101 protein-coding genes, 2 tRNA genes, 1 pseudogene and 1 riboswitch (1 of these 105 only partly in view) are annotated in these 114,756 nt (G+C 57.8%); of the genes and pseudogenes, 82 read left to right on the top strand and 22 right to left on the bottom strand.

Translation table 11 applies throughout. The features are described 5' to 3' along the window. The 8 genes from hflK to rpoD form a co-directional block, all read left to right on the top strand. Window positions 1-989, top strand: the 3' portion of a protein-coding gene (gene hflK, locus WA928_RS01000) for an FtsH protease activity modulator HflK (RefSeq protein WP_424298427.1). Its footprint begins 334 nt before the window's first position; only the last 989 of its 1,323 coding nucleotides appear in the window; its start codon lies beyond the left edge, outside the window; the stop codon is at window positions 987-989. Window positions 990-999: 10 nt separating this feature from the next. Beyond that, the gene (gene hflC / locus WA928_RS00995) at window positions 1,000-1,893 is read left to right on the top strand and encodes a protease modulator HflC (protein WP_424298424.1); all 894 of its coding nucleotides are present in this window, start codon (window positions 1,000-1,002) and stop codon (window positions 1,891-1,893) included. A 93-nt stretch (window positions 1,894-1,986) separates the two neighbouring features. Next, window positions 1,987-3,150 carry an ATP phosphoribosyltransferase regulatory subunit gene (locus WA928_RS00990; protein ID WP_424298524.1) on the top strand — a complete coding sequence of 388 codons (1,164 nt, stop codon included), beginning with the start codon at window positions 1,987-1,989 and terminating at the stop codon, window positions 3,148-3,150. Window positions 3,151-3,205: 55 nt separating this feature from the next. Continuing rightward, complete coding sequence (locus WA928_RS00985; protein WP_424298421.1) at window positions 3,206-4,501, top strand: adenylosuccinate synthase; 1,296 nt, start codon at window positions 3,206-3,208, stop codon at window positions 4,499-4,501. 72 nt (window positions 4,502-4,573) lie between these two features. Continuing rightward, complete coding sequence (locus WA928_RS00980) at window positions 4,574-5,131, top strand: phosphoribosyltransferase (protein WP_424298418.1); 558 nt, start codon at window positions 4,574-4,576, stop codon at window positions 5,129-5,131. A 161-nt stretch (window positions 5,132-5,292) separates the two neighbouring features. Continuing rightward, window positions 5,293-5,505: a 30S ribosomal protein S21 gene (rpsU, locus tag WA928_RS00975; RefSeq protein WP_298015764.1), complete on the top strand. Its 213-nt coding sequence runs from the start codon at window positions 5,293-5,295 to the stop codon at window positions 5,503-5,505. Then, window positions 5,506-7,482 (top strand): DNA primase, encoded by a 1,977-nt coding sequence (dnaG, locus tag WA928_RS00970; RefSeq protein ID WP_424298415.1) that lies wholly within the window; start codon window positions 5,506-5,508, stop codon window positions 7,480-7,482. 91 nt (window positions 7,483-7,573) lie between these two features. Next, the gene (gene rpoD, locus WA928_RS00965) at window positions 7,574-9,823 is read left to right on the top strand and encodes an RNA polymerase sigma factor RpoD (protein WP_424298412.1); all 2,250 of its coding nucleotides are present in this window, start codon (window positions 7,574-7,576) and stop codon (window positions 9,821-9,823) included. 53 nt (window positions 9,824-9,876) lie between these two features. Here the strand turns inward: rpoD and WA928_RS00960 are convergent, their stop codons facing one another. After that, a complete protein-coding gene (locus WA928_RS00960) occupies window positions 9,877-10,752 on the bottom strand; it encodes a helix-turn-helix domain-containing protein (protein WP_424298409.1) in 876 nt (291 codons plus the stop codon). A gap of 118 nt (window positions 10,753-10,870) precedes the next feature. On the opposite strand from WA928_RS00960, the gene pobA reads away from it, so the two are divergent. From pobA to WA928_RS00940, 4 genes are all read left to right on the top strand, one after another. Beyond that, a complete protein-coding gene (gene pobA, locus WA928_RS00955; protein WP_424298406.1) occupies window positions 10,871-12,049 on the top strand; it encodes a 4-hydroxybenzoate 3-monooxygenase in 1,179 nt (392 codons plus the stop codon). A gap of 37 nt (window positions 12,050-12,086) precedes the next feature. Further along, window positions 12,087-13,058: a PDR/VanB family oxidoreductase gene (locus WA928_RS00950; protein ID WP_424298403.1), complete on the top strand. Its 972-nt coding sequence runs from the start codon at window positions 12,087-12,089 to the stop codon at window positions 13,056-13,058. Window positions 13,059-13,140: 82 nt separating this feature from the next. Beyond that, window positions 13,141-14,133, top strand: a complete 993-nt coding sequence (locus WA928_RS00945) for an aldo/keto reductase (RefSeq protein WP_424298400.1) — start codon at window positions 13,141-13,143, stop codon at window positions 14,131-14,133. 67 nt (window positions 14,134-14,200) lie between these two features. Then, on the top strand, window positions 14,201-15,100 hold the full coding sequence (locus WA928_RS00940; protein WP_424298397.1) for a DUF1932 domain-containing protein: 900 nt from the start codon (window positions 14,201-14,203) through the stop codon (window positions 15,098-15,100). A 31-nt stretch (window positions 15,101-15,131) separates the two neighbouring features. Here WA928_RS00940 and WA928_RS00935 read toward each other — a convergent pair whose 3' ends face one another. Continuing rightward, complete coding sequence (locus tag WA928_RS00935) at window positions 15,132-16,043, bottom strand: LysR substrate-binding domain-containing protein (protein WP_424298394.1); 912 nt, start codon at window positions 16,041-16,043, stop codon at window positions 15,132-15,134. A 137-nt stretch (window positions 16,044-16,180) separates the two neighbouring features. On the opposite strand from WA928_RS00935, the gene WA928_RS00930 reads away from it, so the two are divergent. The 14 genes and pseudogenes from WA928_RS00930 to WA928_RS00865 all read left to right on the top strand — a co-directional run bounded on the left by WA928_RS00930 (window position 16,181) and on the right by WA928_RS00865 (window position 29,509). Then, entirely contained in the window at window positions 16,181-17,326 is a 1,146-nt protein-coding gene (locus WA928_RS00930) for a 4-oxalomesaconate tautomerase (protein WP_424298391.1), read from the top strand. A 37-nt stretch (window positions 17,327-17,363) separates the two neighbouring features. Next, entirely contained in the window at window positions 17,364-18,392 is a 1,029-nt protein-coding gene (locus WA928_RS00925; RefSeq protein WP_424298521.1) for an amidohydrolase family protein, read from the top strand. Window positions 18,393-18,413: 21 nt separating this feature from the next. Further along, entirely contained in the window at window positions 18,414-19,109 is a 696-nt protein-coding gene (ligK, locus tag WA928_RS00920; RefSeq protein ID WP_424298388.1) for a 4-carboxy-4-hydroxy-2-oxoadipate aldolase/oxaloacetate decarboxylase, read from the top strand. 9 nt (window positions 19,110-19,118) lie between these two features. Continuing rightward, entirely contained in the window at window positions 19,119-20,036 is a 918-nt protein-coding gene (locus WA928_RS00915; protein ID WP_424298385.1) for an amidohydrolase family protein, read from the top strand. Between the two features lie 3 nt (window positions 20,037-20,039). Continuing rightward, the gene (gene ligA / locus WA928_RS00910; protein ID WP_350383220.1) at window positions 20,040-20,432 is read left to right on the top strand and encodes a protocatechuate 4,5-dioxygenase subunit alpha; all 393 of its coding nucleotides are present in this window, start codon (window positions 20,040-20,042) and stop codon (window positions 20,430-20,432) included. Continuing rightward, window positions 20,429-21,295 (top strand): class III extradiol dioxygenase subunit beta, encoded by an 867-nt coding sequence (locus WA928_RS00905; RefSeq protein WP_424298382.1) that lies wholly within the window; start codon window positions 20,429-20,431, stop codon window positions 21,293-21,295. Before ligA ends, WA928_RS00905 begins: the two co-directional genes overlap by 4 nt. Continuing rightward, window positions 21,295-22,254, top strand: coding sequence for a Gfo/Idh/MocA family oxidoreductase (locus tag WA928_RS00900; RefSeq protein WP_424298379.1), 960 nt, complete (start codon window positions 21,295-21,297; stop codon window positions 22,252-22,254). Before WA928_RS00905 ends, WA928_RS00900 begins: the two co-directional genes overlap by 1 nt. Window positions 22,255-22,292: 38 nt before the next feature. Beyond that, window positions 22,293-23,465, top strand: coding sequence for an ABC transporter substrate-binding protein (locus WA928_RS00895; protein ID WP_424298376.1), 1,173 nt, complete (start codon window positions 22,293-22,295; stop codon window positions 23,463-23,465). A gap of 58 nt (window positions 23,466-23,523) precedes the next feature. Next, window positions 23,524-24,378 (top strand): branched-chain amino acid ABC transporter permease, encoded by an 855-nt coding sequence (locus WA928_RS00890; protein ID WP_424298373.1) that lies wholly within the window; start codon window positions 23,524-23,526, stop codon window positions 24,376-24,378. A gap of 15 nt (window positions 24,379-24,393) precedes the next feature. Further along, a complete protein-coding gene (locus WA928_RS00885; RefSeq protein WP_424298370.1) occupies window positions 24,394-25,443 on the top strand; it encodes a branched-chain amino acid ABC transporter permease in 1,050 nt (349 codons plus the stop codon). Further along, window positions 25,440-26,189, top strand: coding sequence for an ABC transporter ATP-binding protein (locus WA928_RS00880; RefSeq protein WP_424298367.1), 750 nt, complete (start codon window positions 25,440-25,442; stop codon window positions 26,187-26,189). Before WA928_RS00885 ends, WA928_RS00880 begins: the two co-directional genes overlap by 4 nt. Next, window positions 26,182-26,880, top strand: a pseudogene (locus WA928_RS00875) (ABC transporter ATP-binding protein); the annotation flags it as partial. The gene WA928_RS00880 and the pseudogene WA928_RS00875, both read left to right, overlap by 8 nt. A 45-nt stretch (window positions 26,881-26,925) precedes the next feature. Beyond that, window positions 26,926-27,501 carry a hemerythrin domain-containing protein gene (locus tag WA928_RS00870; protein WP_424298518.1) on the top strand — a complete coding sequence of 192 codons (576 nt, stop codon included), beginning with the start codon at window positions 26,926-26,928 and terminating at the stop codon, window positions 27,499-27,501. Between the two features lie 115 nt (window positions 27,502-27,616). After that, window positions 27,617-29,509 carry an FAD-dependent monooxygenase gene (locus WA928_RS00865; RefSeq protein WP_424298364.1) on the top strand — a complete coding sequence of 631 codons (1,893 nt, stop codon included), beginning with the start codon at window positions 27,617-27,619 and terminating at the stop codon, window positions 29,507-29,509. Window positions 29,510-29,546: 37 nt separating this feature from the next. Here WA928_RS00865 and WA928_RS00860 read toward each other — a convergent pair whose 3' ends face one another. Next, on the bottom strand, window positions 29,547-30,758 hold the full coding sequence (locus WA928_RS00860) for a benzoate/H(+) symporter BenE family transporter (protein ID WP_424298361.1): 1,212 nt from the start codon (window positions 30,756-30,758) through the stop codon (window positions 29,547-29,549). Window positions 30,759-30,785: 27 nt separating this feature from the next. After that, complete coding sequence (locus WA928_RS00855; protein ID WP_424298358.1) at window positions 30,786-32,069, bottom strand: EAL and HDOD domain-containing protein; 1,284 nt, start codon at window positions 32,067-32,069, stop codon at window positions 30,786-30,788. Between the two features lie 151 nt (window positions 32,070-32,220). Between WA928_RS00855 and WA928_RS00850 the strand changes: the two genes are divergently transcribed. Continuing rightward, a complete protein-coding gene (locus WA928_RS00850; RefSeq protein ID WP_424298355.1) occupies window positions 32,221-33,348 on the top strand; it encodes an aminotransferase class V-fold PLP-dependent enzyme in 1,128 nt (375 codons plus the stop codon). A 28-nt stretch (window positions 33,349-33,376) separates the two neighbouring features. Here WA928_RS00850 and WA928_RS00845 read toward each other — a convergent pair whose 3' ends face one another. Then, the gene (locus tag WA928_RS00845) at window positions 33,377-34,138 is read right to left on the bottom strand and encodes an ABC transporter permease (protein WP_350383205.1); all 762 of its coding nucleotides are present in this window, start codon (window positions 34,136-34,138) and stop codon (window positions 33,377-33,379) included. After that, entirely contained in the window at window positions 34,138-35,100 is a 963-nt protein-coding gene (locus WA928_RS00840; RefSeq protein WP_424298352.1) for an ABC transporter ATP-binding protein, read from the bottom strand. Before WA928_RS00840 ends, WA928_RS00845 begins: the two co-directional genes overlap by 1 nt. Before the next feature lie 189 nt (window positions 35,101-35,289). On the opposite strand from WA928_RS00840, the gene WA928_RS00835 reads away from it, so the two are divergent. Continuing rightward, window positions 35,290-35,799 carry a C40 family peptidase gene (locus tag WA928_RS00835; RefSeq protein WP_424298349.1) on the top strand — a complete coding sequence of 170 codons (510 nt, stop codon included), beginning with the start codon at window positions 35,290-35,292 and terminating at the stop codon, window positions 35,797-35,799. Between the two features lie 18 nt (window positions 35,800-35,817). On the opposite strand, the gene WA928_RS00830 is transcribed toward WA928_RS00835, so the two are convergent. After that, window positions 35,818-36,600 carry a YggS family pyridoxal phosphate-dependent enzyme gene (locus WA928_RS00830; protein ID WP_424298346.1) on the bottom strand — a complete coding sequence of 261 codons (783 nt, stop codon included), beginning with the start codon at window positions 36,598-36,600 and terminating at the stop codon, window positions 35,818-35,820. 183 nt (window positions 36,601-36,783) lie between these two features. Here WA928_RS00830 and recC point away from each other — a divergent pair, with 183 nt between their 5' ends. The 19 genes from recC (at window position 36,784) to WA928_RS00735 (ending at window position 63,424) form a co-directional block, all read left to right on the top strand. Beyond that, window positions 36,784-40,365 carry an exodeoxyribonuclease V subunit gamma gene (recC, locus tag WA928_RS00825; protein ID WP_424298343.1) on the top strand — a complete coding sequence of 1,194 codons (3,582 nt, stop codon included), beginning with the start codon at window positions 36,784-36,786 and terminating at the stop codon, window positions 40,363-40,365. Continuing rightward, window positions 40,362-44,027, top strand: coding sequence for an exodeoxyribonuclease V subunit beta (gene recB, locus WA928_RS00820; RefSeq protein WP_424298341.1), 3,666 nt, complete (start codon window positions 40,362-40,364; stop codon window positions 44,025-44,027). Before recC ends, recB begins: the two co-directional genes overlap by 4 nt. Further along, window positions 44,020-46,032, top strand: coding sequence for an exodeoxyribonuclease V subunit alpha (recD, locus tag WA928_RS00815; RefSeq protein ID WP_424298339.1), 2,013 nt, complete (start codon window positions 44,020-44,022; stop codon window positions 46,030-46,032). The genes recB and recD overlap by 8 nt, the downstream gene beginning before the upstream one ends. Window positions 46,033-46,098: 66 nt before the next feature. Further along, a complete protein-coding gene (locus WA928_RS00810; protein WP_424298337.1) occupies window positions 46,099-47,745 on the top strand; it encodes an acyl-CoA synthetase in 1,647 nt (548 codons plus the stop codon). Next, a complete protein-coding gene (locus WA928_RS00805; protein WP_424298336.1) occupies window positions 47,742-49,244 on the top strand; it encodes an NAD(P)H-hydrate dehydratase in 1,503 nt (500 codons plus the stop codon). Before WA928_RS00810 ends, WA928_RS00805 begins: the two co-directional genes overlap by 4 nt. Continuing rightward, window positions 49,237-50,760, top strand: coding sequence for a tRNA adenosine(34) deaminase TadA (gene tadA, locus WA928_RS00800; protein ID WP_424298334.1), 1,524 nt, complete (start codon window positions 49,237-49,239; stop codon window positions 50,758-50,760). Before WA928_RS00805 ends, tadA begins: the two co-directional genes overlap by 8 nt. 82 nt (window positions 50,761-50,842) lie before the next feature. Beyond that, window positions 50,843-52,444 (top strand): ABC-F family ATPase, encoded by a 1,602-nt coding sequence (locus WA928_RS00795; protein WP_424298332.1) that lies wholly within the window; start codon window positions 50,843-50,845, stop codon window positions 52,442-52,444. A gap of 37 nt (window positions 52,445-52,481) precedes the next feature. Continuing rightward, on the top strand, window positions 52,482-53,084 hold the full coding sequence (locus WA928_RS00790; RefSeq protein WP_424298330.1) for an IMPACT family protein: 603 nt from the start codon (window positions 52,482-52,484) through the stop codon (window positions 53,082-53,084). 162 nt (window positions 53,085-53,246) lie between these two features. Next, on the top strand, window positions 53,247-54,215 hold the full coding sequence (locus tag WA928_RS00785; RefSeq protein ID WP_424298328.1) for a chemotaxis protein: 969 nt from the start codon (window positions 53,247-53,249) through the stop codon (window positions 54,213-54,215). Between the two features lie 108 nt (window positions 54,216-54,323). Continuing rightward, window positions 54,324-55,505, top strand: coding sequence for a beta-ketothiolase BktB (gene bktB / locus WA928_RS00780; RefSeq protein ID WP_424298326.1), 1,182 nt, complete (start codon window positions 54,324-54,326; stop codon window positions 55,503-55,505). A 29-nt stretch (window positions 55,506-55,534) separates the two neighbouring features. After that, window positions 55,535-56,392 carry a spermidine synthase gene (locus WA928_RS00775; protein WP_424298324.1) on the top strand — a complete coding sequence of 286 codons (858 nt, stop codon included), beginning with the start codon at window positions 55,535-55,537 and terminating at the stop codon, window positions 56,390-56,392. A 57-nt stretch (window positions 56,393-56,449) separates the two neighbouring features. After that, a tRNA-Val gene (locus tag WA928_RS00770) sits at window positions 56,450-56,526 on the top strand. A 206-nt stretch (window positions 56,527-56,732) separates the two neighbouring features. Further along, a complete protein-coding gene (thrS, locus tag WA928_RS00765) occupies window positions 56,733-58,676 on the top strand; it encodes a threonine--tRNA ligase (protein WP_424298322.1) in 1,944 nt (647 codons plus the stop codon). 35 nt (window positions 58,677-58,711) lie between these two features. Then, the gene (infC, locus tag WA928_RS00760; protein ID WP_424298515.1) at window positions 58,712-59,254 is read left to right on the top strand and encodes a translation initiation factor IF-3; all 543 of its coding nucleotides are present in this window, start codon (window positions 58,712-58,714) and stop codon (window positions 59,252-59,254) included. 64 nt (window positions 59,255-59,318) lie between these two features. Then, window positions 59,319-60,284, top strand: a complete 966-nt coding sequence (gene gshB, locus WA928_RS00755; protein ID WP_424298512.1) for a glutathione synthase — start codon at window positions 59,319-59,321, stop codon at window positions 60,282-60,284. Next, window positions 60,281-60,694, top strand: coding sequence for a PTS sugar transporter subunit IIA (locus tag WA928_RS00750; RefSeq protein ID WP_424298320.1), 414 nt, complete (start codon window positions 60,281-60,283; stop codon window positions 60,692-60,694). Before gshB ends, WA928_RS00750 begins: the two co-directional genes overlap by 4 nt. A 15-nt stretch (window positions 60,695-60,709) precedes the next feature. Further along, window positions 60,710-60,979, top strand: coding sequence for an HPr family phosphocarrier protein (locus WA928_RS00745; RefSeq protein WP_424298318.1), 270 nt, complete (start codon window positions 60,710-60,712; stop codon window positions 60,977-60,979). 91 nt (window positions 60,980-61,070) lie between these two features. Then, complete coding sequence (gene ptsP / locus WA928_RS00740) at window positions 61,071-62,762, top strand: phosphoenolpyruvate--protein phosphotransferase (RefSeq protein WP_424298509.1); 1,692 nt, start codon at window positions 61,071-61,073, stop codon at window positions 62,760-62,762. 272 nt (window positions 62,763-63,034) lie between these two features. Then, window positions 63,035-63,424 (top strand): hypothetical protein, encoded by a 390-nt coding sequence (locus WA928_RS00735; protein WP_350383175.1) that lies wholly within the window; start codon window positions 63,035-63,037, stop codon window positions 63,422-63,424. Between the two features lie 99 nt (window positions 63,425-63,523). Here the strand turns inward: WA928_RS00735 and WA928_RS00730 are convergent, their stop codons facing one another. Then, window positions 63,524-64,756 (bottom strand): ammonium transporter, encoded by a 1,233-nt coding sequence (locus WA928_RS00730; RefSeq protein ID WP_424298316.1) that lies wholly within the window; start codon window positions 64,754-64,756, stop codon window positions 63,524-63,526. 21 nt (window positions 64,757-64,777) lie between these two features. After that, window positions 64,778-65,116 carry a P-II family nitrogen regulator gene (locus WA928_RS00725; RefSeq protein WP_424298314.1) on the bottom strand — a complete coding sequence of 113 codons (339 nt, stop codon included), beginning with the start codon at window positions 65,114-65,116 and terminating at the stop codon, window positions 64,778-64,780. Window positions 65,117-65,397: 281 nt separating this feature from the next. Here WA928_RS00725 and WA928_RS00720 point away from each other — a divergent pair, with 281 nt between their 5' ends. From WA928_RS00720 to WA928_RS00685, 8 genes are all read left to right on the top strand, one after another. Then, window positions 65,398-66,915: a YifB family Mg chelatase-like AAA ATPase gene (locus tag WA928_RS00720; RefSeq protein ID WP_424298312.1), complete on the top strand. Its 1,518-nt coding sequence runs from the start codon at window positions 65,398-65,400 to the stop codon at window positions 66,913-66,915. Window positions 66,916-66,953: 38 nt separating this feature from the next. After that, window positions 66,954-67,217, top strand: coding sequence for an accessory factor UbiK family protein (locus WA928_RS00715; protein ID WP_424298310.1), 264 nt, complete (start codon window positions 66,954-66,956; stop codon window positions 67,215-67,217). 163 nt (window positions 67,218-67,380) lie between these two features. Beyond that, entirely contained in the window at window positions 67,381-67,578 is a 198-nt protein-coding gene (gene rpmI / locus WA928_RS00710) for a 50S ribosomal protein L35 (RefSeq protein WP_298015901.1), read from the top strand. 13 nt (window positions 67,579-67,591) lie between these two features. Then, entirely contained in the window at window positions 67,592-67,951 is a 360-nt protein-coding gene (rplT, locus tag WA928_RS00705; RefSeq protein ID WP_350383166.1) for a 50S ribosomal protein L20, read from the top strand. 78 nt (window positions 67,952-68,029) lie between these two features. Then, window positions 68,030-69,052: a phenylalanine--tRNA ligase subunit alpha gene (pheS, locus tag WA928_RS00700; protein ID WP_424298308.1), complete on the top strand. Its 1,023-nt coding sequence runs from the start codon at window positions 68,030-68,032 to the stop codon at window positions 69,050-69,052. 38 nt (window positions 69,053-69,090) lie between these two features. After that, complete coding sequence (gene pheT, locus WA928_RS00695) at window positions 69,091-71,496, top strand: phenylalanine--tRNA ligase subunit beta (protein ID WP_424298306.1); 2,406 nt, start codon at window positions 69,091-69,093, stop codon at window positions 71,494-71,496. An 11-nt stretch (window positions 71,497-71,507) separates the two neighbouring features. After that, window positions 71,508-71,816: an integration host factor subunit alpha gene (locus WA928_RS00690; RefSeq protein WP_417252430.1), complete on the top strand. Its 309-nt coding sequence runs from the start codon at window positions 71,508-71,510 to the stop codon at window positions 71,814-71,816. Further along, window positions 71,813-72,235 carry a MerR family transcriptional regulator gene (locus WA928_RS00685; protein ID WP_424298304.1) on the top strand — a complete coding sequence of 141 codons (423 nt, stop codon included), beginning with the start codon at window positions 71,813-71,815 and terminating at the stop codon, window positions 72,233-72,235. Before WA928_RS00690 ends, WA928_RS00685 begins: the two co-directional genes overlap by 4 nt. On the opposite strand, the gene WA928_RS00680 is transcribed toward WA928_RS00685, so the two are convergent. Beyond that, window positions 72,225-72,698, bottom strand: coding sequence for a hypothetical protein (locus WA928_RS00680; protein ID WP_424298302.1), 474 nt, complete (start codon window positions 72,696-72,698; stop codon window positions 72,225-72,227). The genes WA928_RS00685 and WA928_RS00680 overlap by 11 nt on opposite strands. Beyond that, entirely contained in the window at window positions 72,695-73,222 is a 528-nt protein-coding gene (locus tag WA928_RS00675; protein WP_424298300.1) for a sigma factor, read from the bottom strand. Before WA928_RS00675 ends, WA928_RS00680 begins: the two co-directional genes overlap by 4 nt. Window positions 73,223-73,336: 114 nt before the next feature. On the opposite strand from WA928_RS00675, the gene WA928_RS00670 reads away from it, so the two are divergent. The 11 genes from WA928_RS00670 (at window position 73,337) to WA928_RS00620 (ending at window position 84,686) form a co-directional block, all read left to right on the top strand. After that, window positions 73,337-75,187: an ABCB family ABC transporter ATP-binding protein/permease gene (locus WA928_RS00670; protein WP_424298298.1), complete on the top strand. Its 1,851-nt coding sequence runs from the start codon at window positions 73,337-73,339 to the stop codon at window positions 75,185-75,187. A 65-nt stretch (window positions 75,188-75,252) separates the two neighbouring features. Beyond that, window positions 75,253-75,750 (top strand): SUF system Fe-S cluster assembly regulator, encoded by a 498-nt coding sequence (locus WA928_RS00665; RefSeq protein WP_424298296.1) that lies wholly within the window; start codon window positions 75,253-75,255, stop codon window positions 75,748-75,750. Next, a complete protein-coding gene (gene sufB / locus WA928_RS00660; RefSeq protein WP_424298294.1) occupies window positions 75,747-77,195 on the top strand; it encodes a Fe-S cluster assembly protein SufB in 1,449 nt (482 codons plus the stop codon). The genes WA928_RS00665 and sufB overlap by 4 nt, the downstream gene beginning before the upstream one ends. A gap of 11 nt (window positions 77,196-77,206) precedes the next feature. Continuing rightward, window positions 77,207-78,028 (top strand): Fe-S cluster assembly ATPase SufC, encoded by an 822-nt coding sequence (gene sufC, locus WA928_RS00655; RefSeq protein WP_424298292.1) that lies wholly within the window; start codon window positions 77,207-77,209, stop codon window positions 78,026-78,028. Beyond that, window positions 78,025-79,332: a Fe-S cluster assembly protein SufD gene (sufD, locus tag WA928_RS00650; protein WP_424298290.1), complete on the top strand. Its 1,308-nt coding sequence runs from the start codon at window positions 78,025-78,027 to the stop codon at window positions 79,330-79,332. The genes sufC and sufD overlap by 4 nt, the downstream gene beginning before the upstream one ends. Next, on the top strand, window positions 79,329-80,615 hold the full coding sequence (locus WA928_RS00645; protein WP_424298288.1) for a cysteine desulfurase: 1,287 nt from the start codon (window positions 79,329-79,331) through the stop codon (window positions 80,613-80,615). The genes sufD and WA928_RS00645 overlap by 4 nt, the downstream gene beginning before the upstream one ends. A gap of 3 nt (window positions 80,616-80,618) precedes the next feature. Next, window positions 80,619-81,071, top strand: coding sequence for a Fe-S cluster assembly sulfur transfer protein SufU (gene sufU / locus WA928_RS00640; RefSeq protein WP_424298286.1), 453 nt, complete (start codon window positions 80,619-80,621; stop codon window positions 81,069-81,071). A 23-nt stretch (window positions 81,072-81,094) separates the two neighbouring features. Then, a complete protein-coding gene (gene sufT, locus WA928_RS00635; protein WP_350383143.1) occupies window positions 81,095-81,652 on the top strand; it encodes a putative Fe-S cluster assembly protein SufT in 558 nt (185 codons plus the stop codon). 149 nt (window positions 81,653-81,801) lie between these two features. Continuing rightward, entirely contained in the window at window positions 81,802-83,646 is a 1,845-nt protein-coding gene (locus tag WA928_RS00630) for a phosphodiesterase (RefSeq protein ID WP_424298284.1), read from the top strand. A gap of 75 nt (window positions 83,647-83,721) precedes the next feature. Continuing rightward, window positions 83,722-83,798, top strand: a tRNA-Pro gene (locus WA928_RS00625). Between the two features lie 201 nt (window positions 83,799-83,999). Then, the gene (locus tag WA928_RS00620) at window positions 84,000-84,686 is read left to right on the top strand and encodes an EAL domain-containing protein (RefSeq protein ID WP_350383140.1); all 687 of its coding nucleotides are present in this window, start codon (window positions 84,000-84,002) and stop codon (window positions 84,684-84,686) included. A 15-nt stretch (window positions 84,687-84,701) separates the two neighbouring features. Here WA928_RS00620 and WA928_RS00615 read toward each other — a convergent pair whose 3' ends face one another. After that, window positions 84,702-85,985, bottom strand: a complete 1,284-nt coding sequence (locus WA928_RS00615; protein ID WP_424298281.1) for a sensor domain-containing diguanylate cyclase — start codon at window positions 85,983-85,985, stop codon at window positions 84,702-84,704. Between the two features lie 495 nt (window positions 85,986-86,480). On the opposite strand from WA928_RS00615, the gene WA928_RS00610 reads away from it, so the two are divergent. Continuing rightward, on the top strand, window positions 86,481-88,184 hold the full coding sequence (locus tag WA928_RS00610; RefSeq protein ID WP_424298279.1) for a SulP family inorganic anion transporter: 1,704 nt from the start codon (window positions 86,481-86,483) through the stop codon (window positions 88,182-88,184). 54 nt (window positions 88,185-88,238) lie between these two features. Here the strand turns inward: WA928_RS00610 and WA928_RS00605 are convergent, their stop codons facing one another. Both WA928_RS00605 and WA928_RS00600 read right to left on the bottom strand, forming a co-directional pair. Next, complete coding sequence (locus WA928_RS00605; protein ID WP_424298277.1) at window positions 88,239-91,655, bottom strand: DUF748 domain-containing protein; 3,417 nt, start codon at window positions 91,653-91,655, stop codon at window positions 88,239-88,241. A gap of 206 nt (window positions 91,656-91,861) precedes the next feature. Further along, window positions 91,862-92,599 (bottom strand): hypothetical protein, encoded by a 738-nt coding sequence (locus tag WA928_RS00600; RefSeq protein WP_424298275.1) that lies wholly within the window; start codon window positions 92,597-92,599, stop codon window positions 91,862-91,864. A gap of 259 nt (window positions 92,600-92,858) precedes the next feature. Here WA928_RS00600 and WA928_RS00595 point away from each other — a divergent pair, with 259 nt between their 5' ends. Continuing rightward, window positions 92,859-93,656, top strand: coding sequence for an N-acetylmuramoyl-L-alanine amidase (locus WA928_RS00595; RefSeq protein WP_424298273.1), 798 nt, complete (start codon window positions 92,859-92,861; stop codon window positions 93,654-93,656). Between the two features lie 64 nt (window positions 93,657-93,720). Further along, complete coding sequence (locus WA928_RS00590) at window positions 93,721-94,179, top strand: hypothetical protein (protein WP_424298271.1); 459 nt, start codon at window positions 93,721-93,723, stop codon at window positions 94,177-94,179. 4 nt (window positions 94,180-94,183) lie between these two features. On the opposite strand, the gene hemH is transcribed toward WA928_RS00590, so the two are convergent. Further along, complete coding sequence (gene hemH, locus WA928_RS00585) at window positions 94,184-95,221, bottom strand: ferrochelatase (protein ID WP_424298269.1); 1,038 nt, start codon at window positions 95,219-95,221, stop codon at window positions 94,184-94,186. A gap of 294 nt (window positions 95,222-95,515) precedes the next feature. Between hemH and WA928_RS00580 the strand changes: the two genes are divergently transcribed. From WA928_RS00580 to WA928_RS00560, 5 genes are all read left to right on the top strand, one after another. Then, the gene (locus WA928_RS00580) at window positions 95,516-95,836 is read left to right on the top strand and encodes an ArsR/SmtB family transcription factor (protein ID WP_424298267.1); all 321 of its coding nucleotides are present in this window, start codon (window positions 95,516-95,518) and stop codon (window positions 95,834-95,836) included. Next, window positions 95,833-96,267 (top strand): YeeE/YedE family protein, encoded by a 435-nt coding sequence (locus WA928_RS00575; protein WP_424298265.1) that lies wholly within the window; start codon window positions 95,833-95,835, stop codon window positions 96,265-96,267. The genes WA928_RS00580 and WA928_RS00575 overlap by 4 nt, the downstream gene beginning before the upstream one ends. Before the next feature lie 11 nt (window positions 96,268-96,278). Next, window positions 96,279-96,692, top strand: a complete 414-nt coding sequence (locus WA928_RS00570) for a DUF6691 family protein (protein ID WP_417252411.1) — start codon at window positions 96,279-96,281, stop codon at window positions 96,690-96,692. Between the two features lie 40 nt (window positions 96,693-96,732). After that, window positions 96,733-96,900: riboswitch (yybP-ykoY riboswitch) on the top strand. A 10-nt stretch (window positions 96,901-96,910) separates the two neighbouring features. Beyond that, window positions 96,911-97,489: a TMEM165/GDT1 family protein gene (locus tag WA928_RS00565; protein WP_424298263.1), complete on the top strand. Its 579-nt coding sequence runs from the start codon at window positions 96,911-96,913 to the stop codon at window positions 97,487-97,489. Between the two features lie 52 nt (window positions 97,490-97,541). After that, on the top strand, window positions 97,542-98,846 hold the full coding sequence (locus tag WA928_RS00560) for an arsenic transporter (protein ID WP_424298261.1): 1,305 nt from the start codon (window positions 97,542-97,544) through the stop codon (window positions 98,844-98,846). Window positions 98,847-98,883: 37 nt separating this feature from the next. On the opposite strand, the gene WA928_RS00555 is transcribed toward WA928_RS00560, so the two are convergent. Genes WA928_RS00555 through WA928_RS00545 form a run of 3 tightly spaced genes read right to left on the bottom strand, consistent with a single transcriptional unit; the run spans window position 98,884 to window position 102,393 of the window. After that, window positions 98,884-99,525 (bottom strand): ABC transporter ATP-binding protein, encoded by a 642-nt coding sequence (locus WA928_RS00555; protein WP_424298259.1) that lies wholly within the window; start codon window positions 99,523-99,525, stop codon window positions 98,884-98,886. 10 nt (window positions 99,526-99,535) lie between these two features. Continuing rightward, entirely contained in the window at window positions 99,536-101,170 is a 1,635-nt protein-coding gene (locus WA928_RS00550) for an acyl-CoA synthetase (RefSeq protein WP_424298257.1), read from the bottom strand. 11 nt (window positions 101,171-101,181) lie between these two features. After that, window positions 101,182-102,393, bottom strand: a complete 1,212-nt coding sequence (locus WA928_RS00545; RefSeq protein WP_424298255.1) for an ABC transporter substrate-binding protein — start codon at window positions 102,391-102,393, stop codon at window positions 101,182-101,184. A 161-nt stretch (window positions 102,394-102,554) separates the two neighbouring features. Between WA928_RS00545 and WA928_RS00540 the strand changes: the two genes are divergently transcribed. From WA928_RS00540 to ygiD, 4 genes are all read left to right on the top strand, one after another. After that, window positions 102,555-104,270: a thiamine pyrophosphate-dependent enzyme gene (locus tag WA928_RS00540; protein ID WP_424298253.1), complete on the top strand. Its 1,716-nt coding sequence runs from the start codon at window positions 102,555-102,557 to the stop codon at window positions 104,268-104,270. 84 nt (window positions 104,271-104,354) lie between these two features. Continuing rightward, window positions 104,355-105,239 carry a LysR family transcriptional regulator gene (locus tag WA928_RS00535; protein ID WP_424298251.1) on the top strand — a complete coding sequence of 295 codons (885 nt, stop codon included), beginning with the start codon at window positions 104,355-104,357 and terminating at the stop codon, window positions 105,237-105,239. 174 nt (window positions 105,240-105,413) lie between these two features. Further along, entirely contained in the window at window positions 105,414-105,839 is a 426-nt protein-coding gene (locus WA928_RS00530) for a DoxX family protein (RefSeq protein WP_424298249.1), read from the top strand. A gap of 19 nt (window positions 105,840-105,858) precedes the next feature. Beyond that, on the top strand, window positions 105,859-106,713 hold the full coding sequence (gene ygiD, locus WA928_RS00525; RefSeq protein WP_424298247.1) for a 4,5-DOPA dioxygenase extradiol: 855 nt from the start codon (window positions 105,859-105,861) through the stop codon (window positions 106,711-106,713). A gap of 24 nt (window positions 106,714-106,737) precedes the next feature. Here the strand turns inward: ygiD and WA928_RS00520 are convergent, their stop codons facing one another. Next, window positions 106,738-107,163: a VOC family protein gene (locus WA928_RS00520; RefSeq protein WP_424298245.1), complete on the bottom strand. Its 426-nt coding sequence runs from the start codon at window positions 107,161-107,163 to the stop codon at window positions 106,738-106,740. A 111-nt stretch (window positions 107,164-107,274) separates the two neighbouring features. Between WA928_RS00520 and WA928_RS00515 the strand changes: the two genes are divergently transcribed. The 4 genes from WA928_RS00515 (at window position 107,275) to WA928_RS00500 (ending at window position 111,523) form a co-directional block, all read left to right on the top strand. Then, complete coding sequence (locus tag WA928_RS00515; protein WP_424298243.1) at window positions 107,275-107,961, top strand: methyltransferase family protein; 687 nt, start codon at window positions 107,275-107,277, stop codon at window positions 107,959-107,961. Window positions 107,962-108,027: 66 nt separating this feature from the next. Further along, on the top strand, window positions 108,028-108,795 hold the full coding sequence (locus WA928_RS00510; RefSeq protein WP_424298506.1) for a LamB/YcsF family protein: 768 nt from the start codon (window positions 108,028-108,030) through the stop codon (window positions 108,793-108,795). Further along, window positions 108,792-110,468 carry a 5-oxoprolinase/urea amidolyase family protein gene (locus WA928_RS00505; protein ID WP_424298241.1) on the top strand — a complete coding sequence of 559 codons (1,677 nt, stop codon included), beginning with the start codon at window positions 108,792-108,794 and terminating at the stop codon, window positions 110,466-110,468. Before WA928_RS00510 ends, WA928_RS00505 begins: the two co-directional genes overlap by 4 nt. 146 nt (window positions 110,469-110,614) lie before the next feature. Further along, window positions 110,615-111,523: an amino acid ABC transporter substrate-binding protein gene (locus tag WA928_RS00500; RefSeq protein ID WP_424298239.1), complete on the top strand. Its 909-nt coding sequence runs from the start codon at window positions 110,615-110,617 to the stop codon at window positions 111,521-111,523. A gap of 43 nt (window positions 111,524-111,566) precedes the next feature. On the opposite strand, the gene WA928_RS00495 is transcribed toward WA928_RS00500, so the two are convergent. The 3 genes from WA928_RS00495 to WA928_RS00485 are packed head-to-tail and all read right to left on the bottom strand — an operon-like array spanning window position 111,567 to window position 114,420. After that, window positions 111,567-112,952: an ATP-binding protein gene (locus WA928_RS00495; protein ID WP_424298237.1), complete on the bottom strand. Its 1,386-nt coding sequence runs from the start codon at window positions 112,950-112,952 to the stop codon at window positions 111,567-111,569. Then, window positions 112,928-113,593 (bottom strand): response regulator transcription factor, encoded by a 666-nt coding sequence (locus tag WA928_RS00490; protein WP_350383083.1) that lies wholly within the window; start codon window positions 113,591-113,593, stop codon window positions 112,928-112,930. Before WA928_RS00490 ends, WA928_RS00495 begins: the two co-directional genes overlap by 25 nt. Window positions 113,594-113,631: 38 nt before the next feature. Then, window positions 113,632-114,420, bottom strand: coding sequence for a hypothetical protein (locus WA928_RS00485; protein ID WP_424298234.1), 789 nt, complete (start codon window positions 114,418-114,420; stop codon window positions 113,632-113,634). Between the last annotated feature and the right edge of the window lie 336 nt (window positions 114,421-114,756).

The raw sequence follows: 114,756 nt of genomic DNA, 5'->3' as shown, positions 1-114,756 counted from the left end.
TGCATACGCTCAGCCCGGGCCTGCAATGGCGCTGGCCATCACCCATCGAAAACTCCCAGGATGTCAATATCGCCCAACTGCGGACATTCGAAGTCGGCTTTCGTGGGTCTTCGCGCAACAAGGTGCTGTCTGAATCCCTCATGCTGACCAACGACGAAAATATCGTCGATGTGCAGTTTGTGGTGCAGTATCGGTTGCGGGCGGATGGCGCGCCTGCCTATCTGTTTAATACCAGCCAACCCGACGAGTCTGTCCGCCAGGCCGCCGAAACAGCGATGCGTGAGATCGTTGGCCGCAAGCCCATGGACTTCGTGCTGTACTCCGGTCGTACCGTGGTTGCCACAGAAGTCCAGGAACTGGCGCAAAGCATCCTTGATCGCTATGAAACCGGGATCCAGATTTCAACCGTTGCCATTCAAAACGTTCAGCCGCCCGAGCAGGTTCAAGCAGCCTTTGATGATGCCGTGAAGGCGGGCCAGGATCGCGAACGCCAGATCAACGAAGGTAATGCGTACGCCAGCAAGGTGCTGCCTGAAGCCGAAGGCCAGGCCGCCCGAATGATCCAGGAATCCGAGGGCTACAGCGCCAAGGTGATTGGCGAAGCACAAGGTAATACGTCGCGTTTTGACAGCATTGCTACCGAATACACCAAGGCGCCGGATATCACTCGCGATCGTATCTATCTTGAGACCATGCAAGATATCCTCAGCGATACAGCCAAGGTGATGATTGACGCACCTGTGGGCAATAACATGCTGTATTTGCCCCTCGACAAAATCATGAACCAGGTGGGCTCGGGTAAAGGTGGCTCCTCCAGCTCAGGCAGCGGCGGCACGGGCTCAAGCTCCTCCAGCAGCTCTACTGTCAGTGCGGCAGCTTCCGCTCAGACAAGTTCCAGCAAGGGGGCTGCATCCAGCCCGGCATCCTCCACCCGTGGATCCGTGCCTTCCGGCCTGAACAGCCTGATGAGCAGCCCGTACTCAAACTAGGAGCTTATTGATGCAACGTTTTTTTCCTGCCCTGGTTGGTCTGGTTGTCGTAGTGGCCGTTTTGTCGTCCAGCCTGTTTGTGGTGCGCGAACGCGATTCGGCTCTGCTGTTTGCACTGGGCGAAGTGCGAGAAACCATCACAGAACCCGGCCTTTACTTTAAATACCCGCCACCCTTTGAAAATGTGGTTTACCTCGACAAACGGCTTCAGACCATCGAAAGCCGTGATCCAGAGCGTATTCAGACCGCCGAGAAAAAGAATCTGCTGATCGATTCTTTCGTGAAGTGGCGTATTGCAGACCCGCGCCTTTACTACGTCACCTTCGGGGCCAATAGCGGCGCCGCTGTCGAACGTCTCCAGGCCCAGATCCGCGATGCCCTGAACGCAGCGGTTAACGTGCGGACAGTCAAGCAGGTGGTGTCCAGCGATCGGGACACCATCATGAAAGAAATCCAGAATTCGGTGGCTCAAAGGGCCAAGCCGCTGGGGGTGGATGTCGTGGACGTACGCTTGCGCCGAATTGATTTCGCGCCAGAGATCTCCGAGTCTGTCTATCGCCGTATGGAGGCTGAACGCAAACAGGAAGCCAACCGTCTGCGCGCCAGTGGTGCAGCCGACAGCGAGCGTATCCGTGCCGAAGCCGATCGCAAGCGCCAGGAGGTTTTGGCGCGTGCGTATGCAGAATCCCAAGCCAAGCGAGGCGAGGGTGATGCAACCGCAGCGGCTATTTACGCCCGCTCGTATGGGCAGAACCCCGAGTTCTATCGCTTCTACAAGAGCCTGGATGCTTATCGATCTGCATTCTCGGGTAACGGCAGCACCTTGGTTCTGAGCCCTGATTCAGACTTCTTCCGCTACTGGGACAACGCACGGGGCACGCCTCCGGCCGCCCCCGCGCATTAAATTCCACTAGCCAACCCGGCCTCGGCCCCCTGTTTTTGGGGTTCTGGCCGGGTTGATTCGTGCCGGATCTGATTTTGGAATAAACACACCATGATTTCAAACTGGCTGTTGCCGGAAAATCTGTCGGATATCCTGCCGGCCGAGGCGCGGCGTATTGAAGAACTTCGCCGCGAACTCCTCGATCTCTATCGTACCTACGGCTTTGAGCTGGTGGCACCGCCGATGGTCGAGTACCTGGATTCCTTGATGTTGGCAGATGACGAGGGCCTGCGCCTGCGTACCTGCAAGCTGGTGGATCAGCTGTCCGGGCTCACGATGGGTGTGCGGGCTGATATTACCGTGCAAGTTTCCCGTATTGATGCCCATCTTCTGAATCGCCCGGGTGTGACGCGGCTTTGTTATTGCGGGCCAGTGGTGCATGCGCGGCCTTCAGGGCTGATGTCCGATCGCGAACTGCTGCAGATTGGTGCCGAGATCTTTGGTCATGCTGGCGTGCAGTCAGATATCGAGGCCGTGCAATTGGCCCTGGCTTCAGTGCGCCGGGCTGGTGTTCAGCAACCCCGGCTCGACCTCAACCACCCTGGTGTGGGACGTGCGTTGGTGGATGCCGATCCCGCATTGGCCGAGGTGTCAGACGAGATCTACGACCTGCTCAGTGCCAAGGATGTGCCAGGGCTTGAAGCCTTGTGCGACCAACAAGGTGCGCGTCCGGAAACCCGGCAGGCACTTCGCACGCTGACCACCCTGTACGGTGATTTGCAGACGGTGCAGCGGGCTCGGCAGTGTTTGCCGGCGCTGCCTCCCATCCATGCCGCACTGGATGCCTTGCAGACATTGTGTGATGCACTGGCAGAGGCCGCGATTGCCATCGACCTTGCTGATATGGGTGGTAGTTACGGCTATCACTCCGGGGTGGTGTTTTCGATTTACGCGGCCGGGTGGCATGACGCGCTTGTCAGGGGTGGGCGCTATGATGGCATTGGACGGAAATTCGGGCGTTCGCGGCCGGCTACCGGCTTCAGCCTCGATCTCCGCAAGCTGTCTGCAGGCCTGCCGGATGCATGTCAGACTCAGGCTGTTCGTGCGCCTTGGTCGGATGATCCTGCGCTTGCACAGGCGGTGGCCAAGCTGCGCAGCAATGGGCAGATTGTGATCCAGAGCCTGCCGGGAGAACCCCAGCAGTTCGACGAGTTCAGCGTGGATCAAGAGCTGGTTTTAGTGGATGGTGCGTGGGTTCTGCGAACCCTTGCCGTCTGATGGTATAAACTTATTCGTTTCGCAAGGCGACATGGTGTCGCCACAGTCAGGGCTTATGAGCAAGAACATCGTCGTGATCGGCACCCAATGGGGTGACGAAGGCAAGGGCAAAATTGTGGATTGGCTCGCAGAGTCTGCCCAGGGCGTCGTGCGCTTCCAAGGGGGGCACAATGCCGGCCACACTTTGTGGATCAATGGTAAAAAAACCATTCTTCGGTTGATCCCTTCCGGAATCATGCACCCGCACGTTACCTGCTACATCGGCAATGGGGTTGTGCTGTCGCCAGAAGCCTTGCTCGGCGAGATTGCCGAACTCGAAGCGGCCGGGCTGGAAGTGCGTTCCCGCCTGCAGATTTCTGCGGCCTGCCCGCTGATCCTGCCTTACCACGTGGCACTGGATCAGGCCCGTGAGGCTCGCAAGGGCGAGGGCAAGATTGGTACCACTGGCCGTGGCATTGGTCCGGCCTACGAAGACAAGGTCGCCCGTCGTGCGCTGCGTGTCCAGGATCTCTATGATCCCGCAGTGTTTGATGAAAAGCTGGCCGAAGTTCTGGATTATCACAACTTTGTGCTTACCCAATACCTTGGTGCCAAGGCGGTTGAGGCCAGTGCCGTGCGGGATCAGGTCATGGAGCTTGCCCGTCAGATCGAGCCTATGGTGGCCGATGTCTCCAGCAATATCTATGTTGCGCGTAAAGCAGGGCACAATTTGCTCTTCGAGGGCGCACAAGGCACTTTGCTGGATATCGACCACGGAACATACCCGTTTGTCACCAGCAGCAACTGCGTTGCAGGCGCGGCGGCGGCAGGCACGGGCGTTGGCCCGCAGGCGCTGGATTATGTGCTGGGTATCGCCAAGGCCTACACCACACGGGTGGGCTCCGGCCCATTCCCCACAGAGCTGCTGGATGATACAGGTCTGCGTCTCGCTACGGTGGGCAAAGAATTCGGTTCCGTTACGGGCCGCCCGCGCCGCTGCGGCTGGTTTGATGGCGCAGCCATGAAACGCTCGGTTATGATCAACGGCTTAACCGGCCTGTGCATTACCAAGCTGGATGTGCTCGACGGCGTCGAACAGATCAAGATTGGTGTGGGCTATCGCTACAAGGGGCAGTTCCTTGACGTGCTCCCCTATGGCGCGCACGCAGCTGCCGAAGCCGAGCCCGTCCTCGAGGAAATGGCCGGCTGGACAGAATCCACCGTGGGCATCACCGAGTACGACAGGCTGCCGGTCAATGCCCGACGCTACCTCGAGCGCATCGCTGAGGTGTGCGATGTCCCCATTGACATGGTTTCCACTGGCCCTGACCGGCTGGAAACCATCGTGCTGCGTCATCCGTTCCAGGGTTGATGCGTCAGGCAAAACCGCAAGGCAACTTGCGGTTTTTTGATTTCACTCTTCTTGCAAGCAACAGGACACACCATGAGTACACCACCGAGCACTGATCGCGACCTCTGGGTTAGCTGGGAGCAATACCACGCCTTGATCGAACAGCTGGCTTTGCAGGTGCATGACTCTGGCTGGGCATTCGACAAGATCCTGTGTCTGGCTCGAGGGGGTGTCCGTGTAGGTGATGTGCTTTCGCGTATTTTTGATTTGCCTTTGGGTATTTTGGCTACCAGCAGCTACCGCGAAGCTGCGGGTACGGTGCAAGGTCAGCTGGATATTGCCCAGTTCATTACCATTACGCGTGGCACCCTGGATGGCAAAGTGCTGCTGGTTGATGACATGGTAGACACCGGGCTTACCTTTACCCGGGTGCGCGACCATCTCCTGCATCAGTTTCCCGGCATTACCGAGCTTCGCACGGCCGTATTGTGGCAGAAGGGCCATGCTCAGGTGCAACCCGATTATTTTATCGAGCAGCTGCCCACCAATCCGTGGATCCATCAACCCTTCGAAGACTATGACAGCCTGCGGCCACACCAGCTTGAGTCCTGGATTCGCAAGGGCGTGCGTACGGCGTATCCAAATCCGTAATAACAACCACAGGCATGGATTCATCTATGGATCCATGCTAGAATCTTCTGCTGTCCAGTTACCAAGCTAATTTGGGCTGGTTTTTATAATTTTCACCGTGGGCGCACCGGCAGCAAGCAGGCCGACACCCATGATTTTGTACAGGCCATCCAAGGATTTACATGCCGATTGTTCGCCTTAAAGAAAACGAGCCCTTCGAGGCTGCCCTGCGGCGCTTTAAGCGCACCATCGAAAAAACCGGTTTGCTCACCGAGCTTCGCTCACGCGAGTTCTACGAGAAGCCCACCGCAGAGCGTAAGCGCAAGCTGGCTGCTGCCGTCAAGCGTCACTACAAGCGCATCCGCAGCCAACAACTGCCGCCGCGACTCTATTGATTGATTCCTGAATCCTTCATCCAGGAACTACTCGCGCGCGTCGATATCGTCGATGTTGTAGGCCGATATGTTCAGCTGCGCAAAGGGGGCGCAAACCTGCTGGGTTTGTGCCCTTTTCACACAGAAAAAACACCCTCGTTTACCGTCAGCCCCAGCAAGCAGTTCTATCACTGTTTCGGCTGCGGTGCGCATGGCAGTGCATTGCACTTCCTGACAGAACATACGGGGGCTCCCTTTCCGGAAGCCGTGCGCACGCTGGCAGCCAGTGTCGGGCTCACCGTGCCGGAAGAGCCCCGTACACCCCGGCAGCGCGCAGCCGAGCGCGAGCGGCGCGAAGAGGGCTCCCGTCAACGTGACATCCTGCAGCAGGCCCAGGCGCATTACCGGGCGGCACTCAAGCAGGCGCCACAGGCGGTTGCGTACTTAAAAAAGCGCGGCTTAAGCGGCGAGATCGCTGCGCGCTACGGGCTGGGCTGGGCAGCGGCTGATCGCCGCGGTTTGGCGGCAGTCTTCGAGCACTACGAAGAGCCGGCACTGATCGAGTCCGGTCTGGTGATCGAGGCGGAGGATGGGCGCCGGCACGACCGTTTTCGGGGCCGGATCATGTTTCCGATTCATAACGGGCGTGGTCAGCTGCTTGGGTTTGGTGGCCGTCTCATCGAGGCGGGCGAGCCCAAATATCTGAATTCACCCGAAACCTCGCTGTTTTCCAAGGGAAATGAGCTCTACGGCTTGCATGAGGCGCGGGCAGGCATTCGTGCAGAAGGCTGTGTGCTGGTGGTTGAGGGCTACATGGATGTGGTGGCGCTGGCCCAGTTTGGTCTGGGCAATGCGGTGGCCACTCTGGGTACCTCCACGACCAGTGCGCATTTGCAGAAACTGTGTCGGGCCAGCGACCGGATCATCTTCAGCTTTGATGGTGACAATGCGGGCCGCAAGGCCGCGTGGCGTGCATTGCAGGCGTGCTTGCCTTGGGTGGCAGAAGACGTGTCGATGCGGTTTCTGTTTTTGCCTGAAGGGCAAGATCCAGATTCCTACATTCGTGCGTATGGTGCCGCCGCTTTGCGGGCGTGCCTGGACGAAGCCTCGCCCTTGTCGCGGTTCATGCTTGATGAGCTTGCCAGCCGCCATTCGCTCAACGAGGTGGAGGGCAGAGCGGCGTGTGTGCACGAGGCCAGGCCGCTGTTTGCCCAGATTCCGTCCGGCGGATTCCGGCTGCAGCTGGAGCGTGAGTTTGCACAATTGGTGCGTCTGACGCCTGACGAATTGGCCGAGATGCTGGAAGCAGGCGGCGCAGCGCCACAGACGGGAGAACTCAAGCCTGTATCGATACGCAAGCCTGAAAGCCTTTCGCCAGGCACCAGAGGCGAGCCGGCCTGGGGCCAGCATGATGCAGCCGCCGCGCAGCAAGCGGGGGAGGCAGGGTGGGAACTCAATACGGGCTGGGAGCGTGTACAGGATCCTGAATCCTTCCTGGGGATGAGTGGGCATGCCCAGAGCCAAGGCACTCCGCTGGTGCCTGGCAAGCGGCACCGAACCCGGCGTACAACGGCACGTACCGTGACGCCGATGGCGCGGCGCCTGTTGCAGTTGTTGTTGGCACATCCCGAGCTTGTTGAGGGCCTGGGCGACCAGCAGCTTGAATTATTGGCACATCATCCCCATTTGCTATTGGTACGGGAACTGATTGCATTGGCCAGTACCAGCGGTGCGCGGCACGCGGGGGCCCTGCTTGAGGCAGCGGATCCCGAATCCGATCTGGCCAGTGCGATACAGGACCTGAGTACCGAGCTGATGGCGCAAGAGTTGCCTGATCCTCGGGCCGAGTGGCGGGATGCCCTGCATCAGATTGAACTGCAATCCGTGCAAGAGCAATGCGATCGTCTTATAGAGACAGGCCTGACAGACAAAACCCAGCGCGAGCGCTATCAAGACCTCAGCCGACGGTTGGCACGGCTGAAGTCGCGAACAGGATGAATCTTCCTGTTAACTGCAGTAAACTACATGGTTTTCAATAAGTTGAACGCCTTCATAACACTGTCAACCGAACTGACAACGGAAAGAGCACATGACCCAAGCAACTGGCAAAACCCCTGCAGCCGCCAAAAAGGTAGCTGCCAAAAAAACCAAGGCGCAGAGCACCGAGCTCGACTCCGTGGTCAAGGCGGCCAGTGCAACGGTAACGGCCGAGCCTGCAGTGGCAAAAAAGGCTGCTAAAGCCCCCGCAAAAGCCAAGGCCACCAAGGCGGCAGCCAAGACTCCTGTAGCCACAAAAACCGTTGCTAAAAAAACCACCAAAAAAGCGGGCGAAGCTCGTGTTGCCAAGGTGCCCAGCGGGCGTAAGCCCGGTCGTCCAGCCAAGGGCGGCAATAACGACAATGCGGATTACGTCAACGATGATGCGGATGATGGCGAAGTCATCCCCGATCTGAAACCGCTGCCCAAGCGCGGCAAGCGTGCCAAGGGCGAAAAAGAAAGCCCCTCGCGTAGCCAGATGACGCCCGAAGAACAAGAAGCACGCCGCAATCGCCTGAAAATCCTGATCAAGCTGGGTAAAGAGCGCGGCTACCTTACCTATGGCGAGATCAACGACCATCTGCCAGACGATCTGGTCGATGCTGAAGCAATCGACGGCATCATCAGCACGTTCAACGACATGGGGATCAAGGTCTACGACCAGGCTCCGGATGCCGAAACCCTGCTGATGAGCGATAACGTGCCGTCGGCGTCCAGCGACGACGATGTCGAGGACGAAGCTGAGGCCGCGCTGACCACTGTCGATTCCGATTTTGGCCGCACCACCGACCCCGTTCGCATGTACATGCGCGAAATGGGCACCGTCGAGCTTCTCACCCGTGAAGGCGAGATCGAAATCGCCAAGCGTATCGAGGATGGCCTCAAGCACATGGTGATGGCGATTGCCGCATGTCCCACCACCGTCAATGAGATCCTTGAACATATTCGTAAGGTGCGTGATGGCTCGGCGCAGATCGACGAAGTGGTCGATGGCCTGATCGACGAAGAAGGCGAAGACTACGCAGGCTCCGGTGTCACCTCCGACGATGATGATGGTCCTGCCGGCGGGATGAGCAGTAAGCAGCTCGAGTATCTGCGCGCCAAGGCGCTCAAGAAATTCGACGTTATCGAATCCTGGTTCGACAAAATGCGTCTGGCCTTCGAAAACGAAGGCTACCGCTCGCCGGCTTACGTCGAAGCCCGCGAGGCCATTCACACCGAGCTCTCAGGCGTGCGCTTTACCGCCAAGATGGTCGAGCGCCTGGCGGATGCCCTGCGCTCCCAAGTAGCCGAGGTTCGCCGCCAAGAGCGCGCGGCCATGGCCATCTGCGTCACCCGTGCCGGCATGCCGCGCACCCATTTCATCAAGGCGTTTCCTGGCAACGAAACCAATCTTGATTGGGTCGTCCAGGAAGTACAGGGCGGGTATGCGTATTCCGAGACCCTCGAGCGCCACGCGCCCGCGGTTCAGGAGGTTCAGCAAAAACTGATCGAACTGCAGCGCAGTGTTGTGCTGCCTCTCAAAGACCTCAAAGACGTCAACAAGCGCATGGCCACCGGCGAAGCCAAGGCCCGCAAGGCCAAACGCGAAATGACCGAAGCTAACCTGCGATTGGTTATTTCCATCGCCAAAAAGTACACCAATCGAGGCCTGCAGTTCCTGGATCTCATCCAGGAGGGCAATATTGGTCTCATGAAGGCGGTCGACAAGTTCGAGTATCGGCGCGGATACAAGTTTTCTACGTATGCCACCTGGTGGATTCGGCAGGCAATCACCCGCTCAATCGCCGATCAGGCGCGTACCATCCGGATTCCGGTTCACATGATCGAGACGATCAACAAAATGAACCGCATCAATCGCCAGATCTTGCAGGAAACTGGCGCCGAGCCTGATCCCGCAACCTTGGCACAAAAGATGGACATGCCCGAGGACAAGGTTCGTAAGATCCTGAAAATCGCCAAAGAGCCTATCTCGATGGAAACCCCGATAGGGGATGATGATGACTCCCATCTGGGCGATTTCATCGAAGATACCGGTACGGTGTCACCTTCCGACTTTGCCCTGCATGGCTCCATGCGGGATGTGGTCAAAGAGGTGCTTGATTCCCTGACACCTCGCGAAGCCAAGGTGCTGCGCATGCGTTTCGGCATCGAGATGAGCACCGATCAGACCCTGGAAGAAGTCGGCAAGCAGTTTGATGTTACCCGCGAGCGCATTCGCCAGATAGAGGCCAAGGCTTTGCGCAAGCTGCGCCATCCCAGCCGGGCAGATAAGCTCAAGAGCTTCCTCGAAGGTCAGTAAGCTTTTCTAGCAGTATCATGCGCCCCCGTACATCACCATGTGCGGGGGCGTTGTTATTGCACGATATTCAGGCGGAAGTTTCGGGGGGACACACCGGCTGTTTTACGAAAAAACCGCGTGAAATGCGCGGGCTCGGAGAAGCCCAGGGCATCGGCAATTTCACTGATGCTTAGTGTGGTGTATACCAGTCTGCGGCTGGCTGCCAGTGCCAGTCGGGCATGAATCATCTGCAAAGGGGTTTTGTCTGCATGTGCCCGAGTTACCAGTGTCAGATGAGTGGTGCTTAAACCCAGCTGCGGGGCGTACCAGGCCACCATATGGTGCTGGCAATGCGCCTGCTCGAGCAAATTTACAAACCGTATATAGTGCTGCAGGCCGCGCTGCGTTTGCCGTTGCCGTGTGCCTTCGGCTGGAGAGCTGCGCAGCCGGGTATATAGCAGCGTCAGCCAGGCCTGTATCAAGGCATCCCTGAAAGGCTGATGGGCACCGTACTGCAGATGCAGCTGGGTGCACGCCTCGTGCAGGCAGCGGCCGTGATCCTGCTGGCTAAAACGATGGATGACCGGCTCTGATGGCGGCGTTGCCGCAGGCCCCAGTTGCTCTGCCAAACGTGTCAAAAGCGCATGTGTGATGGTGATGACATGGCCGGTGCAACGGGCGTCGAACTCAAACCCGTGCACAAAGGCCTGAGGGATCTCCAGCGCGGCAGGCCCCTGAAGCACATGCTGCGCGCCGTCCAGGCCGACGATGGCACGCCCTTTGTGCAGGTACAAAATCTGGTAAAGACCCGCATGGTGATGGGGCCGGATATGCCAATCGTGCAAGCGGCTGCGCGACGCAATGGTTTCGCAATGCAGCATTTCTGCCAGTGGCCAGCTGTCCTGTTCCCCGTATAGCTGGAAAAGCGGGGCACCTTGAAAATAGTTCATATTGGCAATTTTATGCTTGAAAAGTTCATTCCAAAACAGTGAGGGACTTGTCAAGATGGAATCCTCACAGATCAAAAGCAACTTCCATGAAGAAGTTGCAGACAAACGGAGGAGCATCATGAAGACACAGGTTGCCATTATCGGGGCAGGGCCATCGGGCCTGTTGCTGGGGCAATTGCTGCACCGTTGCGGCATTGATAACGTGATTCTCGAGCGGCATACGTCCGAGTATGTGCTGAGCCGGGTGCGGGCGGGGGTGCTTGAGTATGGCTTTGTCGAGTTGATGCGCGAGGCGGGGGTGTCCGAACACATGGATCGCCAAGGCCTGGATCATGAAGGCTTTACGCTGGCTTTTCAGGATGGGCGTCACCGCGTGGACATGAAGGCACTAACAGGCAAATCGGTACTGGTGTATGGCCAGACGGAAGTCACGCATGATCTGATGAATGCGCGCCGGGAAAACGGTGAGCCCATCTACTACGAAGCCACCGATGTGCAGCTGCATGATTTTCTCGACGGCAAGCCTAAGGTGACGTTTCTGCACCAGGGAGAACAGCACTCGCTGGAGTGCGACTATATCGCCGGCTGTGACGGGTTTCATGGGGTGTCCCGCAAGTCGGTGCCGGTCGATCGCATCCAGTCGTTTGAGCGCGTCTATCCGTTTGGTTGGCTTGGCTTGCTCACGGACACCCCGCCGGTGGAGGAAGAGCTGGTATACATCCATAATCCACGCGGTTTTGCCCTTTGCAGCATGCGCTCTCACACCCGTAGCCGCTATTACCTGCAGTGCAGTCTGGCTGAACACGTCGAAGAGTGGTCGGACGACCGCTTCTGGACAGAATTGTCGGCACGCCTACCGGCGGATCTGGCTGCCAAGTTGCAGACAGGGCCTTCGTTCGAAAAAAGTATCGCGCCTTTGCGTAGCTTTGTGGCCGAGCCCATGCGCTTTGGCCGACTCTTTCTGGTGGGGGATGCCGCACACATTGTGCCCCCTACTGGCGCCAAGGGTCTGAATCTGGCGTCCAGTGACGTCTATACCCTATACCACGGCTTGCGGGGTGCCTGTCTTGAGGGCCACCCCGAGCGCCTGGATCGTTATTCGGAAATTTGTTTGCGGCGTATTTGGAAGGCTGAGCGGTTTTCCTGGTGGATGACATCTCTGTTGCATGTGTTTGACAGCGACCCCTTCAGTCAGCGTATCCAGCGGGCCGAGCAGGATTACTACACCAGTACACAGGCAGGGCTTACCACCATCGCCGAAAACTATGTCGGTTTACCTTACGAGCCGGTGGTCTGATCCTGCCCCAGGAGATTTTCGCGCGATAATGGCAGGCATGGATACTCCCTTGATTACCGTGCAGGTCAGCCAGAAACGTGTGGTGGCCCAGGATATTGTGTGTCTCGGCCTCCGTGCGTTGGATGGCCGGGATCTTCCGTCTTTTTTGCCAGGCGCCCATGTGGATGTGCATGTGCCCGGCGGGCTGATTCGGCAATACTCTTTGCTGAGTGACTGTACCGTTTGCACGGATTACCAGATTGCGGTCTTGCGTGAGGCTCAGTCGCGGGGCGGTTCGCAGGCCATCCACGATCTTGTCCAGGTGGGTGATCTGCTGCAAATCAGTGCACCCAGAAATCACTTCGGCCTGGTTCCGGCCGCCTGCACGCTCTTGTTTGCCGGTGGCATTGGCATCACGCCTTTGCTGTGCATGGCGCGCCAGCTGCAAGCCACCAAGATGCCCTTTCAACTGCACTACAGCAGCCGCAGTCAGGCGCGCGCTGCCTTTCTCGATCAACTGCAGCAGTTCCCTGCCGACGCAGTGGCACTGTATTTTGATGATGACCCTGCCACGGCACTGGATATCCCCGGTGTGCTGTCTGCCCAGCCTCTGGCGGACACCCATGTGTATGTGTGTGGGCCTGCCGGCTATATCGATTATGTATGTGGGCAGGTGCGGCAGGCCGGCTTGCCAGATGCCCAGGTGCACGTCGAGCGTTTTGCGCTGGGCGAAGCCGATCGTCCTGTCATTACTGATCAGGACGTTGCGTTTGAAGTGCAACTGGCCAGTACGGGGGAGATCTTCCAGATTCCCGCCGACGAGTCGATCACCTCGGCGCTCGACCGTCAGGGGGTCTTTATCCCGGTATCTTGTGAGGAGGGTATCTGCGGCACTTGCCTGACAGGGATCACCGAGGGTGTGCCGGATCACCGGGACACCTACCTGACAGATGAAGAACATGCAGCCAATGATCAGTTCACCCCATGCTGCTCTCGTGCGCGCACGCCGCGGCTGATTCTAGACCTCTAACAAGGTGCGATAGCCAATTGCTATAGCTGATAGATCTACCTGCCGGTTTACTTCATTTGGCGCTTGCACCGATAATCGGATCATGATGACAGACGCACGTACGATCGCCGGTAATCCGGTATTTCCCATTGGCCTGGGATGCATGGGCCTTAGTCACGGTTATGGCCCGGCCGCAGCGCCCGATCAGGCAGAAGCCTTGCTGCTTGCGGCGCTTGAACAAGGTGTCACCCTGTTTGACACCGCAGCCTTGTACGGCTTCGGCGCTAATGAAACGCTGCTGGGCCAGGTGCTGGCCCCCCATCGCAAGCAGTTCTTTCTGGCCAGCAAATGCGGGATCTTTCGTGAAAACGGCAAGCGCCGTATCGATGGCCGGCCTGAGACTCTGCGTAAAACCTGCGAAGACTCGCTGCAGCGCTTGCGCACCGATGTCATCGATCTCTACTACCTGCATCGCTGGGATAAATCGGTTCCTATCGAAGACAGCGTTGGCGCATTGGCCGATCTCGTCCAAGCGGGCAAGATCCGTTATCTGGGGCTGTCCGAGGTATCCGCTGAAACCTTGCGCCGGGCCCATGCCGTGCATCCGATTGCTGCCGTTCAAAGCGAGTACTCGCTCTGGACGCGTAATGTCGAAATTGCGGTGCTGCAGGCATGCCGCGATATTGGTGCCGCTATGGTGGCATTCAGCCCGCTGGGTCGGGGGTTCCTGGCCGGTGGGGTGCCCTCACCAGACGCGTTGCCCGAGACCGATATGCGACGCCGCCACCCCCGGTTTCAGCCAGATGCGTTTTCACGTAATCAGGTGTTGTTGCACTGGCTTCAAGACCACGCCCGGACGCTGCAATGCACGCCTGGCCAGTTGGCGCTTGCCTGGCTGCTGCACCAGGGCCCCGACATCATCCCGATTCCCGGCACCTGCAATGTCCGGCACCTGCAAGAAAATCTGGCTGCGGCGCAGGTGGCCATCAGCCCGGCACTTGATCAGGCGATCTCTGCCTTTTTTCAGCCGGGTCAAATTGCCGGAGAGCGCTACGCACCGGCATCACAGCTGGAAATAGACACGGAACAGTTTTAGTCCGGCCCTGCGGCGTCCTGCCGATATGCGGATGGGGGTGTGGGCCTGGCAACGTCATGGAGGATATATGCAACGGATGCGCTTGGGCATGATTGGTTATGGTGAAGTCGGCGGCATTTTTTGTGCCGGGCTGGTGCCGCAACTGCAAGCGGTATGCGCCTGGGATCTCAAATTGGCCACAGCGGCCAGTGCTGCGCCGCTAAAGGCCAAGGCGGCCGAAAACGGGATCACCCTGAGTGGCTCGATGGCGGATCTTTGTGCGGCCAGCAATCTGCTGATCTCCGCCGTGACGGCCTCCAATACAGTGGCGGTTGCCCAGGAAGCAGCGGCACACTTGCAGGCGGGTACCGTCTTTCTTGATCTGAACTCGGCATCTCCCGGTGCCAAGCGCCAGGCTGCTGCACTCATCGAAGCCGCAGGTGGGCACTACGTAGAGGCAGGCGTCATGACGTCCGTGCCGCCTTACGGCATCCGCGTGCCGATGTTGCTGGGAGGCGCGTATGCAGAGACGCTGGCCGGGCAACTCACTGCCATGGGCATGGATGCCAAAGTGGTTTCACCAGAGCTCGGTGTGGCCTCAGCCATCAAGATGTGCCGCAGCGTGATGATCAAAGGCCTGGAGGCGCTGGTGATTGAAAGCTACACCACCGCGCGTGCGTATGGAGTCGAGGATTACGTGCTGCCAACGCTGCAGGAAACCTTCCCGTCGATCGACTGGACGGAGCAGGGCCGATATTTTTTCAGCCGTGTTGTGCAGCACGGGCGTCGTCGCGCCGAAGAGATGCGCGAGGTGGCCAATACCGTCCGTGAAGCGGGCTTCGAGCCCTGGATGGCTGCTGCAACTGCCGAAAAACAAGACTGGGTGGCAGGGCAGGCTGCTGAAGGTGCGTTTCAGCCTTTGCCGGCCAAAGCCGACTGGCAAGCCTATGCCGATTGTCTGATTGCCTCTTCCAAAAAATCATCCTGATATTTGCTTGTGGTTGTCCTGGCGGGATTGGTCAGCCTTGAATCATGGCGGGTGGGTAGACGATTTGCACGGTTTTATGGATGAGCTCCAGCACGGCCTGCTGTGTCAGGGTTGTGATCCGGCCGGATGCCGTGGCCAGATATAGCTGGCTATATAGGCTGGGTTCGGCGATTGGTCGGATGTGATATCCATCGGGGTGTGCGGATGTCGTGACGGCATGTTCGCTAAGAACCGCGTAGCCGGCGCCGTCTGCCACCAGATCCAGGATGGCCGCCACCCCATCAATTTCTAGGCGGATATTAGGACGCTGGCCAATTTGTGTCAGTTGCGATTCCAGCAGCATGCGCACGGTATGTGGCCGGTTCGGAATCACCAGAGGAATGCCGGCCAGTGCGTCCAAAGAAATAGGCACCTTCGAGGGGTGGGGCCCTTTGGGACCCACAAGATATAAACGCTCGCTGGTCAGGGGGCGGAGGTCGAGCTCGGCCGACACGGTTGGGTTGTATAGCAGGGCGATATCCAGGCGGCCGGCCAACAGGGACTCCTGCATCATCAGCGAAAGCCCTTCGCTGATGGACAGCGTTGCATTGGGCAGTTGCTTGCGAAACTGCCGCGTCAGCGGTACGGTAAGCATTTTGGATGCGCTGGGGGCAATGCCCAGTGCCACGCGGCCGGCCAGAGCCCCTTGTACACGGCCCATATCTTCTTTGGCACGTTCTACCTGGTGCAAAATGCCGCGGCAATGTGCCAGCAAAAGCTTGCCGGCCTCGGTGGTGGTCACCCCGCGTCCGTTGCGGTTGAGCAGATTCTGGCGGAGTTCAACCTCAAGCAGCCGAACCTGTCGGCTCAGCGCAGGCTGGGCGATGTCCAGCGCATGGGAGGCTTGCGTAAAACTGCCGAGTTCAGCCACCCGGGTGAAGTACTCCAGCTGTTTCAGATCCATCTCAGGGTTTACCCTTGTTTCCTGTTATATGAACGATCCAATTATATCAATTTGATATAGCAGATAGTGGACAAGCACACTTAATCTCTCACTGGGATCCGACCATAATAGGTTCACGTTGACTGATTGGTGAAGTAATGCAAAGGTCTGTCCCAACTCTTTTCATGCGTGGTGGTACATCCCGTGGTCCGTTCTTTCTAGAGCACGACTTGCCGCAAGATACCGCAACACGCGATCGCGTGCTGCTGGCGGTGATGGGCTCGCCCGATCGCCGGCAAATCGATGGCCTGGGCGGTGCGCATCCGCTGACCAGCAAGGTGGGGATTGTTCGTGCTGGCACCACACCGGGTGTCGACCTCGAATTCCTGTTTGCTCAACTGCAGCCCGACCGTGACACCGTGGATACCACGGCCAATTGCGGCAATATGCTGGCCGCTGTGGTGCCGTTTGCCCTCGAGCGCGGCCTGATTCAGGCACAAGGTGACGAAACCACGGTTCGTGTCCTGACGCGCAATACCGGCATGCAGTGCGACATCACAGTATTGACACCCGATACGTCCGAGGGGCGTCAGGTGTGCTACGAAGGCCAGGCCCGTATCGACGGCGTACCAGGCACATCTGCGCCGATCACCATCAACTTTCTGGATACGGCGGGTTCGGTGTGTGATGGCCTGTTGCCCACTGGTAATGTATGCGATCACGTGCGGATAACACCACCAGCAGGGGCCGATTTTCCACCGTTCGAGCTTGATGTCACTTGTATCGATAACGGCATGCCCCTGGTGCTGTTCAAAGCGGCCGATCTGGGTTGCTCTGGCCAGGAAACACCGGCCGAGCTCAATGCAGATACGACACTCAAGGCCCGTATCGAGGCCTTGCGCCTGAAAACGGCGGCCATGATGGGCCTGGGTGATGTCACGGATCGCAACTATCCAAAAATGACGCTGGTTTCCGCACCGCAGGCGGATGGGGCCATCAACACGCGTTGCTTTATTCCGCATGTCTGTCACGAGGCCATTGGCGTATTGGCGGCGGTCACCGTGGGTACGGCCTGTGTGCTGGACGGTGCCGTGCCGCATGCCCTGGCACAACTGCCGGCAGGGCGGCGCAAGGCGGTTTCCATCGAACACCCCAGTGGCGAATTCACGGTTGAACTCGAGCTGGATGCACAAGACCCCCAGAAGATTGTTCGGGCAGCGCTTTTGCGTACGGCTCGCCTGATCATGCGAGGCGAAGTCATGATTCCGGCAGGGGTCTGGCCCACGGACGGCGGTGCCGCCTGACTTGTTTTAAAAGGATATTGTCATGAGTCGAAAACCCCTGATCATTGATTGCCACGGGCACTACACCACGGCGCCCCAGGCACTGGCGGATTGGCGCGAACGCCAGGTTGCCGGCATTCAGGATCCGGCCCTTGCACCCAAAGTGTCCGAGCTCCGTATTTCGGATGATGCGCTTAAAGAAAGCATAGAGTCCAACCAGCTGCGCCTCATGAAAGAGCGGGGTTCGGACCTGACCATTTTTTCGCCGCGTGCCAGTTTCATGGCGCATCACATTGGTGATTTTCAGGTCTCCAGTACTTGGTCGGCGATCTGCAACGAGCTCTGCTACCGGGTCTCAACCCTGTTTCCCGAACACTTTGCCATGGCTGCGATGCTGCCGCAGTCCCCAGGGGTGGATCCGGCCACATGCATCCCCGAACTTGAGCGTTGCGTGAAGGAGTACGGGGCAGTCGGGATCAATCTCAATCCCGATCCCTCTGGTGGTCACTGGACGTCACCGCCGCTGTCGGACCGCTCGTGGTATCCCATCTACGAGAAGATGGTCGAATACGACATCCCGGCGATGATTCATGTGTCCACCAGCTGCAATGCGTGTTTTCATACCACGGGTGCGCATTACCTCAATGCCGACACCACCGCATTCATGCAGTGCCTTACCTCTGATCTTTTCCGTGATTTCCCCACGCTGCGTTTTGTGGTTCCTCATGGGGGTGGCGCCGTACCGTATCACTGGGGCCGCTTTCGCGGGCTGGCTCAGGCACTTAAAAAACCCTTGCTCGATGAACATTTGCTAAACAATATCTATTTTGATACTTGTGTCTATCACCAGCCGGGTATCGACCTTCTTACCCGCGTGATTCCGGTCAAGAATGTATTGTTTGCCTCAGAAATGATCGGTGCAGTCAGGGGGATCGACCCTGAAACCGGGCATTATTTTGATGACACCAAGCGCTATATCGAATCCACCACCACTTTGTCGGACGCTGATCGCTTCCAGATCTACGAGGGTAACGTCCGGCGTGTCTATCCGCGCCTGGATACGGCCTTGAAAGCCCGCGGCTTGTAAGTTTTTTGGAGATTACTGACCATGAACACCCCCTTGAACCAGCTTGGTATTGTGCATCGCTCGATTAACCGGGCCGATCCTGCTGTCGTAGAGGCGTTGTCCCACTTCGGTGTGGCGACAGTTCATGAGGCCATGGGGCGTGTGGGCCTGATGAAGCCGTACATGCGGCCAATCTGGCGAGGTGCGCGCATGTGCGGCACGGCTGTCACTGTGCTGCTGCAGCCGGGCGACAATTGGATGCTGCACGTGGCTGCAGAGCAGATCAAGCCGGGTGATGTCGTGGTGGCGGCATGCATCACTGACAATACCGATGGCTACTTTGGAGATCTCCTGGCCACCTCTTACCAGGCGCGTGGGGCACGGGGGCTCATCATCGATGGTGGCGTGCGTGACGTCGACGCGCTGGAATCGATGAACTTCCCGGTCTTTAGCAGGGCCATCAGTGCCAAGGGTACAGTCAAGGGCACACTGGGGTCAGTCAATATTCCGGTGGTGTGTGCTGGTGCCCAGGTAATGCCGGGCGATGTCGTTGTGGCGGATACCGACGGCGTCGTGGTGGTGCCCGCTGCTGTAGCAGCGCAGGTGGCTGCCAAGGCCCAGGCCCGCGAAGACAACGAAACCTCAAAGCGGGAAATCTTCGCATCTGGTGTGTTGGGGCTGGACTACTACAAAATGCGTGAAGGCCTGGAAAAAGCCGGCCTTACCTATATCGACTAAGGATCCCTCATGAGTCTGGCAGAATCTTTCGTCAAGACACCTGGCTGGCTGGATTATTACTCCGGCCCCAGCAAACCGCGGTTTCAGCTACCTGCAGGAGCGGTGGACGCGCATTGCCATGTGTTTGGGCCAGGAGATGTGTTTCCCTATGCATCGCAGCGCAAGTACACCCCATGCGACGCCCCCAAAGAGGCTTTGTTCGCTTTGCGCGACCACCTGGGCTTCGAGAAAAATGTGATTGTGCAGGCCACTTGCCACGGTACGGACAATCGTGCCTTGCTTGATGCGCTAAAGTCCTCAGGCGGCCGGGCTCGCGGCGTCGCCACAGTGAGCCAGGATGTAACCGATACCGAATTGCAGGCCATGCACGCGGCTGGTGTTCGTGGCACGCGTTTCAATTTTGTGCGGCGCCTGGCTGATTTCACTCCTCCCAAGGTACTGGCTGATCTTGCTGCGCGTATTGCGCCGCTGGGTTGGCACGTGGTGGTGTACTTCGAGGCCAAGGATCTTCCCGAGCTCTACGACTTTTTCACCCAGTTGCCGACCACTGTAGTGGTGGATCATATGGGTCGTCCCGATGTCACCCAGCCGGTAGACGGGCCCGAGTTTCAGCGCTTTGTGCGCTTGCTGGCAGAACATCCGAATATTTGGACGAAAGTCAGTTGTCCCGAGCGCCTGAGTCAGTCGGGGCCTCCGGCACTGGATGGCGAACAATACGCCTACCGCGACGTGGTGCCCTTTGCCTGCCAGCTGGTTCAGTCATTTCCGGATCGTGTGCTGTGGGGCACCGATTGGCCTCACCCCAACCTGAAATCCCATATGCCTGACGATGGTTTGCTGGTGGATTACATCCCGCAGATTGCGCCGACGGCCGAGCTGCAGCGCAAGCTGCTGGTCGATAATCCCAACCGCTTGTACTGGAGGTAAGCCATGTCCCTGAACAAGCCCTATACCGATATCCCGGGTACCACGATCTTCGATGCTGATCAGTCCCGCAAGGGGTATCACCTGAATCAATTTTGCATGTCACTCATGAAAGCAGCCAATCGCGAGCGCTTTCTGGCTGATGAAAGAGCCTATGTCGATGAATGGCCGATGTCCGAAGAGCAAAAGCAGGCTGTATTGGCCCGTGATTTAAATCGCTGCCTGTCATTGGGCGGCAATATTTATTTTCTGGCCAAGCTGGGTGCAACGGATGGTCGCTCGTTTCAATACATGGCAGCCAGCATGACGGGCATGACCCAAGAAGAATACGCTGCCATGATGTTGTCCGGTGGGCGATCCGTCGAAGGTAACCGTAAAATCGGAGAAAACAAGCCATGAACCGAACCCATGCACGCATTACGGCGAGCGTCTATTCCTCGCACGTACCAGCTATTGGCGCCGCATTGGATCTGGGCAAGTCAGGCAACGAGTACTGGGCACCCTTGTTCAAGGGCTACGATCGTTCACGTCAATGGATGAAAGAAAACCGGCCGGATGTTATTTTTCTGGTTTACAACGACCACGCCACTGCATTTGATCTCAATTTCATTCCTACCTTTGCCATTGGCTGCGCCGCCGAGTTTCAACCGGCCGACGAAGGCTGGGGGGCTCGCCCTGTGCCCAAAGTTGTCGGTCACCCCGAGCTTGCCTCGCATATTGCACAATCGGTCATCCAGCAGGATTTCGATCTCACCATCGTCAATAAAATGGATGTGGATCACGGCCTCACCGTGCCCTTGTCGTTGATGTGTGGGCAGCCCGATGCCTGGCCGTGCCCCGTCATTCCGTTTGCAGTCAATGTGGTGCAGTACCCGGTGCCGTCGGGGCAACGTTGTTTTCAGTTGGGGCAGGCGATCCGCCGTGCCATCGAAAGCTACGATCAGCCCCTTAATGTGCAGATCTGGGGCACGGGCGGCATGAGCCACCAATTGCAGGGCCCCAGGGCCGGCCTGATCAACAGCGAGTTTGACAATGCGTTCCTTGATCAACTGATCAGCGATCCAGCAGCGCAGGCCCGGGTGCCGCATATCGATTACGTGCGTGAAGCAGGGTCAGAAGGCATCGAGCTGGTGATGTGGCTGATTGCTAGAGGTGCCATGGCTGATGTGGCGGGTGGCCCGGCGCCGCGCCTGGTACATCGTTTCTACCATGTGCCTGCGTCCAATACGGCGGTTGGGCACATGATTCTGGAGGAACAGTAATGTCGCAGCAAACACTCAGAGTGGCACTGGCTGGTGCTGGTGCATTCGGGATCAAGCATCTGGACGGCATTACCCGCATTGACGGCGTGGAGGTGGTGGCGCTGGTCAGCCGCGATCTCGATAAGACACGTGCGGTTGCACAAAAATACGGCATCGAGCAGGCAACCACCGAGCTCGATGAGGTGTTGTCCCGCCAGGACATCGATGCCGTTATTTTGTGTACGCCTACCCAGATGCATGCTGCGCAGGCAATGGCCTGTCTGCAGGCAGGCAAGCATGTACAGGTTGAGATCCCGATGGCCGATTCACTGGCGGACGCCGAAGCGCTGGTGGCGACGGCGGCCAAAGCAGGCAAAGTGGCCATGTGTGGCCATACGCGGCGGTTTAATCCCAGCCACCAGTACGTGCATCAGCAGGTGCAGCAGGGGCGGTTCAATATCCAACAAATGGATGTGCAAACGTATTTCTTTCGACGTACCAACATGAATGCACTGGGCCAGCCTCGCAGCTGGACGGATCACCTGCTGTGGCACCATGCCGCTCATACCGTCGACTTGTTTGCTTATCAATGCAATAGCCCGATTGTTCAGGCGCATGCGATGCAAGGGCCTGTCCACCCGCAGTTAGGAATTGCCATGGACATGTCGGTACAGCTAAAGGCGGCCAGTGGCGCCCTTTGCACGCTATCGCTCAGTTTCAACAACGATGGCCCATTGGGTACATTCTTTCGTTATATCGGGGATACCGCAACGTATATTGCCCGCTACGATGATCTCATGACCGGGCGCGATGAAACTATTGATGTCAGTCAGGTGGCGGTATCCATGAATGGCATCGAATTACAAGACCGTGAATTTTTTGCGGCGATCCGTGAAGGGCGTGAACCCAATGCCAGCGTAGCGCAGGTGCTGCCATGCTATCGCGTCCTGCATCAGCTCGAGCAACAATTGCGGGCCTGATGTGCCATACCCTTCTAAAAACCTTTCAGGAGAGAGACATGAAATCAGCATTTAAAGCCGGAGCCCTGGTTTTGGGTACAGCCCTGGCATTCAGCAATCCGGCACAAGCCGCTGACGACCTCAAAATTGGCGTTGTGCTCTCGGTGTCCGGCCCATTTGCCGATTATGGCAAACAGATTCGCGAAGGCATTGATCTGTATATGGCCGAGCACGGAGATACGGTTGCAGGCCGCAAGGTCAAGGTTTTGATCCGGGACGATACCGGTATTGCGCCGCAAATTGCCAAACGGCAGGCGCAAGAACTGCTGATCAAGGACAAAGTGGATATTTTGGCCGGGTTTGATCTGACGCCTAATGCTTTTTCCGCTGCGCCGCTGGCCACCGAAGCCAAGGTGCCGATGGTGGTGATGAATGCAGCAACGTCCTCTGTCACCGAAAAATCGCCGTATATTGTTCGCGTGTCGATGACCCTGCCGCAAGGCGCCTGGGCGATGGCCAAGTGGGCGCACGATAACAAGTTCAAGACCGCTTACACCCTGGTGGCTGATTACGGCCCAGGCCATGATGCCGAAGAGTACTTCAAAAAAACCTTCACCAGCCTGGGTGGCAAGGTAGTTGGCAGCGTGCGCACGCCTGTGATGACCACAGACTACTCGCCGTTTCTGCAACGCATCAAGGATGAAAAACCCGACGCTGCTTTCTTCTTTGTGCCGCCAGGCAGCTCGATGGTGGCGCTCATGAAAGGCTACCGGGAGCTGGGCCTGGACAAGCTGGGTATCCAACAGATGGGCCCGGGCGACATGACCGACGAGGCTTCTTTGGCTGCGCTGGGGGATGTGGCCCTTGGCATGGTTACTGCGTTTCATTACTCCGAGGCGCATGATTCAGCCGTCAACAAGGCATTTACAGCCGCCTATGCCAAAGCCTATCCCAAGGATCGCCCCAACTTCATGTCGGTGGGTGGCTACGACGGCATGCATCTTATTTACCAGGCACTTGAGAAAACCAAGGGCGACGCCAGTGGCGATGCCTTTATTGCAGCCGTCAAGGGCATGAAATGGGAAAGCCCGCGGGGCCCGGTACAGATCGATCCGGACACTCGCGACATTATTCAAAATGAATATATCCGCAAGCTCGAACGTGTGAATGGCACCCTGCAAAACGTCGAATTTGCCACGTTTGAAGCGGTGAAGGACCCGGGCAAGCAATAAGCCTCTTTAGCCATCGGGCAGCCTGCAAGGCTGCCCGTCTCACCCTTCGGGATGAATCATGACTATTCTCTTTGATGGCATTGCCTCGGGCATGCTGCTGTTTTTGATCAGTGTGGGCTTGTCCGTCACCCTGGGCCTGATGAATTTCGTCAATCTGGCCCATGGTGCGTTTGCCATGCTGGGCGGCTATGTCTGCGTCATTTTGCTCAACAACTATGGTGTGCCGTTCTTGGCCACCTTGCCGGCAGCCATCCTGGTGCCCGCAGTTGTGGGCGCCATCCTCGAGCGTACGCTTTATCGCCGCCTGTATGCCTCGTCTGATCTCGATCAGGTTTTGTTTTCTCTTGGGCTGGTGTTTATGGCGGTGGCTGCGGCCCATTATGCGTTTGGCGCGCAGCAGCAGCCTCTGCATTTGCCTGATTACCTATTGGGCCAGATTCATTTGCCCGGCATGGATATTGGTGTTTATCGCCTGTTTTTGGTGGTGGTCGGATTGCTGGTTGCGGTTCTGTTGCAGTGGTCGATTATCAAAACATCTTTTGGTGCGCGCTTGCGGGCTGCCGTTGATAATCAGCGGGTGGCTCGTGGCATGGGTATTGATGTCAATCGGGTGTTCAGCCTTACCTTTGCGCTGGGTTCTGCGCTGGCCGGCCTGGGCGGGGCGTTAGGCGTGCAGATGCTGGGCCTGGATCCCGAGTTTCCAGTTAAATATCTTGTTTATTTTCTGATTGTGGTGTCCGTGGGCGGTAGCGGCAACATTCTTGGCTCTTTGTATGCCGCAATCCTGCTTGGTGTGGCTGATGTCGTGGGCAAGTATTACATCCCGCAAATCGGCGCCTTCATTATTTATGCGGTGATGGTGGCCAGCCTGATTTATCGTCCCCATGGCCTGTTTGGCCATTCTCACAAATAAGAGGCCCGACAGATCATGACGTCTGCTACTCATACTGCACAGCCTCGGCGTACGGGCCCGGCACAAGATCCATTGGCCAGATTTCGTGCCAGCACGCGATGGAAGCCCCTCGAATACTTATTCTGGTGTCTGCCGATACTGGCGTATTTTGCCTTTCCTGGCAATTACCTGCTGCTTACGCAAATTGCTATCACGGGCTTGTTTGCCGTATCGCTCGATCTCATCTTTGGGTACGCCGGCATTATTTCGCTGGGCCATGCAGCCTTTTTTGGGGTGGGTGCCTATACCGTGGGCTTGCTGGGTTCACATGGTTGGGGCGATCCGCTTTTGGGCCTGGTGCTGGGGGCTTTCTTTGCCGGCATGATTGGTTTTTTCAGCAGCTTTTTATTGTTGCGCGGCAATGATTTGTCCCGTCTGATGGTGACCCTGGGTGTGGCGCTCATGATCTACGAGCTTGCCAACAAACTCACCAATATCACCGGCGGGGTCGATGGTATGCCGGGCATCGAAATCAAGCCGATTTTGGGGCTGTTCGATTTCGATCTTTATGGCAAAACTGGTTATATCTACTCGGTCGTGGTGCTGTTCCTGTTGTTTTGGGTAGCACGTCGTCTGGTGCATTCTCCGTTTGGTCAAAGTCTGCGGGGTATTCGCCAAAACGCGTTGCGGATGCCTGCACTGGGTGTACCGGTTAATCGGCGCCTGGTAAAGGTCTATACCATCGGTGCAGCCTATGCCGGTGTTGCTGGTGCCTTGCTGGCGCAAACCAATCAGTTTGTCTCTCTCGATGTGCTTGGTTTTCAGCGCTCGGCCGACTTGCTGCTGATCCTGATCCTGGGTGGCGCAGGTCATTTGTATGGCGGCCTGGTGGGTGCGATTGCCTACGTCCTGCTTCATTATTTCCTGTCGGATATGAACCCCGAATACTGGCTGTTCTGGCTTGGCCTGATCCTGGTGCTGATCGTACTCTTTGCCCGTGGAGGCATCCTGGGTACTGCCAAGGCCTGGGTCAGGTCTTCCCGCCGCCGGGCCGAGTCACGCAATCCTACGGAGACGTCCCAATGACTGTCGCGCTGCAAACGCAGGATTTAGTCCGGAAATTTGGCGGGTTTGTGGTGACTGATCACGTCAGTCTGACGGTTGAGTCCGGTGCCCGTCATGCCCTGATTGGCCCCAATGGGGCAGGCAAGACCACTCTGATCAATTTGCTGACAGGCTATCTTGAGCCCACCTCCGGCCGGGTTTCACTAATGGGGGCTGATGTCACCCAAATGGCGCAGCACGAGCGTTGTCGTCAGGGGCTGGTGCGCACGTTTCAGATCAACCAGCTGTTTCCCGAAATGACGGTACTGGAGTCTGTTGTGTTGGCTGTCAGCGAGCGCCACGGCTTGGGTACGCGTTGGTGGAACCCTCTGGCCAGGCAGGCCGAGTTTGTCGACGAGGCCGCCAGCATTCTGGATCGCCTGAAGCTCTTGCCTGATGCATACGAAGAAACACGCAGTCTCGCCTATGGGCGCCAACGTCTGATCGAAATTGCGCTGGCTTTGGCAATGCAGCCCAAAGTGCTGTTGCTCGATGAGCCGGCGGCTGGTGTGCCCACCAGCGAGAGTCAGGAGCTTTTTGAAACCATTGCCCAGTTGCCTCGGGATGTCACGATCCTCTTGATCGAGCACGACATGAATCTGGTTTTCCGGTTTGCCGACCGTATCTCTGTGTTGGTGTCTGGTGCCTTGCTGGTCGAAGACACGCCCGACGTGATTGCCCGGCATCCACGCGTCAAAGAGGTGTACCTGGGAGAATCCCATGACTGAACTGTTGCGCCTGGAGAACGTATGGGCAGGATACGGAGATGCCGTCATCCTTGAAGACATCTCGTTTGCACTAGAGCAAAACGACAGCCTTGCGTTGCTGGGACGCAATGGCATGGGCAAGACAACCCTGCTGGCCACTCTGATGGGGGCAACCCGGCTGCGCCAGGGAAAAATCTTCTACCAGGGCAAGGATATTGCGCAGGTTTCCAGCCATCGCCGGGCCAGGGCCGGGTTAGGCTGGGTGCCGCAAGAGCGGGACATTTTCAAATCGCTCACCGTCGAAGAAAACCTCACCGTGGTGGCCCAGCCAGGGCAATGGACGCTCAAACGGGTTTACGAGCTGTTTCCTCGTCTGGAAGAGCGGCGGGCCAATCTGGGTAATCAACTCTCGGGGGGTGAGCAACAGATGCTGGCAATGGGACGCGCCCTGATGCTTAATCCCAGGTTGTTGCTGCTGGATGAGCCGCTTGAGGGCCTGGCACCACTGATTGCCCAAGAGCTTTTACACATTATTGATCGCATGGTGCATGAGGGCGGCATGGCTGTGATTCTGGTCGAGCAGCATGCCCGTCAGATTTTGCCCATCATGCGCCGGGCTTTAGTGCTTGAACGTGGCCGAATCGTATATGCCGGTGACAGTGCCGAGTTGCTGCAAGATCGCGAGCGCCTGGATGGCTGGCTGGGGGCCGCTTCAGCGCAATCCTCCGGCGATACTGTTGCGCCTGTACCCAAATCCGTGCCTGCGATCGAAGCAATTCGCAACGAACATCGCGCGATTGCAGCTGTCTTGAATGCGCTCTCGGCAATCGTCAAAGAAATCGAGGCCGGGCGTTTGGCGCCAGATTTTATCTTGCTGGCCGCCCTGATCGAGTACATCGCAGAGATGCCGGACAAGCTGCATCATCCCAAAGAAGAACAGATCTTTGCACTGTTGCGTACCAAAACACGCGAGCAAGACGAGCATCTGGATCGCCTGGAGGCGCAGCATCAGAATACGCTGCGAGCCACCAGCGAGCTGGACCGTGCCCTGGTGCATTACATGCAGGCAGGCGCATCCGGTTTCGCAGGATTCCGGGATGCAGTGGATACCTACATGACAGAAGAATGGGATCACATGGGTACTGAAGAGCGCCATATCCTGCCGGCTGCACGCAAGTATTTCGCACTCGATGAATGGCACACCATCAATCAGGATTTTGTCCGTAACGGTGATCCCTGGGCCGGCCCGAACAATCAGTATGCACAGCTCTTCAGCCGAATCGCCAGAATGGCGCCAGCGCCCATTGGGGTAGGTGGTTCGCATTCAATCTGATTTTTTGTTCAATTGACAAGGTTTCCCCTCAGGAAACACGCATGATCCTAGGTGCGCGGCCACAGGTGCGGGTTCAGATCGCCGCCGCTGATAAGCAGGATCTTGGAGATATGTTATGCAGTTTCATCATCAGGGGTACGTTTCTGCGGATCCGCGCATTCAACCTGCCGCCGGTATAGGGTTGAACCGTCCTGCCGAGTTGCCGGACCATGTGGATGTTCTGATTGTCGGCGCAGGGCCGGCGGGTGTCGTGGCGGCGGCACAGCTGGCCCAGTTTCCCGAGATTACCACCCGCCTCGTGGATCGTCGGGCCAGCCGCCTGGAAGTCGGGCAGGCCGACGGTATCCAGCCGCGCAGTGTCGAGACCTTTGAAGCCTTCGGTTTTGCTGACCGCATCGTGGCCGAAGGCTGCCGGGTGGTTGAAACAGCCTTCTGGAAACCGGACCCCAAGGATCCGGCCCGGATTGCCCGGACATCCCGGGTGCTGGAAGATCCCAATCATGTCAGCGAGTATCCCCATATCACCGTCAATCAGGCGCGTGTTCTGGATTATTTCTCGGAGGCAATGGCTTTTGCCCCCACTCGCATGCAAACCGACTGGGGGTATGAGTTCCAGTCGCTTGAGCGCACAGAGACGGGCTCGCATCCACTTAAGGTTACCTTGCTTAAAAAAAGCGCTGATGCACCGGATGAAACCCGGATTGTGCATGCCAGGTTTGTGGTGGGAGCTGATGGTGCCCACAGCCGGGTGCGCGCAGCCATTGGCTGCACGCCGGCCGGGGACTCCTCCAATCATGCCTGGGGTGTCATGGATTTGCTGGCAGTCACGGACTTTCCGGATATCCGGATCAAGTGCGCCATTCAGTCAGACCAGGAAGGCAGTATCTTGCTGATCCCGCGTGAAGGCGGGCATTTGTTCCGGCTGTATGTCGATCTTGGTGAGGTTGATCCGGCAGATCGTGGCGCAGTGCGTAAAACGTCTGTCGATCAGGTGATTGCCCGGGCCAGGAAAATCCTGCACCCCTACAACCTGGATGTGCGGGATGTGGCGTGGTTCAGTGTCTACGAAGTTGGGCATCGGGTCTGTGATCGCTTTGATGACGTGCCGCCGGCAGAAATCGGCACACGCACGCCACGGGTGTTTATCGTGGGTGATGCCAGCCACACGCACAGTGCCAAAGCCGGGCAGGGGATGAATGTCTCCATGCAGGATGGCTTCAATCTGGGCTGGAAGCTGGCCCATGTGTTGCAAGGCCGCAGCCCTGCCAGCCTCTTGCATACCTATTCTGGTGAGCGTCAGGTGGTAGGCGAGGACATCATCCGTTTTGACAAGCGTTGGGCATCGATCCTGGCAAAGCGCCCGGAAGATTTTTCCAGCCCCCAGGCCCTCGAAGACGCATATCTGCAGATTACCGAGTTTGCTCAAGGCTTTATGACATGCTATCCGCCGTCCATGATTGCGGGCGAGGGTGAGTATGCGGGCCTGGCCTCGGGCTACCCCATTGGCCGGCGCTTCCGATCGGCGATGGTTGCGCGGGTTGCTGACGGCGTGGCATTGCATATGGGCCATGAAGCCCGTGCCGATGGCCGGTGGCGCCTGTATGTGTTTGCAGATCGGGCTGCGGCGGGGCAATCCGAGGCGATGCGCACTCTGGCCGACTGGCTGCAACATGCAGCCGAGTCGCCTTTGCGTGGCTATACGCCTGGCGGGCTGGATGCAAACGCCTGGTTCGACCTGTCTGTCATCTACCAGCAACTGCACACAGAAATTGACATTAACCAGGTGCCGGCCGTCTTTAAGCCCGCCGTAGGACGGTTTGGCCTGACAGACTACGAACGGGTGTACTCGGTATTGCCGGGCGACGATATTTTTGCGCAGCGCCAGATTGATCGGGACGGTGCGATGGTGCTGGTCAGGCCCGATCAGTATGTGGCCCATGTATTGCCTTTATCGGCCACCATCAGGCTCGGTAAATTTATCGGCGGGTTTACCAGCCGCCAGTCTTGAACCATGGGGGGCGGGCGGCTATAGAGATCTTGCTTCTTTAGCTGTGCCGCCTGTGCTGCAAGGCCAGATGGCATACCATCCCGATCACCAGGCCCCAGAAGGCGCTGCCGATACCCAGCAAGCTCATTCCGGAAGCGGTGGCCAGAAAAGTGATGAGAGCGGATTCCCGATGAGCGGGTATGGCCAGTGCGTCATGCACGCTGCTGCCTAGCGTGCCCAGCAGGGCCAGGCCTGCGATGGCCGCCACCAGCGCGTGAGGAAAGGCTGCAAACAGTGCCACCACCGTGGCGCCAAAGATGCCTGTCAAAAAATAGAAAATACCGGCCCACACCGAGGCCTTGTAGCGCTCGCGTGAGTTGGGATCTGCATCCGGGCTCATGCAGATGGCAGCCGTGATGGCGGCCAGGTTATAGGCAAAGCCGCCAAACGGCGCCAGAATAATGCCCGTGAGGCCTGTCCAGGAAATCAGGGGCGATGCAGGTACATCGCTGTAGCCATTGGCCCTGAGCACTGCCAGACCAGGCACGTTCTGCGATGTCATGGTGACAATAAACAAGGGTAGTGCGACGCCGATCAGGGCAGAGACTGAAAAGGATGGTGCCATCCACACGGGATGGGCGGGTGTCCAGTTGAGGCCTCCCAGAGGTAGCTGGCCTTGCACGCCGGCAACCACTATCCCGGCCAGCAATGCAAGCGGCACGCTGTAGCGGGGCAACAACCGCCGGGCAAGGATAAAGGTGGCCACCATGGCAAATACCAAGGTGGGTTGTGCCTGCAATGAGGTAAACAGGTCCATCCCAAAGCGCAACAAGATGCCTGCCAGCATCGCTGACGTCAGATGGTGAGGCACCCAGTTCATGATTTTCTGAAACCAGCCGGTGATACCGCACAGGGTGATCAGCACGGAGCTGACAATGAACACACCAATTGCCTGGGATAGTCCGATGTCGCCAAGGCTGGTGGCCAGCAGGGCTGCACCCGGGGTAGACCAGGCTGTCAGCACGGGGGCTTTCCAGGCCAGTGACAGCCCGATACAGCTGATCCCCATACCTACGCCCAGCGCCCACATCCATGAGGCCAGTTGCGCTTCTTGCGCGCCTGCTGCGCTGGCTGCCTGAAAGATGATGGCCACAGAGCTTGTGTAGCCCACCAGTACAGCAATAAAACCAGCTGACAGGTGCGAGATTTTGAACCACGCCCCGAGTCGGGAAAAGGCAGAAGCGGCCGGCTCGGGGCTGGGTGGTTTCATGTCGGACGGTCAGACATCAGCAAATCATCACGGTGCAGCGCGGGTGATGCCATGTGCCCAGGTAAAGGCATCCTGCACCAGCGGTGCAATTTGGCTGCTTGTTTGTTGCAAGTTGTTTAGCAATGAAGCGAGGTCTTCTGTCTGGTCGCGATCCGAGGGAAACAACAATGCGGCCAGTCGGAGCTCATCACCCAGGGGGCCTGTGCGATGCAGCAGGGCTTCCCGAATAGGCACGTCCAGTTGGATCTGTTGCAGCAGATCCACCATTGTGCTGTTAAACATTTGGTCGATCACTGACAATATGCCTGTTGTAAAGGCAGACTCTGCCCGGACAGTTTGTTCTGGATATTTTTGCTTGGACAATGCTTCCATCAGGTGTCCACGCGCGCTGGCCTGAATCAGGACGGGAGACAGGTAACCGGTGGGCCTGCCGGCCTCGGTATACATCAGTATTTGTATCCAGCGTTGGAGCTCGCGGCGCCCCAGCAGCATGATGGCCTGGGGCAGGGAGGTGATTTCCTGGCTTAAGCCATAGGCTGGTGTATTCACCATATCCAGCAAGATCTTGACCAGCTCGCTGTCTTGTTCAAGACAGCGCTGGATCTCGGGGGTTTCGCCTTCGCCCATGATCAGGGACACCAGATTGAGCAAGGTTTTCTGGCGGACAGATAAAGTGTTGGCGGCGACCAGGTCGCGTGGCCACTGGCCTGCGTACAAGGTAAAGCCCAGCAGCAGAAAATTATCCAGCGTGGCTTTGTCGGGTGGATCAATGGCCAGCAACAACCGCCCTGCCTGCTTATGCTGAAAGCTTTGTTTAAATATATCAGCCTTGGTGCTGATGGCGGTGTTAAACCCCACCACTTTGACAAATGGCAGCAGGCTGCTGCGCTCGGGTTGTGCGGCAAGGTCGCCGCGCAGGCTGAAGCCCAAACCGCCATGTGCCAAGCCTTGCAGCGCCTGGATGAGCTCAGGCGTGAGGTCGAGGATATCGGGAAACTCGAGATAGCAGCGGTTGCGCGGAAGCATGACGGCCATTGTGCTTTGCAGCAGGGCCGGTGTTGCATCAATCCAGTGGGGGGCGTATGCCAGCAGCTGGTTGATCCCGTACTCTCGGGCGGCTTGCATGACGGCCAGGCCGGCGTCAGCGCCGGGGTATTGTGGATCTGTCCATAGAATACGGAGACGATATCCGTGCAGGCCCTGATCTTTATTGAGGACAGGCTCTCGTCGGATCAAAAAAGGGAGGGGTGCATCTGGGGGTGTTTCTTGTTCCTTGGGGGTGTCCTGCTCGGCCATCAGGCTGGTCTCCATTGTGTCTCTTTTGGTGTTGAGCCGGAACCGTACGGCATCCTGCCCGCTGATTTTTATCTTATTGTGCAATGGTTGGCTGCATGCGTTCACTCATCGCGCAGGACATTATAGGTAAGTCTACAATCGGGAGGTTGATAAACCGGAGATACCCATGCCAGGATTGCTACCCAAGGTAGACCCAGAAGGTCTGCTGGAATACTCGGTGGTCTACACCGACCGCGCATTGAACCACATGTCTCAGTCCTTTCAGGAAGTCATGCGGGATATTTCCCAGACGCTCAAAAGCGTTTATGGCGCTCACTCGGCGATTGTGATTCCGGGGAGTGGCACCTTCGGCATGGAGGCGGTTGCCCGCCAGTTTGGCACCAATAAACGCTGCCTCGTGATACGCAACGGCTGGTTCAGCTATCGCTGGACGCAGATTTTTGAAGCAGGCAATATCCCCTCCGAATCACGTGTCCTGAAAGCACGTCCCATCGAGTCCGGCGCGCAGGCATTTTTTGCACCGCCTCCCGTCCAGGATGTCGTGGCTGCGATTCACGAATTCAAACCCGACGTTGTCTTTGCCGCACACGTTGAAACCGCGTCGGGCATCATGCTGCCCGAAGAATACATTCGCCAGGTGGCGGATGCAGTGCACGAGGAAGGTGGCCTTTTTGTGCTGGATTGCATTGCATCGGGCACCATCTGGGTCAATATGCGTGATGTGCACGCCGATGTGCTGATCTCCGCCCCTCAAAAGGGCTGGACGTCATCTGCCTGCTGCGGGCTGGTGATGCTCAGTGAAACCGCCCGTGAGCGCATCGAATCCACCCAAAGCACCAGCTTTGCCTGTGATCTGCGCAAATGGCTGGGGATCATGGAAGCCTACGAGAAAGGCGGGCACGCTTACTACACCACACTGCCAACGGATGCTCTGATCATCTTGCGCAACGTCATGGCCGAGACACACGCTTATGGCTACGACCGCGTCAAGGCCGAGCAGCAGCAGTTAGGTGATGCCGTGCGCGCCCTGTTGCGCGAACGGGGCTTTAAAAGTGTGGCAGCCCCGGGCTTTGAAGCGCCGGGTGTGGTGGTGAGCTACACCACGGACGATGGCATCCACTCCACCCGCAAGTTTGCAGAGGCGGGCTTGCAAGCCGCCGCCGGGGTGCCGCTGGCTTGTGACGAGCCTGAAGGCTTCAAGACGTTCCGCCTTGGTTTGTTTGGCCTCGATAAGCTGCACAACATTCCGCGCACGGTCGAGTCACTTGCAAAGGCGCTGGATCGGATGGAGTAAAGACTGACAACGCCCACCGGCCCTGGTATCAGGGCCGCAGGCGATAGCCTGTGCGGAAAATCCAGGCCACTGTTACTAGGCAAACAGCCAAAAACACCAGTGTCATGGCCAGGCTAAGCCATACGTTTACGTCTGCCAGGCCGAAGAAACTCCAGCGAAACCCGCTGATCAGGTAAACCACCGGATTGAGCAAGGTCACTTGCTGCCAAAAGGGTGGCAGCATATCGATTGAATAGAAGCTGCCCCCCAGGAAGGTCAGGGGGGTTACGATCAGCAGCGGCACAAACTGCAGTTTTTCAAAGTTGTCCGCCCAGATGCCGATAATGAAACCAAGCAGGCTGAACGTCAGTGCCGTCAGCACCATAAAGGCAGCCATCGCCAGGGGGTGGTCGATTCTCAGGGGCACAAACAGCGTGGCAGTTGCCAGGATGATGATCCCCAACAGCACTGATTTGGTGGCTGCCGCACCGACGTATCCCAGCAAGATATCCAGATAGGACATAGGCGCCGACAGGATCTCGTACAGGGTGCCGGTAAATTTCGGAAAATAAATACCAAATGCAGCATTTGAAATACTGTGCGTGAGCAAAGACAGCATGATCAAGCCAGGCACGATAAATGCTCCATAGCTGACGTCGCCCACTTCCTGGATGCGCGATCCAATCGCAGTGCCAAACACCACAAAATAAAGAGAGGTTGAAATGACCGGCGCAATGATGCTTTGCATCAGCGTGCGCCAGGTACGGGCCATCTCGAAACGGTAGACAGCATAGATTGCGGGCCAGTTCATCAATTGGGGTTCCGGATGAGGTCTACGAAAATATCTTCCAAGGAGCGCTGTTCGGTGTCCAAGTCGGCCAACACCAGTCCGGCAGACTGCAAGGCTGACAATAGTGCAGGCACACCCTTGCCGGCATCGGTGGATTCGTATCGGTAGTACAAGGTGTGCTGGTCAGGCGCAAGCGTCAATGACCAGCTTTTCAGGGCTTCAGGCAGCTGCGTCAGTGGATGTGCCAGATGCAGGATCAGGCGTTTTTGTCCCAATTGGTGCATCAGCCTGGCTTTTTCTTCAACCAGCAGCAGGCGGCCCTGGTTGATAATGCCGATACGATCGGCCATTTCTTCGGCTTCTTCGATGTAGTGTGTAGTAAGAATGACGGTGACGCCGGTGGCACGCAGGGATCTCACCAGATTCCACATGTCCTTGCGCAAGGCTACATCAACCCCGGCGGTGGGTTCGTCCAAAAATAAAATGGTGGGGTCGTGTGACAAGGCCTTGGCAATCATTACCCGCCGCTTCATGCCACCTGACAGGGTCAGCAGCCGGCTGTCGCGTTTCTCCCATAGCGACAAGGATTTCAGGATCTCTTCAATGCGCTGCGGGTTGGGCGATTTGCCAAACAGGCCGCGGGTAAAGCAGACGGTATCCCATACGGTTTCAAACGCGTCGGTGGTCAGCTCCTGGGGCACCAGGCCGATAGCGCTGCGGGCCTCGCGGTAGTCGTGCACGATATCGTGGCCGGCTACCTGTACAGAACCGCTACTGGGGTTCACCAAGCCACAGATGATGCTGATCAGGGTAGTCTTGCCCGCCCCGTTAGGGCCCAGGAGAGCAAAGATCTCACCCTGCTGGATGCTCAGGCTGACGGCGTGCAGCGCCTGGTGGCCGGAGGCGTAGGTCTTTTCGAGAGAGTGGATATCGATGACCGAACTCCGGGATGGAGTTGGGTGGGTTTCTGCAGAGTCTGACATATTGGGTAGGTGGTATCCGCTAACGCCTTATCGGGTTGCAATGAAGGCGGTGTGGGCCTGGACAGTAGACAGTGCCGTCAAACTGAGGCACCCTGCCAACAGAAGCAGGCTCTTAAAGGGCCTGGCCGTGGTCTTCATGGTTTGTCTTGCGACGGTTGGATAACCTTTTTGAATGGTTTGATTATAAGCATGGCTGCTTTTATCCCACGCCAAGTGACGCGGTTTTGTGTGACGCTCGCTGCAGCAGTGTTGCTGGCGGCGTGTGCGGGCCCGCAGGGTGGACACTCTGGTGTTGCCCAGGGCCCCCACATCAGTCCAGCCCAGCGCACAGAAGTCGTTTTGACGGCGCTCAGCCTTCTGGATACCCAGTACCGCTATGGCGGGGCCAGGCCAGTGGGTGGTTTTGATTGCAGTGGCTTGGTCAAATATGTGTTTGCAACCGCCACAGATACCCGGCTGCCGCACAATACCGATCAAATTGCGCAACTCAGCCAACCGGTGCCGCGCAGCCAGTTGCAGCCTGGTGATCTGGTATTTTTCAATACGCTGGGGCGGCGTAATTCGCACATGGGCATTTATGTGGGTAATGGTCGTTTCATCAATGCGCCTTCCACGGGTGGCCGTGTGCGCATTGATTCTCTGGATAATGTCTACTATCGCCGGCATTTTCAGTCGGTGGGTACCCTGTTTGCCCGCTAAAACGGCTTGCCATGCCGCTTAGCGTTTGGCTGCTTCGGGCCAATAGTGGCTGTCGGGCAACACTCTAGAGCCGAAAATCGCCTGCCCCACCCGTACGGTGGTAGCGCCTTCTTCGATCGCCCATTCGAAATCGCCTGACATGCCCATGGAAAGCTCGGCGAAGTCCGGGCCTTGAGGAGCCTCTTGGCGCAGTTGATCGCGCAGGCTGTGTAATAACCTGAAGCAGGGGCGCACGTGGTTTTGGTCAGAGGAAAACAGGGCCAGCGTCATCAAACCACGTACACGCAAGGCGCTATAGGCCGGTAAGGCGCGTGCAAATTCCATCACCTGATCAGGAACCAGACCAAACTTGCTGGCCTCGCCCGAGGTGTTGACCTGCACAAACACATCCAGGGCGCGGCCTTCTTCCTGCAGTCGGCGATCCAGTGCCTCGGCGACCCGCAGGTTATCCAGTGCTTGAAACTCTTTTGCAAAGCGGGCCACAAACTTGGCCTTGTTGGTTTGCAGATGGCCAATCACCGCCCAGTCCAGATCAGAGAGATCCTGCATGGATTCCCATTTGCCGTAGGCTTCCTGCACCTTGTTTTCGCCCAGCAGGCGGCACCCGGTAGCGTAGGCCATGCGGATCCTGGCTTCATCTACTGTTTTGCTGACGGGCAGTAGCCGTACCTCGGCCGGATCCCGGCCGGCACGCTGGCAGGCCGCCAGAATACGTTGTTGGATATCGGCAAGGTTTGCCTGAATTTCTTCTTGTGAGGTGGCCGTATGATAGGCGGGGCGGGCAGGGACAGCAGCACTCATGGTGGTTCTCGAAAAAAAGCGGGTCAGCGCCCTAAAGGATACCTCTTTATGGCTGTGGCCTTGCATACCCATCATCTGTGCGCCGGTGCAAAGTCCTTGGCATGGCGTGCCTGCCCGGGCCGCTGCCCGGATCCCGTATGATGTCAAATGTCGTGGCGCAAGCATCCGGAAACAGGGAGGGAGATGAACACGCAGGCCATCGAACTGACACCAGGATTGGTGCTGGTGCACGGCAATCGCGCCGAACAGCTGAGAGACGTGCTGGCTGCCTGGATGCAGCATAGCCCGCTGGAACCCCTCGAAAACGAATGCGTTTTGGTGCAAAGCAATGGCATCGCCCAGTGGCTGCGGCTGGCGCTTGCCGACAACCGTTACGGCGGCGTAGCCGCAGCTCTGGATTTTCTGTTGCCGTCCCGCTTTATGTGGCAAGCCTACCGCAGCGTGCTGGGGCCAGAGTCGGTGCCCGAGCGCTCGGCCCTGGACAAGGATGCACTCGTCTGGCGGCTTATGCGTCTGCTGCCGGAGCTGTCTGCTCAGGCCAGGTACGCCGTCTTGCAGCGGTTTTTGACAGATGATCCTGATGTGCGCAAGCGCTACCAGCTAGCATGTCAGGTGGCTGATATTTTTGACCAGTACCAGGTGTACCGGGCAGATTGGTTGCAGGCCTGGGCTGAGGGCCGGCAGGTGCTTCCAGGGATGCATGGCGAGCCCGATATCCCCGTGACACAAGTTTGGCAGGCACACCTGTGGCAGGATCTGTTGGCCGATCTGGCGGCGGATCCCCAGGTGTGCAGCCTTTTACAGGCGGAAGGCCGTCCCGTGGCCGGCCGCGCAGCCATCCACGAAGCTTTTATGGCTAAAGTGCAGACCAAGCGCTTGGATCACCGGCCCCAGGGGCTGCCACGTCGCATCCTCGTGTTCGGGATTTCTGCCATGCCCCGTCAGGCATTCGAAGCACTGGCCGCCCTGTCCCGGTGGGTTCAGGTATTGGTGTGTGTCCATAACCCTTGCGCCCACTATTGGGCCGATATCCAGGGCGGGCGGGAGGTCTTGCGGGCGCGGTTCAAGCGTCAGGCACGCCGCCCGGGTTTACCGGACCATCTGGATGAAGCTGCCTTGCATCAGCAAACCCATCCCCTGTTGGCCTCGTGGGGGCGCCAGGGGCGTGATTACATCGGCATGCTGGATGATTTTGATGATCCGGCCCAGAGAGCCCGCTGGATTCCTCAGTTTGATGCCCTGCATCAACGCATTGATGCGTTCGAGACGCTGCCGGGTGCTATGTTGCTGGCGCAGTTGCAGGATGATATGCGTGATCTTCGGCCTCTGAGCGAAACCCGCCAGCGCTGGCCTGCCATCGATCCCGCGACAGACCACTCCATCTGTTTTCATGTGGCGCACAGTGCCTTGCGCGAAATCGAGATCCTGCAGGACCAACTGCTGGCAGCGTTCGATGCAGATCCTTCCTTGCATGCACGGGATGTCATCGTCATGGTGCCTGACATTGACACCTACGCCCCGCATATTCAGGCGGTCTTTGGCTTGTATGGGCCTCAGGATGCGCGTCATATTCCCTACAACCTGGCAGACCGCAGCACTCGCCAGACCGATCCGCTGATGGTGGTGCTCGAACAACTGCTGTTTTTGCCGCGACAACGTCTGGGTCTCTACGAAGTACTGGAATGGCTGGAGGTACCGGCCTTACGCCGCTGTTTTGAGATCTCTGCAGAAGACTTGCCCGCCGTTCAGGCCTGGGCACGTGAAGCCCGGGTGCGCTGGGGCTTGCATGCGAGCCATCGGGATTCGTTTGATCTTGCCCAGTCACCACAAGCAGCCTATCGATATACCTGGCAATTTGGCTTCGACCGTATGCTGCTGGGGCATGCGGCGGGCGCCAGTTCCTCTGCCTGGCAAGGTATCGAGCCCTATGCCGAGCCCTCCGGGCTGCAGGCAGTTGTCCTGGGTGGAATCGGACATTTGCTGGATCGGCTGGATCACTATTGGCAGATACTGGCCAAACAAGCCACGCCAGGGCAGTGGCTAAGCCAGTTTCAGTCCTTGCTGGCAGACTTTTTTGTGCCGGATACCGATGCCGAGGCCCTGATTCTGGGGCAGTTTCGTGAATCGCTGCTGGCCTGGTTCGAGCACTGTGAGGCCGCCGGCCTGCAAGAGCCTTTGCCTTCCTCTATCGTGGCCGAACATTGCCTGGCACAGATCGATCGCTCAGGTTTGTCACAGCGGTTCTTTGCGGGCTCTGTCACGTTTGCAACCTTGATGCCTATGCGCGCCATTCCCTTCCGTCGGGTGTGCCTGCTGGGGATGCAGGATGGCGAGTTCCCGCGTCGGGCGGTGCCCTCGGATATGGACTTGATGGTCAGCCATCCTCGGCCGGGCGATCGTTCCCGACGAGAAGACGACCGTTATCTGTTTCTCGAGGCGGTGCTGTCTGCGCGCGACCAGTTATATCTCTCGTGGGTTGGACGCAGCATCCTGGATAACGCAGAGCAGCCACCGTCCGTCTTGATCTCGCAATTGCGGGATCACCTTGATCGTGGCTGGCAGTGTACCGATACTCAGGTGCCTGTCTCTGAAGCCCTCACGTGCCTGCACCCCCTTCAGCCGTTCAGTCTTCGGTATTTTCCTTCCAACCCATTGGCCGGCGCCAAAGCGCTCTTCACCTATGCGCACGAGTGGCGCTCTCGCCTCCCGGCTACGCAGCCATCTGCTGCGCTTGCGCAGCCAGACGATGACGTCACAGCAACGCTGAAGCTGGAAGATTTGCAACGTTTTTTAAAGACCCCTGTCGAGCAGTTTTATCGTCGGCGCCTGCGGGTGGGCTTCAATGACATGACTCAGTCGGAAGACGAAGAAGAACCATATCTGTACGACGGCCTCCAGAAATGGCAGCTAGACGGCCGTTTGCTGGAGGCGGTTTGCCAGGCGGCATCTTCAGGCGTGGATCTGGCAAATAGCCCTCAAGCCGGCCTGATGGCAGCGTTGGATAAGGCCTTGCTTCGCCTGCAAGGAGAGGGGGGGATTGTCGACGGCAGCCTGGGAGACTCGATTGCCGCACGTATCAAAGCCTCGTTGGTGCCCGCCATCGAGCAGTACGTAGAGGCGTGCACCCAGTGGCCGCTTGACGCAAAAGGTCATTCCTTGCGACTTTCCCAGATGCTGCCGGGCACCGGCAACCTTGCTGCGTTTGAAGACGCCCTGGGTGGCTGGCGGCAAAGCGCCGACGGCCAGTGGGCGCGAGTCATCCTGCAGCCCAGCCACCTGGTGAAGTCCAGCAGTCATTACGCATTCAAAAACATGGTGGCTGCGTGGGTTGAACATATTACCGCGCATGTCTGGGCGCGGCCTTCCACCCTGGTGCTGATTTCACCCAAAGGAAAAATCCAGTTTGACCCTTTGCCCGTGCACGAGGCGCAGCGCGTGTGGGGCAACTGGTGGGCCGTCTGGCAGCAGGGCCAATCAGCCCCATTGCCGATAGAGATCGAATCCGCTTCGGCCTGGCTTAGGGCGGGTGCCGATCCAGACCCTGGCAGTGGTGCGTGGCAGGCAGCAGAGAAAGCCTATCAGCAGGCACAAGATCGTTCGTTGTGCCTGCGTCGCAGCTACGCAGATTTTGCACAGCTGGTGTCGGATGGTCGCTTTTTTGATCTGGCCAACACACTGTATGGTTCCCTGGCTGCAGCATTGCCACAAAAAAAGCAGCGCTCAGCGGGTAGCAAGCAAGCCCTCCGGCAAGAGGATGCCGTATGACAAATCATCCTGGCATCGACCCGGTTGCCATTGCCCAAGTAGACCCCCTGCATTTCAGCCTGCGTGGCAGTCATCTGATAGAAGCCAGTGCAGGCACGGGCAAGACGTGGACAATTGCCGCACTTTATGTGCGTCTGGTGCTTGGGCACGGTGGCCAGGCAGCGCGGCTGCCCGCGCAGATCCTGGTGCTGACGTTTACCGAGGCAGCCACACACGAGTTGCGGGATCGTATCCGCAGCCGCCTGATCCAGGCGGCTGCCTGCTTTGCCGGCCCTTCGGTTTCTGCCGAAGAGTGTCAGGATCCGTTTTTGTGTGCCTTGCGGGCAGAGTATCCAACAGCCCAATGGGCCGGGTGCGCACGTTTGCTGGATCTGGCTGCACAATCCATGGATGAAGCCGCCATTTCCACCATCCATGGCTGGTGTAACCGGGTGCTTGGCGAACACGCCTTCGATAGCAGTCAGCTGTTTCATCAGCAACTGCTCGAAAATCTGGCAGACCTCACACGGGAAGTCGCCTGGGATTATTGGCGGGCCTGCGTGGCATCCCTGGATGGCCGCTCGCTGGATATCGTGCTGGGTATGTGGGCCAACCCGGATGCGCTGGCGGCAGCCATGTCTTCGGCCCTTACCCGTGAGGGGCTGCCACAGGTCGAAATAGATTCCCTGCAATCAGCGTGTCAGCAGGGGATGGCCGAACAGCAAGCCCAGGTGCGTGTGCTTAAGGTGGCCTGCGAGGCCACCCTGGACGATTTCCAGACCTGGCTTGAGTCTCAGGGCGGTGCAATCAAAATTGATGCCAGATCCAGAGGCAAGTGGCTGGGTGCTTTGCGCGCGTGGGTGCTTGATGACGAGCAGATCCGGCCCGCGCTGACTGACACGGGTTTGGCTGCTCTCACACCAGAAGGGCTGGCAAGCCGTTGGCGTGGCGAAGGCCAGGTGCCCAGTTGGCCGGCAGGCAGCGATGTAGTGCAGGCGCTGGTGGCCCAATTGCCGCAGCTGTCCCATGCCTTGCGTGCGCCTGTGTATGAGCATGCGCTGGTGTGGATGGCGCAGCGGCTGCAGGCCATGCTGACGCAGCGCGGTGCGATGGGCTTTGATGGCTTGCTCAGCAACCTCGACTCCGCCTTGCGCCGGGCGCAGGGAGAGGCGCTTGCGCAAACCTTGCGACACCAGTTTCCCGTGGTGATGATTGATGAGTTTCAGGATACGGATCCTCTGCAGTACCGGATCTTTGATCGCATCTATCGGGTGGCAGAGCCTTCACCCGACACCGCACTGATCTTTATCGGAGACCCCAAACAAGCCATCTACGGGTTTCGGGGGGCGGATGTACAAACTTATCTGCTGGCCGCTCAGGCCTGTGCCGGACGCGTCCAGACCCTGAGCCGAAACTATCGGTCAGACAGCCTTCTGGTGCAGGCCGTCAATCATTGTTTCGATCGCCACGAGGGTGGCGCGGTGTTTCCCACCGCTCGGCACGCTGAGTCCATTGCCTTTCATCCCGTGCGGGCCGAGGGACGGGCCGAGCGCTGGTTCTCTGATGGCAAACATCCGGCAGTGTTGCAGGCTGCCTGGCTGACTCCCGAAGACGCCGATACCCTGTCAAATACGGCCTATCGCAATAAAGCGGCCATGCTTTGTGCAAGTCAAATCGTTCAGGTGCTTCGAAGCGGTGCTGAGGGGCAGGCGGGTTTTCTGTCGGCCGAGGGCCTGCGGGCCGTGCGCCCGTCTGATGTGGCTGTATTGGTGAATTCCCGGGGAGAAGCCCAGGCTGTACGGGATGCCCTGACGGCGCTGGGTGTCCGTAGTGTGTATTTGTCAGATCAGCGTTCGGTATATGCCACCGAAATCACGCAGGAGATTGGCTTCATCCTGCAGGCGTGCGCACATCCTCAGGACGAGGCGGCCATTCGCGCAGCCCTGGCAACACCCTTGCTGGCGCAGTCTTTGTCGCAACTGGCGCAGTGCGTGGATGACGAATGGGCCTGGGATGAGCGGGTGGAACAATTCCAGGCCTATGCCGTACGCTGGCGCGAGGCGGGTGTTTTACCCGTTTTGCGTCAGGTGTTCCACGATTTCGATGTGCCGTCGCGGCTGCTATCCCTGGGTGCTGCTGGTGAGCGCCAGCTGACGGATTGCCTTCACGTGGCCGAGCTGCTGCAGCAGGCCAGCGTGCAGCTGGATAGCGAAGAAGCGCTATTGCATTACCTTGCCCGTCAGCGTGAAAGCGCACAGGATGCCGTCACCGAGGATGCCCGGCGGGTTCGCCTCGAAAGTGATGATCAACTGGTTCGTGTGGTCACGGTTCACAAATCTAAAGGGCTGGAATACCCCTTGGTATTTCTGCCGTTTGTCTGCAGTGGTGGGTGGCCGGGCCCCAAATCCGGGCCACAGCAATTGCACTGGGATGGTCGGCGTCAGTGGCTGTTTCAGCTGGATGATGCCCAGGCGCAGCAATGGGCGCTTGAACAGCTTGGCGAAGAAGTCCGAAAGTTTTATGTGGCCCTGACCCGTGCAAAGTTTGCCGTCTGGCTGGTTTTGGCTGATGTCGACAAGCGCAGCACCAGTGGCATTGCCCATGCGCTGGGCGATCCTCTCAAAAATGCCTGGGATGAGCGTTGCCGCTTATATCCGGATCAGTTTGCCTGGTTGCCGGATAGTCCTCAAGGCGATGAAGTGGGCCAGGAGGGTCGGGCGGGCATTTCCGTGGTTTCCCCTGCCCAAGCGCCTGGGCCTGCCCGGCGCTTGTCCCGGCCGGTGCTGGATACTCCCTGGTGGATTGCCAGTTATTCTGCCTTGCATTGGGATGATGCAGGCCAGATCAGGGCCCGAGCACGTCCGGATGCTCCTGAGACAGTGATAGAGGAGATCTTGCGTGAAGACCTTCCTGTGCAAGTGTCTCAGCTGGAGGCCGACGATGCACCGCTAGCCCTGCCAGGGTTTCCTCGTGGCAGTGAAGCCGGTACCTTTTTGCATGGTTTGCTGGAGTGGGCAGGGCAGCGCAATTTTCGCCAGTTGGAGGGGGTGCGAGACATGATCGCGCGGCGCTGTGCCGTGCGTGGATGGGAAGCCCATATCGACATGTTGCACGACTGGCTGTTGCAGTTTGCCCAGACACGCTGGTTTCCAGATTTGCCACAAGCCCCCGTGCTGCAGCTAAACCAGATACAACGTTGTCTGCCCGAGATGGAGTTCTGGCTGCCGGTACAGCACCTGTCTGTGCAGGCACTGGATAAAGCCCTCACGGCCGGCACCTTTGGTGCGATCCCTCGGCCGGCACTGCAGCCGCACCTGCTGAATGGCCTGTTCAAGGGCTTTATCGATCTCACCATACAGGCGGATGGCCGTTATTACCTGATCGACTACAAATCAAATGATCTGGGACCGGCGTGGCAGGATTATGCGCATGAGGCTCTGGTCAAAGCAGTGTGCGCTGCCCGCTACGATGTCCAGATGCTGATGTATGTGCTGGCCTTACATCGGCAGTTGCGCGCCCGCCTGCCGGATTACGACTATCACCAGCATATGGGGGGCGCCGTCTACATGTTCCTTCGGGGCCAACCGTCTCCAGGGCAGGGCCTGATTTCTCTGCGTCCGCCCAGAGCCCTTGTTGATGAGCTGGATGCGCTGTTGCTGGGGCCGGAGCCTGCCTATGACTGATCATTTTCCGGACCCATCGGCGGGAAACCAGAACACTGTGCAGGCACCCTATTTGCCGAGGGGGCAGTCGGGTCATTGGCCGGATTGGCTGCAGTATGGCCAGGAAGATCCCGTGCGCAATCTGGATGTGGCATTTGCCCGCTTCCTGGCTCAGTGTGATCCCAGTGCATCTCCTCTTGCCTTGCGGCTGAGCTTGCTGTGCTCCGCCCAATTGGCCCAAGGCCATGTATGTCTGGATCTGATGGCCCCCGCAGTGCATTTGCCAGCCTCCCCCGAGCGCTGCCTTGAACAGTTGGCGTCGGCGGTATTTGTCGGTGATGGAACCGGCCCCGAGCCTCTGGTATTGCATGACACCCGCCTTTACCTGGCACGTTACTGGCATGCGGGTACCCGGATTCGCAACAGTATTGCCAGCCGGTTGTTGCCGGTTGATGATCCGGCTGTGGATGTTGCTCTGGCTCGCCAGTGGCTGGATACGCTTTTTCCGCCAGACCCAAAAGACACTGGCTTCAATTGGCAGAAGCTGGCTTGTGCGATGGCCTTGCGACAACGCTTCAGCATCATCACCGGCGGCCCGGGTACGGGTAAAACCACCACAGTGGTGCGCTTGCTGGCTATTTTGCAGGGCCTGGCGCAGGCGGGGGGTGTTTCTCAAAGTTTGCGCATCCGGTTGGCAGCGCCTACCGGCAAGGCGGCTGCACGGCTCAGCGAATCCATTTCAGATCAGTTGCAAGCGCTTCTCGCTACTGCAGATCTGGTACTGAAGGCAGCGTTGGACAGCGTCCCTTCGGGGGTGCAGACCGTGCATCGGCTGTTGGGCAGCCGTCCCGATACTCGGCAGATGCGCCACCATGCGGGGCACCCGCTGGATATTGACGTGCTGGTGATCGATGAAGCTTCGATGCTGGATATCGAAATGGCAGATGCAGTGACCGCTGCCTTGCCACCTCATGCACGCCTGATACTGCTGGGCGACAAAGACCAACTGGCGTCTGTAGAAGCAGGCGCGGTGTTGGGCGAGCTTTGCCGCGACGCAGAGGCCATGCACTACACCGAAGCCACGTGTCGCGCATTGGACGACTTATCCGGCCAGGATGTGTTGCTGGCCGCCAAGGCACTGACGCTCGCCCAGGAAGATTCTGCGCAGGCGCCGCATTGCCCTGATCTGGCCGGCTCAGATTTGTCGCAAGCTGTCGTGATGTTGCGGCATAGCCGCAGGTTTGGTGTCGATAGCGGGATTGGCCGTTTTGCCGGTGCCGTGAACCGGGGAGATGTCCGTGCGGTGCGAGCGCTGCTGCATGCCGGGCTGCCAGATCTCCAGAGTTTTTCGGGTGCAGGCTGGCTGCAGCGTTGTGAGGCCTTGTCGGCGTCGGGTTATCCGGCTGTATTCAGTGCCATGCGTGACCAACGTCCTGGCAACGATGCCGGGCAGTTGTTGTGGGATCACTGGGCACTCGAGCTCTTGCATCTGCAAACCCGCTTTCAAGTGCTGTGTGGCTTGCGTGACGGGCCTTGGGGGGTGCAGGGGCTTAATCAGCAGATTCATACCGCCTTGCAGGGCTTGGGGTGGGTCGCGTCCGATGCCCGCCAATGGTATGCAGGGCAGCCGGTGCTTGTGCGTCGCAATTTGCCCCACCTGGGCCTGGCCAACGGAGATATGGGACTGGTGTTGCCCGTGCCGGGCCCATCAGGCAAGCCGCATCGCTTGCGGGTGGCGTTTGCCGGGATAGGGCTGCAAAAAGTGCGTTGGGTGTCCCCTGCGCGTTTGCCTGATCTCGAAACGGCCTACGCCCTGACGGTTCATAAATCCCAGGGCTCGGAGTTCGATCGTGTGGTGTTGGTGATGCCTGATCAGGCCGTCCCCCTGGTTACCCGCGAGCTGCTATATACCGGCGCAACGCGTGCCCGCAAGCATCTTGCGCTGGTGCTGCCGGGAGGGGATTCGGTATTGCGCGAGGCGGTGTTGCGACGCACCCGGCGGGCCGGCGGCATCTGGGACCCCTGAGCCCGGTCAAGTACTGCAGACGCCTGCTTCGCCGCTAAAATGATTGTTCCTCTACTGGAGACGCCCATGCCATCGATCTTCGACCAGAATCTGCCGCAGACACCGGCCAACTTTGCGCCGCTGACACCTTTGTTCTATCTCGAGCGGGCCGCTGATGTATACCCTGATCGCCTGGCGGTGGTGCATGGTCTGGGGCCATCGGCACTGCGCTATAACTGGCACCAGCTCTATCAGCGGTGCCGCCGGCTGGCCAGTGCGCTACTGCAGCATGGTCTGGGGCAAGACGATACGGTTGCCGTGATGCTGCCCAATATCCCTGCCATGGTAGAGGCGCATTTCGGCATCCCGATGGCGGGTGCTGTACTCAATACGCTCAACACCCGGCTTGATCCAGCCACTGTGGCGTTCATGCTCGACCACGGCGAAGCGCGTGCCGTGATTGTTGATCGTGAGTTTTCGGCTGTCATGTCTCAGGCGTTGGACTTGCGTCAGCGCGAGACACCGTTGCTCGTCATTGATGTGGATGATCCGCTTTATGACGGCCCCGGGGATCGCATTGGCACACTGGAATACGAAGCCCTGCTGGCGCAGGGTGATGCAGATTTTTCATGGCGGCCTCCTGAGTCCGAGTGGGATGCAATCTCCCTGAACTACACCAGCGGTACCACTGGCAACCCCAAGGGGGTTGTCTACCATCATCGCGGAGCCGCCATCAATGCGGTCTCCAATATCCTTGAGTGGGACATGCCCAAGCATGCTGTCTATCTGTGGACGCTGCCCATGTTTCACTGCAATGGCTGGTGTTTTCCCTGGACAGTCGCTGCCCGCACCGGCGTCAACGTGTGTCTCAGGCGGGTCGATGCACAGGCCATCATAGACCGCATGGTCGAGCATGGTGTTACCCACTATTGTGGCGCGCCCATCGTGCATAGCATGCTGGTCAATGCGCCGCAGGCCTTGCGTGATCGTATTCCCCCAGGGGTCAGCGCCATGGTGGCCGGGGCGGCACCGCCGGCCTCCATGATCGAAGGCATGGAGGCGCTGGGCATCGATCTCACGCATGTGTACGGCCTTACCGAGGTCTATGGCCCGGCCACCGCGTGTGCAAAGCACGCACATTGGCAGGATCTGGATATCGGCCAGCGCGCACGCCTGAATTCACGCCAGGGCGTCCGTTATCATCTCCAGCGCTCGGCTGATGTTTTGGATCCCGAGACGATGCAGGCAGTGCCGCATGATGGCGAAACCATGGGCGAAATCATGTTTCAGGGCAATATCTGCATGAAGGGGTATCTTAAAAACCCGCAGGCCACTCGGGCAGCCTTTGCGGGTGGCTGGTTTCACAGCGGAGACCTGGCTGTGGTGGATCCGGATGGCTACATCAAGATCAAAGACCGTTCCAAGGACATCATCATCTCGGGGGGTGAAAACATCTCCTCCATCGAGGTAGAGGACGTCCTGTATCGCCATCCGGCAGTACTGACGGCGGCCGTGGTGGCCCAGCCCGACGAGCGCTGGGGAGAAACCCCTTGCGCCTTCATCGAACTCAAGGCAGACGCCACCGTTACGGCAGAAGATATCATCGCGCATTGCAAGGCCCACTTGGCGGGCTTTAAAGTGCCGCGCCACATTATCTTTGGTGAGCTGCCCAAAACTTCCACAGGAAAAATACAGAAATTCGAACTCCGGCAGCAGGCGGCCGGCAAATCATGATGCGCACCGCTTCTTCCAGACATGTTTTGCTCACCACCGCCCAGATGGCGGCAGCCGATCAGGCGGCAGTGTCAGCAGGGGGGGCTTCCAGCGCCTTGATGGCGGCCGCAGGGGCGGCCGTGGCACGTGAAATCCAGGCCCGCTGGGCTCCCACCTCTGTCGTGGTGTTGTGCGGCCCGGGTAATAACGGCGGAGACGGTTTCGTGCTTGCATCCTGCCTGCAGGCTGCTGGCTGGCCTGTGCGCGTGGCACTGTGGGGAGACGCCTCCGCTCTGCGCGGAGACGCCGCCAATGCTGCCGCAGCCTGGGGGCGCGAGATAGCACCGGCGTCGCCCAAGGTGCTCGAAGGGGCCGGCCTGATTGTGGATGCGCTCTTGGGGGCGGGCTTGAACCGTACGCCTGATGCGGGCCTGAAAGCCCTGATTGAGGCCATTAATGCGGCGTTGGCTCCGGTATGTGCTGTGGATGTGCCCAGCGGGCTTGATGGCACGACCGGCCAGGCGCCCGGTGCAGCCGTACAGGCAGCGCTTACCGTCACCTTTTTTCGCCGCAAGCCCGGCCATGTGTTGTTGCCGGGGCGCAGCTTGTGTGGCGAGACACGCTGTGTGGATATTGGTATCCCGCCGTCGGTGCTAGACAATATCGCGCATGACACCTGGGTCAACGACCCGGATCTCTGGCTGTCCCGGTTTCCCTGGCCACAAGCCTCGGATCATAAATACCGGCGTGGCCATGTGCTGGTGGTCGGCGGTGAAACCATGCCTGGCGCCAGCCGCCTGGCGTGTCTGTCGGCTGCCCGCATTGGCGCAGGGATGGTCACGCTGGCTGTGCCACCGGTGGCATGGGCCGTACAGGCAACAGCACTCACCTCGGTTATGGTAGAGGCCCTGCCGGCAGATGGCCGCCTGGACAAGGCCTTGTCGGATGCACGGCGTTCGGTTTTGCTGATTGGCCCAGGGCTGGGGCGTTCTTCGTTGGCCCGATCTCAGGTTTTGTCAATGCTGGACACAAAACGGCCTTGCGTGCTGGATGCGGATGCACTCAGCGTGTTTGCAGATCAGCCCGAAATACTGATTCGGGCCTTGCACCCGCACTGTGTCATGACGCCCCACGAAGGCGAATTCGCGCGTTTGTTCATGGTGGCTGGTGATAAACGCCAACGGGCGTGTGCGGCAGCTCAGGCCTGCGGTGCTGTCGTGGTGCTCAAGGGGCCTGATACTGTCATTGCCGCGCCGGATGGTTCAAGTGTTATCAATGACAACGCGCCACCCACCTTGGCCACCGCAGGGGCAGGGGATGTGCTGGCGGGGGCCATTGCAGGGCTGTTGGCTGCCGGGATGCCCGGGTTTCTGGCGGCATGTGCTGCCGTCTGGTTGCATGGTCTGGCAGCCGACCAACAAGGCCTTGGTTTGCTGGCCGAAGATCTGCCCGCTGCGTTTCCCCAGGCGCTGGCCACTTTGGCCCGTCTGGGCGAGCCTCAACGGCATACGTATGGCTGAGACATCGGTGGTGCTGGATGATGAGTCGGCCATGGCGCTGGCCCTTGAGCAAGCCCGGTTGGCGGCGCAACTGGGCGAGGTGCCCGTGGGTGCCGTGGTGGTGGATGCCACCGGCAGGATGCTGGCTGCCGGCCATAACCGCACCATCCTCGACCACGACCCAACGGCCCATGCTGAAGTCGTGGCGTTGCGCCGGGCTGCCACGGCACTGGGTAATTATCGTCTGACGGGCGCACGCCTGTATGTCACGCTTGAGCCTTGTCTGATGTGCCTGGGGGCGATGTTTCATGCGCGGCTGGCAGAAATCGTCTATGGCGCGAACGACCCAAAAACCGGTGCATGTGGTGGCGTGGTCGATCTATCTCCGGTGTCGCGCCTGAATCATCGTACGCAGGTGCGCGGCGGGATTCTGGCATCAGAATCCGGTACCATGCTGCGCGATTTCTTTCGGGCCCGGCGGCGTTCTGCCGTACCTGCACCCCTACCAGAACCTGCTGTGCCGGCAGCAAATTATTTACCGGAAATCAAGCCCATCAAACCTTTGGCAAATACCATGAGCAATCACACCGAACATACCCATTGGGCATGCCCCACGGGTGCCGAGCATGCCCACCACCACGAACCTCCGTCCGGCATCTATCTGATCTCTCCCTCTGGGGCTGTGCCGGATCCTGCCGTGCTGGATCTTTCTGTACAGCGTCTCAAAGAGATGGGATATCGGGTGACGCTTGATCGCACCGTGAGTGCAGTGCACGAGCGCTTTGCCGGCACCGATCGCCAGCGGCTGGCATGCATCCAGCGTGCCCTGAAACAAAAACATCCGGTGGTGATGGCCACGCGCGGCGGGTACGGGCTTAGCCGTTTGCTGCCTTTTATCGACTGGCGGGCCGTGGCTGACAGCGGCAAAACCTTTATTGGGCAAAGTGATTTCACAGCGTTCAGCTTGGCCCTGCTGGCACAAACAGGCGCTGTCAGCCTGGCGGGGCCCACCGCCCTGTACGATTTTGGTGCGAAGAAAGTGGATGACCTGACCCAGGCACTGTTTCAGGAGACCTTGTCGGGCGAGCTCGAAATCCTGAGTTTCGAAACCACGGATGCAGACCCTGTAGATGCCCGGGGTATCTTGTGGGGTGGCAACCTGGCGATGGTGGCATCGCTGGTGGGTACCCCATATTTGCCTGATATTGATGGTGGTATTTTATTTCTCGAGGACATTGCCGAGCATCCATTCCGCATTGAAAGGATGCTTACCCAGCTGTGGCACGCCGGTGTGCTGGCAAAGCAGGCTGCCATCGTGTTGGGGCACTTCACCGATTACCGTCTGGCACCGCACGACAATGGCTACACCCTTGATTCTGTGGTGCACTGGCTGCGCAGCACAGTCAAAGTGCCGGTGGTCAGGGGGTTGCCGTATGGGCATGTCAAAGTTAAGGCCACCTTGCCTGTGGGCGCCCAGGCTGGGATTGCCACCGAAAAAGGCATGGCTCATCTGGTGTTGCAAGAGCACGAACACTGATTTATTCGGTCAGAAGCAAAGGTGCCCACCGAGGCTGCTAAAATCATAGGTTATTTTGCTTTTTCCCTGGTGCACCCTAAACGTGATCTCTACCAACAATCTTACGATTCAATTCGGCAGTAAACCGCTATTCGAGAACGTCAGCGTCAAGTTTGGCGACGGCAACCGCTACGGCCTCATTGGCGCCAATGGCTCGGGTAAATCCACACTGATGAAAATCATTGGTGGAGACCTCGATGCTTCCTCCGGCAATGTGGCCCTGGATCCTGGCGTACGCCTGGGAAAACTGCGTCAGGATCAGTTCGCGTTCGAAGATCAGCGTGTGCTTGACGTCGTCATGATGGGGCACGTCGAGATGTGGCAGGCCATGACCGAACGTGATGCCATCTATGCCAACCTCGAAGCCACCGAGGACGATTACATGCGGGCGGCCGAGCTCGAAGGCAAGTTTGCCGAATACGACGGCTACACCGCAGAAGCCCGGGCCGGCGAGCTGTTATTGGGTCTTGAAATCCCGGTAGAGCAGCACCAGCTGCCTATGCGCGAAATTGCGCCGGGCTGGAAACTTCGCGTACTGTTGGCGCAAGCCCTGTTTTCAAATCCGGATGTACTGCTGCTGGATGAGCCCACCAATAACCTGGACATCAATACCATCCGCTGGCTGGAAACGGTGCTCAATGGTTATGACAGCACCATGATCATCATCAGCCACGACCGCCACTTCCTCAACGAGGTGTGCACGCACATGGCCGATCTGGATTATGGCGAGCTCCGGGTGTATCCGGGCAACTACGATGACTACATGCTTGCCTCCACTCAGGCTCGCGAGCGGCAGGTGGCTGCCAATGCCCGTGCCAAAGATCGCGTCAGCGAACTGCAGGATTTTGTGCGCCGCTTTGCCGCCAACAAATCCAAATCCCGCCAGGCAACGTCGCGGCTCAAGCAGATTGATCGCATCAAGGCCGAAACGGTTCAGGTCAAGCCGTCTTCGCGGCAAAACCCGTATATCCGCTTTGAGGTCAACAAGGTGTTGCATCGCCAGGCGGTTCACATCGAAGATCTCTCCAAGGCCTATGATCGCCCAATTATTCAGAACCTCAGCACCATGGTCGAGGCGGGTCAAAAAGTGGCCATCATTGGGGCTAACGGGGTGGGTAAAACCACATTATTGCGTCTGCTGGCAGGTAACCTGGCGCCAGACCAAGGCGTAGTCCGTTGGTCTGAAAACGCCGATATCGGCTATATGGCGCAAGACGTCTCCGACCAGTTTGATTCTGACCGCGACCTCTTTGACTGGATGACGGATTACCGTCAGCCGGGCGACGAGGACCAGTCGATCCGCTCTGTGCTTGGCCGCTTGCTGTTTTCGGGCGATGAAATTACCAAGGCTGTGCGCGTGCTGTCTGGTGGTGAGAAAAACCGCATGAGCTTTGGCCGTCTGATGCTGGGCCGCCATAACGTGATGCTGATGGACGAGCCCACCAATCACCTGGATATGGAGTCGATCGAATCCCTGCAATATGCGCTCGAGCAATATCAGGGCACGCTGGTGTTTGTGTCGCATGATCGCCAGTTTGTCTCCGGGCTGGCAACGCGCGTCATCGAAATTTTGCCCGATGGCAAGCTGAACGACTACCCCGGCACCTACGAAGACTACCTGGCCTCGCAAGGGATAGAGGTCTAGGCCTGCGCCAGGCCCGATGCCAGGCCACGGCCGCCACATGCCCAGTACTTTAACCGCGCCCAACCGCCACGAAACAGAGGTTCGTAAAAGCCGTTTTCTGGCGTTGGCCGCACCCATCGCTGATGCCCAGGCCGCCCAGGATTTTTTTGCGGCTCATCACGATGTCCAGGCAACGCATCATTGCTGGGCCTGGCAGTATGGTGACCAATATCGCTTCAATGATGACGGCGAACCCGGCGGCACCGCCGGGCGACCCATTTTGCAGGCCATTCAAGCGCAGGGTTGTGATCGGGTAGCGGTGCTGGTGATCCGCTGGTATGGCGGCATCAAGCTGGGTACAGGCGGCCTGATCCGGGCATATGGGGGTGCAGCCGCCGAATGCCTGCGCCTGGCTGATAAGGTTGAGCTGCGCGAGGAAACTCTGGTGTGTTGCACCTGCGCTTATGCGGAGATGGACCGGGTGCAGGCCCGTTTGCTGACTGCGGGGGTGCAGTTCGATACAGCGGAGTTTGATGCCTACGGCGTCACTTGGACGCTACGCTGCGCTCGCGCAGAGGCCTTGGCGATAGAAGCCTTGTATCGTGACCAAACCCGGGGACAGGGGCAATGGGACGTCATCTCGCAGCAGATCGGTACATAGGGTATTGCTGGGGCTCCGGGAATAGCGGCCTGATCCCTTGGGCGGCGGTATTTTAGCCCTGAATTAACCATTGTCAGTGCCTGTGTTAGACAGATTGGGCCGTTCGCAATCTCGTACACTGGCCGTTCAGATCGTTTTGATGTTTCAACAGGAAACCGGCACATGAGCGCCAGCCAACCCATGGTGGATGATTCTGCCAGCCTCACAGGCACTAACCGCTTCGAGCTTTTGTTGTTCAAGCTGGGCACCAATACCGAGTCCGGCCAGTCGGAGCTTTACGGGATCAATGTCCTGAAAGTGCGTGAGATCGTCACGATGCCCACCGTAACGGCAGTTGCGGGCTCGCCACGCTACTCCCTGGGTGTTGTCCAACTGCGCGATCAGGTCATTCCGGTCTTTGATCTCCCCGCGATCGTGGGCAGCAAGCTGTCTGCACCGCCGTCCTTGATGCTGGTTACCGAGTTTGGCCGCACGACCCAGGCCTTTACGGTCGAGTCTGTTGACGATATCGTGCGTCTAGATTGGAACCAGGTCATCTCCGCCGAGTCCACCGGTACGTCGCAAAGCCTGGTCAGCAGCATGGCCCGGTTGGATGGCGCGGGCGACAATTCGCGCCTGGCGCAAGTGCTGGATGTCGAGGCGATCCTGCAAAAAGTAACGCCCGAGAAAGATCGCCATCAGGTCAAGGAACAGGAAATTGGCGAGAAGCTTTCCATCCGGCCAGGTTCTATCGTGCTGGCGGCCGACGATTCCTTTGTGGCGCGTTCCTTGCTCGAACAGGCACTCAAGGCCATGCAGTTGCCTTTTGAGATGGTCAAATCGGGGCGTGAGGCCTGGGACAGGCTTAATGCACTCAAAAGTGAGGCAGACACCGAGGGAAAATCCATCCAGGACAAGGTCGGCCTGGTGCTGACAGACCTCGAAATGCCCGAGATGGATGGTTTCACGCTTACCCGCAATATCAAGCAGGACCCCCGCTTGCGGGCCTTGCCCGTGGTGATCCACTCGTCTCTGTCGGGCTCTGCCAACGAAGACCACGTGCGTAGTGTGGGGGCCGACGGCTATGTCGCCAAGTTCTCGGCAGCAGAGCTGGCAGCTGCCTTGCGCAAGGTGCTGCCAAGCAAAACCTGAACTCAATCAACCGCAGTCGGTGCCCTGCAAGGGGCATTTGCACAGGCGGGCCAATACGCTACCATGTCTCTTTATTGCTGCAACGCAGCACCCAACAGGAGACACAGCATGGAAGATATCGTAGTTATTCAGGCCTGCCGCACCGCGGTGGGTGATTTTGGCGGCGGCCTCAAAGACGTGGCACCCTGCGAACTGGGTACTTTGGTTGTTGGCGAGGTGCTGTCACGGGCGGGTGTCTCCGCCGAAGAGGTCGGCCATGTGGTGTTTGGTCATGTTATCAATACCGAGCCTCGCGATATGTATTTGTCGCGGGTGGCCGCGATCAATGCAGGAATTCCCCAGACAACTCCCGCCTTCAACGTCAATCGTTTGTGCGGCTCAGGTTTGCAGGCCATTGTGTCGGCGGCACAAGGCTTGATGCTGGGAGATGCCGAGGTAGCCATCGGCGCAGGCGCCGAAAGCATGAGCCGTGCGCCTTATATTGCAGCAGGCCAGCGCTGGGGCTCCCGGATGGGTGATTCTCGTCTGATCGACATGATGACCGGCGCCTTGTCGTGCCCCTTCGAAAAATATCACATGGGTGTGACGGCAGAAAACGTCGCCAAGAAATACGGCATCTCGCGCGAAGATCAGGATGCGCTGGCGCTCGAGTCTCATCACCGGGCAGAAAACGCTATTAAACAAGGCTATTTCAAGTCGCAGATCGTTCCAGTCAAACAAAAAACCCGCAAGGGCGAGGTCGTGTTTGATCAGGACGAGCACGTGCGTTTCGATGCTACTCCCGAAAGCTTCAGCAAGCTGCGCCCTGTGTTTGCCAAAGAAGACGGTACTGTCACAGCCGGCAATGCGTCGGGCTTGAACGACGGTGCGGCCGCAGTGTTGCTGATGACAGCCAGTGCCGCCAAAGCCCGGGGGCTCAAACCCATCGCGCGTCTGGTTTCCTACGGGCATGCCGGGGTTGATCCCCAATACATGGGCATTGGCCCAGTGCCGGCTACTCGGGCCGCCTTGCAACGTGCAGGTCTGACCCTTGATCAGATCGATGTGATTGAAGCCAACGAAGCATTTGCCGCCCAAGCGTGCGCCGTGTCGCGCGAACTGGGCTTTGATCCTGCCAAGGTCAACCCGAATGGCAGCGGGATCAGCCTGGGCCACCCCATTGGTGCCACCGGTGCCCTGATCACCGTCAAGGCCTTGCATGAGCTCGAGCGGGTGCAGGGGCGCCATGCCTTGGTTACCATGTGCATTGGTGGCGGGCAGGGCATTGCAGCCATCTTCGAACGTCTCTGATCACCGGTTCTTTTTATCGTTGCAACCCTATGGCTCACGCCCGCAAATCCCGCACCCGCCCGCAGTCGTCCTGGGAGGATGACGAGCCGACCCTGTCCGAGGAAGCCGGTATCCGGTTTCTTCACTTCAATTCAGAGTGGATCCAGGGGGCGATGCGGGTGGCCAGGCCGTCCGAACTGGTGCTCGCGTATACCCAGCAGATGATGGCCTGGCTCCTGTTTGTGCGGCCAGGCAGCCGTGATAATCTGGCCATTTTAGGGTTGGGTGCCGGTTCGCTCCTGCGGTTTTCTATGCGCCATACGCGCTCGGCAGTGGATACCGTCGAGCGCAATCCGGCAGTCACTGCGATGTGCCGGGCGTTTTTTCGCTTGCCGGCCCAGGAAAGATCTGTCATTCACCATACGGATGCGCTGGATTGGGTAGCGGATCCCACCCGGGCAGGGCACTACCGAGCCTTGATGGTGGATGTGTACGACAGCCATGCGCAGGGCCCGGTGTGCGATACGCCGGCGTTCTACCAGGATTGCTATCGTATCCTCGACGAGCCCGGCGTCATGACGGTCAATCTGTTTGGGCAGCATGCCAGCTTTGAGCGCAATCTGCAGGCCATCGACCGCGCATTCAACGGTCAGTTTGTATGCTTGCCGGAGGTGGACGAGGGTAATACCGTGGTTTTGGCATTCAAGGGCCATGTGCTGTCGGGCAGTGCACAAGACTTGATGGATCGTGCCGCTGCCCTTGAGACCGCAACCCGCTTGCCGGCACGGCGGTGGGCCCGCTCGCTCCTGTCGCAACTCGCCCAAACTGAAGCGGCATCAGGCAACCCGGCCAATGGCTTGGTAGCTTCTCAAGCGACCGGATCCCATCCCTCGGATGGCCCTCTGTAATCGCCCCAAGCCATTTGACAGCTCCAAAAATCACCCATACAATCTCGTTCTTTCTTCAGGCGGTTAGCTCAGTTGGTTAGAGCGCTACGTTGACATCGTAGAGGTCGCTGGTTCGAATCCAGTACTGCCTACCAGTATTTTCAAAGCCGCTGCTTTCTACAGGCAGCGGTTTTTGTTTTTCCAATCGTAAAAAGTTCTGATGTTTTAGTGGCTGATCCGTCGATGCAAATTGCTTGTTGGCAGCCTGATTGCTAAACTGATACAAGACCCTTCCTGCATGGCAATCTAAATTATTCCGACGCGGCGCAGGCCGCGTTTTGTATTTTCAGGACACATATTCATGGTTTGCATCACCTTACCCGACGGCTCACAGCGTGAGTTCGATCATGCGGTTTCTGTACTCGACGTTGCTCAGTCGATCGGAACCAGTCTGGGCAAGGCAGCATTGGGTGGCAAACTCACGACAAATGGCGAAACCCGCCTGGTGGATGTCAGTCACCAAATCGATCACGACGTAACTCTCAGCATCATTACCGAGAAAGATCCTGAAGGCCTGGACATGATCCGGCATTCCACGGCGCATTTGCTGGCTTATGCGGTAAAAACCTTGTTTCCGGATGCTCAGGTCACGATTGGCCCGGTGATCGATAACGGGTTTTACTATGACTTTTCGTACAAGCGGCCCTTTACCCCCGAAGACCTCGAAGCCATCGAGAAGAAAATGGCCGAGCTTGCCCGCCGTGATGAAACCGTGGTGCGTGAAGTCTGGGATCGTGATGAGGCCGTGGCCTTCTTCAAGAAAGTTGGCGAGGCCTACAAGGCAGAGATCATCGCGTCCATCCCCAGCAACGAGAAAATCAGCCTGTACCGCGAGGGCGATTTTATCGACCTCTGCCGCGGCCCCCACGTGCCTTCCACGGGGCGCCTCAAGGTTTTCAAGCTCATGAAAGTTGCCGGTGCCTACTGGCGCGGAGACAGCAACAACGAAATGCTGCAGCGCATCTATGGCACCGCCTGGACACGTCAGGCCGACCAAGACGCCTATCTGCACATGCTTGAGCAGGCCGAGCTTCGGGATCACCGCCGAATTGGCCGTGAGCTGGATCTGTTTCATTTCCAGGACGAAGCGCCCGGCCTGATTTTCTGGCACCCCAAAGGCTGGACTATCTGGCAGCAAGTCGAGCAATACATGCGTCAGGTGTACCAGGATAACGGCTACCAGGAAGTCAAGGCACCACAAATCCTCGATTTGTCGCTTTGGAAAAAGACAGGCCACTGGGATAATTATAAAGAAAACATGTTCACCACAGAGTCCGAAAACCGTGTGTACGGGCTCAAGCCAATGAACTGTCCCGGCCATGTGCAAATCTTTAATGCCGGGCTGCATTCTTATCGCGAACTTCCCCTGCGCTATGGCGAGTTTGGCCAGTGCCACCGCAACGAGCCCTCTGGTTCGCTGCACGGCATGATGCGCGTGCGCGGCTTTACCCAGGATGACGGCCACATTTTTTGTACCGAAGACCAACTGCAAGACGAGTGTGCGGCCTTTACCCGCTTGCTGCAAAAGGTGTATGCCGATTTTGGTTTTACCGAGATCCTTTATAAAGTGGCTACGCGCCCCGAGAAACGCATTGGCGCTGACGATGTCTGGGACAAGGCCGAAAAAGCCCTGATGGATAGTCTCGATCTGGCGCACTGCTCCTACGCGGTATCCGAAGGCGAGGGCGCGTTCTATGGCCCGAAGATCGAGTACACGCTCAAGGATGCCATCGGACGTCACTGGCAGTGCGGTACCATCCAGGTAGATTTTTCCATGCCTGCACGGCTTGGAGCCGAGTACGTGGATGCCCAGGATCAACGTCGCACGCCTGTGATGCTGCATCGTGCTATTTTGGGTTCCCTCGAGCGCTTTATCGGGATGCTGATCGAAAATCACGCGGGCGCATTGCCGGTTTGGCTGGCACCGCAGCACGCAGTGGTGTGCTGCATCTCCGAGGGTTCTGCCGATTATGCGGCGCAAGTTTCCAAAACCCTTGTTAAACAAGGATTTAGGGTGTCCTCCGATTTGCGTGGTGAAAAAATCACTCGTAAAATTCGAGAACACAGTTTGCAGAAGGTTCCGTATATCCTTGTTGTAGGCGACAAAGAGCGCGAATCTGGTATCGTTTCTGTGCGCGGGCGTGGCAAACTTGATTTAGGCACCATGCCGCTGGCCGATTTTGCGGCGCGCCTGCACCAGGAAATCGCCACCCGAGACCAAGGAGGGCAGTCAGGTCAGGCCTGATACCCTCGTTTTATTAATTTCCAGGAGTCCTTGACATCGCAACCGAAAAAAAACACCGCGTCAACGGTGAAATCCGTATCCACGAAGTCCGCCTGATTGGCATCGACAGCGAGCAATTGGGCGTTATGCGCACCAGCGAAGCGCTAGCGCTTGCAGAGCAAAACGACGTCGATCTCGTCGAAATCTCACCCACTGCCACGCCGCCCGTATGCCGGCTGATGGATTACGGCAAGTTTAAATACCAAGAACAAAAGCGCCAGGCCGAGGCCCGTGCGCGTCAAAAAACAATACAAGTCAAAGAAGTCAAATTCCGTCCCGGTACCGATGAAGGCGACTACCAAGTCAAGCTGCGCAATTTGCGCCGCTTCATCGAAGACGGCGACAAGGCCAAGGTTACGCTGCGCTTTCGTGGCCGCGAAATGGCTCACCAAGAGCTCGGCATGCGTGTCCTCGAACGCGTGCGTGACGATCTCGGTGATCTCGTCCAGGTTGAAGCCATGCCCAAACTCGAAGGCCGGCAAATGGTCATGGTGCTGGCACCGCGCCGTAAGGCAGGCAAACAGGGTGATGCAGCCTGATCTTCTTTTCTGATCGGCCCGGCGTCGGTGTCGGGTCGATCTGCTTCACATGGATAATGTTGTCATGCATGTGCTGTTTGTCATTGATCCGCTCCCCGGCCTGAAAGCCTGGAAGGATTCCTCTGTGGCCATCATGCGCAGTCTTGCTGCGCAAGGCCACCGCTTCAGTTTTGCCTTACAGGCTGATCTTTTTATTGATCAGGGACGGGTGCGGGTGGCGGCTACCGGTATGCAACTGCGGCCTGATGCTGATTGGCGTGGTCATAACTGGTGGATCCAGGATGATGCCGCGGTTGATACCGACCTGACCGACTTTGATGCGGTTCTGATGCGTAAGGATCCGCCCTTCGATATGGAGTACATCTACTCCACGCATCTGTTTGATTATGCTCAGGCACAGGGCGCGCGCGTGTTTAACACGGGTGCTGCGATTCGCAATCACCCCGAAAAGCTCGCCATTACAGAGTTTGCGCAGTACACCACGCCAACACTGGTCAGCCGCGATATGGTTCGTTTGCGGGCCTTTCATGCCCAGCAGGGTGATGTCATCGTCAAGCCGCTGGACGGCATGGGCGGCACTGGGATCTTCCGCCTGCAGCCCCAAGAGCCCAATCTGGGCACCATCCTCGAAACCCTTACCGAGATGGGCACTCGCACCATCATGGCGCAGCGCTATATTCCCGAAATCGTCGATGGCGATAAGCGCATTCTCATCATTGGTGGCGAACCTGTGCCGTTTGCCCTGGCTCGCTTGCCACTCCAAGGAGAAACGCGGGGTAATCTGGCCGCCGGCGGACGCGGGGTTGCACAGCCTTTGTCGGCCCACGACCTCGCTCTCGCCCAGGCAGTTGCGGATCACCTGGCGTCGCGGGGGCTCCTCTTGATTGGCCTGGATGTGATCGGCGACTACATTACCGAAATCAACGTCACCAGCCCCACATGCTTTGTCGAGATTACTGAACAAACAGGCTTTGATGTCGCTGGCCGGTTCGTACAGGCGCTGCAGCAGGCGGTGGGCTCCAGCGTATGAAAACCCGTATCGCCTTGGTGATGCATCAGCCGCTGGGTTCAGCGTTTCAGTCCTGCGCCCAGCATGTGCTGGGTCGGGTGCCTGATCTCCAGGTGTTCGATATTCAACCGGATTCACCCCCCGATCAGCACGCGGATCACCTGTTGGCGTGGATTCACTCTGGCGAGGTGGACCAACCCATATTGCTGCTCAGCGACCTCTACGGTGCAACGCCTTTCAACATCGCGGCCCAGGCACTGCGCCAGGCGCTCGAAGAAGGCTATATCATTCACCTATTGACGGGCACAAATGCCTGCATGGTGCTCAAAGCCTTGACCGACCAGCAGGACAACCCGGAATCCCTCAGCGAACGCGTGCGACAGGGGGCGTTACGCGGGATAGTCAACGCAGATCCCCCTCCCGACTGCTAGTTAGGAGTTTTGCCCATGCCATCAATGGATCTGGTGATTTCCAATAAACTTGGCTTGCATGCGCGCGCGGCGGCAAAGCTTACCCAGCTGGCAGGCCGCTTCGTCAGCGACGTATTTATTTCGCGTGGCGCACAGCGCGTCAACGCAAAAAGCATCATGGGTGTCATGATGCTGGCCGCCGGGCTTGGAGTTACCGTGCGTATTGATGCCAGTGGTGCCGATGAGCAGCAGGCGCTCAAGGATATCCGGGCTTTGTTCGAGAGCAAGTTTGGAGAGGCCGAATGATCATTGACAGGATGATCGGCCAGATTTGCCCATGAGCGGGTCAGAGCCAGACTCCGGGCTGTCCTCGACACTTTGTTTGTATGGGCAAGGTGTGGTGCGTGGTTATGCCATTGGCCGCGCAGTTGTCATGAGTGCCGCTGCGCTCGAAGTTGCTCACTACCGGATAGCTGACGAAGACATCACTGCCGAAAAAAAGCGGCTGTGCGCGGCAGTAAACAGCGCGGTCCAAGAGCTCCAGCAGATGGTAGACACGCTGCCACTGGACGCGCCCCGTGAGCTGAGTGTGCTGCTTTCAGTGCATGCCATGCTGTTGCAGGATCCCATGCTGGTGCAGTCAGTCTGCCAACTGATCGACGAGCGCCAGTACAACGCCGAATGGGCGCTGACTACTCAGGGGCAATCGCTGGCAGAGCAATTTGCCCAAGTGGAAGACGCCTATCTGCGCGAGCGCGGTGCCGATGTCCGACAAGTGATCGAGCGGGTTCTCCGGGTACTGTCAGGTACCGCATCGTGGCTGCCCAATCTGGACGGTGTGGATATTGATGGCAGCCTGATTGTTGTGGCGCGCGATATTTCACCCCCGGACATGATGCGACTGCGCAGCGGCAAGTTTGGCGCTTTTCTCACCGATCTGGGTGGCGCAACCTCACACACCGCCATCGTCGCACGCAGCATGAACGTGCCGGCCGTGGTGGGCATGGGGACAGTGCGTGCTTTGGTACGCGATGGCGATATTTTGATCGTCGATGGTGTCAACGGGATGGTGCTGGTCAATCCTTCCCCAACAATCTTGCGCGAGTACCACGAGCGGCAAGCGGCGTTCTTGCGTGAGCGTGACGAGCTCAAAGGCTTGCGTTTTGCACCGGCCATAACGCTTGATGGTGTACAGGTGCGGATGGAAGCCAATATCGAGCTGCCCGAAGAAGCTGCCGATGCATTGGCGGCAGGTGCCGAGGGTATTGGTCTGTTTCGCAGCGAGTTCCTCTTTATGGGACGAGCCGAGTTGCCCGACGAAGATGAGCAATATGCTGCCTATGCATCGGTAGTACGGGCAATGGGCGGTCGGCCGGTGACCATCCGTACGCTTGATATCGGCGCTGATAAGACACTGGATGGCGAGGCGACGGTCGCGACCAATCCCGCCCTGGGATTGCGTGCCATTCGCTATTGTCTGGCCAACCCGGAGCTCTTCAACATTCAGTTGCGCGCACTGCTGCGGGCAGCGGTGCATGGTCCGGTGCGGGTGCTGATCCCCATGGTGTCGCATATGCACGAAGTCGTGGCTGTGCGGCGCGCGTTGGCGCGTGCAGCCGAAGAGCTGAGTGACGCAGGAATCTCCCACGAAACCAGGGTGCAACTGGGTGCCATGGTCGAGATCCCTGCGATGGCCATTGCCATCGAGCCCTTTGCGGAGACGCTCGACTTTCTTTCGATTGGCACCAACGATCTCATCCAGTATGTATTGGCCATTGATCGGGGCGACAAGGATGTGTCATCGCTGTACGACCCCATGCACCCGGCCGTCTTGCGGCTTATTGCGCACACGATCAATGCAGGCGAGCGCGTTGGCAAGCCTGTGTCCGTCTGCGGCGAGATGGCTGGTGACGTGCGGGTGACACGTATGCTGCTGGGCTTGGGGCTGACCGGTTTCTCCATGCACCCGCAGCAGTTGCTGGACGTCAAAAAAGAGATTCGCAAGGCGCATTCCAATGCTTTACGCGTCAAGGTGGCCTCTGCACTGAATCGAGCAGCGCGCATCGATCTAAGTACCTTGTCAGCCTGAATTTCTTTCTATGGCCTTATTTGCCCGGTATTTGCATCGGGTCTTTTGTGTCCAGTTGTTGGCTGCGCCAGAGCCGCCTGTGTGCCCACTTGCTGCGTTTCTCCCTTGGGTGTCCAAATCAAAACCTGTGTTTTGCCTGGCGCCGCCTGCAATGGCTGTTTACATGTCAGGGTTTACCCTTTATTCAAGGTCGATAGAATTGTAACTAGCCCGGCTGTTACAGTCCGGTCTTTAAAAAAATTCCGTCGATGGAAACTGGAAAAGGGAAGATCATGAATACAATGCGCAAAACGCTTACCATGGCCGCAGTCGTCGCTTCAATGGGCCTGCTGGCGGCTTGCTCCAAGAGTGACGAACCCGCAGCACCCCCGGCTGCGCCGGTTCCGTCCACAGCCCCCACGCCAGCCCCTGTGCCGCCAGCCACTCAAGAACCCTCTACAACGCCTCAGTCGTCCCAGGATTCCTCCTCCCAGACTGATAAGCCTACGTTGGAAGAGCAGATCAAGCAGTCTGGCGAGGATGCAAAGACCAAGGCAGAGGAACTCGGCGACAAGATGGGTGAGGCTGCCACCGACGCCCGTGATGCAATCAAGGAAGGTGCTGAAAAGGCTGATGGGGCGATTCAGGGCGCCGTGGGTAGCGGCACTGACAGCAGCAAATAAGTCTGCTTGGCCATTATGTATGGCCAGAGGATAGTCAACGAAAAAGGGCGCTCAAGCGCCCTTTTTCGTGAACATGAAGATTTGCCGCGGAGCGCGTCTCTAGGCCATGGGGTAAGCGTTCTCTCCGTGATCGCTTTGATCCATACCGACACTTTCCTGGTCGGCGGATGCCCGCAAACCGATCAGGCCGTTGGCCACAAATACAGCCAGTGCGGCAACAACGCCAGCCCAAATGATGCTGATAACGACCGCTTCTGTCTGCAGCCATGTCTGCCACAGTATGGACAGGGCGCCGGCGGGGCCTGCTCCCCCCAGGCTGCTCGACTGGAATATGCCGGTCAGCAGGGCACCGACGATGCCGCCCACCGCGTGGATGCCAAAGACATCAAAGGCATCGTCAACGCCCAGGAGGCGCTTGAGTCCGTTGACGCCATAGAAGGCCGCCCAGGCCGCCAGTGCGCCGATCACCAGGGCACCGCTGGGTGCAACCAGCCCAGCGGCCGGGGTGATGCCGACCAGGCCGGCAATCGCACCCGAGACGGCTCCCAGCAAAGATGCCTTGCCTCTTAAGACACGCTCGATCAGTAGCCAGACCAGCACACCGCAGACGGCTGCCATCATCGTATTGACCACGGCAAGCACGGCTTGCTCGTTGGCAGCAAGTGCCGATCCGCCATTAAAGCCAAACCAGCCGATCCAGAGAAGTGCGGCACCAGTCAGGTTGAAAGGAAGATTGTGGGGAGGCATCGCCTGGCGGCCATAACCTTGGCGGGGGCCCACCAGATGGGCAGCAACCAGACCTGCAGTGCCTGCGCTGATGTGCACAACAGTGCCGCCTGCGAAGTCGAGTGCGCCACGCAGATGCAACCAGCCATTGGGTGCCCAGACCATGTGGGCAATGGGTAGGTAGGCGAGTGTGAACCAGATGCCGGTAAACAGCATCATGGCGCCAAAGCGGGTACGCTCGGCGATACTGCCCGTAATCAGGCCGCAGGTGATTGCTGCAAATGCACCCTGAAATAGCGCAAACAGCAGCTCAGGAATCGTGCCGCTCAGGGGCAGGGTGGTGCTTGCGCCCGGGACATAGAGCCCGGCCAGACCCAGATGTGTCAGACCGCCCAGGATGCCAGAGCCCGGCGCAAAGGCCAGTGAGTAACCGTAAGCAAACCAGAGCACCATGGCCAGTGCACAGGCCCCCAGTGTTTGGCTCATTACCGACAGCACATGGCGTCCGCGGGCCAGCCCACCGTAGAACAGCGCCAGGCCGGGGACGCACATCAGCCAGACCAGAAGGGTACTTACCAGTACCCAGACAACATCGCTTTTATCCATTTTTGCAGGTTCCGGTATGGTTCAAAGGGCGGATTCGCCGGCTTCACCCGTGCGAATCCGTACAGTGTGTTCGAGGGGTGTGACAAAAATTTTGCCGTCACCAATCTTGCCGGTGCGTGCTGCCTGGCACACACATTCAATCGTCAGTTCAAGCTGTTCGTCAGACACAGCAATCTGAATCTGCAATTTGGGTAAAAAGCTGACCTGATATTCAGCGCCTCGATAGAGCTCTGTATGACCTTTCTGCCTTCCGAAGCCGCGAGCTTCGGTCACTGTCATGCCCTGAATCCCGGCTGCTGTCAGGGCGGCGTACACCTCGTCCAGCTTGAAGGGTTTGATGATGGCGGTGATGAGTTTCATGAGTCTTCCTTGTTTATCTGGCAGTGCCTACATAGCAAAAGGCGTGCCAACACATTGCCGTGTTGGATGCGTCATGAACTTGCACGTGTTGGGGCAGGGACACGCGATTGGGAAAGGTGAAATTTGCGTGTTGTCGCAAAGCGCGATATGCCTCGCGATGGTGCAAGGAGAAGAGGGGTGTGCACCCGTTTGGTGCAGGACAGAATGAGCCTGTTCCAATGCCCGGTGGTGGCTGGGGCCCGTATAGTTTGGGGCAATGATAAGGATGGGGGAGATGAGCAATGTCGCTTGCTGTGCTGGCCGGTCGGGCCATGTTTGGGCTTCAGGTCAGGCCTGTCCAGGTAGAGGTGCATGTCGGCTGTGGTCTGCCTGCTTTTTCGATTGTGGGTTTGCCTGGCGCCGGCGTTCGAGAAAGCCGGGATCGGGTTCGATCTGCCATCCTTAGCTGCGGCTTTGAGTTTCCATCCGGCCGGATTACCGTCAATCTGGCACCGGCAGATTTGCCCAAAGACTCTGGCCGCTTCGACCTCCCGATTGCAGTGGGGATTCTGTTGGCTTCCGGCCAGATCGACCGGCCACCCTCGGGTGCCACAGAGATGTCGCACTATGTCTTGGCGGGTGAGCTGTCCCTGACCGGCGCGCTGATGGCCGAGCGGGCGGCGCTGGCCATTGCCCTGGCGCTTGCGCGCGAAGATCACGAAGCGGTTCTGATCCTTGCGCCGCCTGCTGCGGGTATTGCGGCTCTGGTGCCCGGTCTGTGTGTACTTCAGGCCCAAAGTCTGGAAGAGGTTGTGGCGCATATGGCCGGTCGGCAACCGCTATTGGTTGCGACGCCTGCTGCTTTGCCGCTTGCTTCCAGCCAGTTGGCTTGCATGAGCGAAGTGCGCGGTCAGGCGCTGGCACGCCAGGCCCTGGAAATCGCCGCCGCTGGCGGCCACAGTGTGCTGTTCTGTGGGCCGCCGGGCGTGGGCAAAAGCATGTTGGCGCAGCGTTTACCCGGTTTGCTGCCGCCGCTTACCCAGACGCAGGCACTGGAGGTCGCGGCGGTTCAGGGGCTGGTATCCATACAGCAAGGCCTAAGCGCCGCGCCCCCCTTCAGGGCACCACATCATGGGGCGTCCACGGCTGCGTTGGTGGGAGGTGGTGCACATCCCCGCCCGGGAGAAATCAGTCTGGCGCATCATGGTGTGCTGTTTTTGGATGAGCTTCCCGAGTTTGATCGCCGGGCACTGGAAGCCTTGCGCGAACCCCTGGAAACAGGCTCGGTAACAGTGGCACGGGCTGCAGGCAGTTACCGCTTTCCGGCTCGATTTCAGCTTCTGGCTGCCATGAATCCATGTCCGTGTGGTTGGTACGGCCATCCACGGCGTGTGTGCCGCTGTCCTCAGGAGCGCATCCTGAAGTATCGTGCTCAGGTGTCGGGCCCCTTGCTCGACCGGATCGATTTGCATGTGACGCTGGCTGCCGAGAAAGCCTGGCACGAGCTACCGGCTGGAGAGTCTTCGGAAGCCGTTCGGGTGCGTGTATTGGCGGCCCACCAGCGGCAGTTGCAACGCCAAGGTTGCCTCAATGCCCGGCTTGAGGCAACCAGCTTGCTGGCCAATGTTCAACTGGATGATGCAGCCCGCGCATTGCTGGCAGAGGTTATCCAACGCCTGGGCTGGTCTGCGCGGGCAAGCCAGCGGGCTTTGCGGGTGGCCCGTACACTGGCCGACCTGGATGGGCTTGAGCAACCTCGATTGCAGCACGTGGCACAAGCGGTGCAATTTCGTCCCTCGTCAGATGATGTCAGTGCGTAAACCGTTAAAATAGACGCTTTACCTGCAGGAGGACCCTCATGATCGCTCCCAATCAGTGGCTGGACGACTTTCAAAAAAACGTGTCCGACATGCTGGCCAAGACACCGGCGGCCGACATCGAGCGCAACATGAAAGCGCTGATGGCACAAACCTTTGCCCGCATGGATCTCATCACGCGCGAAGAGTTCGACATACAAGCTGCCCTTCTTGCGCGTGCCCTTGATCGCGTGCAAGTACTCGAATCCCGTGTGCAGGCACTTGAACAAGCGCAAACGGGCGCCGGGTTAGACAAAACCCAGTAAATCATTCTATAATCAAGGGCTTTTCCATACTTCAATTATGGAAAACAAGCCCGTTCGTGCACGTTGCGCATGGCGGGTTTTCAGCAGATTGCGGATACCGGGTTGGACAAGTGCCTCGATATGTCGGGCCACCTGAATTCGCAAAGTCAACAGAGTAATCGTCATGCCCAAGATGAAGAGCAAAAAAGGCGCGTCCAAGCGCTTTAAGGTGCGCGGCAGTGGTTCCATCAAGCGCGGCCAAGCTTTCAAACGTCATATCCTGACAAAGAAAACCACGAAAAATAAGCGTCAGCTGCGTGGTTCGGCTGCTGTCCATGAAACAAATATCGCCTCCGTAAAGGCGATGTTGCCTTTCGCCTGATCGGAGATACCTCATGCCTCGCGTCAAACGCGGCGTCACAGCTCGTGCACGCCATAAAAAAGTTCTTAAAGCCGCCAAAGGCTACCGCGGTCGCCGCGGTAATGTATTCCGGGTTGCCAAGCAGGCGGTCATGCGTGCAGGCCAATACGCCTACCGCGATCGCCGCAACAAAAAGCGCACGTTCCGTGCACTGTGGATTGCCCGTATCAATGCAGGTTGCCGAGAGCTCGGCGTTACCTACAGCGTGTTCATTGCTGGCCTGAAAAAAGCCTCCATCGAACTCGACCGCAAGGTGCTGGCCGATATGGCTGTCAACGACAAAGCTGGTTTTGCTGCCGTCGTGGCTCAGGCAAAATCCGCACTGGCCGCCTGATTAAAACAGTTTCGTTATCGATTCTGTCTCATCGCAAACGGAGCTCATTTGGGCTCCGTTTGTGTTTTGGAAGAAGCTATGGACACGACGCTCGACGAGTTGATTTCGCACGCCAGGGCGCGCTTTGCGCAAGCCGCAGACGCTGCGACCCTCGAAAATGAAAAAGCTGCCTTTTTGGGCAAGCAAGGCTCTTTAACCGCATTGCTCAAGGGGCTTGCAGGTCTTCAGGGCGACGAAAAACGCAGTCGCGGCGCCGAGATCAATCAAGCCAAGCAGCGGGTGGAGCAACTGCTCAACGCGCGCCGGGCCGAGATCGCCCAGGCAGCGCTCAACCAGCGCCTGACGGCCGAAACCATCGATGTCACATTGCCTGGCAGAGGGCGCGGCACCGGGGGCGTTCATCCGGTCATTCGTACCTGGCAGCGGGTCGAGCAGATTTTCCGCTCGATTGGTTTCGATGTGGCTGATGGCCCCGAAATCGAAAACGATTGGACCAATTTCACCTCGCTCAACAATCCTGAAAACCACCCTGCACGTTCGATGCAGGATACGTTTTATGTGGATATGCAAGACAATACGGGCTTGCCGCTGGTGCTGCGTACGCACACCAGCCCGATGCAGGTACGCTACGCGCGGATGAACAAGCCGCCCATCAAGGTCATCGCACCGGGCCGCACCTATCGGGTTGACAGCGATGCCACGCACTCGCCAATGTTTCATCAGGTTGAAGGCCTGTGGATCGCAGAGGACATTTCCTTTGCAGACCTCAAAGGCGTGTACACCAATTTTCTGCGTGCTTTCTTTGAAACCGAGGATCTCACATTACGGTTTCGACCCTCATTTTTCCCGTTCACCGAGCCATCCGCCGAGATCGACATGATGTTTACCTCAGGCCCCAATCAAGGCCGGTGGCTTGAAATCTCCGGTTCCGGGCAGGTGCACCCACAAGTCGTGCGCAATTTCGGGCTGGATCCCGAACGCTATATCGGCTTTGCCTTTGGCTCCGGGCTCGAGCGCCTCACGATGCTGCGTTACGGCGTCAATGATCTTCGCCAGTTCTTTGAGGGCGATCTGCGCTTCCTGCGTCAATTCAATCTCTGATATCCCAGTCTCTGCACTGAGCGAAACGGAACCGAATCATGCAATTTCCAGAATCATGGCTGCGTAGCTGGGCCAATCCCGATATTGACAGCCAGACCTTGTCTCATCGCCTCACTATGGCAGGCCTTGAGGTAGAAGACGCTGAGCCCTATGCGCCGGCATTTTCCGGTGTGGTAGTGGCAAAAATCGAATCTATCGAGCCGCACCCCAATGCCGACAAGCTGCGGGTGTGCCAGGTCAACGACGGTTCGGGCACCTTGCTGCAGATTGTTTGCGGGGCGCCCAATGCCGCAGCGGGTCTTACCGTGCCTTTGGCACAGGTGGGGGCGTGCTTGCCAGGGGGCATGACGATAGGCCCGGTCAAAATGCGCGGGCTCGAGTCGCACGGGATGCTGTGCTCGGCACGCGAGCTTGGCCTGTCGCAAGATCACGCGGGCTTGCTCGAGCTCTCAGACCAACTGAAAGCCGGTGCTGATCTGCGCACGGCACTGGAGCTCGACGATACGATCTTCACGATCAAACTGACACCCAACCGGGCTGATTGCCTGTCCATACAGGGCGTCGCACGCGAGGTTGCCGCGCTGACGGGGTGTGCGCTGCATCAGCCCGAGGTACCTGTTGTGCCAGTAATGCTGCAAGACCGTCTTGCAGTAACCGTGCAAGCTCCTGATCTTTGCGGCCGTTTTGCGGGCCGTATCGTCCGCGGCGTCAATGCCCGGGCCGCTACCCCCGAGTGGATGAAAACCCGCCTCGAGCGTGCCGGCCAACGCTCGGTGTCGGCGCTGGTGGATATCTCCAACTACGTGATGCTGGAGCTTGGACGGCCCACGCACGTGTTCGATTTGAGTAGTATTCAGGGTGGGCTGACCGTGCGTTGGGCGCATGAGGGCGAGTCGCTGGAACTCCTTAATGGCCAGACCGTCACTTTGTCTCGGGATGTCGGTGTGATTGACGCAGGCCATGGCCCCGAAAGTCTGGCCGGCATTATGGGTGGGCAAGCCTCTGCCGTCACCTTGGACACAACAGACGTGTTTCTTGAGGGTGCCTTCTGGTGGCCTAAAGCCATCATGGGGCTTACGCGTCGCTACAAGCTGACATCCGAAGCCGCTCACCGCTTCGAGCGCGGTGTGGATTTTTCCACGATTCCTGCACATCTGGACATCATGACGCAGTTGATTCTGGATATCTGCGGTGGCCAGGCTGGGCCGCTCGACGACCAGATCATCCAATTGCCCAAGCGTGAGCCCGTGACGCTGCGGCTGTCCCGATGTGTTCGGGTTTTGGGTGTGACACTCGACAGCCAGCAAGTGGCTGATGTATTTACCCGGCTGGGCTTCGAATTTACGCACAATGACGACGTTTTTCAGGTGACGCCGCCTGCCGCCCGTTTTGATCTGGAAATTGAAGAAGATTTGATCGAAGAAGTGGCACGCATTTACGGCTTCGACCAAATTCCTGATCTACCCCCCGTTGCCCCGGCTCGTATGCGGGCGGTGCCAGAAACCCTTTATGGCCCGCATGCCATGCGTGCTGCCATGGCGGGGCTGGATTTCCAGGAAGTGATCAACTTCTCTTTTGTGGAAGAAGCCTGGGAGCAAAACTATTGCGGCAATGACCAACCCATTCGCCTGCTGAACCCCATCGCCAGCCAGCTGGCCGTGATGCGTTCCAGTTTGATCGGTGGTTTATTGGCCAATATCGCCCACAATGCCAAGCATAAACAGAACCGCGTGCGTGTGTTCGAGCTTGGCCGCGTGTTTGCGCGCGATGGCTCCGTGGTTGATGGCGATCTCGCGGTGGCTGGTGTATCCCAGCCCACCCGGCTGGCAGCGGCTGCGTGGGGGCCTGCCGTGCCCGAACAATGGGCCGTCCCAGATCGTGCAGTCGACTTTTTCGACCTCAAGCGCGACCTCGAATCCTTGCTGGGTGCCCGTGCAAGCGGCTTGCGCTGCGTGGCCGCCAGCCACCCTGCCTTGCATCCTGGCCGTAGCGCACAATTGCTGCTGGACGGACTGGCCCTGGGTTGGTTGGGTGAGGTGCATCCACGCTGGGCGCAGGCACTGGATCTGCCTCACGCGCCGGTGGTGTTCGAAATTGATGCCGACACTATTGCGCGGCGAGTATTTCCCACCCCTCAAAACCTGTCGCGACAGCCTGTGGTGGTCCGCGATTTGGCCATCTGGGTAGATGCGGATCAACCCTGGCAGTCTTTGCTTGATACACTTGAGCATCAGATTGCGTCGGATGCCGCCCTATCGGTGGTTAAAGACATTAAACTGTTTGACATCTGGCGCGACACGTCTTCGGGCAAGCAGCGTAGCTTGGCCTTGCGTTTCTGGTTTCAGGGCCAGGATGCCACTCTCGAAGAAGCCCAGATCGAACATTGCATGCATAGCCTCACAGAGGCTCTGTCCCGCCAGCACGGGGCCCGTTTGCGTACATAGGAGACTTGTCGGTGAATACAGATCGGACACTCACAAAAGCCCATCTGGCCGAACTTCTGTTCGAGAAGGTTGGCTTGAACAAACGCGAAGCCAAAGATGTCGTGGATACCTTTTTTGCCGAGATTCGCGATGCTTTGGTAGATGGTGTTGAAGTCAAACTGTCCGGGTTTGGCAGCTTCCAGGTGCGCAATAAACCGCCGCGCCCGGGGCGTAATCCTAAAACAGGCGAGGTCATCCCGATTTCTGCCCGGCGCGTGGTTACCTTTCACGCCAGTCAAAAGCTCAAAGACAGTGTTGAGTGTGCCGGGGAAGCCGCATGAGCGCTGCAACCCCTGCAACCACATTGCCCCCCATTCCTGCCAAGCGCTATTTCACGATTGGCGAGGTCAGCGAGCTTTGCGGAGTCAAACCGCATATCTTGCGCTACTGGGAGCAAGAATTTGCGCAGCTGAAACCCGTCAAGCGCCGTGGTAACCGCCGTTATTATCAGCATCACGAAGTCCTGCTCGTGCGCCGGATTCGCGATTTGCTCTACGAGCAGGGGTTTACGATTGCCGGTGCCCGCAACCGTCTGGGCGAGGGCCCCGACATGCCGCATGATCAGGATGCCGCCGTACGCCTGACAGGCGCCGAGCTTCAAGCACTTAGGGCAGATCTTTCAGCGATCCGCGATCGCCTTGGCGATGCGCTCCAAAGCAGGCATCGGCCGGATCAGGCTGAAGGCCTGCTTAATTTGTAGCAGGGCTTGCCTCCAGGTGCACTGTTTGCTGCACCTGGGTTTCGTCTGGCAGGGGTTTTAAGGCTGCCCACGTCAAAAACATCAGCACGGCAACCGCCACAATCAATCCCAGGGTTCGCCAGGCGCGCGGCTGTTTAAAGTAGTTTCTTGAGACGTGCGTCCTTGCAACCTCCGGGGGGTGCGCATCGGCAGCATCCGTATCAGGCACTGCTGAAGCTGCTTGTGGGGGGTAGGGTTCCATACTCAGGCTGGCTTCCAGCTGCGCAAGCACAGAAGGTGGTGGTGGCGAGGCGGGCAGCGCGTCAACGATATCCAGAAAATAGGTTTCCCACTTGAGTGCGCGGGCCGCTGCAGCATTGTCGCGTGCCAGTCGTGCCTGGATCTCTTGTGTGTGTGGCCCCATGTCCAGGCCCAATACGTATCGTGCGATTTCGTGATCAGAGTATGGGCGGTGCGATTTCATGCGTGAACCGCCTCGTCGATGTGAGTCAGGACGGTCTCGATGGAGGCGTCGATATCAGGCTCGGAGCGATCGAGATGATCAGCGATGCGGGCGGCATTGCCACCGTGCAGATAAGCGTATAACAGGGCGTCCAGTTGGGGAGCCGGCAAGCTGGCCAGCACATGGTGTACGGCGCCGGACGGCCGTTCTGGGTGCAAGGACAGGGAGGGCAATGGCAGCTGTTCAGCACTGGTGTCGCCCTGCGCACGCAACTGGCGTTGATGGTCGAGTGCGCGGTAGCGCAAGATACTGTAGATCCAGGCCCGTGCAGTGCCAATGCCAGCGCTGTAGCCAGCGGCATTGTGCCAAATCAGTGTAAATGCCTCGAGCAAAACCGTGTTGGCCAGTGCTTCGTCTCCAAGCATGGCCAGGGCCAAAGCCCGCATGGCGCCAGCTTCTTGATGGTACAGCGCATGGAAAGCCGCACGATCACCCTGGGCACACGCCAGAAGCTCACCCTCGTAGTCGAATACCGAAACAGTCATACAATCTCTCCGGCTTGGCCGGGTTTTCCTTGATGCGCTCTATTGTATGCGCTGCAGCCCTGGCGGCCCACTGGGCGCCGCCACAACTTGTCACCTACATTTTCGGGACGTTTCATGCGTTTCTCTCATACCGGCCCAGCGCCCGCGCGGCGCGACGACTGGCAGACCCTCAAAAATCTCTGGCCTTATGTCTGGGCTTTCCGGGGTCGGGTTGTCCTGGCATTTTCCTGTTTGATCATTGCCAAGCTGGCCAATGTCACGACACCGATCTATCTTAAAGACTTGATCGATGGTCTCGGGGTTCCTGCCTCCGTGTTGGCGGTGCCGGTGGCTGCCTTGGTGGGCTATGGCCTGGCACGCCTCATGACAGGTGTGTTTGGCGAGTTGCGCGATGCCTTGTTTGCACGGGTAACTCAGGGGGCGATCCAGCAGGTGGCCAGCCAGTTGTTCGGGCACCTGCTATCGCTTTCCTTGCGTTTTCACATGGGCCGTCGTACCGGCGGACTGACCCGCGACATCGAGCGTGGTACCAAGGGGATTGGTTTTCTACTGAACTTCACGGTCTTCAATATCCTACCGACGCTATTGGAGATTGCCATGGTGACGGGCGTGCTGCTCTGGCGCTACGACTGGGTGTTTGCTGCCCTGACGCTGGCCACGATTGCTGCCTATGTGTTGTTTACTCTGCGCGTGACCGAGCGGCGCATGGTGTACCGCCGCACAATGAATACCCTGGATAGCCAGGCCAATGGCAAGGCCGTTGATGCGTTGCTGAACTATGAAACTGTCAAGTATTTTGGCAACGAAAGCTACGAAAGCGGCCGCTACGACCGCGATATGCGCAGTTGGGTGGATTCTGCCGTGCGCAACCAGGTGTCGCTTAATCTGTTGAACATGGGCCAGGGTCTGATCATTACCGCCGGTATGACGGCCTTGTTGTGGCAGTCGGCGCTGGGGGTGGTGCAGGGCAGCATGACTGTTGGCGATGTGGTGCTGGTGTCTGCGTACCTTACGCAACTGTATGCCCCGCTTAATTTCCTGGGCTTTGTTTACCGCGAGATCAAGCACGCACTGGCGGATATGGAGCGTATGTTCGAGCTCATGGCACATCATCAGGAGGTCGCGGATCGCCCGGGTGCAAAGGTGCTGCAGGCGCGCCAGGCAAGCGTCACCTTTAAATCAGTGGACTTTGGCTATCAGGCCGACCGCCAGATCTTGTATGGTGTGGATTTTGAGGTGCCTGCGGGTGGCTCTTTAGCTGTAGTGGGTGCGTCCGGAGCCGGCAAATCAACGTTATCCCGCTTGCTGTTTCGCTTTTATGATCCCACCGGAGGAGCCGTGCGCATCAACGGATGCGATATCCGTGATTACACCCAGGACAGCTTACGTGCACATATTGGCATTGTGCCCCAGGACACCGTGCTGTTTAACGACACCATCGGCTACAACATTGCCTATGGTCGTACTGGTGCCAGCCAGGATGAGGTGGTGGCTGCAGCACAGGCGGCACATATCCATGATTTTGTCACCTCATTGCCACAAGGCTACGACACACCGGTGGGCGAGCGTGGCCTAAAGCTCTCGGGGGGTGAGAAACAGCGGGTGGCAATTGCCCGAGCCTTGCTGAAGTCACCTCCCATTCTGGTGTTTGACGAGGCTACCAGTGCACTGGATACCCGGACAGAGCGGGCCATTCAGGAGCAACTGAACCGCATTGCTGAAGGCCGCACGACAATCATCATTGCGCACCGCTTGTCCACGATTGTCCATGCCGACCTGATTTTGGTGCTGGACGCGGGCCGAGTGATAGAGCAGGGCACACATGTGCAGTTGCTGGCGCAAAACGGCCGATATGCCCGGATGTGGGCGTTGCAGCAATCCCGTACACAAACGGGTGCTTTGTCGACAGAAGCGCCTGGTGGGTCACGATCGGTAATGTCTGTGGACGTGCCTGATCGCAATTAGGGTTTGACCTATACCGTACCAAAGCAGTACTATTTGGTTTCTTGAATTATTCCCTGGAACAGCCGATGCTGCGGATCAGCAAAATCGTCGATTACGGAATCCTTGTGCTGACGCATATGGCTCTCCAGCCGACGCATGTTTGCAGTGCGGCGGAGCTTGCTTCCGGCCTGGGCCTGGGGCAGCCAGTCGTCAGTAAAGTGCTCAAACTTTTGGCGCAACACCGTCTGGTTACCAGTACCCGTGGGGCGCATGGCGGTTATCGCCTCGAGCGCGATGCCGAGCAGATCTCGGTGGCAGAAATCATTGATGCGCTTGAGGATCAGCCGTTTGGCCTGACCGAGTGTACTGCAATGCCCGGCGCCTGCAGCGTCGAAAGTGGTTGCCATATCCGTACCCACTGGCAGCGGATCAATCTGATTGTGCGCCGCACCCTCGAATCCGTTACGTTGGCCGACATGCTCAGCGACACGCCGGCCGTGCCCGTATCCGTGGCACCGGTTGCATCTGTCGCAGCCCCTGCACGGCCCATCCCGAATACCCCGAACTGGAGTCTGTCCAAATGAGTACTGTCAACGACAAGCTCGATACCTTCCTTGATCGCGAGTATGACGCCGGCTTTGTCACCGAGATCGAATCCGAGACTTTTCCAAAAGGTCTGGATGAGGATGTGATTCGTCGCCTGTCAGCGGTAAAGCGTGAGCCCGAGTTCATGCTGGAATGGCGGCTGAAGGCCTATCGCGAGTGGCTGAAAATGCCTCGGCCAAACTGGGCCAAGGTTAATTTCCCGCAGCCCGACTTCCAGGACATCAGTTATTTCTCGGCGCCAAAATCCAAAAAAGACGGGCCCAAGAGCCTGGATGAGGTGGATCCCGAGTTGCTCAAAACCTACGAGAAACTGGGCGTACCGCTGCATGAGCGCGCCAAGCTGGCCGGCGTGGCAGTAGACGCGGTGTTTGACTCCGTCTCGGTAGCCACGACATTTCGCAAGCAGCTGGCCGATGTCGGGATTATTTTCTGTTCCTTTTCCGAAGCGGTTCGCTCGCACCCCGATCTGGTGCAGAAATACATGGGCTCTGTGGTTCCGCCGGGTGATAATTTTTATGCGGCACTCAACTCCGCCGTGTTTTCGGATGGCTCGTTTGTCTATATTCCCAAGGGTGTCAAATGCCCCATGGAGCTGTCCACGTACTTCCGTATAAACAACGCTGATACCGGCCAGTTTGAACGCACGCTGATCATCGCCGACGAAGGTGCGATCGTCAGTTACCTCGAAGGCTGTACTGCCCCGATGCGCGATGAAAACCAGCTGCACGCGGCTGTGGTCGAGCTTGTCGCACTCGAAGACGCGCGCATCAAGTACTCCACCGTGCAAAACTGGTATCCCGGCGACGAGAACGGCGTGGGCGGCATTTACAACTTTGTTACCAAACGGGGTGATTGCCGGGGCGCGCGGTCGCGCATTTCCTGGACTCAGGTAGAAACCGGCTCTGCAATCACCTGGAAATATCCCAGTGTGATCCTGCGGGGTGATGACTCTACCGGCGAGTTCTATTCTGTCGCTTTGTCCAATCACTACCAGCAAGCCGACACGGGCACCAAAATGATTCACATGGGGCGCAATACTCGCAGCACCATTATCTCCAAGGGGATTTCGGCCGGACACGGAAGCAATACCTTCCGCGGCTTGGTGCGCATGACGCCCAAAGCCGAAAACGCGCGCAATTACACACAGTGTGATTCGCTGCTGATTGGCAAGGAATGCGCGGCGCACACGTTTCCCACCATCGAGGTGCAAAACCCCAGCGCCAGTGTCGAGCATGAAGCCACCGCCTCGCGCATTGCAGAAGACCAGTTGTTTTATGCCATGCAACGCGGCCTCTCGGCCGAAGATGCGGTATCAATGATTGTTAACGGCTTCTGCAAAGAAGTTTTCAAAGAATTGCCCATGGAATTCGCAGTCGAAGCACAAAACCTGCTTGGCGTGAGTCTGGAAGGCAGCGTCGGTTAAGGAGTCCACTCATGCTGAAAATCAACGATTTGCACGCCTCTATCGAGGACAAAGAAATTCTGCGCGGCCTCAGCCTGGAGATCAATCCAGGAGAAGTGCATGCGATCATGGGGCCCAACGGGGCAGGCAAAAGCACGCTGTCTCAGGTGCTGACAGGGCGCGACGACTACAAAGTAACCAGCGGCACCGTACAGTTTGAGGGCCAGGACCTGCTTGAGCTGCCGGTAGAAGAACGCGCCCGTGCCGGGATTTTTCTGGCGTTCCAGTACCCAATAGAGATCCCGGGTGTTTCCAATGCCTATTTCATGCGTGCTGCGGTCAACGCGGCACGCCGCCATCGTGGCTTGCCGGAACTCGACGCCATGGATTTCGTCAAGCGCGCCAAGGCCGAGATGAAGCAGGTAGGCATGCGTGACGAGTTCCTCTATCGCTCGGTAAACGAAGGGTTTTCGGGGGGCGAGAAAAAGCGTAATGAAGTGCTTCAAATGGCTTTGCTTGAGCCCAAGCTGGCGATTCTCGACGAAACCGATTCCGGTCTTGATATCGACGCCCTGAAAACAGTGGCGGATGGCGTCAATCGTCTGCGTTCCCCCGAGCGCGCCATGATCGTCATCACGCACTATCAGCGCTTGCTGGATTACATCGTGCCCGATTTCGTCCACGTGCTTGCCCATGGCAAGATCGTGCGCTCGGGTGGCCGCGAGCTTGCCCTCGAGCTCGAAGCGAAAGGTTATGGCTGGATTGAAGGGGTCAACGAGACCCCAGCCAAACGGCCGCTCAAGGCAGCAGACGACGGCAAGAAGATCGGTGTAAAACCAGGGGCACGGTCATGAGCACAGACCTGCAGCCGTGGGCCGATACGTTCGGCCGGCGCGCGGGTCAGTTGCCCGGCGCGCAGATCCCCTGGCTGGCCGCGTTGCGTCAGCAATCGCTTGATCGTTTTCTCGCAGAGGGCTGGCCGACACCCAAAATCGAGGCATGGCGTCATACTTCTCTGTCGCCATTGGCTGCTGCCAGCTTTACAGATGGCAGTGCCCAACCCGTTGATCAGCAGATTGCTGCATTGAAGGCCGGTGATGCTGGCCATTGGCTGGTGTTTGTGGATGGCGTATTTAATGCGCAAGCCTCTGATATTGGCGATCTGCCCGCTGGTGCGGTGGTACTGCCTTTGTCCCAGGCCTGGGCAGCACATGCCGAGGCTATCCAGCAGGCCTATGGCCAGGCCGAAGACGGCCACAGTACCAGCGCGCTCAACCTTGCTCTGGCCGGTGATGGTGCGTTCATCCAGCTGGGTCGCGGCGTTGCCCTCGAGATCCCCATCCATATTGTTTGCGTGGCGGCGTCGCCGCAGGCAGCCCATTTCTTGCGTCACTTGGTTCACGCACAGGCCGGCGCACAAGCCACCGTTGTAGAACACTATATTGGTACACCCGATGCCGGCAATTTTCATCATGCCAGCACGCGCCTGACACTGGATCAGGATGCCAGGATCACTCATCTCAAGCTGCAGCAAGAATCTGAAAAAGCCTGGCATCTGGGCGAGATTGATGCCTGGCAGTCTCGTGGTTCTTATTTTGCCTCGCACTCGGTGTCCTTGGGGGCCCGCTTAGCGCGTCATGATATTGCCACACACTTTACCGACGAGCGCTGTGAAACCCTGTTCAATGGCCTGTATTACGTCAATCAGCGCCGCCACGTGGATCATCACACCCTGATCGGTCATGAGCAGCCGCGTTGTGTCAGCCACGAAACCTACCGGGGGATCCTGGCGGATACATCTCACGGGGTATTTAGTGGCCGCATCCTGGTGGCGCCGGGTGCTGATGGCACCGATGCCATCCAGCGTAACGACAGTTTGTTGCTGTCACGCTTGGCCAAGTCGGATTCCAGGCCAGAGCTTGAAATCTACGCCGATGACGTCAAGTGCGCCCATGGTGCCACCGTGGGGCAGATCGACGCGGACAGCCTGTTTTACTTGCGCTCGCGTGGTCTGGATGAAGCTCATGCGCGCGATATCCTTACCTATGCGTTTGCTGCGGCCAGCGTGGCACGCATCGAAGCGCAGCCTCTGCGGCAGCGGGTCGAGCAAGCCATACGCAGGCTGTTGCCTGGCGGTCAGGTGCTGGAGGCAGCATGAACGCGCCCCTGAACTCATCTGTCACGCAGCGTCTTGCTTCCGCGGATGGCACCGACTTGAGCCTCGCGCTTGATGGTCGTGCCCTGGCGGAGGATTTTCCAATTCTGGCGCACGCCGTGCGTAAACGTCGTTTGGCCTATCTGGATAATGGCGCCACCACGCAAAAGCCTCAGGTAGTGATTGATGCCTTGAGCCAGTTTTATACCCACTCCAATGCCAATATTCATCGGGGTGTGCATTGGCTCTCGCAGCATTCAACCGATCTTTATGAGCAGGCACGCACGCAAGTGCAGCGCTTGCTGAATGCTCCCGATAGCCAGGACATCATCTATGTACGCGGCACCACAGAGGCCATCAATTTGGTAGCTCAAACGTGGGGTCAGTCGATCCAGGCTGGGGATGAGATCCTGGTCACCGGGATGGAGCATCACTCCAATATTGTCCCCTGGCAGTTGCTCTGCGCCAGAACCGGTGCCACTTTGCGCCATGCCCGCATTACCGATACGGGCGAACTGGACATCGTGGATTTCAAGGCGCAGCTCAACAGCCGCACCCGCTTGGTGGGGATTGCCCACGTATCCAATGCCTTGGGCACAATCAATCCGGTCGCGGATCTCGTACGCCTGGCGCACGAGGCCGGTGCGCTGGCTTTGGTGGATGGTGCACAGGCGGTGGCCCATGGCTCGGTGGATGTACAGGCGCTGAATTGTGATTTCTATGCCTTCTCGGGACACAAGATTTATGGCCCTACCGGTATTGGCGCCTTGTATGTCCGGGCATCGATTTTAAAAGATCTGCCGCCTTGGCAAGGGGGTGGAGACATGATTCGCACTGTCAGCTTTGAGGGCAGTACCTGGGCAACCGGCCCCCAGCGCTTCGAGGCGGGTACGCCCCATATTGCCGGAGCCGTCGGCCTGGGTGCAGCTATCCAGTACGTGATGGATATCGGTCTGGACACCATTGCAGCACATGAATCCGCCTTGTTGGCGCGGGCTACCGAGGCGATGCAGGAAATTGAAGGGGTTCGCTTGATCGGCACAGCTGCACATAAGGCGGGGATCTTGTCGTTTCTGGTGGATGGCATTCATCCGCACGATCTTGGCACCATTCTGGACACAGATGGCGTGGCCATCCGGGCAGGGCACCATTGCGCCATGCCGCTTATGTCGCATTTCGGGATCCCCGGGACGGCACGTGCTTCTTTTGCGCTATATAACAATTTGCAGGATGTCGATGCCCTTGTGGCCGGCGTGCGCAAGGCTCAGAAACTGTTTGGGGTGTAATGCATGAGAGATAACGACGACGGCCTGCGCGATCTCTACCAGGAAGTCATCTTCGACCACAATCGCAATCCGCGCAATTTCCATGCGCTGGAGGGTGCCTCTCACCAGGCGGACGGTCATAACCCTTTGTGTGGTGACCAGCTCACCGTCTATGCGCGGCTGGATGGCGATGTCGTGCAAGAGGTCAGTTTCATCGGCCACGGCTGTGCCATCTCCACGGCATCCGCATCGCTGATGACCGAGGCCGTGCGGGGCATGCGGGTGGATGAGGTTGAGGTGCTTTTCAAAAACATCCACGCCATGCTTACAGAGGCACATCCCGACGCCGATTTGGGCAAGCTTGAAGTCTTGTCCGGGGTGCGTGAGTTTCCGTCCCGGGTTAAGTGCGCCACCTTGGCATGGCATACCCTGCATAACGCCATTACGCAGGCACAAGCCACGGCAATAACCGAATAACGCGATGAACCAGAGGTAACATCATGAGTTTCAATCGTCAGGAAGTGATCGTCAGCCGCGATTGTGCGGCTGTGACGGTGCCTTATGGCTCTCCTGTCACCATCGAGGCCGGCTGCGAAGCCGTGATCACTCAGCAGTTGGGCGGCACCTACACGGTCATGGTCGAGGGCAACCTCTACCGCATCGAAGGCGCAGACGGTGATGCACTGGGCTTCGAGCCCACTGAAGAAGTCAAGCACGTCCACGAGGGCCCGGCCACCATTGAGTCGGTAGAAGACGCCGCCTGGACAATGCTGTCTACTTGCTACGACCCAGAAATTCCAGTTGATATCGTGAATCTGGGTTTGGTCTACGAGTGCAAGGTGGTGCCGGCCAGTGTCCCCGATCGTTATCGCATCGAAATCAGGATGACGCTGACGGCAGCGGGTTGCGGCATGGGCACCATGATTGCCGACGAGGCCCGCAACAAGCTGCTCAATATCCAGGGCGTGGACGAAGCAACCGTCGATCTCGTATGGGATCCACCCTGGAGCCGTGAGATGATCAGCGAACCTGCGCGCTTGCAGCTGGGTCTGCTTTAAATCTCTTGTCGTAAACCTTTTTAAGTTTCAGGCAAGGCGTATTCCAATCTGCTGCCCGCCAGCAGATTGGTGGGGCCGTGTTGTGTCCGGCGCCAGGGCAAATCCGTCAGATTGCCCTTTGGCTCCTGTGTGTACAGGTTGTCTCTCAGATGTCGATAGTAAAGCGCTCTGCAACTCTTGCTTACCCACCCACTGAGCCGGCAACCGGCGCCGATGCGCCGGTTTGCACGGGCGATGTGCTCACTTGTCCGTTGCAGGCGGTGTTTCAGCCAATTGTGTGGCTCAGAGAAGGCTCTGCGCTAGGGTACGAAGGTTTGATCCGGGGGCCCCAGGACGCCGTCTGGCATTTTCCGGACGTACTGTTCAGCCATGCCAGGGCCCAGGGCCTGGGCGTGGCGCTGGAGCATCGGGCAGCCCGCACGGTGATACAGCAGTTTGCAGGGCTTAATCTGCCCGGTCGATTGTTTCTCAATATGAGCCCGCAGGCGCTGCTGGCCGGCTCCTCCGAGTCGTTTGATCTGGTGGGCGAGCTTCATGCCCTGGGATTGGACACGCACCGTGTGGTGGTCGAAGTCACAGAGCAGAAGCTCGGTACCAGCGGCGCAGATCTGGCTGCGGCCGTCAGTTACTTGCAGGCGCAAGGGATCCAGTTCGCCATTGATGACCTGGGGGCGGGATATTCCAACCTGGGTCGCTGGGTGACCCTGCGGCCCAAGTACATCAAGGTCGACAAGTCCTTTGTGGCGGGCGTGCAAGACGATCTTTTGCGTCAGCAGATTTTGCGCTCTGTCAGCGATATTGCAGCCGTGGCAGGCGCAATCGTGGTGGCGGAGGGCATCGAATCACTGGATGATTTGGCCGCGGTGTGCGATCAGGGCATTGCGTGTGCGCAGGGCTACTACATCGATCGCCCTCAGGCGCGTCCGCAGGTGCGTGATTGGTCTGCTTTGTCTGCCGAGCTTGCCGCCCGGCGGCTGGATCCTTTGCAGTGTTGTGCACCGCCTGCGCTGCCCCAGGATGATACGGCGGGTTGGGCGCTGCAGCTTCTGCGCCGGGTGCCGACAGTGACAGCGCAGGTTTCCAGCGAAGCGGCGTTCAGCCTTTTTCTGGCGCAGCCGGATCTCTATACGATTCCAGTTGTCGAAAACGAGCAGCCTTTGGGTGTGCTTAAGCGCAGCAGTCTGGTTGAGCGATTTTCCTTGCCCTTCCAGCGTGAGCTGTACGGGAAAAGCCCTTGTCGGCTGTTTATGGACAGCAAGCCCTTGATTGTGGATATGCACACGCCTTTGCTGACCCTCAGCCGTTGGCTGGCTGAAGCAGAGGGGTATGCGCTGGCTACCGACTTTATTATCACCGGGCGGGGCCAGTATTTGGGTGTGGGCTCAAGCCAGGATCTTTTGCAGGCGCTTAACCGCTTGCAGTTGCGTGCTGCACGTCATGCCAATCCGCTGACGCAACTGCCAGGCAACGTACCCATTGACCGCCAGATCCAGCGCTACCTGGCGGGTGGCCTGCGGTTTGCCGTGTGTCATGCGGATCTTGATCATTTCAAACCGTTTAACGATGTTTTCGGATATCGCATGGGGGATGACGTTATCCGGCTGCTCAGCCGTGTGCTGTCGCAACATATCCAGCCCAACCAGGATTTTCTTGGCCATATTGGTGGAGATGACTTTATCGTGCTGTTTCGCAGTATCGATTGGCAAGCGCGGTGCCAGCGCATGCTGGCAGACTTTGACTATGGTATGCAGCAGCTGATGATTGAGGTAGGGCAGGGTGCGGTGCAGGTTTACCAGGCCGATGATCGCCAGGGACAACGCCAACAGTTTGCACTGCCTTCTTTGTCGCTGGGTTTGGTACAGGTTGAGCCAGGCGCTTATCAGCTGCGTCATCAAATCGCCCAGGCTGCCAGCGAAGCCAAATCCCAGGCCAAGAAGCAGGCAGGGTCGAGTCTGTTTGTGGATCGTCGAAGAGCGTTTGCTCAAACACCATGAAGCATGTCGTTTTCTCGATTTCCTCGGGCTTGGCCAGATTGTTCCATCGTTTTTTGTGCTAGAATTTCGTTCTTTCGGGGCGTAGCGCAGCCTGGTAGCGCACTTGCATGGGGTGCAAGGGGTCGTGAGTTCGAATCCCACCGTCCCGACCAGCATTATCAAGGGCTTACAGAGATTTCTCTGTAAGCCCTTGTTCTTTCTGCTTGGTTCGTACACCACCGGTGCACTAAAAATGATTTCTAGGTGGCCATGAACGCCTATAGTACAATTTTCGAATGGTCACAAATAGCATCTCATCCCTCGCTCCGTGCAAACTTTGTCAGGATCGGCCGCCGCTTACGATTGAGTTCAGCATGGCTTTTCAGCCGATAGTTGACGTACGCAGCCGAGAGGTATTTGCTTATGAAGCCTTGGTGCGAGGTCTAGACGGCAGTGGGGCGCCCCATATTTTAAGTCAGCTAAACGACGACAATCGCTATCAGTTTGACCAAGCCTGCCGCGTTAAGGCGGTGCGCCTGGCAGCGCAACTAGAAATGAGTTGCTACGTCAGTATTAATTTTTTGCCCAATGCCGTATATGAACCTGCTGCCTGCATCCGCGCCACACTGGAAGCAGCACAGAAGCATCAGTTTCCATCTCATCGGCTGATTTTCGAAATCACCGAAAACGAGCGTGTGGTGGATAAAAACCACCTTAAGCGCATACTGGAAGAATACCGGCGCCGTGGCTTCAAAACATCGATCGACGATTTCGGTGCGGGTTACTCGGGCCTGAACCTATTGGCAGAATTTCAGCCGGACATTGTCAAGATTGATATGGAGCTCGTGCGGGACATCGACACTAATCGGGTGCGCCAAGCCATTGTGAAAGGCATTTTGGGTGTGTGCGAAGCCCTATCGATCGAAGTCATTGCTGAGGGTGTTGAAACGCTGGCTGAATACCAGACCCTGCGCGCCATGGGTATTTATTACTTCCAGGGTTTTCTTTTTGCCAAACCCGCCTTTGAACAACTGCCTGCCATCTATTGGCCCGAAGGCTGAGACGGCGTCGCCCTATCACTGTGCCACGATCACTTGGTTCCGACCACTTGCTTTAGCCTGGTATAAAGCCTGATCGGTGCGCCGCAGTAGCGCGGAGTCGCTCTCTGTCGGCTGCCAGGCCGCTACACCAAACGACAGGGTCACGGTACCCGCCACGGCATCTTGTTTATCCGCTATCGAAACACGAATACGCTCTGCTAGTTCGTGCGCAGCCTCTAGCTTGCAGTCGGGCAAGACAATTAAAAACTCTTCTCCTCCCCAGCGGATCAAGGCATCGCCGCTGCGTATTTTGCGACCAAGCAACGCGGCACAGCGTTGCAGTACGCGGTCGCCTTGCTCGTGCCCAAAACGGTCGTTGATAGACTTGAAGTGATCTATATCAGCCAAGATGAGCGCATAATTTCGATATTCGGTCTTCGCCGCAAAATGGCAGATCTTCAGCTTTTGCTCACCGGCGCGCCGATTGAGCAGGCCCGTCAATGCATCGTGCCGGGCCTGATGGTGCAACTCTTGAGCATGTACGACGAGCTCCGTCACGTCTTTCATTATGCCCACATAGTGTTGGGCGGTACCAGACTCGTCTTTGAGCGGAGTGATCGTCTGCGCCACGTGATAGATATGGCCATCTTTATGGCGGTTGGCAACGGTAGTCTGACTACTTCCTTCGTGTGCCAGGGCTTCGCGCAGATGGTTATAAAAGGCAGGAACTCGCTCGCCTGGCTGCAAAAATTTTGGGGGGCTCCCTTGGGCTTCTTTTATACTGTAGCCTGTCAGATCTTCGAAGGCTTGGTTGACGAACAGAATCTCTGCCTGTTTGTCAGCAATCATCACACCATCTTGTGTTGCATTCAGGGCTCGTGCCAACAATGCCTGGCGTTGTTCTGCCTGCACCCGCCCAGTGATTTCCTGCTGCACTGAAACGTAAGCCTGCACCTGTGCCTGATCATCGTGTACAGGGGAAATATTCCACTCCACCAGGTAGCTGCTGCCATCCTTGCGGTAGTTCACTGCTGAGCCTTGAAAAAACTTTTCTTCACGCAGGCATTCTCGTAGTCGTTGAAGCACCTGAGGATCTGTTTGCGGACCTTGCAGCATACGAGGCGAGCGGCCCATCAGCTCAGCGGGAGTATAGCCTGTCATGCGGCAAAACGCGGGGTTGCAATAAATAATGCATGGCCCTTCACCGTTTAATGTCGCGTTGGTGATGACTACGGCATTGAATGCCTGCTCGACAGCGGCCCGCAGCAAAGGCACCTGATCGAGGCCATTTATGGGGGGTAGTGTAATAAAGGAAGTCACTGAGGGTTGTAGCTCATAGAACAGATATGGTGGGATGCCAGCATGCCAGATACCGAGATTAGTATGCGGTTGCCCCCAGACTTTTTACTCCTCGTGTTTTATATTACCTTGTTTTTCGTTCGATACTGCGGGTGGATTCCGGGCTGGATCTGCGACAGTCAAACATTGCTGCACAAGAAGCCATTCATTGTGGTCCATACGGCCGCCTGAGAACCTGTCGGGTGGCCTGCTCAAAGACCAGATATTGGTTATTGCTCCTGTAACTGCATGGGGTGCAAGGGGCCGTGAGTTCGAATCCAACCGTCCCGACTATGTATTCAGCAGTAAAAGCAGGGCCTGCACACTTTGGTGTGTGGGCCCTTGTTTTTTGTCTCAGCGGTATGGGGGTTGGCCAAAGCAGCACTGCCTGTGTGTGTTGTAGTGAACCAACCCCGCAACTGGATGTATTATGCCGCTTGCTGATATGTCGTTTGCACTGCAGGTAAAAGGATCTGTATGAATGCCGCCCCCGTCGCGAAACCAGGGTTTCGCGAGCTGTACACGCCCAAGATTTTCACGGTGCTCAAGCAGGGCTATGGCCTGGCAGGTTTGAGGGCGGATGCACTGTCGGGCCTGACGGTGGCCATTGTCGCGCTGCCCCTTTCCATGGCGATTGCCATTGCGTCTGGTGTGACGCCCGACCGTGGCCTGTACACATCTATTGTTGGCGGGTTCATTGTGTCGGCCTTCGGCGGCAGCCGCTTCCAGATCGGGGGGCCAGCGGGCGCCTTTATCGTGCTGGTCGCTGCAGCGGTGGCCCAGCATGGGGTCGAGGGCCTCTTGCTGGCGACATTTTTGTCGGGCCTGATGCTGGCCGCTATCGGGCTCCTGCGGCTGGGCACCTTCATCAAATATATTCCCTACCCAGTCACCGTAGGCTTCACCGCCGGCATTGCCGTCATCATCTTTGCCAGTCAGATCCGGGATCTGTTGGGCCTGCAACTGGAACACGAACCAGGGCCGCTGCTACCAAAGCTACAGGCGCTTGGGGGCGCTTTACCAACTGCCAGTCCCATGGCGATTCTGGTGGCGGGCATCACCATCGGCGCCATTGTCCTGGTGCGGCGTTACCGGCCGCACTGGCCTTCTTTCCTGATTGCTGTGGTGGCGGCCTCTGTCTGTGTCGCATTGTTGGGCCTGCCGGTGTCGACGATTGGCACTCAGTTCGGTGGCATCCCCCAGTCCTTGCCCGTTCCCCACTTGCCCGACTTCACCTATGCAAAGGTGATCGATGTGCTGCCCAACGCATTATCCTTCACCTTGCTGGGCAGCATCGAGAGCCTGCTGTCGGCCGTCGTGGCGGATTCCATGACGGGGCGGCGGCACCGGTCCAACTGCGAACTGGTCGCCCAGGGGTTGGCCAATATTGCATCCCCCTTGTTTGGCGGCATCTGTGTGACGGGCAACATCGCCCGCACGGCCACCAACGTTCGCTCGGGCGCGCGCGGGCCGATCTCGGGCATGTTGCATTCTGTCTTTCTGCTGCTGTTCGTGCTGGTTGCGGCGCCGGCAGCCTCCTATATTCCCTTGGCGGCGCTGGCGGGCGTACTGGCGATTGTGGCCTGGAACATGGTCGAGAAGCATGCGTTTGCTCGGCTGCTGCGGGTCTCCTGGGGTGATGCCGCCGTACTGCTCGTGACCTTCCTGCTGGTCATTTTCCGTGACCTCAGCGAAGGGATCTTGATCGGCTTTGCCCTGAGCGCCTTCCTGTTCCTGCACCGCATGGCGCAAGTCGTGGCGGTGGAGCAAGTCCATTCCTGGGTAGAGGACGACCGCCCCGATGACGTGGCAGATAAGGCGTCTGATGGGACAGAGCTGGCAGCCAGGATGGCATCAGACATCGCGGTGATCCGCGTAAGTGGGGCGTTCTTCTTCGGTGCAACCTCGGCAGTCGAAGCTGCGCTGGATCGTATCGGTGACAAGCCCAAGGCCTACGTCATCGATCTGTCAGCGGTTTCCCTGCTGGATTCGAGTGGTGTTGCCATCATCGAAGACTTGGCCCGCAAGGCTGGCCAACGGCGTGCTGCTGTCTACCTCGTCGCAGCAACCCGGGCTGTCCGGCATACGCTTTTGCGCCACGGCATCCGGGAGACCGGTGCGCGATTCCGCAGGGATGTGGGCAGCGCCGTTGAATCTGCCCAAGGAGAAGTTTTGGGTTAAGGTGGTATGGCGGCAATTCGCCACCAGCCATAGAGAGAAACAGACAGCGCCTCGCTATCGCAGCGCGAAATCCACGCGCGTTGCCGTGCCGCCGTCGTCTGTGGTGGCTGCGTCAGTCTTGGACGCCACGATGAAGACACGGTTGGTCAGGTCCTGGGCGATTGTCAGAATCTGCTCGTACACGGCCTGTGCGCGGGCGTCCGCAAGTTGTTCTATTGACTGTTTGTTTATTGGGGCTGCGGCGAGCAGCAGGGCATCCATTTGCTTGAGCGGCACCGATTTGGCAAAGCCGATTATGTTGCGCGGCTTGTTCTTGATCTTGGTGTCGTCGTAGACGTCTTCCAGGTATTTGGCGCGGTCGGCTTCTGTCAGTGTGATGGTGCCTGGATCGGCCTTCTTGCCGATGTCGTCGGCTTTGAGTGCGCGTATTTTTTTGTCCACCCAGGCCTGACGCAGGCCGGCTTCATCGGCTTGTGGATCGGCGCGGCCAATGATGTCCATTCTCAGTGCGGGGCGGTCGGTCAGCGCCTTGACCAGGGTGGCGATGTTTGATTTGGCCGTGTCGTCGAGTGTTGCACTGCCGGGTGCGAATTCGATGCGCGACAAATCATTGTCACCGCCGCCAAAGGCGGAGGCCAACAACTTGAAGGGTGCAGTGACTGCCTTTGCGAGCGTGTTCACGATCACCTTTACGATGATGCCGCCCACCGAGAACTGCGGGTCGTCCAGTGAACCGGAGATCGGCAGGTTGATGTCGATGTTGCCACTGGCGTCTTTCAGCAGAGAGACGGCTAGCAGCACCGGCAGTTTGATTGCGTCGGGGCTATCGGAAGGCTTGCCAAAAGTAAGCTGATTGAGCAACACCCTGTTGCTGGCCTGCAGGGTGCGGTCCTTGATCTGGTATCGGAGGTCGACCGACAGTTTGCCGCGTTGGATGGCGTAGCCGACGTATTTCGAGGAGTACGTGGTGAACCGAGGCAGATCCACGCCCTTGGCGGAAGCTTTCAGATCCATCGCCAGGTAGCGTGAGAAAGGCTGCACGATGCCTGAGATGGAAAACGGTGCCGTACCGTAAACGCGGCCGCTGACACTGACTTTAGCCGGCTTGGGTTTGCTCGAGGACACGGCAGTGAGGGAGCCGTTGATGGCGGACAGTTCGGCACGGTAGTTGGGCCGCACGAAATGGTCGTTGAACGTCATGCGGCCGCGCTTGAGCTTGACGCTATTGATTGAGATGTCGGGTTCGCCAGCGCGGCGGGCGGTGGGTTTGCTTGTTGCTGTTGTGCCGCTCCGGCGCGTCTGTGTGTCCTGTGTGATGGAGCCGCCTGCCTCGCCCTTGTCCACCAGGAGATCCATCACATTCAGACGTGCGTTGCTGTTGAGCAGGATATTGCCGTAGAAATCTTCCAGCTGGATGTCGCCCAACCCCAATCCCAGCTTGGGCCCCACCATTGAAATGTGCATATTGTTCAGGCCCAGGCGCTTCCAGTTCAGGAACGGTGCCTTGTTGACGCGATCCTGGAGGCCAAAATCATTGACCTGAACGGCGCCTTTCCAGCTTGCCTGCAGTGGCTTTCTGCCTTGTGCAGGGGCGAATTCCGCGTTGCCAGATGCGTCCAGGGAGATGCTGCGTACCGTGGCGTTCAGACTGGAGGCGATGTAGGGGGCTAGGGAGGCAGCGTCAAATTTCTTCAGATCAACCGAGGTCTTTAGCGACAGCGGCTGTGTGGTGAGGGAGCCCTTGAGTGCCAGCGTGCCGTGCTTCTGGAGGCCTTCGGCCTGCAGGGTGAAGTTTGCCGGCTTGGCGTCCAGGGCCAGGCGGTCGGCCGTCAGCGTCAGTGAACTTAGAGTCAGGTCGACGCTGGGCTTGATGGAGTCGTCACGCCCGGTGAACTGTTGCACGCTCAGTTTCACGTCGTGGGCTTCGACGTGGGTGCCCGCCACATCCACCTTGCTTTCCAGACTGAGTCGCCCGTCTTTTATGGTGATCGGGGCAAAATGGTGAATAGTCTTCGCGAAGGGCGCCAATGCTAACTGATCCAACCGGACCTGCGCCTGGATCGACAGGGGTTGCAAAATGACAGGCGCTTGAATCTGCAGTGAACTGCCATCCGATGGCTGATCCATGCTTAGTTGCACGAGCATGGGCTGATCTGCTGGTTGCGGCAGGACAATATGCTGGACTTCCGCATCCAGGCCGCTGAGCGGATAATCCAGCTCGTTCGGGTCATCGCGCAGGTGTACCTTGCCGGATGCAAGCTTGACGGCACCGATGGTGATTTTCCAGGCGGATGGTGCAGCCTTGCTTGTTGCATCGGCAGCTGCAGCGGGTGGTGCAGCCTTGGTTGTTGTATCGGTAACCGCAGCGGGCGGTGCAGTCTCAGTTGCCGCATCCGCATTGGTGGCGGATGCGGGTTTACCCAACTTGGCAAAGCCTTCGACCACTCGCTGCCAATTCAGTTGCTGAGTATCGCGGTGCGCTTCTACTTGCGGTTTTTCCAGGGTTACCGTATTGATGGAGACTGTCCGGGTGCTCAGATCCGCTGCAAGACCCTGAATCCTCAGGTCGTCCCAGGCCAGCAGTGGCTCGCCCGAAGACTCGGCCACGTCGAGTTGTCGCAGGCCCGCGTCGCCCTGCACACGGATGCGGGGTGCGGCGTCGGCAGGCTGTTCAAACAGCACTTCCAGTTTGGAATCCAGCAGCGCGTTTTTAACCTGGACAGGTAGAGCGAGAGGCCAGAAATCCACCCACTGGCTGAGTGCCAGGCCGTCGAGCGTCACGTCCAGCGTAGAGGAGGGCACCTTGTCGAATGGCCGTGCCGTGCCGGTCAGGTCGAAGGGGCTGCCGTTGATGAGCATATGCAGGGCGGGCTGCACGTCGATCTCTGTGGCGTAGCTCAGGGAAGAGATGAAGGGGATGCCCAGCGTGAGATCGTCGATTGTCTGCTGGCGGCCAGTGACGTGGTCATCCAGGCTGATGGTTCCGTTTGTTAGAGACAGATTGTTCAGGGAGAATCGCGGTGGCCCTTTCTTGGCTGCTTCGGGTTCGGGCGGTTGGTCGGCCGACAGCTTGGACAGCCGGTCGACAATGTCGGAAAAATTGAAGTGCGTGGCATCTTGCCGTACCAGTGTCAGGCGGGGCTCGTCGATGTGAATCCGGTCGAGCACCGGCGCAAACAACGCGAGGGATCGCCAGGCCACGCGCAGGTCGATTTTGCCAACTTGCAGCAGCGGCTTGGATTCGGGCCGAGAAATGGAAAAATTTTGGGCACTCAGCGCCAGTGTGAAGGGATTGAAGCGGATCTCGCCCACATCCACTTGGCGGCCCAGTAGCTCGGCTACGTTTTGAGTGAGCGCATGGTGCACGGCCTTGGGTACCAGCCAAGCCGACAGCGCGGCCAGGACAAGCAGCGTACCTATGATGCCAGCCAGGATCTTGACGGTACGCCGACTGAGTCTTAGAACTGGCATCCTCAATGGCATGATCCGTGCTCCCGGCTGGTATTGTGTGCCCCGGGGCCTGGGTTGCCGCCGCAGTCGCGCCAGCCGGAGCTTTCGCTCATTATCCCTGCCGGATCCCGGCTCGTCCACTGGAGGTCCGGAGTTTTGCATTCTTTTACCGTACAGCCTTGGCTGTGTGACTGTCGCTGCGGCACCGTCCAGGCGTGGATGTGCTCTTAATGCGCTCGTCGGGCACGCTGCCAGTCCAGCAGTGTGCTGGTGGCGTGTGCCTGGATGGTCTTGTAGTGTTCGGCCGGCAAGGCTTGGCGCAGAGCGTCAAGCAGTTGCTGTGTACCGCGTTGCGCCAGTGGCGGCAGTTCGCTGTCCAGCAGGCGGATCTGGATGTGCGCCAGCGTGTCGGCCACCAGTCTCCAGCCCAGTGTTGGCATCCGGGTGTCCAGGGTCAGTAGCAGGCTGCCCAGCGTCTGCAGGATGGGCTGTGCAGATTCTGGATCGGCGCTGCCGGCCATGGCATGCCAGAGCGCCATGTGAATGTCGCGGCGCAGGTTGATCTTGAAGTCGATGGCGTTGCCTTCCTGTGTGTCCAATTGTTCCAGTTGCTGCAGCAGGCGTGCGTCTTCGACGGCGTCTGTCTGTGTGCGCAAATCACCGATCAGCTGGGTGAGCAAAGGGATTGCCACGATGCCGAAGGCTTGGCTGAACGCCAGCCCCCATTGGTCCAGGCCAACCAGCAGCATGGCTCGTCGCAGGGCGGCAGCCTCCGGGGTGGGGGCCGACACAATCCAGGACTGACAGCGCGTCAGTATGTCTGCGGCCTTCTCAGCCGGTGGTTCTGCAGCAGCTTGCCGAAAGGTATGTGTGAAGGCCTCCCGCGTCAGAACGGCAGCTTGCCGCTGGTCTTCAGGTGGGGAGATGTCCGAGAGGGTGTCAGTGAATGGAGCGGCGCTTTGCATGAGGGGTCCGAGCTTGGGATAGCTTCGGATTATATCGGCCCCCGTCCGTGTTTTTCCTGGTAGGCGGCGGCTGGGATGCTCTGACCTTGTCGGCGTGCCAGCACAAGCGCATTGATTACAGGCTGGAGGAAATCCTGGGAAGGTATGGTAGCGGGTATCAGTAGTAGGGTCTCAGAGGATCAGAAGTAGAATTCTCTCATTGAGAAGCAGAAACCAAAAGCTGAGAGCCCAATGGTGGTGATTCATGTCTAGGATATGGTTGAGTGCGGCTTGCCTGTTGTTGGTCGGATGTGCCGCTCAGCCATCGGTCGTCGCACCGTCTGTATCCTCATCTACATCCATTTCAGCGACGCCCCTGATTGTTCTCGATTCGGGACATAACCCGGCCGATGGTGGGGCAATCAGCGTTCTTGGCAGTAAAGAGATCAGCTATAACGACCGCTTTGTGGCCGAGCTTGCCCCTGCTCTCCGTGCCGCTGGCTGGCGTGTCATCCTGACACGCCAGCCAGGTGAGTCCCTCAGCCTCGTGGAGCGTGCCCGGATGACGGATGATCTGCAGGCAAGCCTCTTTTTGTCTATACACCATGATTCAGTGCAACTCAGGTGCTTGCGCCAGGTTACGAGAGAAGGGCGTATTGCGTTTGAGACGCGCAGGCCCATGGGCGGATATTCGTTGTACGTATCCAAAGAGAATCCGGACTTCACGCGGTCCTATCGGTTCGCCACGATGCTTGGAGAACAACTGCATGCACTGGGGCGTTCTCCGATGCTGGAGCACGCTGGAACAGCGTGTGGGGAAAGCCGCCCGCTGCTGGATGCACGGTTAGGTATTTATCAATACGATCATCTAGCGGTGCTGAGACACAATAAGGTGCCTGCCATCTTGCTGGAGGTTGGTGTGATCACAGATTTGCAAGATGAACTTTACGTGAATAACCTGGCCAACCGAAGCAAGATGATTGCCGGAATCGTCCGGGCAGCTGATATGTGGGTAAGATCCGAGCCGGTGAGACAGCAGCCGCGTGGCACGTCTTCTGTGAGCGACTGGAATCTGTAAGCCTTTCGGCTAGAATCGGTTGGCTCTCGCCAATTTTGCGCGCCAACTTATCAGGCTGACCGCCATGCCCACCAATACCCTCAATGTATCTTTTGTGTCCGATGACTGGCGCGGCGTAGCGCTTTCCAATTTCTGTCTGGCACCTTTTGTGATGGATGGTGTTTTGCTGGCTTCAGTTGAAGGGTTTATTCAGGGCATCAAGTTTCCCGAAGGGAATGCCAATCGTCAACAGGCGTTTACTACTTGGGAGTGGGCAGCTAAAAAGGTCGGGCAGGGCGCCCAACGAAACTTCGTGTACTGGGCCGGCCAGCAATTGCCGTTTGGTTCGCCTGCGCATCATGCGCTGGTTGAGCGTGCCTTGCGGGCCAAGTTTGCACAAAATCAGGGGGCTTGTCTGGTGTTGAAGGCAACCGGCAAGGCAGTGTTGGTGCATAACACTGATGAAGGGCCTGAGCCCGTACTTACCTCACTGCCTGCGGCCAGGTTTTGTCAGGTTCTTACGGATATCCGTGCGCACCTGTGAATACTCAGGCTTGCCCAAGCGGCTGGCGAGGTGCCTGGCGGCAGATCTTGGCCAGAGCGCTGACCCAGTGTGGCTGATCGTTTAAACAGGGGATCAGAGTCAGTTCTTCGCCGCCAGCTTCGAGAAAGGTTTCCCTGCCGCGGATACCGATTTCTTCCAGAGTCTCGATACAATCCGCCACAAAGGCAGGACAGGCTACCAGCAGGCGCTTGACCCCTTTCTGCCCCAGTTTTTTTAAGGTTTCATCGGTGTAGGGCTCAATCCATTTGGCTTTGCCAAGGCGCGACTGAAACGACATCGACCATTGGCTATCCGGAATGCCCAGTGCCGCAACCAGCTGTGTGCTGGTGCGCACGCATTGCGCCCGATAACAGCTGCCCAGGATCTCGTCGCTGGCTGTTTGACAGCAATCGGCGGCGGCCAGGCAGTGGCAACCGCTGGGGTCTGCCTTGCGGATATGCCTTTCTGGCAGCCCATGGTAGCTTAACAACAGGTGATCGTAAGCCGAGGCCAGCGAGGGCCGGATGCTGGCAGCAAGTGCGGCCATATAGTCGGGCTGATTAAAAAACGGCGGGATCACGTCCAATTGCAAGGGCAGTGCCTGCTGCCGGATTGTTCGCCGCGCTTCATCCAGCACTGTTGTGACCGTGCTGTCGGCAAACTGCGGATACAGCGGCACCAGCGTAGCGGTTTTGATCCCATCTTTTGCCAGATCCTGCAAAATGCTTTGGATCGATGGTTGGCCGTAGCGCATGGCAAGCTTTACAGGTGCACCGGCCCATTGCTCGGCCAGCTTGGCGCGCAGGCGCTCGCTGATGACCAATAATGGAGATCCCTCCGGCCACCAGATGGATTGGTAGGCTGCTGCCGATGCTGCCGGCCGTGAACGCAAGATCAGGGAAACCAGCATGCGCCGAATTGGCCAGGGCAGATCGATCACGTAGCGGTCCATCAAAAACTGATCGAGGTACTGACGGACGTCTTTTACCTGGGTGCTGGGGGTAGAGCCGAGATTAACGAGGATCAATGCATGGTCGGACATGGAAAGCCTGTGTGATAGAAAGCCAGGTGCTGGGCGGTGCAACAAATGAGGCCCAAACTTGGGCCTCATCGGAGAAGATATCAGCGTTATACAGTAGCAGATCAGGGCGCTGCACGCACAAGGTGTTTGTCCGGGGCGCAGTCCATGCATAGGCATGCTTTGCGGCGACTCATTCAAGGCCTCTTGCAAGCAATACAGGCCTGCGCAAACAGACCGGTGGGGTACTTGCTTAAGCTATATTAATTTATAATATATTTATTGATATAATGTAAATTTGTTAATCAAGGAAATCCCATGAACGGAGTAGTTCTGGATCCGGATCTGATGCGTGCAACAGCCACGGGCGTGGTCGACAAACTAAAGGTGTTGGCCAATCCCGATCGCCTGCTGTTGTTGTGTCAGCTGTCGCAAGGCGAGCGCTGTGTCAGCGACCTCGAACAGATGCTGGACATCCGCCAGCCCACTTTGTCACAGCAACTGGGGGTCTTGCGTACAGAAAACGTGGTTGAAACCCGTCGCGAAGGTAAGTATGTGTATTACCGGGTAGCTGATCAAAAGCTCTTGAAGGTTTTGATCACTCTTTACGATCTTTACTGTCCCAAGGAGCAATCATGACAATTGACTGGAATGCTTTTACCCCGTGGTCTGCGCTTGGCGGTGGCGTGCTGATTGGTTTGGCTGCAGCCATTTATGTTTTGTTCAACGGTCGTATCGCTGGTGTCAGCGGTATCCTGGGCGGCCTTTTGCGGCCCAACCCTACAGATGTTTCGTGGCGCATCGCGTTTTTGGCTGGCTTGATCATCACGCCCGGCCTGTTCTGGCTGATCGGACACCCACAAGTTGTGCCCATCGACTCCAGCTATCCCGCGCTGATACTGGCCGGTTTGCTGGTGGGTGTTGGCACCCGCCTGGGTTCTGGTTGCACCTCTGGCCATGGTGTGTGCGGCATATCGCGGTTTTCGCCACGGTCACTGGTGGCCACGGCCGGCTTTATGGCAGCAGGCTTTATCACCGTTTATGTGATTCGCCACCTTTTAGGCATCTAAGGAGAATAGTCATGGGTGTCATCACATCTTTATTGGTGGGCATTATTTTTGGTATTGGCCTTGTCATTTCCGGCATGATTTTCCCGGCTAAGGTACTGGGTTTTCTGGATCTGGCTGGTGCCTGGGATCCATCCCTTGGGCTGGTGATGGGGGGGGCCGTACTGGCGGGCACGGTTGCCTTCACGATAGCCCGTGGCCGGCCGCGCTCTATTTTGGGTTTCGAGATGAAGATTCCCCAATCCACAACTATCGACAAACGGCTTGTGGGCGGCAGCCTGTTGTTTGGCATTGGTTGGGGGATTGCCGGGTTGTGTCCAGGGCCGGCCCTGGTTAACCTGGGCACCGGCGAAATCAAGGCCATCGTGTTCTTTGTGGCTCTGTTGGCTGGCATGGGCATATTCGAGCTCATCGAACGCCGTCGCTGATCCACCAAGCGTTGCACATTGGCGGTGTGGCGGTTAAACTCACGCCGTCATTGGGGAGTAGCCGCTCTTCGCCTGAAGAGGCTGACGTCAACATACTTGGCCCGCAGGCCATGGCGTCAGCAGTTGCCCAGCCTGGCAAGACCTTTGACCATCACGCCACCAGGTAGGCCGGGGGGCGGGGTGGTCAATCGTTTATTCACCGGCCTGGACCCCCCCGCATGGAATCCCTCTTTATCTCTACTGGTGTTGTTGCCTTGGCTGAAATCGGCGACAAAACCCAGCTATTGGCGTTCATCTTGGCTGCGCGCTTTAAAAAGCCAGTACCCATCATTTTGGGCATTCTTGCGGCTACGATACTGAATCATGGTTTGGCAGGCGCACTGGGTGCCTGGATTACGGATATGGTCAGTCCTGAGATCCTGCGCTGGGTGTTAGGGTTGTCTTTTATCGCCATGGCCATCTGGACAATGATCCCGGACAAATTCGAAGAAGACGCTACCTGTCTGGCGCGTAAGTGTGGCGTGTTTGGCGCCACGTTCCTGGCCTTTTTCCTCGCTGAGATGGGCGACAAGACACAAATCGCCACGGTGGCATTGGCAGCACATTACGCCAGCCCGATACTGGTCGTGGTTGGCACGACGCTGGGCATGTTGATTGCAGACGTGCCTGCGGTGTTTGTGGGCGATCGGCTGGCAAAGAAAATCCCCATGAAACTCGTTCATTCAGTGGCCGCGGCGATCTTCTTGATGTTGGGAATCCTGACCTTGTTGGGCGCTGGCAAGCAATTGGGTTTCTGACAGATTCAGCCATAATAGCGGTCTTTCTCAGACCTAAAAGCAGGAATTTCTTATGCTGGCACTAGTTATTTTCGTGGTAACGCTTGTGCTGGTCATCTGGCAGCCAAAACGCTTGGGGATTGGCTGGAGTGCCTTAGGTGGGGCGACGGTGGCCTTGCTGGCAGGTGTGGTCAACTGGGCTGATGTCCTTGTGGTGTGGCATATTGTGTGGGATGCCACCTTCACCTTTGTGGGCCTCATCATCATCTCTCTGATTCTGGATGAGGCTGGTTTTTTCAGTTGGGCTGCGTTGCACATTGCGCGTTTGGGCAATGGCCGTGGCAGGCGCCTGTTCCCTCTGGTTTTGCTGTTGGGTGCCCTGATTGCAGCGGTATTTGCCAATGACGGCGCAGCGCTGTTGCTTACGCCCATTGTTGCAGCCATTTTGATGCGTTTGCGCTTCAGCCCGCCGGCCGCACTGGCGTTTATCATGGCCACTGGTTTCATCGCCGATACTGCCAGCCTGCCATTGGTGATTTCCAACCTGGTCAATATCGTCAGCGCCAACTATTTTGATGTGACGTTTTCTCGGTATGCCCTTGTGATGGTGCCAGTAAATCTGGTGTCTGTTGCAGCCACGTTAGGGGTGCTCTGGCTGGCCTTTGGGCGCAATATTCCTCCTCATTACGCGGTCGAGTCTCTGAATAAGCCTGCAGATGCCATTGTGGATCACCGTGTTTTTTGGGCGGCATTTCCGGTGTTGGTGCTCCTTTTGCTGGCGTACTTTGTGCTGGCTGCGTGGCGGATACCGTTTTGCCTGGTGACCAGTGCTGCGGCCCTGGTGTTGATGGGGGTTGCCGGCCGATGGGGTCAAAAAGAGCCGGCAGTGGTGCCAATGGCCAAAGTCTTGCACCAAGCGCCATGGCAGATCGTATTGTTTTCTCTGGGTATGTATCTGGTGGTTTATGGCCTGGGGCAAGCCGGCCTGACACAGATGGGGGCCGAGGCGCTTCAGTGGCTGGCTTTGCAGGATCCCACGGTGGCCACTGTCGGTACCGGCTTTTTGGCTGCCATTACAGCATCCATCATGAACAATCTGCCATCTACTTTGGTGGGGGCGCTGGCCATCGATCATGCGCAAGTCCCCGACATGACCCGTCAGCTGATGATTTATGCGAATGTCATCGGTAACGACCTGGGGCCGAAATTTACCCCGATAGGCAGCTTGGCCACGTTGCTGTGGTTGCACGTATTGCAAGGTAAAGGTTATCGGATCGGCTGGGGGTACTACATGAAAACGGGCTTGCTGATTACACCGCCTGTGTTGTTGGCCACTTTGCTGGCGCTGGCGTGGTGGTTGCCCTTGCTCGGATACTGAGGCTCATTGGTACGCGTGGTGTGTAACGCGCTGGCAACTAGCCTGTTTGTTCTTGTTGTTTGATAGGTTTCAGTGTGGCTGCACCCAGCCTGCACGCCCCGCAGGCGTCCAGCAGGGCGTAGTCGTAACTTGCCAGCAAAATCACCCGCGTGTTTGCCCAGATCTTCAACTGCGCTGCCAGCGCCTGACGGCCGGGGGTATCCAGGCCGTTGCTGGGGCCGTCTGCAATCATCACCGTAGGTTGGCCAATATCGGCAGCAGCCCAGAGCACCTTTCGCCAGGTACCGGTAGACATCTGCTTGAAAGATTTGTCCAGATGATCGTCAAGCCCCAGTTGGCTGGTAAAGGCCATGACGCTTTGGTTGACGCTGGTATGGTGCTTTTTGGCCATTGCCTCAAGCCACTGCCGTCCTGTCTGAGTGGGTGATACCGGGCAGTGCTCAGGTATGTAAAACACGCGCGACAAGGCCTGCTCTGGTGCCTGTGACAGAGAGTATCCATCGATAACGATGTCGCCCTCGTCTGGGGGAACCACACCTGCGATAAGGCTGAGCAGAGTAGTTTTACCGGTGCTGTCTTCTTCGCTTAAGGCAAAACATCCTGGCTCAAAGGACCGGCTCAGCCCCTGAAACAGGATGTGATCGTCATATCGTTTGCTGATCTGATGCAGAGTAAGCATGCGAGGCTGCTCAGGAGTTGCCTGGGGCACTTTGCATTTCGCGCAGGGCTTTACGGATGACTTTGCCCGTGGTGGTCATGGGCAGTGCATCCATGAACTCGACGATGCGGGGGTATTCGTGTGCGGCCGCGCGTTTGCGCACGTGCTCCTGGATATCGGCGATGAGCTCTGGGCTGCCTTGAAAACCGTCCTTAAGTACGATACAGGCTTTGACGATCTCGGTGCGGGCAGGATCGGGCACGCCGATGACTGCCGCCATGCGGACAGCAGGGTGACTTAAGAGGCAATCTTCGATGGGGCCCGGGCCGATTCGGTAGCCAGCACTGGTGATGACATCGTCACCGCGTCCTTTGAACCAGAGATAGCCGTCAGCATCACGCATCCCGCGATCACCTGTTACCAGGAAGTCGCCGATAAAGGCATCTTCGGTGGCTTTGGGGTTGGCCCAGTATTGCAGGAACATGACGGGGTCGGGACGGCGTACGGCGATATGGCCCTCGGTACCGACAGGCACAATTTCCCCCTGGCTGTCGATAATTTGCAGATCGTGTCCCGGTACCGGGCGGCCCATCGAACCCGGACGCGGGTCGAACAAGGCCGCGCAGGAGGACACAATCATGTTGCACTCGGTTTGACCATAAAACTCATTGATGGTGACACCCAGTGTCTTGCGCCCCCAGTCAATCAGTTGGGCGCCCAGGGTTTCACCACCGCTAGCCACCGACACCAGCCCCAGCTGGCCATATTGCTGGGGATTATCAAGCGTGCGCAGCATCTTTAATGCTGTAGGCGGTAAAAACGTATGACTTACCTGATGCCTGGCCATTAGTTGCCAGGCCTTCGAGGCTTCGAACTTGCTGAACCGGTGTGCCAGCACCGCCACGCCGTGATGCCAAGAGGGCATGAGGACGTCCATCAGGCCGCCAATCCATGCCCAGTCGGCAGGGGTCCACATCAGGCTGGCCTGATTGGGAAAAAAATTATGCGAGATTTCCACACCAGGTAAATGCCCCAAAAGCATGCGGTGCGCGTGCAAGGCTCCTTTGGGTTTACCGGTTGTACCCGAGGTATAAATAATGACGGCGGGATCGTCCGCCAGCGTGTCTTCTGGTGTAAAGGCTTGCCCCTTTTGAGCATTGACGGCAGCCCAGAAGCTATCGGGTGATTGTTCATCTGCGTCGATGTTCAGCAGGCAGGTGAGGTCGGGCAGGGCATCGCGGATGACGGCAATCTTGCCCATGCCTTCGGCGTGTGTTACCAGTGCGCGTGCGCCCGAGTTTCCAAGGCGAAACTGCAGGGCATCTGTGCCAAACAGCGTAAACAGAGGTACCGCAATGGCGCCCAGCTTGTATGCGGCAAGATGGGATATGGCGGTTTCCAGGGATTGGGGTAGCAGAACCCCGACACGGTCGCCCGCCTGGACGCCTTTTGCACGCAGGGTCAGCGCCAGTTGGTCTGACCATTGCTTGAGTTGATCAAACGTGTAGCGGTCGGGTGCTGCGTCGCCGTGATCTACGATCAGGGCGAGACGACCACTACCATCGGCCCAGCGGTCGCAGACGTCTATGCCAATGTTGTAGTGAGCCGGCACTTGCCAGGAAAACCCCTGGCAAGTTTGGGCATAGTCGTCTCGTGCCTGAAGCATGGTGGTCTCCGTTAGCCTTTAAGCAGTTTGCAGGTGGATTCAGACTCTGGCCCGTAGACAGTCTCGGCGGGCAGGGTGCGGACGATGTTGTAGTAATCCCAGGGCGCCTTTGATTGGCTGGGCTTTTTAACCTGAGCCAGGTACATGTCATGCATCAACAGGCCGTCTTTACGAACATAGGCGTTTTTGACAAACATGTCGTTGATTTTGTGCGATTTCAGGTATTTCATGATGGCATCTCCATCATCCGTACCTGTGGCCTTGACTGCTTCGAGATAGTTTTTGGCCACGGAGTAATCGCCCGCCTGCAAGAAGGAAGGTGCCCGTTTATGCGTGTCAGAGAATTTCTTGGCCCAGGCGCGGGAGTCGTCGGATTGGTTCCAGTACCAGGGGGTGGTGAGATACAGCCCCTGGGTGTTTTCCAGGCCCAGCGAGTGGATGTCGTTGATGAACACCAGCAAACCTGCCAGTTTCATGGTTTTGGTAATGCCAAATTCTTTGGCGGCTTTCACTGAATTGATGAAATCACCTCCTGCATTGGCCAACCCAAGCACCTGAGCCCCCGAGCCTTGCGCCTGCAGCAGGAACGAGGAGAAGTCGGAGGTTGAAATCGGTGCACGTACCTCTCCCAGTACCTTGCCGCCAGCGGCTTTGACGACCTTGGCAGTGTCTTTTTCAAGTGCGTGTCCAAAGGCGTAATCGGCGGTCAGGAAGAACCAGGTTTTCCCTCCCTCGCGTACCACTGCCGAGCCCGTGCCATTGGCCAGGGCAACCGTGTTGTATGCCCAGTGCACGGTATAGGGTGTGCATTGATCATTAGTGAGTGCTGAGGATCCGGGGCCGACTGCGAGGAACGGCTTTTTCTTTTCGGCTGCCACAGCGGCCATGGCCAGGGCAGTGGCAGAGTTGGTGCCGCCAATCAGCATGTCCAGATGGTCTTGGTCAAACCACTGGCGCGCGCGAGAAGAAGCAATGTCGGCTTTGTTTTGGTGGTCGGCGGTGAGAAGCTCGATTTTCTTGCCATTGATGGAACCGCCCATATCAGCGATCGCCATGCGGATTGCATCGGCACCTGCAGGGCCGTCGATATCGGCGTACACACCCGACATGTCAGCGATGAAGCCGATGCGGATCACATCATCAGATATGCCAGCGGCCTGGGCCGGTAGCGTAAAGGCAAGGCCGATTGCGGCCAGGGTAGCGGCCAGCACGGTTTTTTTCATGGGAATGTCTCCAGAGTTTTATGTTTTTCCGTTTGCACGGCGGAAATCACAATACCAGAGTGTTTGTCGCCCTGTCGAGCAAACCGGTTGGGGAAAACCCCCCTGCGCTATAGTAATTACAGGCTTGCGGGGCAACCGGTCATATAAATCAGGAGCGCTGCATGAGTAAACACGTGTCAGAGATCATTGTTGATGCCTTGATCGAAGCGGGAGCCCAACGCTGCTACGGCGTAGTGGGCGATACCATCAACCACTTTACCGATGCGATTCGGCGATCAGACTTGCGCTGGGTGCATGTCCGCCACGAGGAGGTGGGTGCACTGGCCGCAGGAGGTGAAGCCTACATGACCGGTCGATTGGCCGTGTGTGCTGGCACATGTGGGCCAGGGAGCCTGCATTTTGTGAACGGTATCTTTGAAAGCCACCGTAACGGCGCGCCGGTTCTGCTGATTGCCTCAGATGTAGCCAGTACGGAAGCGGGGTTGGATTTTCCTCAAGAGGTAGATCAACGCCGCATCTATGAGCAAGCTTCAGTGTTTTGCGAATATATATCCCATCCCTCCCAGGCCAGGCGGTTAACTGCTTTGGCTGCACAAACGGCTCTGTCCCTGCGAGGTGTAGCGGTGCTGATTGTCCGAGGCGACATGTTTTCGCAGACGGATGAAGATACGTTGCCCTGGGCGGCACATCCTCGAATTGTCCGCGCACTGCCGGCACCAGAAGAGCTACAGCAGCTAGCCGATACTCTGAATACAGCCTCAAGTATCACTTTGTATGCCGGCTATGGGGCGCGGAATGCGCGTCAGCAGGTGCTGAAACTGGCTCAGCGGCTTAACGCGCCAGTGGTCCATACCAGTCGGGCCAAAGAGTTTATCGAGCCTGATAACCCGTACGGAGTAGGGATGACCGGCATTTTGGGTAACCAGGCAGGTCTGGAGGCTATCGATCGTGCGGATCTTACCCTCTGCCTGGGCACGGATTTTGCGTGGACACAGTTTTATCCACAACAACCTCATGTGATACAGATCGATAGCGATCCTGCCCATTTGGGGCGCCGGGCGCCCATACAGATGGGTTTGGTGGGCGATATCGGATTGACAGTCGAGGCCCTGTTGCCTTTGCTTCAACCGGGAAAACAAAACGATCATCTTGAAACCGCCCGGCAACAGTGGCTGGAGGATCAGTCGGCCTACCGAAAATCCGGAGAAGAGAAAGACCCCTCGTTGCTGCACCCCCAGTTCGTGACGCAGACCCTGGATCGTCTGGCCTCGGAGGATGCTGTCTTTACGGCTGATGGGGGGTCGCCGATGGTGTGGTTGTTGCGTCATCTCGTTGCCCGGGGCAAGCGGAGATTTTTAACCAGTTTGCTGCATGGCACGATGGCTAATGCCTATCCACAAGCCATGGGTATTGCAGCAGCCTATCCCCATCGCCAAGTAGTAGCCTTGTGCGGTGACGGAGGTCTTACCATGCTGATGGGTGATCTTCTCACCTTGCGTCAGGAAAACCTGTCTGTGAAGTTATTGGTGTACAACAATGCTTCTTTGGGTTTTGTCGAGATGGAGCAGCGAGTAGAAGGGCTTCTGGATAGTTATACGCATCTGCGGAACCCCGATTTTGTAAAGCTTGCGGAAGCCTGCGGGTTTCCTGCATGGCAGGTTACCCGCAAAGAGCAGCTGGAACCTGCCATGCAGCAATGGCTGGACACCGACGGGCCGGCATTGCTGGACGTGCACGTCAGCAGAATGGAGCTGGTCATGCCGCCCAAAGTGCAGGCGTCGCAAATTGCATCCACCGCGTTGTTTGGGCTAAAGGCTGTATTCAACGGGCGTGCCACTGAGGTGGTTTCATTGCTGCGTGACAATTTCCTGCGTTAATAACAAGTACGTATAGCCAGCACTTCTTTCTGGATACGCATATCCCGGCGGGGCAGAGATAAAAATATGGATATCTTGCAGGCGATGAAAACATTTGTCGCTGTGGTTGAAACGGGCGGATTTATAAAAGCGGTCGATGTAACCGGCTTTTCCAAACCTGCTGTGTCAAGGCAGGTGGCAGACCTTGAAAAATACCTGGGTGCGCGTCTGCTGCATCGCACCACCCGGCGCGTCTCCCTTACGGATGAGGGACGCAGCTATTATCAGCACAGCAAGGCCATATTGCTGGCAGTCGAGGAAGCCCATGCCGAAGTCAGTGATGCAACCCTGACGGCTCAGGGCAACCTACGTATTGGAGCCCCTCAGACATTTGGTGCCTTGCACCTGGCACCGTTATGGGGCCGGTTTGCAGCAGAAAACCCGGCCGTCGACTTGGATATTGTGCTCTCCGACCGCGTAGTAGATATGGTGGAAGAAGGGTACGACCTGGTGGTCAGGATCGGGCGCCTGACAGACAGCAACCTGGTCAGCCGTGCCCTTGCAACATCGCGCATGGTGCTTTGTGCTTCCCCCGATTATCTTGCCAATCATGGCGTGCCACTGCACCCGGACGATCTGGCTCAGCATGAGGTCATCGCCTACAGTTATTGGTCGGCGGGCGATGAATGGTCTTTTCTCGGATCATCGGGAGAGACACGAGTTCGGGTGTCTCCCCGGATCCACGCCAATAGCGGTGATACCTGCAAGGCGGCTGCGGTTGCGGGTTATGGAGTGGTATTTCAGCCGGATTTTCTTGTTTACGACTGCCTGCAGACGGGACAGCTGATTGAACTCATGCCCGAGTTTCAAGGGGCCAAGCTTGAAATCCAGACGTTATATCCTACGCGCAAGCAGCTGCCGCTGAAGGTGCGTAAGTTGGTTGATTTCCTGGTTGAGCAGTTCCGTCATCCCGTATGGACGCAAGAGTAAATCAATGGTTTGTATGGTGATTGTCTTTTAAATAGATACAATAAGTCTATAGATAAGCTATTTATATCTGTAATTGGATTAGTTAAGCTTCTGTTTGACCGTGGCAGCGCATCGTTTCGAACCTAAAGGTGCCCACTACGACATCATTCATCATACTTATTCAGGGATTCAAAAATGGAACGCACTTTCGACTCTTCAGCGGCCGGCTCGGCATCCTATGCCGCGCTTTTACTACGCCTGGCGCTGGGCATCATGTTTTTGGCGCATGGCCTCACCAAGCTCTTTATCTTCACGCCTGTGGGCACTGCCGGCTTTTTTGCCAGCGTCGGATTTCCTGGGTTTCTAGCCTATCCCGTGATCGCATTTGAAGTCATCGGTGGCGCAATGCTTGTGTTCGGCGTGTTTGCACGCTGGGTGGCCGCCATTGCGGTTGTGCAACTGCTTGTGGCTTCTTCGGTGCATTGGGCAAACGGCTGGGCATTTGCCGCACCCAATGGCGGTGGCTGGGAGTACCCTGTATTTTTGGCGGTGGCTGCAGCTGCCTTGGCGCTGCTGGGTGACGGTGTTTACGCAATAAAGCCGTCCACAAGCCGTCATTAATCACCTTTGAGATTTCGCTATGACATCCATCATGCCTGCCGTCTTTTTGGGCCACGGCAGCCCAACCAATGCGCTAGAAGATAACGGTTATACCCGGACGTGGCAGCAATTGGGCAAGTCGCTGCCCCGGCCCCGGGCATTGCTGGTGGTGTCAGCGCATTGGTTTATTGGTGCCACGGCAGTCACTGCCATGGCTCAGCCACGCACCATTCATGATTTTTATGGGTTTCCCAAAGCGCTGTTTGATTTCGATTACCCCGCACCTGGCTTGCCTGAGCTGGCAGGAGAGGTTGCCGAGATCGCCAAGCCGCATTGGGTGGGGGCTGATCATGATCAATGGGGCCTGGATCACGGCACCTGGAGTGTGCTGGCGCATATGTTTCCCAAGGCGGATATTCCCGTCGTCCAGCTCTCCATCAATGCCTTGAAGCCGCTGGATTACCATCTGGAGCTTGCGTCCAAGCTGGATGCCTTACGGCATCAGGGTGTGATGATTCTCAGTAGCGGAAACGTGGTGCATAACCTGCGGCTGGTTCAATGGGAACGGGCTGATTTTGGTACAGACTGGGCGCAGCGCTTTGATGATGCGGTGGCTGCGCAACTGATGGACGCGCCGGCCGATATTCTCAAAACCACCGAGCATCCGGATTATTTGAAGGCTGTGCCAACGCCAGATCACTTCTTGCCCCTGCTATACACAGCAGGCCTGGCGGCGGCATCCGGGCAGGTGGTCAAGCCCCTGTTGCGGGGCTACGCCATGGGTGCTTTGTCCATGAGTGGCTATGGCGTCGGAACCGCAGACACCGATTGCCACACGGGAGCCGATGCCGCGCGCTCGCCAGAAGGTGTACCGCCCGACCAAACCAATCTCTGATGGCATGTGGCCGGGCAGCACGCCTTATTTGGCAAACAGCTGGTTGATGTCTTTAAACGCCTTGAATTCCAGGGCGTTTCCACACGGATCCAGCAAAAACATCGTGGCTTGCTCGCCCACTTGGCCCTCAAACCGGATATATGGGTCGATAACAAAAGCGGTGTTTAACGCTTGAAGCCGCTTTGCCAGTGCCTCCCACTGCGACCACTCAAGTACAACGCCGAAGTGGGGCACCGGCACGTTGTGTCCATCTACGGCATTGGTGTGCGCGTGGGTCTGGGCTTCTGTCTTGGGATGCTGATGAATCACCAGTTGGTGCCCGAAAAAATTAAAATCCACCCATTGCGTATCAGAGCGGCCTTCGGGCAGACCAAAAACTTCACCATAAAACTTGCGGGCAGCCGGTAGATCGTGCACCGGGATGGCTAGATGAAAAGGGGATAATGTCATGCTTTGTCGTCCTCGATGGTTGGATTTTGCTTGCGCTAATTCTGCGCTAATTGTAGAAGACTATTGTCCATACTCGTGGGCCATAGATGGCATTTCAGACTGGAAACTTATATGCAGCAAGCTTCTGCAAATGCCGACACAGACGCCGGCAACAGCACAGTAGATAAAACAACGCTGGACGCAACCTGGGCACATTTGGCACGTTCCCAGGTTCGCCGGCGCCGGGCGTTAGGTGCTCTGGCTATCTTGGCCATTTGTGTCTTGCCCTGGGTGGCCTCGGCGTGGACACACCTTCCCTGGATTCATGAGTCCCTCGAATGGGCCGGCCTTGCCTTGCTGATTCTTGCCGTGCTCGGGCGCAGCGCATGCATGCTGTACCTTGGTGGACGCAAGGGTGCAGACCTCGTTACCGATGGGCCTTATTCGATTAGCCGAAACTCTCTGTACGTTTTTTCGATTCTGGCCGTGTTTGGCATTGGTTTGCAAACGGGCAGCCTGCTGGTAGGCTTGATTCTGGCGGCTTTGGCCAGCCTGATTTTTCGCTGGATCGTAGGCGAGGAAGAAATCCTGCTGCAACAGGCATTTGGTGGCGCTTACCAGGCTTACTGCCAGAAGACGCCTCGGTTTTTACCCAAGTGGTCTTTATGGCAATCGCCCGCGTACGTCACCGTCGATTTACAAGGGATCTGGAAAACGGTGCGGGATGCACTTCCGTATTTCTTGTCCATCCCGGTATTTGAGGCGATTGAATATGCGCAGGATATGGGCTGGGTTCACCCGTTTGTGTTTCTGTACTGACGCTGGTTTGCGGCACTGCCCGGAGTTTCGGTACTCTTGTGCCAATATGGCCGGTCAGGAAACATGATGGACTTGAACAGTGATCTCGGAGAAAGCTTCGGTGCCTGGCGAATGGGTGACGATACCAGCATGCTGGATGTCGTCACCAGCGCCAATATTGCCTGTGGTTTCCATGCCGGAGATCCCGCCGGCCTTCTGGATACCGTAAAAGCAGCTGCCGCGCGTGGCGTGATCATTGGTGCACATGTTGCATATCCGGATCTGGTCGGCTTCGGGCGTCGCGCCATGGATCCCACCTCTCGCGAGCTGATTGCCGATGTGATTTACCAGATTGGTGCCTTGCAGGGGATCGCCCGGGCAGCCGGTACCCGCGTCAGCTATGTAAAACCTCATGGCGCCCTATACAACACCATCGCGCAAGATCCCCGGCAAGCCGATGCTGTGATCAGCGCCATCCTGTCGATTGATCCTCACCTGGTGCTGCTTGGCCTGGCGGGGTCACCGCTCTTGGCCCGTGCACAAAAACAGGGCTTGCAAGTCGCCGCCGAAGCCTTTGCCGACCGAGCCTACACACCAGAAGGCCTGCTTGTCTCACGCAAAGAAAATGGCGCTGTCCTACAGGATCCTGATCTGGTTGCACAACGGATGCTGGATTGGGTGCAGACGGGTTTGATCACGACAATAGATGGTTCGCAGATACGATTGCAGGCCGATTCCATTTGCGTGCACGGCGATAGTCCCGGCGCGGTCATCATGGCGCAGGCGGTGCGTGCCCGGCTGCAGGCTGCAGGCATACAGATCGGGCCTTTTACGGAGATGGCGGGCAGACAATGAGCCATCCGCGGTTCCTGCCTGCCGGTGATGCTGCGTTACTGCTGGAGTTGCACTCCCTGGATGTTGTGTTGGCTGTGTTTCAGGTTGCGTCGCGTACCTTGCCTTCAGGGATTGTTGATCTGGTGCCGGCTGCCCGCACCTTGCTGGTTCAGTTCGATCCGGTGGCCATCGAAGGTGCTGCTGTCAAAGTCTGGTTGCAGCATTGCCTGAAAAATACGGAAGAAGCGGTACGCAAGCATCCGGCCACCGCTTTTACAGACAGCATGATGAGTACGCCCTGCATCGAGATCCCGGTGCACTATAACGGCGAGGATCTCGATGCGGTGGCCGAGACTCTCCATCTTGGTCGCGATGAACTCATCGAACGCCATACCGGTACCGATTTTGTGGCTGCATTTGCCGGCTTCGCGCCCGGGTTTGTCTATCTTGCCGGGGGCGATCCCTGCTTTCATAGGTTGCGCCGCAGGCAAAGTCCGCGAACCCGGGTGCCTGCCGGGTCTGTTGCTGCAGCTGGCGGATTCAGCGCGGTCTATCCCTCGGACAGCCCTGGTGGTTGGCAGTTGTTGGGTGTTACGCCCTTAAAAATGTGGGATCTCGATCGCCAGCCACCTGCCTTGGTGCAACCGGGCTGCCGAGTGCGGTTTTGTGTCTTGCCCGCAAAAACTCGGATAATCAGCCTGCCCGTGGACGTCACGCCCGCAGGCACTCCCGGGCCTGAGTGCCGGAAAAAAACGCTGCCCCCAGAAGGCAGTGAACAGAAGCGATCCATCCAGATCCTCAAACCGGGGATGCAAACCTTATTTCAGGATTTTGGCCGCCCGGGTAAGGCGTTGCTGGGCGTCTCCCCCTCGGGTGCCCTGGATCAAGCCTCGATGATGCAAGCCAATTACCTTGTCAGTAATCCGCCTGAGGCCGCCGTGCTTGAAAATGCAGGCGGCGGCCTGGAGATTGTGGTGCATGGACGGGTGGTGGTGGCTGTGACAGGAGCTGTCGCTCCTGTGGCGGTGACGCGGCCTTCTGGCATGCGTGCGCCCGCCGCTGCCGGCCATGCACTGGTGCTTGGTGAAGGCGATACTCTGAGGATCGGCACCGTACGTGCCGGTGTTCGCTGTTATCTGGCCGTACAAGGGGGCTTCGATGTTGCCAAGGTTCTGGGCAGCCTGTCCACCGATGTTTTGGCCCATATTGGGCCGCCCATGCTGCGCACAGGAGACCTCTTTCACTTAAACGCGGCGCCTGCGGATTCCGGTCATCCCCTGCAAAGTCAGGCCCTGGGTGGGCGATCCGCACCAGCACCGGCACATATGCCTGAGCCAGATGATGTTGTGGTGCTGGATATCGTCCTGGGGCCAAGGCTAGACTGGTTTCGCCCGGGGGCGGGCACTTTGTTGCAGCAGCAATGCTGGCAGGTTACGCCGCAATCCAATCGGGTGGGTATGCGCTTGTCAGGGGCCAAGCCGCTTTTGCGCCAGCAGGTACAAGAACTTCCTAGCGAAGGCACGGTGATGGGTGCCATTCAGGTGCCGGCCAACGGTCAGCCGGTATTGTTTTTGGCTGATCATCCCCTGACGGGCGGTTATCCGGTCATTGCCGTCGTGCACCGCCGTCATCACAACTTGCTGGGCCAGATTCCTGTGGGCGCGCAGGTGCGTTTTAACGCTGTCAGTGTGTAATTTGCGGCTTTGCCTACCCTGTTGATTCCTTCATTTGCATATAGCTTGAAGGAATAATAAATCCAGTTGGTATTGCTTAAAATTGTGATGTTGCACCAACAAGGTCAGCAAATAGCTGGCCAAACGGATTTTAAGCAGGAGCTTTCATGAAAGTGTTTTCTTTGGTCTTGGCAGCGGCTGTCGTCGCCGCCAGCGGCGGGGTTGCGCAGGCCGCCACCAGCCGTCTCGACCGCATCCAGTCTACTGGAGAGATTGTTATCGGTACGCGGGACGCAGCCATCCCGTTCTCCTATCTGGATGACCGCCAACAGTCGGTTGGCTATGCCATGGATATTTGTCAGGGCATCGCAGACGCTCTGAAGAAAGACCTCGGCCTGCAGAAAATCCACGTCCGTGAGGTTCCGGTTACTGGCTCCACCCGTATTCCACTGATTGCCAATGGCACAATTGATCTTTCTTGCGGGCCCGATACCAACAATGCCCAGCGCCAGCAGCAGGTAAGCTTTGCACCGGCCACGTTTGTTTCGGCTACGCACTTTGCTTCGCTTAAAGCGTCCAACTTGCATCACCTTGAGGATTTCAAGGGCAAGACAGTGATTTCAGTCTCAGGCAGCACCAACCTGAAGTGGCTGACAGAGATCAATGCCAGTCGTCACTTGGGGATGAAGATCATCACCGCCAGTGATCACGCCGAGGCCTTTCTGACTGTCGCCCATGGGCGCGCATCGGCCTTCTTTATGGATGGCATCCTGCTGGCTGGCCTGGTGGCCAATTCGCATGATCCGCAGGCCTGGAGCATCAGCAAGGATGCGTATACTTTCGAGCCCTACGGCATCATCGAACCCAAGAACGATCCAAAATTTAAAAAAGCTGTGGATGACGCGGTCAAAGCCATGATCGCTGATGGCCAGATCGAAAAGCTCTACACCAAGTGGTTTACGCAACCCATTCCGCCGCGTGGCGTCAACCTCAACTGGCCCATGACGCCTGAGCTCAAAAAGCTGCTGGCCCATCCAACCGACTCCCCCGAGCCGGAAATCCTCAAGACAAACTGAATCAGGCGATCTTTGCCTGCCAAATGTCCATACCGCCAAGATCTCAGGCTTGGGCGCCTGCGTCTTGGTTGGGATGAGGGGCTTTTAGTGGAATGGCCACCGAGACAAGCAGGCCCCGATGCAAGATGGGGTCAGCTTCGTTGAATTCGATCCTGGCCTGCAGTTTGCGCGTAATGCCTGTAACGATCGAGAGACCCAGGCCAGAGCCCGTTTGGCCGCTGCCTAGGACACGATAAAAGGGTTCAAGAATGCGCTGGTGCTCTGAGACTGGTACGCCTGGGCCTGTATCCGACACCGAAATCACTAAAGTGTTGGGCTCGGTGCGAACCAGCACCTCTACTTGGCCACCGTCCGGGGTATAGCGGATCGCGTTATCCACAAGATTTCTAAGCAGAATCGTCAAATCCAGCTCCGACACTGCAATCTTGGTGTCTTCGGCACCGCTTACCCCGATATCAATATGCTTGGCTTCAGCAAGCGGCCATGTGGTTTCCAGCACTTTTCGCAATACTTCCCCGATATGGGTAGAAGACCTCCCCGGTGTATCGATGGTTGCCTGTGCCCTGAGTAATGCCAGCAGTTGGGTCAGCAGGTGCTGGTTGCGCTCAAGCCCTTGTTGCAATGTTTGCAGGCGCTCTCGCGCGGCAACAGACATCTCAGCTTTGCTCAGGCGCTCTGCCTGCAGGGCAAGCGCAGTGGCCGGCGAGCGGAGTTCGTGCGCAGCATCCGCAATGAATCTGCGTTGGGTCTCCATCGACTCGGAAACCCGGGCCAGCAGCCGATTGATTGCATCGATAAAAGGCCGTATCTCGCGCGGCAGGTTTTTGTCGGCGATGGGGTGCAAGTCTGTTTCTGCACGGGCATCCACGGCTTCGGCCAGAGCGCGGGTGGGTTGAAACACGCGGCGCACCAGATCTGCGATGACAAGCAACAGAATAGGCACCAAGATCAAAAAGGGCGCCAGCGTGCGCAAGGCGTCCTGGATTGCCACTGCATCGCGCAGATCGGTGTCCTGGGCCACAGCGATGCGAGTGTTCTTTGCTAGTGGTTGAATCAGCACCCGAAAATTTTTGTCCCCAATGTCCAGGGTATGCAAGCCGTCAGCAAGCGTGGGCGGAATGGGCACCGGATTGCCCAAGTCTTGATGCGCGGCAGGGGTGTGATCAAGAATTTGTACAAACAGTGAAGAGTCGTGATCCTGGTCTTGCAGTTCGAGCTTTTGCAGGGCCAAGGGGGCGGAGCCCTGGATACGGCCCATGAGGTCGGCTACCTGAAAAAGCACATCGTCTTGTCGCTCGTGGGCGTCTTCAAGTGCCGATACAAATGAGAATATGCCGGCGGTGATCGCAACGGCAGCAATCACCACCGACAGGACAAACGAAAGCTTGATCTGGATGGAGCGATTTAATCGTCTTTTGAGACTCTCCATCCCACACCTCTTACGTTCTTGATAATGTTGTTGCCCAGTTTTCGGCGCAAGGCATGGATCAAAAAATCCACCATATTGCTTTCGATCTCTTCACCCCAGCCGTAGATGTGGTCTTCCAGGGCGCTGCGGGACAAAATCGCCCCGGGTCGGATCAGCAGGGCATGCAGCAGGGCAAACTCGCGGCCGGTTAATGATACTGCTGGCCCATCGCCTACCGTGGCCTCTTGAGATGCTGGATCGAGTGTCAGCGTGCTGTTGCCAAGCACCGGACTGGCTTGGCCGCCCTTGCGCCGTACCACCGCCCGCATGCGGGCTAGAAGCTCTGCCATCTCAAAGGGCTTGAGCACATAATCGTCTGCGCCGCCATCAAGGCCGCGCAGGCGGTCAGACAAGGCATCCCTGGCGGTGATGATCAGGATGGGGACGCTTTCACGACGCATGCGAAGTTCTGTGAGTACCTGTTGGCCGTCCTTGCCTGGCAGGCCCAAATCCAGCAGGATCAGGTCATAGCTTTGGGCTTTCAGGGTGGCAGCAACTGTCAGGCCGTCCTGGATCCAATCCACCGCATAGGATTCATCCCGCAGGGCATCCCGAATGGCTTCACCAATCATGGGGTCGTCTTCGACAAGCAGGACACGCATGGTTTTATCTCGTTAGTTGGACTGGATCCATGGCTGGATTATTGTTCAGAACGGTGGCTGCCAACCACATAAGACTCTACCGCCACCAGCAGAACAATCACAGATAGAAACAGTGCGCTTGTCCACATCGTACCCATTCCCATGCCGCCATCAATCCGGGCTTGTGTCAATAAATCGCCCAGCGATGCGCCAAAAGGCCGCGTAAGGATGTAACCGATCCAGAAAGTTAAAACCGCATTGCCGCCCAGTGCAAAACTGATATAGGTGGCCGCAATCAGTGCGCCAAAAATCAGAACCCCATTGCTAAACTCCATGCCCAGGGCTTCTGTCGCCAGATCTCCCGCAGCGGTACCCAGCGAGAACGTACACAGAATTGCTGCCCAGTAAAACAGTTCGCGCCGACGTGACACGATATCGTGGATCGACAAGGTGTGTTCGGAGTGGTGCCAGGCAATAAAAATGCCGGTCAGGGCAATCGCAAAGGCGGGTGTGCTGGCGGACAGGCTGACACCCAGGTCATCGGTTAAAAGATCGGTGATCTGCGTACCAACAATGCTTACCAATACCATTGTCAGCCAATAGCTCCAGGGCGTGTAGCGCCGTGTCCGTACTTGCGTGATCAGCGCAGCGGCCAGCAGGCCTGCCATGACCAGGCGGGTTGTATTCTGGCCCCAACCGGCGTCCACAGCCAGAAAATCCGCGGCAGTTTCCCCGACAGTTGTGGACAAAATCTTGATGATCCAGAAGGACGGGGTAATGGCGGGCACTTTGATAAGCAGGTCGTGTCCGTCATCCGTATGTGTCCAGTCCATGGGTAAAGTGTTCATGATGGTAATCCTCGGGCATATGGTCGTGCCAGTGCAGTAGCTGCAACCGGCACACGGAAATCCGCGTAGCTTTCAGATTACGTATCGAGCCTTAGACCAGAATGAGGAAAGGGGATGTTCTGGCGTAAAGGTCACGGCCTGTCTGGTTCTTTTGTCAGGAGGATCGGTAGGTAAAGCCTGTCTTGGGATCGGCAATCAGATCGTCAGGTGGGCTCTACATCATTAACGGGGGACACCGGCATTCATTAGACTTGTTTTTGCGACGAAACACGTTTAATGGAGTCAATGCCGATGTCCCCAATCGATTCTATCCTAGGGATCCACGGTCTGGTGGTG

The sequence above is a fragment of the Castellaniella sp. genome, from assembly GCF_049651205.1.
In the GTDB taxonomy this organism is placed as follows: Bacteria; Pseudomonadota; Gammaproteobacteria; order Burkholderiales; family Burkholderiaceae_B; genus Castellaniella.
The sequence above is the reverse complement of the archived record's forward strand: the minus strand, read 5'-3'. Positions and strand labels throughout refer to the sequence as shown.

What these genes read in the sequence shown, in the direction of transcription:
- hflC (WP_424298424.1), top strand. Translation starts at nt 1,000, where the DNA reads ATGCAACGTTTTTTTCCTGCCCTGGTTGGTCTGGTTGTCGTAGTGGCC.
- WA928_RS00985 (WP_424298421.1), top strand. Translation starts at nt 3,206, where the DNA reads ATGAGCAAGAACATCGTCGTGATCGGCACCCAATGGGGTGACGAAGGC.
- WA928_RS00980 (WP_424298418.1), top strand. Translation starts at nt 4,574, where the DNA reads ATGAGTACACCACCGAGCACTGATCGCGACCTCTGGGTTAGCTGGGAG.
- rpsU (WP_298015764.1), top strand. Translation starts at nt 5,293, where the DNA reads ATGCCGATTGTTCGCCTTAAAGAAAACGAGCCCTTCGAGGCTGCCCTG.
- rpoD (WP_424298412.1), top strand. Translation starts at nt 7,574, where the DNA reads ATGACCCAAGCAACTGGCAAAACCCCTGCAGCCGCCAAAAAGGTAGCT.
- WA928_RS00960 (WP_424298409.1), bottom strand. Translation starts at nt 10,752, where the DNA reads ATGAACTATTTTCAAGGTGCCCCGCTTTTCCAGCTATACGGGGAACAG.
- pobA (WP_424298406.1), top strand. Translation starts at nt 10,871, where the DNA reads ATGAAGACACAGGTTGCCATTATCGGGGCAGGGCCATCGGGCCTGTTG.
- WA928_RS00950 (WP_424298403.1), top strand. Translation starts at nt 12,087, where the DNA reads ATGGATACTCCCTTGATTACCGTGCAGGTCAGCCAGAAACGTGTGGTG.
- WA928_RS00945 (WP_424298400.1), top strand. Translation starts at nt 13,141, where the DNA reads ATGATGACAGACGCACGTACGATCGCCGGTAATCCGGTATTTCCCATT.
- WA928_RS00940 (WP_424298397.1), top strand. Translation starts at nt 14,201, where the DNA reads ATGCAACGGATGCGCTTGGGCATGATTGGTTATGGTGAAGTCGGCGGC.
- WA928_RS00935 (WP_424298394.1), bottom strand. Translation starts at nt 16,043, where the DNA reads ATGGATCTGAAACAGCTGGAGTACTTCACCCGGGTGGCTGAACTCGGC.
- WA928_RS00930 (WP_424298391.1), top strand. Translation starts at nt 16,181, where the DNA reads ATGCAAAGGTCTGTCCCAACTCTTTTCATGCGTGGTGGTACATCCCGT.
- ligK (WP_424298388.1), top strand. Translation starts at nt 18,414, where the DNA reads ATGAACACCCCCTTGAACCAGCTTGGTATTGTGCATCGCTCGATTAAC.
- WA928_RS00915 (WP_424298385.1), top strand. Translation starts at nt 19,119, where the DNA reads ATGAGTCTGGCAGAATCTTTCGTCAAGACACCTGGCTGGCTGGATTAT.
- ligA (WP_350383220.1), top strand. Translation starts at nt 20,040, where the DNA reads ATGTCCCTGAACAAGCCCTATACCGATATCCCGGGTACCACGATCTTC.
- WA928_RS00905 (WP_424298382.1), top strand. Translation starts at nt 20,429, where the DNA reads ATGAACCGAACCCATGCACGCATTACGGCGAGCGTCTATTCCTCGCAC.
- WA928_RS00900 (WP_424298379.1), top strand. Translation starts at nt 21,295, where the DNA reads ATGTCGCAGCAAACACTCAGAGTGGCACTGGCTGGTGCTGGTGCATTC.
- WA928_RS00895 (WP_424298376.1), top strand. Translation starts at nt 22,293, where the DNA reads ATGAAATCAGCATTTAAAGCCGGAGCCCTGGTTTTGGGTACAGCCCTG.
- WA928_RS00890 (WP_424298373.1), top strand. Translation starts at nt 23,524, where the DNA reads ATGACTATTCTCTTTGATGGCATTGCCTCGGGCATGCTGCTGTTTTTG.
- WA928_RS00885 (WP_424298370.1), top strand. Translation starts at nt 24,394, where the DNA reads ATGACGTCTGCTACTCATACTGCACAGCCTCGGCGTACGGGCCCGGCA.
- WA928_RS00880 (WP_424298367.1), top strand. Translation starts at nt 25,440, where the DNA reads ATGACTGTCGCGCTGCAAACGCAGGATTTAGTCCGGAAATTTGGCGGG.
- WA928_RS00865 (WP_424298364.1), top strand. Translation starts at nt 27,617, where the DNA reads ATGCAGTTTCATCATCAGGGGTACGTTTCTGCGGATCCGCGCATTCAA.
- WA928_RS00860 (WP_424298361.1), bottom strand. Translation starts at nt 30,758, where the DNA reads ATGAAACCACCCAGCCCCGAGCCGGCCGCTTCTGCCTTTTCCCGACTC.
- WA928_RS00855 (WP_424298358.1), bottom strand. Translation starts at nt 32,069, where the DNA reads ATGGAGACCAGCCTGATGGCCGAGCAGGACACCCCCAAGGAACAAGAA.
- WA928_RS00850 (WP_424298355.1), top strand. Translation starts at nt 32,221, where the DNA reads ATGCCAGGATTGCTACCCAAGGTAGACCCAGAAGGTCTGCTGGAATAC.
- WA928_RS00845 (WP_350383205.1), bottom strand. Translation starts at nt 34,138, where the DNA reads ATGAACTGGCCCGCAATCTATGCTGTCTACCGTTTCGAGATGGCCCGT.
- WA928_RS00840 (WP_424298352.1), bottom strand. Translation starts at nt 35,100, where the DNA reads ATGTCAGACTCTGCAGAAACCCACCCAACTCCATCCCGGAGTTCGGTC.
- WA928_RS00835 (WP_424298349.1), top strand. Translation starts at nt 35,290, where the DNA reads ATGGCTGCTTTTATCCCACGCCAAGTGACGCGGTTTTGTGTGACGCTC.
- WA928_RS00830 (WP_424298346.1), bottom strand. Translation starts at nt 36,600, where the DNA reads ATGAGTGCTGCTGTCCCTGCCCGCCCCGCCTATCATACGGCCACCTCA.
- recC (WP_424298343.1), top strand. Translation starts at nt 36,784, where the DNA reads ATGAACACGCAGGCCATCGAACTGACACCAGGATTGGTGCTGGTGCAC.
- recB (WP_424298341.1), top strand. Translation starts at nt 40,362, where the DNA reads ATGACAAATCATCCTGGCATCGACCCGGTTGCCATTGCCCAAGTAGAC.
- recD (WP_424298339.1), top strand. Translation starts at nt 44,020, where the DNA reads ATGACTGATCATTTTCCGGACCCATCGGCGGGAAACCAGAACACTGTG.
- WA928_RS00810 (WP_424298337.1), top strand. Translation starts at nt 46,099, where the DNA reads ATGCCATCGATCTTCGACCAGAATCTGCCGCAGACACCGGCCAACTTT.
- WA928_RS00805 (WP_424298336.1), top strand. Translation starts at nt 47,742, where the DNA reads ATGATGCGCACCGCTTCTTCCAGACATGTTTTGCTCACCACCGCCCAG.
- tadA (WP_424298334.1), top strand. Translation starts at nt 49,237, where the DNA reads ATGGCTGAGACATCGGTGGTGCTGGATGATGAGTCGGCCATGGCGCTG.
- WA928_RS00790 (WP_424298330.1), top strand. Translation starts at nt 52,482, where the DNA reads ATGCCCAGTACTTTAACCGCGCCCAACCGCCACGAAACAGAGGTTCGT.
- WA928_RS00785 (WP_424298328.1), top strand. Translation starts at nt 53,247, where the DNA reads ATGAGCGCCAGCCAACCCATGGTGGATGATTCTGCCAGCCTCACAGGC.
- bktB (WP_424298326.1), top strand. Translation starts at nt 54,324, where the DNA reads ATGGAAGATATCGTAGTTATTCAGGCCTGCCGCACCGCGGTGGGTGAT.
- WA928_RS00775 (WP_424298324.1), top strand. Translation starts at nt 55,535, where the DNA reads ATGGCTCACGCCCGCAAATCCCGCACCCGCCCGCAGTCGTCCTGGGAG.
- thrS (WP_424298322.1), top strand. Translation starts at nt 56,733, where the DNA reads ATGGTTTGCATCACCTTACCCGACGGCTCACAGCGTGAGTTCGATCAT.
- gshB (WP_424298512.1), top strand. Translation starts at nt 59,319, where the DNA reads ATGCATGTGCTGTTTGTCATTGATCCGCTCCCCGGCCTGAAAGCCTGG.
- WA928_RS00750 (WP_424298320.1), top strand. Translation starts at nt 60,281, where the DNA reads ATGAAAACCCGTATCGCCTTGGTGATGCATCAGCCGCTGGGTTCAGCG.
- WA928_RS00745 (WP_424298318.1), top strand. Translation starts at nt 60,710, where the DNA reads ATGCCATCAATGGATCTGGTGATTTCCAATAAACTTGGCTTGCATGCG.
- WA928_RS00735 (WP_350383175.1), top strand. Translation starts at nt 63,035, where the DNA reads ATGAATACAATGCGCAAAACGCTTACCATGGCCGCAGTCGTCGCTTCA.
- WA928_RS00730 (WP_424298316.1), bottom strand. Translation starts at nt 64,756, where the DNA reads ATGGATAAAAGCGATGTTGTCTGGGTACTGGTAAGTACCCTTCTGGTC.
- WA928_RS00725 (WP_424298314.1), bottom strand. Translation starts at nt 65,116, where the DNA reads ATGAAACTCATCACCGCCATCATCAAACCCTTCAAGCTGGACGAGGTG.
- WA928_RS00720 (WP_424298312.1), top strand. Translation starts at nt 65,398, where the DNA reads ATGTCGCTTGCTGTGCTGGCCGGTCGGGCCATGTTTGGGCTTCAGGTC.
- WA928_RS00715 (WP_424298310.1), top strand. Translation starts at nt 66,954, where the DNA reads ATGATCGCTCCCAATCAGTGGCTGGACGACTTTCAAAAAAACGTGTCC.
- rpmI (WP_298015901.1), top strand. Translation starts at nt 67,381, where the DNA reads ATGCCCAAGATGAAGAGCAAAAAAGGCGCGTCCAAGCGCTTTAAGGTG.
- rplT (WP_350383166.1), top strand. Translation starts at nt 67,592, where the DNA reads ATGCCTCGCGTCAAACGCGGCGTCACAGCTCGTGCACGCCATAAAAAA.
- pheS (WP_424298308.1), top strand. Translation starts at nt 68,030, where the DNA reads ATGGACACGACGCTCGACGAGTTGATTTCGCACGCCAGGGCGCGCTTT.
- pheT (WP_424298306.1), top strand. Translation starts at nt 69,091, where the DNA reads ATGCAATTTCCAGAATCATGGCTGCGTAGCTGGGCCAATCCCGATATT.
- WA928_RS00685 (WP_424298304.1), top strand. Translation starts at nt 71,813, where the DNA reads ATGAGCGCTGCAACCCCTGCAACCACATTGCCCCCCATTCCTGCCAAG.
- WA928_RS00680 (WP_424298302.1), bottom strand. Translation starts at nt 72,698, where the DNA reads ATGAAATCGCACCGCCCATACTCTGATCACGAAATCGCACGATACGTA.
- WA928_RS00675 (WP_424298300.1), bottom strand. Translation starts at nt 73,222, where the DNA reads ATGACTGTTTCGGTATTCGACTACGAGGGTGAGCTTCTGGCGTGTGCC.
- WA928_RS00670 (WP_424298298.1), top strand. Translation starts at nt 73,337, where the DNA reads ATGCGTTTCTCTCATACCGGCCCAGCGCCCGCGCGGCGCGACGACTGG.
- WA928_RS00665 (WP_424298296.1), top strand. Translation starts at nt 75,253, where the DNA reads ATGCTGCGGATCAGCAAAATCGTCGATTACGGAATCCTTGTGCTGACG.
- sufB (WP_424298294.1), top strand. Translation starts at nt 75,747, where the DNA reads ATGAGTACTGTCAACGACAAGCTCGATACCTTCCTTGATCGCGAGTAT.
- sufC (WP_424298292.1), top strand. Translation starts at nt 77,207, where the DNA reads ATGCTGAAAATCAACGATTTGCACGCCTCTATCGAGGACAAAGAAATT.
- sufD (WP_424298290.1), top strand. Translation starts at nt 78,025, where the DNA reads ATGAGCACAGACCTGCAGCCGTGGGCCGATACGTTCGGCCGGCGCGCG.
- WA928_RS00645 (WP_424298288.1), top strand. Translation starts at nt 79,329, where the DNA reads ATGAACGCGCCCCTGAACTCATCTGTCACGCAGCGTCTTGCTTCCGCG.
- sufU (WP_424298286.1), top strand. Translation starts at nt 80,619, where the DNA reads ATGAGAGATAACGACGACGGCCTGCGCGATCTCTACCAGGAAGTCATC.
- sufT (WP_350383143.1), top strand. Translation starts at nt 81,095, where the DNA reads ATGAGTTTCAATCGTCAGGAAGTGATCGTCAGCCGCGATTGTGCGGCT.
- WA928_RS00630 (WP_424298284.1), top strand. Translation starts at nt 81,802, where the DNA reads ATGTCGATAGTAAAGCGCTCTGCAACTCTTGCTTACCCACCCACTGAG.
- WA928_RS00620 (WP_350383140.1), top strand. Translation starts at nt 84,000, where the DNA reads ATGGCTTTTCAGCCGATAGTTGACGTACGCAGCCGAGAGGTATTTGCT.
- WA928_RS00610 (WP_424298279.1), top strand. Translation starts at nt 86,481, where the DNA reads ATGAATGCCGCCCCCGTCGCGAAACCAGGGTTTCGCGAGCTGTACACG.
- WA928_RS00605 (WP_424298277.1), bottom strand. Translation starts at nt 91,655, where the DNA reads ATGCCAGTTCTAAGACTCAGTCGGCGTACCGTCAAGATCCTGGCTGGC.
- WA928_RS00600 (WP_424298275.1), bottom strand. Translation starts at nt 92,599, where the DNA reads ATGCAAAGCGCCGCTCCATTCACTGACACCCTCTCGGACATCTCCCCA.
- WA928_RS00590 (WP_424298271.1), top strand. Translation starts at nt 93,721, where the DNA reads ATGCCCACCAATACCCTCAATGTATCTTTTGTGTCCGATGACTGGCGC.
- hemH (WP_424298269.1), bottom strand. Translation starts at nt 95,221, where the DNA reads ATGTCCGACCATGCATTGATCCTCGTTAATCTCGGCTCTACCCCCAGC.
- WA928_RS00580 (WP_424298267.1), top strand. Translation starts at nt 95,516, where the DNA reads ATGAACGGAGTAGTTCTGGATCCGGATCTGATGCGTGCAACAGCCACG.
- WA928_RS00575 (WP_424298265.1), top strand. Translation starts at nt 95,833, where the DNA reads ATGACAATTGACTGGAATGCTTTTACCCCGTGGTCTGCGCTTGGCGGT.
- WA928_RS00570 (WP_417252411.1), top strand. Translation starts at nt 96,279, where the DNA reads ATGGGTGTCATCACATCTTTATTGGTGGGCATTATTTTTGGTATTGGC.
- WA928_RS00565 (WP_424298263.1), top strand. Translation starts at nt 96,911, where the DNA reads ATGGAATCCCTCTTTATCTCTACTGGTGTTGTTGCCTTGGCTGAAATC.
- WA928_RS00560 (WP_424298261.1), top strand. Translation starts at nt 97,542, where the DNA reads ATGCTGGCACTAGTTATTTTCGTGGTAACGCTTGTGCTGGTCATCTGG.
- WA928_RS00555 (WP_424298259.1), bottom strand. Translation starts at nt 99,525, where the DNA reads ATGCTTACTCTGCATCAGATCAGCAAACGATATGACGATCACATCCTG.
- WA928_RS00550 (WP_424298257.1), bottom strand. Translation starts at nt 101,170, where the DNA reads ATGCTTCAGGCACGAGACGACTATGCCCAAACTTGCCAGGGGTTTTCC.
- WA928_RS00545 (WP_424298255.1), bottom strand. Translation starts at nt 102,393, where the DNA reads ATGAAAAAAACCGTGCTGGCCGCTACCCTGGCCGCAATCGGCCTTGCC.
- WA928_RS00540 (WP_424298253.1), top strand. Translation starts at nt 102,555, where the DNA reads ATGAGTAAACACGTGTCAGAGATCATTGTTGATGCCTTGATCGAAGCG.
- WA928_RS00535 (WP_424298251.1), top strand. Translation starts at nt 104,355, where the DNA reads ATGAAAACATTTGTCGCTGTGGTTGAAACGGGCGGATTTATAAAAGCG.
- WA928_RS00530 (WP_424298249.1), top strand. Translation starts at nt 105,414, where the DNA reads ATGGAACGCACTTTCGACTCTTCAGCGGCCGGCTCGGCATCCTATGCC.
- ygiD (WP_424298247.1), top strand. Translation starts at nt 105,859, where the DNA reads ATGACATCCATCATGCCTGCCGTCTTTTTGGGCCACGGCAGCCCAACC.
- WA928_RS00520 (WP_424298245.1), bottom strand. Translation starts at nt 107,163, where the DNA reads ATGACATTATCCCCTTTTCATCTAGCCATCCCGGTGCACGATCTACCG.
- WA928_RS00515 (WP_424298243.1), top strand. Translation starts at nt 107,275, where the DNA reads ATGCAGCAAGCTTCTGCAAATGCCGACACAGACGCCGGCAACAGCACA.
- WA928_RS00510 (WP_424298506.1), top strand. Translation starts at nt 108,028, where the DNA reads ATGGACTTGAACAGTGATCTCGGAGAAAGCTTCGGTGCCTGGCGAATG.
- WA928_RS00505 (WP_424298241.1), top strand. Translation starts at nt 108,792, where the DNA reads ATGAGCCATCCGCGGTTCCTGCCTGCCGGTGATGCTGCGTTACTGCTG.
- WA928_RS00500 (WP_424298239.1), top strand. Translation starts at nt 110,615, where the DNA reads ATGAAAGTGTTTTCTTTGGTCTTGGCAGCGGCTGTCGTCGCCGCCAGC.
- WA928_RS00495 (WP_424298237.1), bottom strand. Translation starts at nt 112,952, where the DNA reads ATGGAGAGTCTCAAAAGACGATTAAATCGCTCCATCCAGATCAAGCTT.
- WA928_RS00490 (WP_350383083.1), bottom strand. Translation starts at nt 113,593, where the DNA reads ATGCGTGTCCTGCTTGTCGAAGACGACCCCATGATTGGTGAAGCCATT.
- WA928_RS00485 (WP_424298234.1), bottom strand. Translation starts at nt 114,420, where the DNA reads ATGAACACTTTACCCATGGACTGGACACATACGGATGACGGACACGAC.